Below are 115,343 nucleotides of genomic sequence, written 5' to 3'. Positions count from 1 at the left end.
GCCACCATGTTCAAGCACGCCAGACCTCCCATAACAGCAGCAACACCAGCCACAGCAGCACCCCGGCGTAGACCAGATTGAGCGCCCGTTCGATGTCCTGCGCCTTGGCTTGCGGGCCCTGGCCCAGTTGCGGGCGCAGGTGCAGCTCGCCGTGATACTCGGCCGCACCGCCCAAGCTGACGCCCAGGGCGCCGGCGCCGGCGGCCATCACCGGGCCGGCGTTGGGGCTGTCCCACTGCGGCGCCTGCTGCCGCCAGCAGCGCAGCGCCAGGGCGGTCTTGCCGAGCAGCGCGTAGCTCAGAGCTACCAGGCGGGCGGGGACATAGTTGAGCACGTCGTCGATCTTCGCCGCGGCCCAGCCGAAGCGCTCGAAACGCGCATTGCGGTAGCCCCACATGGCGTCCAGGGTATTGCTCAGGCGATACAACACCACGCCCGGCGCACCGGCGACGAGGAACCAGAACAGCGCGGCGAACACCGCATCCGAGCCGTTTTCCAGCACCGACTCGGTGCCGGCGCGAGCCACGCCGGCGGCATCCAGCTCACGGGTGTTGCGGCTGACCAAATAGCCGACCCGCACGCGCGCCAACGGCAAATCGCCCAGACGCAGGGCCTGGGCCACCGGCAGGGCATGCTGGCCGAGGCTTTTGAGGCCGATGGCGGCATACAGGGCGAGAACCTCCACCGCCCAGCCGAATGCCGAGACCTGGGCCAGCACGCCGGCCAGCAGGGTCAAGGGCAACACCGCCAGGCACCAGGCGCTGACGCCATGGCTGCGCCAGCCACTGCCGCCGGCGTTGAAACGCCGTTCGATACGCTCGGCCAAGCGACCGAAGGCCACCAACGGATGCCAGCGCTTGGGCTCGCCGAGTACGGCGTCCAGGGCCACGCCGGCCAGCGCACTGAATACCAGGCTCATGCCCTAACCTCGCCGAATTCACTGCGCATGTTTGCCCCATTGATCCTCGAACAACAACTCACTCAACGGCCGCGGCTCGACCCAGCCCTGTTGCACCAGCATCGGCGCCTGATAAAACTCTGTCACCGGCCCCAGGCAGAGCACCGCCAGCGGCTTGCTACCCGACGGCATGGCCAGCAGTTCGGCCATGGCTTGGGGTTCGAACAGCGACACCCAGCCCATACCCAGGCCTTCGGCGCGAGCGGCCAGCCAGAGGTTCTGGATGGCGCAGGCCATCGAGGCCAGATCCATCTCCGGCAAGGTGCGCCGACCAAACACATGGGCCTCGCGGCCGTCCATCAGGGCCACCACCAGCAATTCGGCGCAGTCGCGGATGCCCTCGACCTTGAGCTGCATGAATGCCTCGCCGCGTTCGCCCAGGGCCGCGGCGGTGCGCAGGCGCTCGGCCTCGACCAAGGCCTGGATCGCCGCACGTAGCGGCGGGCGGGTGATGCGGATAAAGCGCCAGGGCTGCATCAGGCCGACGCTGGGCGCCTGATGCGCCGCCTCGAGCAGGCGCGCCAACAGCTCGGGGGCTACCTCGCCGCCACTGAAGTGGCGCATGTCGCGCCGCTCGGCGATGGCCCGATAGACCGCCGCGCGTTCCTCGGCGCTGAAGGCATGCGGGTTCATAGGCGCTCACCAGGGGCAAACAGCTGCGCCGCTGCTAGCGGATCGGACGGCAGATAGAAGTGGATATAGGAGGCAGTCAGGCGGCCCTGGCGATAGACCGCCTCGGCAGTGCGCTTGTAGTTCGGGCACTCGCCACGGGCGATCGGCTGCAGCGCGCTGGTCAACGCCGAATGGTGGAAGCTATGGCCGCGCAAACGTCCCTCCGGTAATTCGACTTCCTGCAGAGCCAGGGCGGTCAGGCGCGGCTGCAGGGTCGCCTCGCCTTGCAACACGCCGAGCATCTGGCCACTGACGCCGGCCTGGTCGGTCAGCCGCTCGAACAGGTAGAGCATGCCGCCGCATTCGGCGTGGATGGGTTTTCCGGCGCCATGGTGGGCGCGGATCGCATCCGCCATGGCCTGGTTGGCTTCCAGCTGGGCCAGGTGCAACTCGGGGTAACCACCAGGCAGGTACAGGCTGTCGACCTCGGGCAGCTGGCTGTCGGCCAGCGGCGAGAAGAAGCACAACTCGGCGCCCAGCTCGCACAGCAGATCGAGGTTGGCCTGGTAGACGAAGGCGAAGGCGGCATCCACGGCCACGCCGATGCGCACGCCGGCGAGCAGGGCGGGAATCTCGCGCGACAGCGGCGCGGCGAAGGTCACCGACGGCGGCAGGCTGACGTCGGCGCTGGCAGCCAGGGCATCGGCCGCCGCGTCCAGGCGTGCGTCCAGGTCACTCAGCTCCTCGGCCTGAATCAGGCCCAGGTGGCGGCTGGGCAACTCGACCGCGGCGCTGCGCGGCAGCGCGCCGTACCAACGGATGGCCGCGGGCAGCGCATCGCGCAGGATCTCGCCATGCCGGCTGCTGCCGACCCGATTGCCAAGCACCCCGGAGAACGGCAGGTCGGGCTGAAAACTGGCCAAACCATGCGCCAGGGCGGCGAAGGTCTGGGCCATGGCCGAAGCGTCGATCACCGCCAGCACCGGCACGCCAAACTGGCGCGCCAGATCGGCCGCCGACGGGTTGCCGTCGAACAGGCCCATCACCCCTTCGATCAGAATCAGATCGGCCTCACCGGCCGCCTGCCAGAGCAGGCGGCGACTTTCCGCCTCGCCGACCATCCACAGATCCAACTGATACACCGGCGCGCCGCTGGCACGGGCGAGAATCATCGGGTCGAGAAAATCCGGCCCGCACTTGAACACCCGCACCCGCTTGCCCTCGCGCGTATGCAACCGCGCCAGGGCGGCGGTGACCGTGGTCTTACCCTGCCCCGAGGCCGGCGCGGCGATCAATAATGCGGGGCAGTGGCGTGGCGCGCTCATGCCGGCACCCGCATACCCGTGGGCGCGGACTTGTCCGCGCATGGATCTGCGCACCTGCAGCCGCTTCCAGGGAACATCGGCGGTGCGGCCTCCATCAGAATTCCACCCCCTGCTGCGCCTTCACCCCTTCCTTGAACGCATGCTTGACCAGGTTCATCTCGGTGACGGTATCCGCCGCCTCGATCAGCCCCGGCAAGGCGCCGCGGCCGGTCACCACCACATGCTGCAGCAGCGGCCGCGCCTCGATGTCGGCGAGCACCGCGTCCAGCTCCAGATAGCCCAGTTTCAGGGCGATATTCAGCTCATCCAGCACCAGCAGGCCGATGGCCGGGTCATTCAGCAGCTGGCGCGCCACCACCCAGGCCTGCTGGGCTTTTTCGATGTCGCGCGGGCGATCCTGGGTCTCCCAGGTGAAGCCCTCGCCCATCACGTGGTAGCTGACCTCCTCGGGGAAACGGCGAAAAAAGTTCTCCTCGCCGGTGCTGGCCGCGCCTTTGATAAATTGCACCACCCCCACCTTCATCCCGTGGCCCAAGGCGCGGGCGACCATGCCGAAGGCACTGCTGCTCTTGCCCTTGCCATTGCCGCTGTGCACCAGCAGCAGGCCGTACTCATCCTGAGCCTGAGAAATCTTCTCGTCGATCAGCGCCTTCTTGCGCTCCATGCGCGCCTTGTGCCGCGCGTCGCGTTCGCTCGATTCGCTCATCTCTTCACCTCCAGTTGCGGTTGCGCGCCCAGCCGGGAGCGGGCGCCGATATAGACAATGGCCGCCAGGCCGACATACAGCGCCAGGCGGCCCAGGTAACGCGGGGAATGGACGGCGCTGCCGATCAGCCGTTGGCATCGCGGTGGCAGCTTCATCCATTGATCTCCAGAAGTAGGTGGCGCTGCCGGCAGGCTCAAAGCGCCTGGTAGCGCACGCTCAGGTAGACCGCCTGGCCGGGCTGGTTATAGCCCTGGGCGGTCTCGTAATCGGCATCCAGCAGGTTGGCCACGCGGGTCTGCAGGCGCCATTCTGGGCTGAGGCGGTATTCGCCGCGCAGGTCGAGGGTGGCGAAACCGGAGAGCTCCTTGGTGTTGGCCAGATCGTCAAAGCGCTGGCCCTCGGCATGCAGGCTGGCGCCGATGCTGAAGGCGCCGAGGCGGCGATCCAGATCCAGGTTGAACAGCCGCTTGGCCCGGCGCGCCAGCTCGTTGCCGTCGTTGGCCCCGGAGGAACGGTTCTCCGGCTCCAGCAGCGTGTAGTTGGCATTCCAGTCCCAGCCGAGCAGTTGGCTGCCGAGCACCAGTTCGACGCCGCGAATGCGTGCGGCATCGACGTTGGCCGGCGCCATGATGCTGGCGTCGTAGGCGATCAGGTCGTCGATGCGGGTGCGGAAGGCGTTGACCGACCAGTGGCCCCAGGCATGCTGGCCGAGCAAACCGGCCTCCAGGCTCTGGGAAGTTTCCGCCTGCAGATCCGGATTGCCATAGCCGGGGTAGTACAACTCGTTGAAGGTCGGCGCCTTGAACGCCGTGCCGTAGCTGAGAGTCGCGCGCAGCCAGTCGCTCAGGGCATAGCCGTAGCCGAGGTTGCCGGTGTCGTGCCGGCCGAACTGCTGATTGTCGTCGCGGCGCAGGGACAGCTGCCAGTCATGCCGACCGACTTCGCCGAGGTACTGCACGAAGGCGCCGGTGTTATCCCGCGAGTCTTCGGCGTAATCGGTGCTGCCGTTGACCTCGTCGTGCTGGTAATCGGCGCCCAGGGTCAGGGTATGGCCGGGCGCCAGGCTCAGGTCGTTCTGCCAGCTGAGGCTGTCGCGACGGCTGTCGAAGCGCGAATAGAAGTCGCCATCCTGGAACGCATCGGACTTGTCCTCGCTGCGTCCGGCCTGCAGGGTCACCTGCCAGGGCTCGAGCGGGGCGAAACGCGCGCGGGTGCCCAGCACATTTGATTCGCCATCGGCATGGGCGCGGAAACCGGCAGTGCGCTTGCGGTTGACCTGGTCGTAATCGTTGTGCGATTTGGCCCGCAGCAGGTTGGCGTCCAGCTCCAGGCCGTTGGCGAAGCGATAACCGGCGCTCAGCGCGGCGGACAGGTTGCGATAGCCGTCGGCATCGTCTTCGTAGCCGCTGGTGGCCGCCGACTTGACGTTGATGCCGTCGGTGTCGGCGCCACTGAGGGCCAGGCTGTACCAAGCGTTATCGGTGCCGCCGCTGACCCCGGCACTGCCGTTGTAGCTGTCATGGGTACCGTAACCGGCGGAGAAAAATGGCTTGGCGCCTGCGCCGGCGCCCTTGCGGGTGAAGATCTGAATCACCCCGCCGATGGCTTCCGAGCCGTACAGGCTGGAACGCGGCCCGCGCACCACCTCGATCCGCTCGATCAGCTCCAGCGGCAAATCCTGCAGGGCCGCGCCACCGGACGTCACCGAACCGACCTTGATGCCGTCGATCAGCACCAGCACATGGTCGGATTCGCTGCCGCGCATGAACAACGCGGTGGTCTTACCCGGGCCGCCGTTGTTGGCGAAGGACACGCCCGGCACCTTCTTCAGCAGCTCGGGCACGGAAGTCGCCTGGCTCTGCTCGATCTGCGCACGGTCGAACACCGTCACCGCGGCCAGGCTCTGCTCGGCAGTCTGTGCAGTACGGGTAGCGGTCACCAGAAGGTCGTCGAGACGAGTGTGTTCGCCCGCCTGGGCCAGGGGCACGCAGGAAACGGCGCACAGCAGCAGGGTTGAGGGCTTGATTGGAAGGGAATTGCTCATCGCGTTCTAGGCTCCGCCGCCCCACCCGGGCGATCTTGGCTGAGTAAGACACGCGGAGAACCAGCGGCGAATGCACTGCACAACGGCGCAGCCCACACGCCAGACAACGCCCTCCGCGATGCCATGGACTGCGACAGGCCGGTCTCCGGGCTTACGAGCGGCGCGCGAAAATGCGCAATCCCACCAGACGCACCTTCCCATGCCGAAGCACAGTGGTTGAAAAAGCGCTGGTTTGACTCGTCTACCGTTGCGGGGGCAGCGTCGGAATGGTTGGCGTAAACACGCGCAACGCACCGACTTCCCTGTTTACTCGCGGCCATGGCCGCGGGTCACCTGAAGCAAGAGGCGCGAGTGTAGATATTTCGGGCGGGCCGTCAATGCGCCGAGCGACCCCGGGCGTTCAGGCCACGACCACTGCGGCAATCGGTCGCTCACTGGCCGATCAGGATCAGCTTGCCGGTCTGCGGATCACGGTAGACCTGGCCGACACTCTCCAGTCCGGCGCCGTCCTGGCCCTTGAGGCTGTCCGGCAGGCTCGGCAGTTCTCGCCCGCGCTCCACCGGCAGCGGCTGGCGCTGTGCCTCGAGCCGCTGCAGCAGGTCGGTCTGCGCCACCAGGGCGGCGATCAGACCGCAGGCGAACACCAGCACCACGTCGACCAGGTTGGCCAGCGGTCCGAGCGGATCGTCGTCGCCCTCGGCGAAACGGTTAGAGCGCCAGCGCCGGCTCATCGGCCTGCTCCTCGGCCGCCATGGCCTCACGTCGATCCAGCAGCTCGTCGTACCAGCGTCGGCGCAGGCGGCCTAGGCCGAAGCCGATCACCCCGGCAAGCAGGCCGAACACCGTGGTGTCGAAGGCCACCCGCATGGCCACGCTGAGAATCTGCACATTGCCCTCGCCGAGGGCTGCCAACCCAGGGCCGAGCGGGATCAGCGTGCCCATCAGGCCGAGCATCGGACCGATGCGGGCGATCAGGTCGGCGCGCTCCAGGCGCTTGCGCGCGCGCCGCTCAATTTCCGCCAGTGGCAAGCGTTGCCAGCGCGCCAGGCCGCCGCAGCGTTCGCCGACCGCCACCCCGCAATCCCATACCGCCAGCGTCAGCAGGCCGAACAGACCGAGGGTCACCGGTTGCAGCAACCAGCCGACCAATAGATGCAGCCAGGTGAATAGTTGACTGTCGAACATGCCTAGAGCCCTCCACGGGAATGATGGCCGCGGCCACGCCAGATGCCCAGGCCCAACAGGCCGGCCAACAGCAGGACGCCAAGCCAGAGTTGCCGATCCGGCGCCTGCCCGGCACCTTCTGCCGCCTCTGCGGCGGCTGGCTGTTGCGCTTGCGGCGGCTGCGCCGCCTGGATTTCGCTGACCGTGCTGGGTGCCTGCTGCGGCCGGGCCTCGATCTGCGCCGCCTGCAGGCGTTGCTGCAGGGCCGCGCGCAATTCGGCCGGCAGTTGCGGCAGCAGCCATTGCAACATCGGATGATCCGGCCGGGTATGGCCGCTGCCGGGCAGGCCGTGCTCGACCACCAGACGGGCGAACTGCTCGCCGAGCTGCTGCACGGTGGCCTGATCGGCCTGCCAGAACTCCTTGTGAATCGCCACCAGCATGATCGCCAACATGTTGCTCTTCACGTGGACGTTATGGCCCTGTTCGAGGAAGCGGTCGAGACCGATCTCGTATCGGTCATCGATATACACCGCCTTCACCTCCTCCCAGGCGCTGTCCTTGATGATCTCGGGGTTGGTCACCTGCCAGCCCCAGAGGTATTCGAGGAACTCGCTGCCCATGGTGCGTGCACCGGCGTAGTCGTGCTGCATCAGCGCCTCGATCCAGGCCGGGTTGAGGAAGCGCCCGCGCAGTTCGCCGAGCAGCGCCTGCTGCAAGGGTTCCAGGCGCACGCGGGTAGGGTCGTTGTGCCAGCTCACGTAGTTTTCCGGGGCGACGCCGGCGATCTGTTCCACCGCCAGGCTCAGGCCGCCCAGGTAATCGAAGGCGTCGTTGTTGTCCAACAGGCCGTAGAGGTTGCTGGAACGCCCGAGGTAGGTGCGGCGAACCTGCTTGAGGTTGTCACGGAACACCTCCTGCACCGGCTCGCCCTGGTGACGCAGGCCGTAGGCATGACCCATGCGACCGACATAGGCCTGGGCCAGATCGCCGCGCTGCTGCCAACTGCCGGAGCGTTCCACCAGACTGTTAATGCCGGCGCCATAGGCTCCCGGCGCCACGCCGAACAGGCGCAGCGCCGCCAGCTCGCCAGCCTGCTCGGCGCCGAGCCCGGCATCCAGGCGGCGCGCCGCGTCTTCCACCCAGTGCGCGGCGACGCGGTTGTCCGCCAGACTCTCCGCGCCGCCGCTGGCCTGGTCGCCGAGCGGTGCCAGGGCCGCGGCCAGCGCCGGGCGCAGCGCCGGGTAGTCGCGGCGGATGCTCGCACCGGCGCCATCCAGGGCCAGCAGCACGGCGCGTTCCAGCAGTGCCAGCTGGTCGGCGTAGAGGTCGCGGAACAGCCCGGAGGTGGTGAACAGCAGGTCGCGGCGCTGCTCGTCCGCCGCCAGCGCCCGGCGCTGCAAGCCCTGGACGATGCCCCGGCCGTTCCATTGTGGCTCGACGCCGAGCAGCTCGAGGCCGAAGGCGATCATCGCGCCCTCGTCGCGCACCGTGTCCGAGGCCCAGAGGATCACCGCCTCGCGGCCGTCCGCGGCGATCGGCCGCTGACGCGCCTGCACGGCCATCTGGCGGCCGATGCCCCAGCCGATGCGACTGGGCAGCAGGCTGCTGTCGAGGGCATGGAAATTGCGCCCGGTGGGCAGCGCCTCCGGGGTGCGGATCGGATCGTTGCCCTTGCCGGGGACGACGAAGCCGCCGTCCAGCGCATGCAGCAGCGCATTCATCTCGGCGGCCGGCGAGTCGATCAGCGCCTGCCGGTGGCTGGCCTGCCCGCTGCCCATGGAAGCCAGCAGGGTGTCCACCGCCGCCGGCTGCCAGGGCTTGCCGAACACGTGCAGGCCCATGGGCATGAAGCGCTCCTGGATGTTGGTCAGGTAGTGACCGACCTCGTGCACCAGCAGGTCGTCGTCGACCTGTTCGAAGCCGATGCCACGCACTGCCAGAACCTCGGCCATCGACTCGCGCAGCTCCACCTCCAGCCCGGCGCTGCCGACCAGGCGCTTGATCTCGGCGATGGTCGCCCGCCGCGCTGGCCCTTCGCCCTGGCCGGCGCCAGCCTCGAAGCTCTCGATCAGCTGGCGCAGCTGGAGCAGGTCGTCGTACAGCGGCGTGGCCACCAGCGGCGGGGTCAAGTGATCGATCATCACCGCCAGGCCGCGACGCTTGGCCTGGATACCCTCGCCGACGCCGTCGACGATGTACGGGTAGATGCTCGGCAGGTCGCCGAGAATTTGCGTCGGGTAGTCCTCGTCGCTCAGGCCGATCCGCCGCCGCGGCAGGAACTCGTAGGTGGAATGACGGCCCAGGTGGATCAGCGCGTCGGCCTTGAAGCCGTCGCGCAGCCAGTGATAGAAGGCCAGGTACTGATGCGGCGGCGGGAACACCAGGTTGGCGTGCAGCAGTTCCTCATCCACTTCCCAGCCGCGCGGCGGCTGCGGACCGACGAACACCTTGCCGAACTGCAGCCCCGGCAGCAGCAGGCGGCCGTCGTGCACCATCACATAGCCGGGGCCTTCGCCCCAGCCGCGCAGGCCTTCGATGCCGCTGGCTGCCAGGGCGTCGACCAGCGCCTGCGCCTGCGTCCAGTCGGCCTGGGCCGGCTGTGCCAGTGCCGCCCGGTAGAGGCTCTCCAACTGCGCCAGCAGATCCAAGGCGCGCGCCCGCGCCGGGTGCTCGACGCCGTCCAGCACGTGATGCAGCTCGCTGGAACCGTTGTCCAGAATGTCCGCGGCGATCTCCAGTTGCGAGGCCTGCAGGGCCCGGTGCAACTGGGCGTTCCAGTAGCCCAGCGGGCCCTGGCGCATCTCCGCCTGCAGGGCCGCCGGCAGGGTCGCGAACCAGTCGCGATACTCCTGGCCGCCCAGGCTCTGCACCTTGTCGGCCATCTCGGCCAGGGCATCGCCCTGCTCCGGCAGGTTGATCCCGCGCTCCTGCAACAGGTCGAGCAGCGCCGCCGGGCTTTCCGGCAGCGAGCCGGTGTCGTAGCCCTCAGCCTGCAGGCGACGGAGGATATGCAGCAGCGACTGCGGCACGTCGAGGTTGTCCGCACCGATATTGTGGCGGCCCGGCGGGTGGTTGTAATAGACGATCGCCAGGCGCTTGTCGGCATTCGCCGTGCGCTGCAGATGCCACCAGCGCTGGATGCGCGCGCTGAGGGCGGCGACCTGTTGCGGCAGCGGTTCGCCGATGCCGAAGCGGATGCCGGACAGCGGGTCGAGCTGTTGCTCGTGCCAGGCGGCCAGCACCATGGCCTGGCTGGTGCCTTGCAGCTCCGGCATGGCGATCTGGTAATGCAGCTTGTCGCGCGCCAGGCCGTCGCTGGACAGCTGCCAGACCGCCTCGCTGCGCCCTTCCATGCGCAGGCCTTTGAGTACCGGCACATCCAGTTGGGCGAACAGCTCGCTGACCTGCTCACGGTGCTCACCGCCGCCGATGACGAAATCCTGCAGGGCGATAATCGCCACCAGCGGCGGGTGCTCGGCCTCCTGCAGCCAACGCACCGCCTGCAGCGAACCCGCGCCCCAGTTGGCGAACAGGCTGACGCAGGCCAGCCCGGCCTCGCCCAACGCCTGACACAGGGCGTCGTTGAGCGCCCGGTCGCCGGCGCGGTCGGCCCGGCCGTGGTCGATGATCGCCACCAGTGCCTGACCCTGCCAATGCAGCTGCTCGGCCGCGCGGATCTGCCCGTCCTGATAGAAGCGCAGCGGCGGCCGCGCCTTGGCCGGCTCGGCCGTTACCGTCGCATCCACCCGCGCCGCCAGCCAGGCGAGCAGCGCGGCAATGTTATCGTTGCCACCGGCCAGCCAGTAGCTGCGCGCGCTGAGCCAGTCGGCCTGCTGCGGATGGGAGCGCTGTTGCTGCGCCAGCCACTGCGCCAGATCGTCCGCCGGCTTGGCCGCGCCCAGGCGCTCGGCCTGCTCGCGGGAGGCGAACAGTGCCTGACCGCGGCTGCGGCTGAGCTGCACCAGATCCTGCTCGCTGTGCAGGATGAACAGATCGGCCGGGGCCGCCGCGGCCAACATGGGCCGCAGGCGCTCCACCTCGGCACCAAACAGGCCCGCGCCGAACAGCACCTGGCCGGCGTCCAGCCATTCGGCCAGCGCGGCATCGTCCAGTTCGCCCAGTTGTTCGGGGGTGCGCGCGCTGACCCGCTGGCCGGGGTGCTGGCCCTGGAACTGGGCGACTGCCGCGGCGAATTCGGCGGCGCTGTAGGGCGAGACGATGGCGTTGATCTGCGCTGCGCCGGCCAGCGGCGCCGTCAGCGCCAGCAGGGCGGCCAGCGCCAGGCGGCGGATCAGGGACACACCGCGCAGCGCGAGCGCTACCGGCGGCGGAAGGGATTTGCTCATGTTGTCGTGACTCCGTCGCGCTCACCCGTGCGACCCAGGCAGGGAAAGGCAGGCGCAGAGAGGCAACGCACGAACCGCAGGAAATACGCAGCCCACACGCCAGACAGCGCCCTCCGCGATGCCATGGACTGCGACAGGCCGGTCTCCGGGCTTACGAGCGGCGCGCGAAAATGCGCAATGCCACCAGACGCACCTTCCCATGCGAGGAGACTGTCGGGCTTAACCGTTCCTAGCAGAACAGGGTTAAGTCCGACAGACGCCTAAAGCACAGTGGTTGAAAAAGCGCTGGCTTGACTCGTCTACCGTTGCGGGGGCAGCGTCGGAATAGTTGGCGTAAACACGCACAACGCACCGACTTCCCTGTTTACTCGCGGCCATGGCCGCGGGTCACCTGAAGCAAGAGGCGCGAGTCTAGAGGCTCATGCCGGCAACGTCTATGCGCCGTGCGACACCGGGCAGTCGCACAACGACGCGGCGACCCGGCGCCAGGCAATCGGCCCGCAATGGCGCCGCTACGGGCATGCCCTGGCAGGGTTACCCGGGCCGCAGCGTCGCACTCGGTTGGCTGAGGGTCGCTTTCGACAGCGCGACTTCGAATAGTGCCGCCGTGCCGCAGATCGACATTGACCCTGTCCCGGCCGGTTGTTAGCTTGCGCTCACTCGCGGGCCACCGACGCCATCGCGGCGAGAGTCTGCGCGTCACCAGGGGGGAGAACATGTACCTATCATTCGCCCGCCAACGCGGCCTCTCGACCTGCCGCGTCGGCCTGGCAGCCGCGCTGCTGGGGCTGGCGCCGACGCTGTTGGCGGCCCCCATCTGCGTGGTTGACGATGCGCAGCGCGAGGTCTGCCTGCCAACGCCCGCGCAACGCATCGCGAGCCTGTCGCCGGGGGCCACCGAACTGGTCTTCGCGGCGGGCGGCGGCGACCGCGTGGTGGCCGTGGTGGCCTTCAGCGACTATCCACCCGAGGCCCGGACGCTGCCGTCGGTGGGCAGCCACAGCCGCCTGGATCTGGAACGGCTGCTGACCCTGCAGCCGGACCTGGCGATCGTCTGGGGCAGCGGCAATCCCGCCGAGCAGCTAGACGCCCTGGAAGATTTCGGCGTGCCGGTGTTCTATCTCGAACCGGAAAACATCGAAGGCATAGCGCGGGCCATCGAGCGCCTGGCGCGGCTGACCGACAGCCAAGCGGTGGGCCAGCAGGCCGCCGAACACCTGCGTCGCGGCATCGCCGCACTGGCCGAACAATACCGCGAGGCCGAGCCCGTGACGGTGTTCTATCAGGTCTGGAACAAGCCGTTGATGACGGTCAACGACGGCCACCTGATCGGCCAGGTGATCAGCCTGTGTGGCGGGCGCAATGTCTTCGCCGAGCTGCCGCGGCAGATTCCGCGCATCGATATCGAAGCGGTGCTGATCGCCAATCCGCAGGTCATCCTGGCCGGCGGCATGGGCGAGGAGAACCGCTACTGGCTGACCGAGTGGCGGGCTTATCCCAGCCTGCAGGCGGTGCAGCAGGACAATCTGTTCTTCATCCCGCCGTCGCTGGTGCAGCGCCCTACGCCGCGCCTGCTGGAGGGCGCCCGGTTACTCTGCGAAAGCCTGGAGACCAGCCGTGCACGGCGCTGAATCCGCTGCCGGCCAGCATCGCGCCGGCCCCTTGCGCTCGCTCGGCGGGTTGCTGAGTCTGCTCGCACTGGTCGCGCTGGCCGCCATGCTGCTGTCGGTCAGCGTCGGCAGCAGCGCCCTGAGTCTGAGCGACGCGCTGCTAACGCTGAGCGGACAGGGCAGCGAGCTGCAGCGCACCCTGATCTTCGAGCTGCGCCTACCGCGCACCCTCTCGGCCTTCGCCACCGGCGGCTTGCTGGCGGTGGCCGGGGCGCTGATGCAGGTGTTGCTGCGCAACCCGCTGGCCGACCCCTACGTGCTTGGCCTGTCCGGCGGCGCCGCGGTGGGCGCACTGTTCGCCATGCTGGCGGGCCTGGGGGGGACGCTGATCTCCGGTTCGGCCTTTGCCGGGGCGTTCCTCGCCACCCTGCTGGTGTTCGGCCTGGCTCACGGCAGCGGCAGCTGGACCTCATCGCGCCTGCTGCTGACCGGGGTGGTAGTGGCCTCCGGCTGGGGCGCGATCATCACCCTGATGCTGGCGATCAGCCCGGCCGAGCGTCTGCCCGGCATGCTCTACTGGCTGATGGGCGACCTGTCCTATGCGCGCACGCCTTGGCCGGCACTCGCTCTGCTGCTCGGCGTGAGCCTGTTGCTGCTGCCGCTGGGGCGCAGCCTCAACGTGCTGGCACGCGGCCCGCTGCAGGCAGCGGCGCTGGGGGTGGCGGTACGCCCGCTGGAGTGGAGCATCTACGTGATCGCCAGTCTGCTGACCGCACTGGCGGTCACCAGCGCCGGCAGTATCGGCTTCGTCGGCCTGGTGGTGCCGCACATGCTGCGCTTGCTGCTGGGCAACGACCAACGCCTGGTGCTGCCGGCCTGCGCCCTGAGCGGCGGCATCCTGCTGGTGCTGGCCGATACCCTGGCGCGCACGCTGATCGCGCCTGAGCAGCTACCGGTGGGGGTGATTACCGCGCTGCTTGGCGTGCCGACCTTCCTCTACCTGCTGCACCGGAGCCGCTGATGAGCCGCCTGCACGTGCGTGATTTGCTGGTCGACGTGCCTGGGCGCAGCGCCGGCCGGGCACTGAATTTCAGCCTGCTACCTGGTCAGGTGTGGGGCGTGCTGGGGCCCAATGGCGTCGGCAAGACCACCCTGCTGCATACCCTGGCCGGGCTACGGGCGCCGCGCGGCGGCGAGGTACTGCTCGATGAGCAGCCGATCGAGCGCCTCAGCCGGCGGCAGATCGCCCAGCACCTGGGCCTGGTGTTCCAGGAGCGCCAGGACGGTTTTCCGGCCACGGTGCTGGAGACCGCGCTGATCGGCCGCCATCCGTTTCTGCCGGCCTGGCAGATGGAGGGCGCCGCGGATCTGCTCGCCGCCCAGCAGGCGCTGGCGCGCCTGGATGTGGCGCACCTGAGCGAGCGGTTGGTCAGCACCCTGTCCGGCGGCGAACGCCAGCGCGTGGCGATTGCCACCGTACTGACCCAGGCGCCGGCGCTGTGGCTGGCCGACGAGCCGACCAACCATTTGGATCTGCATCATCAGGTGACCGTGCTCGAGCTGCTTGCCGCGCAGGCGAGTGCGGGGCGGGCGGTATTCATGTGCCTGCACGACCTCAACCTGGCCGCACGCTGGTGCGACCAGATCCTCCTGCTCTACCCCGATGGCGAGGCCTGCTGGGGGCCGGTCGCCAGCATGCTGCAGCCGGCGGCGCTGGAGCGGCTCTACGGCCAGCGCCTGCTGACCAGCGAGATCGACGGCAGCCCGGTGTTTATTCCGGCGCGCTGAGTCGCGGCGCCGCTTCCTGGCACTGGCGGCCCCCGGCCGCGAGCACGCCGGTGCGCCTGGCTCAGGCGAACTCGGCAAACCGTAGCGCCGGCATCCCGGACGCCAGCGCGGTGACCCGAGCCTCGAAGAATATCTCGCCGTCGATGTCGTTGCGCACACGATTTTCCTCCAGTTGATACTCGATGCGCGGGCTGTCGGCGCCGGCCTGCCGGGCCATCTGCTCGGCTTCCTCGGCGGCTTGCGCACGCGCCAGGGCGAGCGCCGCCTCGAGGCTGTCATGATCCACCGGCCCGTGGCGGGTAAAGACGCGAAACACCCCGAGCATCGGCTGCAGCACGGTGATATGCACGCGCTGCACCACCTCGCCAAACAGCGTGCCCACGGCGTTGGCGACCTCGCCGTGCGGCGGCAGGCACAGGCGCACGCCCAGGGCCTCGGCCGCCATCGGGTAGAAACTCGAGGCCGGGCCGCCGACGGCCACCACCGGCAGGTCATCGGCGAAATGCATGCTGAACACCGAGCGGGTATCGCGCCCGCCCTCGGGGGTCATGATCAACTCGCCGAGCAGCCGTGCCAGCCGGCTGACGTCGCCGTCCTGGCCGGCATCGTGCAGCCCGGCCTCGACCAGCTTGGCGCAGATGATCCGGATCACCTGCTGGAACACGTCCCGGGCGGGCGCCTCGGCGTCGCCTTCCGGCCAGCTGCCGAAGCCGTACTGACGACGCATCCGGCGTGCCCAGATACGCGCCGCCAGGCTCGCCGCCTGGGTGCTCCAGTGCTGGGAAAGACCCAGCACGTGGGCGGCGTCGGTGGGGGTGAAGCCGCTGTAGATCACCAGCCCCTTGCGCTCCAGTCGGGCCAGGGCGCGCGCCAGCCAGCGTTCGTCCATGGACGCCTGCTCGATAGCCACGGGCCCGGCTTCCAGGCGCTCCCAGGCGGCCTGCTCGTCGGCGCTCAGGTGCCGCAACAGGGCGTCATCGCGCTGCAGACGCAGGGCGAAACGGTTGTGGCTGCTGTTGGGGTGCGACTGCACCTGGCGCTCCAGCACCCTGATCACCGCCGGATACTGGCTGGCCAACAGGCTCAGCGGCACCACCCGGCGCGGGCCGATGACAATGCCCAGGCCGTTGTCGAAGCTCACCTCGCTGTCTCCGCCCAGACCGATGGAATACAGGCGGATGGCTTCGACCATGGGTCGCCAGTCGCCGACCCGGGCGCCATCGAAGGACAACTCCGGGCGACCGTTGCGGACCACCGCGATGTCGGTGGTGGTGCCGCCCATGTCGGCCACGATCAGGTCGCGATAACCGCTCAGGGCGCAGGCCCCGTTGACGCTGGCGGCGGGACCCGACAGCACGGTACTGATCGGGCGCAACATGGCGCTGCCGGCATTGACCAGCGAACCGTCGCCCTTGACGATCATCAGCGGCGCCTGGATGTTCAGCCTCGCCAGCAGGCCCTGGACCGAGTCGATCAACTGGCTGACCTGGGCGATCATGCGCGCATTCAGCGCCGCGGTCAGCGCTCGCCGCGGCGCGCCCAGCGACGACGCCAGCTCATGGCCGCAGCTGACCGGCTGGCCGGCCAGGCTGTTGACCAGTTCCTGCACGCGCAGCTCGTGGCACGGGTTGCGCACGCTGAAGCTGGCCGAGATGGCGAAGGCCGAAACCCGTTCGCGATGGGCCAGGATCGCCTGGCGTACCGCCTCCTCGTCCAGCGCCGCCTGTTCCCGCCCGCCGGCATCGTGACCGCCGGCCAGCATGACGATGCCTTCCGGCCCCAGCAACTCGGGCAGGCCGCTGGCCTTGAGCTGCTGGGCGTCGTAGCCGATCAGCAGCACGCACACCGGCGAGCCCTTGCCTTCCACGGCCGAGTTGGTGGTCAGGGTCGAGGACAGCGACACCATGGCGACCTCTGCCAGCAACTGCTGGGGCAGCGCCGCCAGCGACTGGCCGATGCCGACGCTCAAATCCAGGCGCGTGGTCAGCCGCTTGGCCGAGGCCACGACCTGGCGCTGCTCGTTCAGCAACACGGCATCGGTGAAGGTGCCGCCGGTATCGATTCCGAGGAAGTACGCCATGCTAGATCTCATTCTTGTGGGTGTAGATGGACCGCAGTAACAGCACCCGGCGAGGCTCGCCACTGCTCCACCAACGGCATCGTTGCAAACGGGCGCTTTCAGGGCCCGGCCAGGGCGTTGTGCTGGAGATCGAACTCCAGCCCATCGCCGAGTCCGGCGGGGCTCTTGCGGGCGAAGGTCTTCAGGTGCCGGGGCACGCTCGAGCGCCTCAGCCGGTGGCAGATCGCCCAGCGCCAGGACGGCTTTGCGGCCACGGAGCTGGATACCGCACCGATCGGCCGCCACCCGCTCCTGCCGGCCTGGCGGATGAAAGGCGCCGCTGACCAGCGAGATCGACGGCAGCCCGGTGTTCATTCCGGCGCGCTGAGTCAGCGCGAACGCTGGCGCCGTCCCGTGCCGCGGTTGAGGCTGTTCTGGCTCGGTATCGGTGGCGGCAGCGTCACCTCGCGCTGCAAGAGGGGAAAGTCATCACTCTTGTGCGGAATCGCCATGGCCTCGATGAAGTGCTCCTGAAAGCGCGGCTCGACAGCGGTTTCCACCTTCTCGACGCGCCGCACCAACTCCTCGATTTCCCGCCGCGATTTGCGACTGAGCAAGGCGATGCGCGCACCGCTGCCGGCGGCATTGCCGGCTAAAGTGACGTGGGCGAGGTCGCAGTCCGGGATCAGGCCGAGAATCATCGCGTACTTGACGTCGATATGCGCGCCGAACGCCCCGGCCAGGCGGATGCGCTCGACCTGTGTGCTACCGAATTGCTCCATCAACAATTTGATCCCGGCATAGAGCGCGGCCTTGGCCAGCTGGATGGCGCGAATGTCGTTCTGGGTGATGCACAGGGTGCGGCTGGCGTCCTGGTACAGCAGGTAGGCGAAGGTTCGGCCTTCGGCCAGTACCCATGGGCAGCGCTCGGCCAAAGCGCCGTTGACCACGCCCTCGTGGTTGATGACGCCGACCAGGAACAACTCGGCGATCACCTCGATGATGCCCGAGCCACAGACGCCGGTGACGCCATGCGCGGCGGTCGCCGCGACGAAACCGGGCTCGTTCGACCAGAGGTCGCAGCCGATCACCTTGAAGCGCGGCTCCAGGGTCTCGGGGTCGATGCGCACGCGCTCGATGGCGCCCGGCGCGGCGCGTTGACCGCAGCTGATCTGCGCGCCCTCGAAGGCCGGGCCGGTCGGGCTGGAAGCGGCCAGCAGGCGCTCACGGTTGCCGAGCACGATCTCGGCGTTGGTGCCGACGTCGACCAGCAGCATCAGCTCTTCGCTCAGCTGCGGCGCCTCGGAGAGGATCATCGCTGCGGTATCGGCGCCGACAAATCCGGCGATGCACGGCAACCCATAGACGCGGGCGTTGGGGTGGATGCGCAGGTCAATTTCGGTCGCCCAGAGGCCATCGACGGCTTCGTCGGTGGCCAGGGCGAAGGGCGCGCCGCCCAGCTCGATCGGGTTGATGCCGAACACCAGGTTGTGCATGACCGGATTGCCGACCAGGGTCGCCTCGAGGATGGCTTCCACACCAATCCCCGCCTGCTCAGCCAGCTCCTCGGCCAGCTGATTGAGTGCCTCGCGCACCGCGCGGGTCATGTCCGCCTCGCCGCCCGGGTTCATCATGATGTAGGAGACCCGGCTCATCAGATCCTCGCCGAAGCGAATCTGCGGGTTCATCCGCCCGGCGGAGGCCACCACCTCGCCGCTCTGCAGGTCGCACAGATGGGCGGCGATGGTGGTCGAGCCGACGTCCACCGCCATGCCGTAGGCCTTCTCCTGCAGGCCGGGCCAGACGGCGATGATCCGCTCGTCGTTGTACACCGCCACCGTGACCTGCCACTGGCCCTGGCGCAGGGCCTGTTGCAGGTGTTGCACCACGCGGATGTCGCTTTCCAGGTGGGGCAGATGCCATTGCCAGCTCAGGGCATCCTTGAGACGCCGCAGATCGGAGGCCGGCACGTGCATGTCCGGCTGCTGCACCTCGACGAAGTACAGGCGGATGATCGGATCCAGCTCGATATTCAGCACTTCCGCGCGCTTGCGCACGACCTGGCGGTGCACCTGGCTGGAGGGCGGCACATCGATCACCGCATCGCCCAGCAGCTGGGTCGCGCAGCTCAGCCGGCGACCCGGGTTGAGCACGCCGCGGCGCTGTTCCCAGGCCAGCTCGGTGGCGTTTTTGCCGCTCAGATGATTGGCGGCGGACTCCACCCCGTGTTTGGCGAAGCTGCCCTCGCACAGGTCGACCTGGCAGCGCCCGCAGAGGCCGCGGCCGCCGCACACCGAGTCGATATCGACCCCCAGCGCCCTGGCGGCTTCCAGCACCGGGGTGCCCAGGGGAAAGCGGCCGCGGCGACCGGACGGGGTGAATACGACGAGTGCATCTTCGGGTACGGACACGGCGGTTCCTCGATTATTCTGGCGCAAACGAAAAAGAGCCCCTGATCGAGGCTCTTTGCTGATTCGACGTAGTGGCGCTGGCGCTCCTCAGGAGGCGCTGCGCCGGCGGGTCTCGCGCCGGCCGCGGGCTTCAGTGCCATCGGCGGACGTCGCCGGCGCCTCGCGGAACTTCTTGATCCAGCGCAGGCAGTCCGGGTCATGCCCCATCATCACGTCGGCGCCCATGATCGCCGCCATGATCTCGCTGTGCAGCGGGTTGGTGATGGAGGAGGTCATGCCGGAGGCGATCGCCATGCTCATGAAGGCCGCATTGACGCCGTTGCGGTTGGGCAGGCCGAAGCTGACGTTGGACGCACCGCAGGTGGTGTTGACCTTCAGTTCGCGCTGCAGCCGATGGCACAGCTCGAACACCTGACGGCCGGCGCTGCCCACCGCGCCGATTGGCATGACCAGCGGATCGACCACCACGTCGCAGGCCGGAATGCCATGATCCGCGGCGCGCTCGACGATCTTCTTGGCGATGGCGAAACGCACGTTGGGGTCGTGGGAGATGCCGGTTTCGTCGTTGCTGATGGCGACCACGGCGGCGCCGTACTTCTTCACCAGCGGCAGTACCCGTTCCAGGCTCTCATCCTCGCCGGTCACCGAGTTGACCAATGCCTTGCCCTGGTACACCGCCAGGCCTGCTTCCAGGGCGGCGATGATCGAGGAGTCAATGCACAGCGGCACGTCGGTCAGCGACTGCACCAACAGAATGGTCTTGGCCAGGATCGCCGGTTCGTCCGCCAGCGGAATGCCGGCGTTGATGTCGAGCATGTGCGCGCCCGCCGCCAGTTGCGCTTCGACGTCGAGGATCACCCGGGAAAAGTCGCCAGCAGCCATTTCGGCGGCGAGCAGTTTGCGCCCGGTGGGGTTGATGCGCTCGCCGATGACCACAAAGGGTCGCTCGAAGCCGATCACCACTTCCCGCCGGTGTGAGCTGATGATGGTATCTGTCATGACACTTCCTCGAATTATGGATTGGGGGTCGGTGACCCGGAATTATGTGCAACGAACTACGGGTATACGGCTTCCGCCTGCGGGATCGCCCGTGGCGATTGCGGATTGAGTTGTGTGGGGTCGTCGCGCCCCGGGTACCAGGGCACACGGCCCTCGAGCACACCGGTGGTCTGGATGATTTCCGCGACGGATTCCTCCTGCCGGTAGGCCATGATGTGCGCGCCGCTGACGCCCTGAACCTCGCGAATCTGCTGCAGCAGATCCATGCACAGGCGCTTGCCCTCCTCCTTCTGTTTGGTGGCGCCCTGCAGGCGCTTGATCACCGCATCCGGAATGTGCACGCCCGGCACGTTCTCGCGGATCCACAGGGCGCTCTTGGCCGAGGCCAGCGGGCCGACGCCGACCAGGATATACACCCGGTTGGGCCCTTCCAGCAGGCCCAGATCGCCCACCTTGGCCATGAACTGCTTGAGCATGTCGATATCGAAGCAGTACTGGGTCTGGATAAACTGCGCACCAGCCGCGACCTTCTTCGCCAGGCGATGCGGGCGCCAATCATAGGGCGGTACAAACGGATTCTCGGCGGCGCCGAGGAACACCCGCGGCGGCGTGACGATCTTGCGCCCGCTCTGGAAGCGGCAGTCGTCACGCATGCCGCGGGCGATTTCCAGCAGCGACATCGAGTCCAGATCGAATACTGGTTTGGCCTGCGGGTGATCGCCGGCCTGAACGCCATCGCCGGTCAGGCAGAGGATGTTGCTGGCGCCCATCGCCGCCGCACCGAGGATCTCGCCCTGGATGGCGATACGGTTACGGTCGCGGCAGGAGATCTGCATGATGGTGGCGTAGCCGACGCGGGTCAGCAGCGAGCAAACCCCGACGCTGGACATATGGCAGTTGGCGCCGGAACCGTCGGTGGCATTGATGGCGTCGACGTAGCCATCGTAGATCGCCGCGCGCTTGAGTACCTCGCCCGGATCGGCGGAGTCCGGCGGATCGATTTCCGAGGTGATGGCGAATTTGCCGGCGCGCAGTACCCGTTCCAACCGCCCGGGCGACACGTGGCCGGGCAGGATCGGCAGGGAATAGCCGGGAACCGGTTCGTCGTCGAATTTCATTGCGCTCGCTCCTCATTTCGTTGTGCCTGTTGACGCACCACGCTCAGCCAGGAAGACGTCCCCTTGAGGCGGAAGTCGATGGGCTTCTGCAGCACCTGGATGCGCTCACCCGCCTGCATGTTGCGGCTGCCGGCCCAGGCCTCGACCCAGACGCACTTCATCTCTGGCTTCACTTCACAGTGGCCGTTGCTGCGCACCCCGCCGCAGGGACCGTTGCGCAGATTCTTCGGGCAGTTCATCGGGCACGCCATACCGGTCGAGCTCAATACGCACTGGCCACACATCTGGCAGTCGAACAGCAAGCCCTTGACCCGCTTCTCCACGGCCCGCATGGGCGCCTCGACCCGGGCATAACCCAGCCGCTGCCATAGGGGGTGCAGCTTCACCAGGATCGGCTCGAAGTTGCGGTAGAGGGTTTCAAACACTCTTGAGTGGCGAACCACCCAACGACGAACCTTGTACATGGGATCTATCCTGGCCCGTGGCTGGGCAATGTGGTTTGCGTGGTGTTGAGATGACGGGGGCTGGCAAACGACGCCCTTTAGTCATCCGCATGGGCACTCAGGCCCTTGTTCCTGATCAGCTGATCCAGCTTCTCATCGCTGAAGCGTTGCTCCATCCGGGTCACCTCGGCCTCGGCTTCGGCCTGCAGATCGTCGCCGCAGGCGATCGGTTCGGAGCGCTTCCAGTCGGCCAGATAGGCATCCGAATGGCCCTTGCCGGCGCGCATGGCCGCGCGGTCGACGGCCTCCTGAAAACGCTGGGACAGCTGTAACCGGGCACTGTCGCGGCCCCGTTTGACGATGACCTGCGCCGGAATATCGCGCCAGGAGACGATGATCAGTTTGGCCATGCCCGTTCCCCGTCAATAAAGCGCACCAGTGCGGTTTTCAGGCCGCCATAGCCGCAAAAACGTTGTTCGAAGGCCAGGCCGAGCCGCGCCGCGGCGTGCCTGGCACGCTCCACCAGCTGCGGATCTTCGTGCTGCGCCAGGTAAACCAGGCGCCGGTAATTGCCGAAGTACAGCGCCTCCAGTTGCGGGTGCCGGTCGAGGCCCAGTTCGGCCACGACCAGTCGCTCGAAATGCCGCGCCAAAAAATCGGTCAGGTAAAACGTCCCGGGTTCGGCCTCGGCCAGTTCGGCGAAAACCTGCGATCCGGCATAGAACTCGTAGCAATGCGCGCCGGCCAATCGCTGCACGCCATGGGCCTCGAGCACCTGGTCGAGCCGGCCGCCAGTGCCGCAGTCGGCATAGGCGACGAACACCCGCTCGCGCGTCCGGTCGACTTGCTCCAGCTTGCGTCGCACGGCCTCGGGGATGCGCTCGGGATGGTTGTGCAGCTCCGCGGGCAGACACTCCACCCGCACCTGCGCCCAGGCATTGGCCCTGGCCAGGGCCGTGATCTCCCGGGCCAGCGCGCCGCAGGCGATGATCAGCATGGGCTGCATGGCTGCCGCCTCAGGCCGCGCGACGGCGGGCGATCAGTTCTTTGGCCATCTCCACGGCGACTCCGGCATCACGGCAATAGACATCGGCACCGACCGCCTTACCGAACTCCTCGTTCAGCGGCGCGCCGCCGACCATCACGATGTAGTCGTTGCGTATGCCTTTTTCCACCAGGGTGTCGATCACCACCTTCATATAGGACATGGTGGTGGTCAGCAGCGCCGACAGACCGAGGATGTCCGGCTTGTGTGTTTCCAGCGCCTCGATGTAGGCCTCGACCGAAATGTTGATGCCGATGTCGATGACCTCGAAGCCGGCACCCTCCATCATCATGCACACCAGATTCTTGCCGATGTCGTGGATGTCGCCCTTGACCGTGCCGATCACGATCTTGCCGACCGATTCGGCACCGGACTGGCTGAGCAGCGGGCGCAGTACTTGCATGCCCCCCTTCATGGCGTTGGCCGCCATCAGCACTTCCGGAACGAACAAGATGCCGTCGCGGAAGTCGACGCCGACGATGCCCATGCCGCCGACCAGCGCCTCGTCCAGCACCCGACTGGAACTCCAGCCGCGCGCCAGGAGAATCTCGGTGCTTTCCACCACCTCCTCGCGCAGGCCGTTATAGAGGTCGTCATGCACCTGCTCGATGAGTTCGTCATCGGGCAGGTCGTTGAGGTCGAAATCATCTTCGTTGAACTGTTCGGTCATGGCGGTTGACTCCCCGAAAAAACGACATCTGAGTGACGCCTGACGGCGCTGTTGAGTTCGCAGATTAGGGACAGGCCGGCCCGCCAGTAACCACACAGGCGACGCGGACATATCGATGCACGACCAAACTTTAAGCGCGCTCAAAGTTTTTTTTATTGTTTGGTAAAACCTTGATCTAGATCAATTTTTTCGAAATCAAGGGAATTTCAGCGGTGTCGTCCGAACGATGCCGGATGTCGTCCAAAGATAAGTGACTGCGGGTTACGCGAGTACATTTCGAGCAGTCCGAATCTTGCGCCGCTCCGATCATCCAGCGCGTCGCCACGTCCGAACTCCTAACAAGAACGTCTAGCTGCCCGGAGGATCGAAATGCCCACAATGTCTGCAACGACCGAAGGAAAGAACATCTATGTACTGAAGGCCAGCTGTCCTGGCGCCATCGGGACAATCTCCAGAATCTCCACCTTTCTCGCGCAAAACCGCTGTTACATCATGGAGATGGCCCAGTTCGACCAGATCTCCAGCGGCAACTTCTATGTCCGCGCGGTGTTCTCTACGACCCCCGGTGAAACCCCGCCCTTCCAGGTTATGCAGGAGACCTTTGCCGCGGTGGCCGAGGTCGATGGCTTGGAGTGGCAGATGCATGACACCCTGACCCCACCCAAGGTGCTGATCGCGGTCTCCAAGTTCGATCACTGCCTGGACGATCTGTTGTATCGCCAGCGCACCGGCGAGATCAAGATGACGGTTGCGGCCATCGTCTCCAACCATCTGGATCTCAAGCCCCTGGCCGACTGGCACGGCATTCCCTTCTACCACCTGCCGGTGACCCCGGACAACAAGGCCGAGCAAGAAGCACGGTTGCTGGAGATCGTCGACGAGACCGGCGCCGAGTTGGTGGTGCTGGCGCGCTACATGCAGATCCTTTCCGAGGATCTGTGCGACAAGCTTGCCGGTCGAGCGATCAATATCCATCACTCCTTCCTGCCCGGCTTCAAGGGCGCCAAGCCTTATCACCAGGCCTATGCCCGCGGGGTCAAGCTGATCGGGGCGACCGCCCACTACGTGACCTCCGACCTCGACGAGGGCCCGATCATCGAGCAGATCGTCGAGCGCGTGGATCACACCTACAACGCCGAGCAGCTCGCCGCCGTCGGGCGCGATGCGGAAAACATGGCGTTGTCCCGCGCAGTGCGCTTCCACCTGGAACACCGGGTCTTCACCAACGGCAATACCACCGTGGTGTTCCGCTGAGCCGACACCAGCAGCCCCATGCTCGGCCGCAGGCCGGGTGCATGCCAACCAACACAGGGCCTCTCCCATGGCGCACATCATCGACGGCAAGACTTATGCGACCCGCCTGCGCGAAGAAATCGGCCGCCAGGTACGCAAGCTGCGCGAGCATGATCTGGTGACCCCCGGCCTTGCTGTGATCCTCGTCGGCGAAGACCCGGCCAGCCAGATCTACGTGCGCAACAAGGCCAACCAGGCACGCGAGGCCGAGATGGCGTCCTTCGAGTACCGCCTGGCGTACAGCGTGCCGCAGGCCCAGTTGCTCGACCTGATCGAGCGCCTGAATCAGGATCCGGCGGTACATGGCATTCTGGTGCAGCTGCCCCTGCCGCCCCAGGTGGACACCGAACGGGTGATCAATGCGATTCGCCCGGACAAGGACATCGATGGTTTCCATCCGATCAACGTCGGCAAGCTGGGCACCGGCGGCAAGGGTATCGTGCCCTGCACGCCGCTGGGCTGCCTGATGTTACTCAAACACCACCTGGGCGACATGAGCGGCCTGCATGCCCTGGTGCTGGGGCGCTCGAACATCGTCGGCAAGCCCATGGCCAGCCTGCTGCTCAATGAGAACTGTACGGTGACCATCGCCCACTCGCGCACCCTTGATCTGCAAGCCGAATGCCGACGCGCGGACATCTTAGTGGCCGCAGTAGGGCGAGCGCGACTGGTTCCCGGGCAATGGCTAAAACCCGGGGCGACCGTCATCGACGTCGGCATTAACCGCATCGAGGAGGACGGCAAGACGCGCCTGGTCGGCGACGTGGATTTCGCTTCCGCCTGCGCCGTCGCCGGCGCCATCACCCCGGTTCCCGGCGGCGTCGGTCCGATGACCATCGCCTGCCTGCTGCTCAACACCCTGGAAGCGACCTGCCGCCAACACGCAATCGCCTTCCCCGCCGGCATCATGCAGTCCGCCTGGGGCAACGAAGCATGTCTCGACTAGCGAAACCGCTGCACCGCACCACCACAGCGCGGCGTCCTGGTGACGCCACAATGACCGACAAGAACCGAGGGAGTACCCCAGCATGAGCTCAAACCCCACACGCCGACGCTCGGGTGGCAGTGACGCGCGTCGCGCTAGCCGTGCCGAAGGCCAAGCTGCGCAGCCTGCCTATATCACACGCAACATTCCGTATTACGAGGTGCTTGGCGAGGAAGGCCTGGCCATCATCGAGGCCAACGCCGACACCATCCTCGAGGAGATCGGCATCGATTTTCGCGATGACCCCGAGGCGTTGCAGATCTGGCGCGACGCCGGCGCCGACGTCCAGGGCGAGCGGGTACGCATGCCACGCGGCATGTGCCGCAAGCTGATTCAGGACAATGCCCCGCGCGAGTTCACCCAGCATGCGCGCAACCCGGCACGCAGCGTACGTATCGGCGGTGCCAACACCGTGTTCGTGCCCGCCTACGGCTGCCCCTTCGTCCACGACCTCGACCGGGGACGGCGCTACGGGACCATCGAAGACTTCCAAAACTTCGTCAAACTGGCCTACCTGTCGCCGAGCATTCACCACTCCGGCGGGACCATCTGCGAACCCGTCGATCTGCCGGTGAACAAGCGTCACCTCGACATGATCTACAGCCACATGAAGTACTCCGACAAGTGCTTCATGGGCTCGGTCACCCACCCGGAACGGGCTCAGGACACGGTCGAGATGGCCAAGATCCTGTTCGGCGATGACTGGCTCGACCCGGACACCGGCAAACCGAAAACCTGCGTGATCAACCTGATCAACGCCAACTCGCCGATGACCTTCGATGACACTATGCTCGGTGCCGCCAAGGTCTATGCCCGCGCCAACCAGGCCTGCATCGTCACCCCGTTCATCCTCGCTGGCGCCATGTCGCCGGTGACCATCGCCGGCACCGCCGCCCAGACCCTGGCCGAGGGTCTGGCCGGCCTGGCGTTCGTGCAGCTGGTCAACCCGGGCGCGCCGGTGGTGCTCGGCAGCTTCGCCAGCTCCATGTCCATGCAGTCCGGCGCCCCCACCTTCGGCACGCCCGAACCGGCGCTGGTGCTGTACGTGATGGCCAACCTGGCCCGGCGCCTGGGCGTGCCGTTCCGTTCCGGCGGCTCCTTTACCGCGTCTAAGGTGCCCGATGCCCAGGCGGCCAGTGAGAGCGCCAACACCCTGCTGCCGACCACCTTGGGCGGGGTCAACTTCGCCCTGCATTCCGCCGGCTGGCTGGAAGGTGGCCTGGCCATGGGCTATGAGAAGTTCATCATGGATGCCGATCAGGCCGGCATGATGCAGACCATGCTCAAGGGCATCGACCTGTCCGAGAACGGCCAGGCCATGGATGCTATTCGCGAAGTGGGGCCGGGCAAGCACTTCCTGGGCTGCAGCCACACCCAGCTGAACTTCAAGACCGCCTTCTACCTGTCGCCGATCACCGACAACAACAGCTTCGAGCAATGGGATGCCGACGGTCGCCTGGACATGGCTCAACGCGCCAATGCGCGTTGGAAGAAACTCCTCGCCGAGTACCAGGCGCCGGAGCTGGATCCGGCCACCGACGCGGCCTTGCTGGCCTACATCGAGCAACGTAAAGCGAGCATGCCCGACTCGAGCGTATAAGCCACACCTGTAACCGTGCCAAGCGCGGCTGCGAGACCGCCAGGAGGCGGCCCCGCGACCGCGCTTGGCACCTTTCACAGCCTGGGGATATTCCATGAACGCCAAGGTTACCGGTGGTTGTCTCTGTGGCGGGGTAACCTATGCAGTGGTCGGTGCGTTGCGCGATATCGTTGTCTGCCATTGCGAACAATGCCGCCGCACCAGCGGCCATTTCGTCGCGGCGACGGCGTGCCGGAAAGCCCATTTCACCCTGATCAACCAGGCATCGCTCAAATGGTTCTCGTGCATCGCCGGCTTCCGCCGCAGCTTCTGCTGCGAATGCGGCTCCAGCTTGTTCTTCGAAGAGCAAGGCGATGAACGCATATCGATTGCCGCGGGTAGCCTGGATCAGGCGCAGGGTCTGAAGATTGCCGCACACATATACACGGCGGAGGCCGGCGACTACTACAGCCTCGATGACCGCGCATCTGTCTTTCCAGGCGGTGGGCACACAGTGCCATTGCCCTGACGCGAGTCGCCGCAGCGCCAAGCAGATTCATGGCTGCGCTCGCCCCCTCACCCATGTCACCTTGGCCGGGCCTTAACAGCTCACAGTCAGAAGGAGTACCTATGCACGCCGCCTACGATGATATTTCTCTCGCCTATAAAATTGTTCACGGGGAACTGACGGTGAAGAAACACGCCGAGGAGTTCACCTACCTCAATCTTCTCGGCGATGTGCATGGCCAAAAGGTGCTGGATCTGGCCTGCGGTGAAGGACGCTTCAGCCGAACGATAAAACGCCAAGGCGCAAGCCAGGTCGTCGGCGTGGATATATCGGCGAGCATGATCGAACTGGCTCGACAGGCAGAAAGCGAACAGCCGCTGGGTACCACCTATATCCACAGCGATGTGGCCGCCCTCGGCACCATTGGCATATTCGACACGGTGAGTGCGGCGTTCCTGTTCAACTACGCCGCCTCCAAAGAGGTTCTGCTGACGCTTTGCCGCACGGCTTACAGCAACCTCAAACCGGGAGGCAAACTGGTCGCCAGCGTTAATGCGACGCCCTTGTACCCGCCCCTGCATAACCAGGCCACGCGCAAGTATGGGTACCTGGTGCACAGCCCCTCGCCGTTGCGCGAAGGCGACGCCGTGGAATACGCGTTCTTCACCGGCAGCCACGCGATCCGCCTGCTCAATGTCCACTGGAGCCGCGCGACCTACGAGTGGGCCTTGTGCGAAGCCGGCTTCAGCGCCTGCAGCTGGCAATCGCCAACCGTCTCGCAACAAGGCCTGGAACAACATGGCCATGAATTCTGGCGCGACTTCCTGCTCGAACCGAATTTCATCTGCCTAGCAGCCTGTCGGACTTGACCGTTGCTGGCGCGGTTGCCGCGCAGTAGAACCGCGTTAAGCCTGACAGGCGGCTAGGAGCCTGCGTGAGCGCCGCACCTACGAACTGAGCCCCGGAATGAAGCCCAGCGGCGTAGCCCTGATTGCGCGGCACTAACCGGCCAGCTAGAGCCGCACGCTGGCGAAGGTCGATTCGCCTTGAGCGCGGGTCAGCGCGGCCAGGGCCGAGGTCGAGGACGGTCGCAGCAGGCTTTCTGGCAACGGCACCAACGCCCTCATGCTCACCATGTTCTGCCCGCTACGCTCGTCGCGCGGCGGAATGCTGAAGTATTCGCGGTAGCACTTGGAGAAATGCGGGGTGGAGACGAAGCCGCACACCGAGGCCACCTCGATGATCGACATCGAGGTCTGCTTGAGCAGCTGACGGGCGCGGATCAGGCGTAGCTTGAGGTAGTAGCGCGACGGCGAGCAATGCAGGTATTTCTGGAACAGACGCTCGAGTTGGCGGCGCGAGACATCGACGTAGCTGGCCAGGCCATCGAGGTCGATCGGTTCCTCCAGGTTGGCCTCCATCAACACGACTATTTCCTGCAGTTTCGGCTGATTGGTGCCGAGCATATGCTTGAGCGGCACGCGCTGATGATCCTGCTCGTTGCGAATGCGCTCGTAGATGAACATGTCGGAGATCGCCGCCGCCAATTCGCGGCCATGCTCACGGCCGATCAGGTGCAGCATCATGTCCATCGGCGCAGTGCCGCCGGAGCAGGTGTAACGGTTGCGATCGATGGAAAACAGGCGGGTGGTGATGACCGTGCGAGGGAAAGCTTCCTGCATCGCCGCAAGGACTTCCCAGTGCACGCTGCATTCGTAACCGTCGAGCAGGCCGGCCTTGGCCAAGGCCCAACTACCCGTGCACACCGCACCCATCTGGCGGCCATGGCGCGCCTGGCTCTGCAGCCAGTGCAAGTGCTCGCGGGTGACGCTGTGCTGGATATCCACGCCGCCGCAGACAATCACCGCATTCAGCACCGGAGCATTGCCCAGTCCGGCGTCCGGGGTGATCTGCAGACCATCGCTGGCACTTACCGGACAGCCGTTCTGGGTCAAGGTGTACCAGCGATACAGCTCCTTGCCGGAGAGCTGATTGGCCATGCGCAGGGGTTCCACCGCCGAGGCCAGGGAAATCAGGGTGAAGTTGTCCAACAGCAGAAAGCCGATGGCCAGGGGAACACGGTTCTGGGGCTGCGCCCCTTGGCTGAACTGTGACATTGGTGAAACCCTCGCATGAAGCTAAACACGGCGTTGAGCCCGCATCACGACGGAACTCAATTTTCTTGTGAGCCTGGCAGGACACAACCCCCAGATCTGCGTGGATAACAACGCAAAGGCCATGCCTAAATTGATTACTTGTTCAATAAACTTGGCGAGGTGCAGCCAACCCCCCAGCGACAAGGCTTTGCCAGGAGCGACAAAATATTCCGTTTACGACCCTAGGCCCCGACAGACGGGGGCCTGAGTATTTCGGTAGCACCGCCCGATCCGGTCAATGCCACCACCGCTACCAAAGGCCATGGTGGCAGTAACGGACGGGGTAATCGTGCCTAACCGGACAGTCACCAAGGCCGTCCGCGCGATCTGCGCGGCGCGGCACCAATAGTTGCGTAGCCGGCAGCAAAATGAGTCGCTGACGACCACCCGCAACCGTGCTGACGCCTCGCACCCCGGGTCAGAGAAGGTGCAGCACGCGAACTGCCCTCAGCATTCGATCGCACTGACGGCTAGGCCACCGCGTGAGGTTTCCTTGTACTTGTCGTGCATATCGGCGCCAGTGTCGCGCATGGTGCGGATCACCCGGTCCAGCGAAATATGGTGCTCGCCGTCGCCGCGCAAGGCCATTTGCGCGGCATTGATCGCCTTCACCGCGGCGATGGCATTGCGCTCAATGCAAGGGATTTGCACCAGGCCACCGACCGGATCGCAGGTCAGCCCGAGGTTGTGTTCCAGGCCAATTTCGGCGGCGTTTTCCAGCTGCTCTGGAGTGGCACCGAGAATTTCCGCCAAGCCGGCTGCAGCCATCGCGCAGGCCGAACCGACCTCGCCCTGGCAACCGACTTCGGCGCCGGAGATCGAGGCGTTCTTCTTGCACAGGATGCCCACCGCCGCCGCGGCCAACAGGTAATCGACCACATCGGCTTCGCTGACCGCCGGGCTGAAGCGCACGTAATAATGCAGCACCGCCGGGATGATGCCGGCCGCGCCGTTGGTCGGTGCGGTGACCATGCGCCCGCCGGCGGCGTTCTCCTCGTTGACGGCCAGGGCGAACAGGTTGACCCACTCCATGCCGCTGAGGGTCGAGCCGATCACGTTGGGCTTGCTCATTTCCTGCAGGCTGCGGTGCAGCTTGGCGGCGCGGCGCTTGACGTTGAGCCCGCCGGGCAGGATGCCTTCATGCTTGAGGCCCTGCTCGACACAGTCGCGCATGGCTTGCCACAGGCGCATCAGGCCACTGCGGATCTCCGCCTCACTGCGCCAGGCCTTCTCGTTGGCCATCATCAACTCGGACACGCGCAGCCCATGCTCCTTGCACAGGCGCATCAACTCGTCGCCACTGGAGAAGTCGTAAGGCAACTGGGTGTGATCCTGGTCCAGCTGGCCGCTGGCCGCCTGTTCGGCGTCGACCACAAAACCGCCACCGACCGAGTAATAGGTGCCGCTACTCAGCTCGCTGCCGTCGGCCGCGTAGGCCGTCAGGGTCATGGCATTCGGGTGATACGGCAGGTTTTCGTCGAGCAGCAACATGTCGCGCGGCCAGTCGAAGGCAATCGGCAACCGTCCATCCAGCTGCAAGGTGCCACTGCTGCGCAGCGTTTCAATCCGTGGCGCAATGTCCGCCGGGTCGATCTGATCCGGCCAGTCGCCCATCAGGCCCATGATCACCGCGGTGTCGCTGCCGTGACCGATGCCGGTAGCCGACAACGAGCCATACAGGCGCACTTCCACGCGTTGCACCCGCTCAAGCTGATGACGCTCACGCAGCGCGCCAGTGAACAGCGCGGCGGCGCGCATGGGGCCGACGGTATGCGAGCTGGAAGGCCCGATACCGATCTTGAATAAGTCGAACACACTGATAGCCACTATTAATCTCCCGCTCGCATTCCCGCTTTGCGGCCATCATCGGGATTTGCACGAACTACCGACGTCCCACACCGACTCGTTCATGTCCAAAGCCGTCAGGGTGACTAGCCGGGTGCCGAATGGAGGCGCGCTCGGTATACCTGACGCAGATGGATTAACCCAGTAACAGCTGGACGCCTGCTGGGCTGCTGCACAACGCCGCGAAACCGCCACCCCGTGACTCGGCGCACAATTTCCGGGCGGCGCATTGCCGAATGCGACAGCAGCGTCCCAACCGCGACCTGCCACATAGGCAACCATCCGACTCTGGCGTAATGATCCGATGCCCATGTGCCGGTCAGAAGCCGTTTGTTTCACCAGGTGCATGCTCAGAGATCCCGAAGGGACCCCGTCACCGGCTATTGGATATGCCCATGAAATTGCACAAGCACTGCCTGCTGACGCTCGCATTGAGCACCCCACTGCTGGCCCATGCCGTTGAACCCGTGACCTGCGACCTGGTGCGCTTCGCCGACGTCGGCTGGACCGACATCACCGCCACCACCGCCGTCACCCGCGTGGTACTCAACGACCTGGGCTACCGCACCCAGGTCAAGCGCCTGTCGGTACCCGACACCTACAAAGCCTTGCAGGACAAACAGATCGACGTGTTCCTCGGCACCTGGATGCCCACCTCAGAGGCCCACATCAGGCCTTACCTGGACAGCGGCGCGGTGGAAACCGTGATCGCCAATCTGGAGGGGGCCAAGTACACCTTGGCGGTCAATCAACCAGCCTACGACGGCGGGCTGAAAAGCTTCAGCGATCTGGCCAAATTCAAGAAGGAACTCGACGGCACGCTGTACGGCATCGAGCCGGGTAACGACGGCAACAAGCTTATCCAGTCAATGATCGACAAGAATGCCTTCGGCCTGGGCGATTTCACCCTGGTGGAGTCCAGCGAGTCGGGCATGCTCGCCCAGGTCAAACGCGCCGAGCACCTCAATCAATGGGTGGTGTTTCTCGGCTGGGAACCGCACCCGATGAACAATCAGGTGCAGATGCACTACCTGAGTGGTGGCGACGATTACTTCGGCCCCGATTATGGTGGCGCCACGGTCTACACCAGCGTGCGCAAGGGCTATACCGAGCAGTGTGCAAACGTCGGCCGGCTGTTGCACAACCTGCGCTTCAGTCTGGCGATGGAGAACCACCTGATGGAGGCCATTCTCAACCAGAGCACCAACCGTAGGCGCGAAGCCAAGGCCTGGCTGGCGGCCAATCCACAGGTGCTCAGTCAATGGTTGCAGGGCGTTACTCGGCGCGACGGTAGCGCGGCGAAAATGCCTTCGAGTAGCGGCAAAGAGCCATAATTTTCAAATATTTACGATTCTGCCACAGCCCCCAGCGCATGGTGGCTGCCCCCCTTTTATGGCTGTAATGCAGACCCGGCACGGGTTGCGGCTTCGGTCTATAGTTATTTAGTTGTGGTATGGTTTTTAAAGCGATCGCCATGTCGCCGCGCAACACGTCAGGGTCGCAAACCGACAATCGCGGTGATTCGAAGACTATATCGTTGAGCCAGCCAATTTCGTCACTGTCGACTCTTAGCAGGGTCGACAGACCAGAGTTCCCACGCCCTGGACCGAAGAATACATAGCGCTGGCCACCTCAATCGGGTGCCAGCCCAACAAGAAAATTTCGGATGCACGCGCATTTCAGGAAGAAATGTGAAATCCCAACGGATTGGCCTTCGTTACGCTGCCAGAGGGTTTGGAAAGCAGTTTGCGACACGGCACAGCAATGCTCATTCATCAGCATGACCAAGCAACGCCCATGACCTTTCGAGTTCATGGTGCGCCACTTAGCGTGCCTCTGAATGCGCAACCGCTAGCCGCGAAACAGAACGCTGTCCAAACCTTGGAACCGCCCACACTCACACAGGCAAGAACAGTCGACATCACCTGAGAGCGTCGTTCGGCGTGCGTCAGGTTCCGTGTAACTGATCTGGATGTCTACTGAAGGGGAACCCTCCCATGAAAGCTGGAAAAATAGTGGTCGAAAACCTGTACAAGGTTTTCGGCAATAAACCGCAAGAAGCCATCGAGCAGAGCAAGCAAGGCTGGAGCAAGGATAAAGTCCTTGCCGAAACCGGCGCGGTGATTGGTGTTAGCGATGTGTCGTTCAGTGTCGAAGAAGGCGAGATTTTCGTCCTCATGGGTCTTTCCGGCTCCGGCAAATCCACCCTGATTCGTTTGATCAACCGGCTGATTGAGCCTTCCGGCGGCGATGTGTTCATCGACGGCCAGAACGTCGCCAAGATGTCCAACGCGGAACTCATCAGCCTGCGTCGCCGCGACATGAGCATGGTGTTCCAGTCCTTCGCCCTGATGCCTTCGCGCACCGTGCTGGACAATGCGGCCTTCGGCCTGGAAGTGGCAGGAGTAGGCCGCAAGGAGCGGGAAGCACGGGCCATGGAGGTACTCAAGGACGTGGGCCTGGATACTTTTGCCCAGATGCACCCGCATGAACTCTCCGGCGGCATGCAGCAGCGCGTCGGCTTGGCCCGCGCCTTGGCCGTCGACCCCTCGATGATGATCATGGACGAGGCGTTTTCCGCCCTCGATCCACTCAAGCGTCGCGAAATGCAGGACTTGCTGCTCGAGCTGCAAAAGATCCACCGCCGCACCATCATCTTCGTCTCTCACGATATCGAGGAGGCCATGCGTATCGGCAACCGTATCGCCATCATGGAAGGCGGCAAGCTGGTGCAGGTCGGCACCCCGCAAGAGCTGGTCGACAACCCAGCCAATGATTATGTGCGTAACTTCTTCGACACCGTCGACACCAACCGTTACCTCACCGCCGGCCAGCTCATGGCTAACAGCGTGCCGGTCTTCGTGCACAACGGCGTTGCCCCGGACGCCCAGGTCGTCTCGCAAAAGCTGCAGGAACTGGACAAGCATTACGCCTTCATTGTCGATGAGAACAACCGCTTCTACGGTTCGATCAGCCTGGAGAAAATCGCCCTGCTGGTCGAAGGTGGCCAGTCATGCAAGCTTGACCAAAGCGTGGTGAAGCAGATCACGCCGGTGCCGGAAGACATGCCCCTGGATAAGGTCATCGCGCGCCTGGTGGACAACGAAGGGCCGATCCCGGTTGTCGGTGGCAACGGCCAATACTCTGGCGCTATTAGCAAGGGTCGCCTGCTGACCCGCATGCAGGGAGAATGACATGAGTGAGAAGCAACTCGACCTAGGCACCTGGGTCAACGACGGCGTTGAGTACCTGCTGAACAACTACAGCAACGGCTTCGACAGCATCGGTGGCGTGGTCAGTTCGTTTTCCGAAGGCATCGAGGCCATCCTCATGCTGCCACCGGCGTGGCTGCTGATCGCCATCTTCGTCGGCCTCGGCCTCTGGCGTATCGGCGCCCGGTTTGCCGCCTTTACCGCCGTATCCTTCATTCTGATTGTCCTCACCGGTTTCTGGGAGCAGACCGTGGTGACCCTCGGCCTGACCTTCTCAGCGACGCTGATCAGCCTCTTGTGGGGTATCCCCCTGGGCATCTGGGCGGCCAAGAGCGAGCGTGTGGCGACCATCATCCGTCCCATTCTCGACTTCATGCAGACCATGCCGGCGTTCGTCTACCTGATTCCGGCGGCCATGCTGTTCGGCCTCGGTCGGGTGCCGGGGATCATCGCCACGGTGATTTTCGCCATGCCTCCAGCCGTGCGTCTGACCAGCCTGGGTATTCGCCAGGTCAACAAGGAAATCGTCGAGGCCGGCCAATCCTTCGGCTGCAGCAAGACCCAACTGTTGCTCAAGGTCCAACTGCCTAGCGCCATGCCGTCGATCATGGCGGGGGTCAACCAGACCATCATGATGGCCCTGTCGATGGTGATTATTGCCTCGATGGTCGGTGCCGGCGGCTTGGGTAACGACGTACTCGCGAGCATCCAGCGTCTGGATATCGGTCTAGGCTTCGAAAGCGGTATGGCCGTGGTACTGCTGGCAATCATCCTCGACCGCATTACCGAAAGCTTCGGCACCAAGCAAAGCGAGAAACGCAGCACCCTGATTAGCTGGGTGAGTGCGAAGTTGCAGCGCCAGTAAGACCTTCACCTTATCCATTCACAGAGGGAGCGATAAATGAACAAGTTGAAAACTATTGCTGGAGTTAGCCTGCTGTCCTGCACGCTGCTGCAAAGCGCCTGGGCCCAGGAGCCGGAAAGCTGCAAACAGGTACGCTTCGCCGAAATCGGCTGGGCCGACATCGCCGCCACCACCGGCGTGGCCATGACCCTCAGCGAAGGCCTGGGCTACCAGCCTCGCAAGATCATGGCCTCGGTGCCGATCGCCTTCACCGGCGTGAAAAAGGGCCAGATTGATGTATTCCTCGGCTACTGGGCACCCTCGATGGATGCGGTGATCGAGCCGTTCACCAAGGATGGCGGCGTCAAGGTGCTGCCGACCGCGAACCTGGAGGGCGCCAAATACACCCTGGCGGTACCGACCTACCTGGCTGAGGCTGGCCTGAAAAGCTTCCAGGACATCGCCAAGTTCAAGAAAGAACTCGACGGCAAGATCTACGGCATCGAGCCAGGTAACGACGGCAATCTGCTGATCGAAAAAATGATCAAAGAAGACCAGTTCGGTATGGGTAGCTTCCGCATGGTCGAGTCCAGCGAAGCCGGCATGCTGGTGCAGGTACAACGCGCGGTACGGAAGAACAAGCCGGTCGTGTTCCTCGGCTGGGCACCGCACCCGATGAATACCCAGTTCGACCTCACCTACCTGTCCGGCGGCGATGACGTGTTCGGCCCGGATTACGGCGCGGCCAAGGTCTACACCGTGGTACCGCCAGAGTACGAAGCGCGCTGCCCCAACGTCGGCAAGCTGCTGAACAACCTGCAATTCAGCGTCAAAATCGAAAGCCAGCTGATGGAAAAAGTGCTGGAGAAAGAAGACCCGGCTGTAGTAGCCAAGAATTGGATCAAGGCTAATCCGGAAGCCCTCGACAAGTGGCTGGCGGGCGTTACCACCTATGACGGCCAGGATGGCGTCGCCGCCGTGAAGAAATACGTCGGACTCTGAGGGTCCGTCCCATACTCGGTACGCTCAGCCTTCAAGCCGGGCGTACCTGGTAAAGCCGCAGCAAGCGCAACCACAACTACCGCGCTTATCGCGCCGGGAGGTTGCGGCACTTGCCCGCGACTGCCCCGCGGCCTGCTGATTACCAGAGCATTTTCCGCTCTGCGCAAGCCGAGTACCGCTAGGCCCGCAATCAGAACGAGCCAGTAACACAGTTGAACTGCCACTCTCACTGATGGAGCACCAATTTTATGCGCAAACTATCCACCTTCTGCCTGAAAAGCCTTGGCGTCGCTGCCCTCGCGCTGGGCATGTCCACCGCCATGGCGGCGGAAAAGCCCACCCTGACCATCGGCTACGTCAACGGCTGGGACGACAGCGTCGCCGCCACCCATGTCGCCGGTGAAATCCTCACCAGCAAGCTTGGCTATCCCGTCAAGCTGATGCCGGTCGAGCCGGCCATCATGTGGCAGGGCGTGGCCCGCGGCGACCTCGACGCAACCCTCTCCGCCTGGCTGCCGGTCACTCACGGCGAGTACTTCACCAAAATGAAAGACAAGGTGGTGGTCCTCGGCACCAACTACGCAGGCGCCAAGATCGGCCTGGTGGTTCCCGACTACGTCGAAGCCAAGAGCATCGAAGACCTGAACAAAAACAAAGAAGCCTACGACGGCAAGATCACCGGTATCGACGCCGGTGCCGGCGTGATGCGCCGCACCGAAGAAGCCATCGAGAAATACAAACTGGACTTCAAGCTGATGCCGAGCTCCGGCCCCGCCATGGCCATCGCCCTGGCTCGCGCCGAGAAGAAGAAGGAAGCCATCGTAGTCCCCGGCTGGATTCCACACTGGATGTTCGCCAAGTGGAAACTGCGCTTCCTCGAAGACCCGCAGAATGTCTTCGGTGAAGCCGAGCACATCGACACCGTGGCCAGCATGGGCATGGAAGCCAAGGCCCCAGAAGCCGCTGCCTTCCTCAAGAAGTTCTCCTGGAGCGCCGAAGAAGTGGGCGCAGTGATGTTGGCCGTCAGCGAAGGCGCCAAGCCGGAGCAGGCTGCCAAGGACTGGGTCGCCGCCAACCCCGAGCGCGTAGCCGGCTGGTTGAAGTAAGCACTGTTACAGCAACAACAGAAAGCGGGCTTCGGCCCGCTTTTTTGTTGCCTGACCTTGTGCTCGAACACGACCCGGCGGCGATGTGCGCCCGGTATAGCGACAGCCGGTGGCTCATCGGAAAGAGGGCACCTCTAACGACTAACCCGGGAGGGTTGCACCGGCCTTTTCTCCGGTTCATCGTGCTTTCCCGAGGACACACGGCAAGCCCCTTTTTTGCAGCACCTGCGCGCTTGCCTCGCACGCCCAGTATTCGTGCGCACCAGCACTCAAAAGAACGCAGATCCACTCACTCTTGACTCAGGTTCCACGCAGCCAAAACCATAAGGGCACAGGCGCTATGGCACACGCCACCAGGAAGAGATAACTATGGAAGGGTACGAGCTTGCTCATGCCAGCCACCAGTCCGATGCCTCCGCCACCACCGATCAGGGCGTTCCCCGGTAGATTGAGCAGTACGGCAATCGCCAGGTGCGTATTTCGCTCATCGTGACCGGTCATTTCGCTAACAACGTGACCGGTTTCTCCACCCGATTGCGCGGGGTCTAAATTCTAACCGCATCGGTCACGATGCCGCTTCTTCTTCCGTCTTTTTACGTCGCAACGACTCGCCCTTCATCACAATTCGATACGCGCTGTGCACCAGCCGATCAAGTAAGGCGTCGGCCACTGTCGGATCGTTGATCCAGCCGTGCCAGTGATCGACCGGCAGTTGGCTGGTCAGTACCGTCGACCGCGAGCCGGCGCGGTCGTCGATCACTTCCAGCAGGTCGTGCCGGGCGTTTTCTTCCAGCGGTGCCAGGGCCCAGTCGTCCAGGATCAGCACGTCGACTTTGGCCAGTTGTTGTAGCGTGCGGCCGAAGCTGCCGTCGCCGTGGGCGATCCGCAATTGTTCCAGCAGGCGCGGCGTGCGCAGGTATAGCGTGCTGTAGCCTTGGCGGCAGGCCTGGTTGCCCAGGGCGCAGGCGAGCCAGGTTTTGCCGACGCCGGTTGGGCCGGTCAGCAACAGGTTGTGCTGTTGGCGGATCCAGTCACCGCTGGCCAGGGTCGCGAGCTGGCGTTCGTCCAGGCCTCTGCCCTGGCGGCGGTCGAGGTCTTCCAGGCAGGCACCGCTGTATTTGAGCTTGGCTTGTTTGCGCAGTCGCTCCAGGCGTTTGTTGTCGCGCCAGGCCAGTTCGCGGTCGAGCAGCAGGCCGAGCCGCTCATCGAAGCTCAAGCTGTGGCAGGCAGGCAGTGTCCATTGCTCTTCCAGCGCCTTGGCCATGCCGCTGAGGCGCAGGTGGTGCAACTGATTAAGCGTGTGTTGCGTCATCATTGAACAGCTCCTTTTGGGTGTAATAGTCGGCACCGCGCACGTTCTCGTGGCAGGCGGGTTGAGCGACGGCGGAGGCCTTGGGCAGCGGTTGCTGGTCGAGCCCTTGTTTGAGCAGGTTGCGTACGGTGCGGCTGTTGAGGGCGCGCAGTTGTACGGCGCGGCTGGCTGCCGCCTCCAGGCGCTCGTTGCCATAGTGGCGAGCCAGCGAGAGCAGGCCCAGGCAGGAGCGGTAACCCATCTCCGGATGGGGTTTGTGGGTCAGTTGATGTTCGACGATCTGCCGCACGTGCGGGCCGATCCGCTCGCCCCAGTCGAGCAGGCGCTGAGGTGTCCAGTCGCGATGGGCCTTGTGCGAGGCCGGCATGTGTTCGCTCTGGGTGCTGTAGGCGCCGCGCCGCGAGAGCAACAGGTGGCTGGCGACCCGGCGGTGGCCATGCAGGATTTCGACGGTATGGGCGCTCACTCGGGCGTCGACGCTTTGCCGGGCCAAGGCCGAGGGCACGCTGTAAAAGCCGCCATTCACCTCGATGTGGTAATCGATGTTGACCTTGCAGCGCTTGAAGGTCACGACCTCATACGGGTGCGCCGGCAACGGCCTGAGCGCTGGCTGGTCGAGTTGCTCGAACCAGTCCCGTCGGCATCCGTCGAGTTTTTTGAACGGACGTCGGTTCAAGTCCTCCAGCAAGACGGCGATGGCCTGATTGAGCGCATGCAGACTGAAGAACTGCTGATGCCGCAACCGCGCCATGATCCAGCGCTCGACCACTTGCACGGCCACCTCTGCCTTGGCTTTGTCCTGAGGCTTGCGCGGTCGCGCTGGGAGCATGATGGCGCCGTAATGCTGGGCACATTCCAGTGCGGCGCGATTCAGGCCCGGCTCATAACGGTCAGGCCGGGAGATCAGGGCGCGCGGGTTGTCCGGCACGATCATTTCGGGGACGCCACCAAAGTAGCTGAGGGCCTGGCTCAACGCCGTCAGCCAGTCCACTTGGGTCTCGCCCGGCGTGGCGCACGCGTAGGTGTAGTTCGAGGCACCGAGGGCCGCGACGAAGATATGCGCCTGGCTGATCTCGCCGGTGCCGGCGTCGATCACCGGCAACGTCGGCCCGGCGTAGTCGATGAACAGCTTCTCGCCGGCGCGGTGCTGCTGGCGCATCGAGCGCTTGAGCGTACGGGCGTAGATGCGGTAATGCTCGACGAACTGAGTGTAGCGGTAGGTCGGTTGGTCGGGATGAGCGGCGGTGTATTCCTCCCACAGCAGTTGTAGCGTCACGCCTTTACGACGTAGTTCGCGGTGCAGAGTGATCACGTCGGGCAACACGCGGTCGCCGCGTGTGTGCACGACTTTGGCGGCCGGAATCAGGGCGGCGCCAAGCGCCGCCTCATCCAGTAACGCCAGCGCGGGCCACTCGATGCCGGTGTCGCGCGCCGCCTTGATGTACTTGCTGACGACGCCCTTGGACAGTTGCAAGGCGCGGGCGATTTTCTCGTGAGATAGGTCGGCCTCGAACTTGAGGCGCAGGCATTCTTTGATATTACGCATGGCTACTCGCTGCGCCGCCATCCTTCGATTCCCCGAAATGGGACGCAGGGTGGCGGCGGGTCAGGTCATGCGCAACGGAGTGGAGGGTATTTCGCTAACAACGTGACCGGCCATTTCGGTAAGGGCGTGACCGGCTGTTTCGGAACAGGCGGAAAATCGGTCACGTTGTTAGCGAAATGAGCGGTCACACGTTAGCGAAATGGTCGGTCATGATGTACCGAAACGGGCGGTCACGATGGGCCGAAATACGCAGCCAGGCAGCGATGCTCAAGCAAAAATGGCGCAATTGCCGCGGGCGTCTTGTCGTTGAGTAGTTTCAGTCGTGCCGCCGGAGCGAGCGGCTCCAACTGCCGAACCAGGGCACCAGCACGGTTGAGGTGCAACCACTCGAGCAGATGCCACAACAAGCTTGGCGACAGGACTCGTCCTATGGCAAAACTGATCGACAGCGCCGCCAGCGTGCACAGGTAGATAAGCAGCGCACCCTTGCTTCCGAGTAAAAACATCAGTGCCAGGCCGATCTCTATGCCCGGCATGAAAGGTGTGGCCATAAGCAGCACGTAGAGCAACACGAATCCCAGAACCATGGCATGCATGATGGGTTCGTGGCGAGGAAATAGCTGGAAGTCGATCTGTTGCATCAGCCAGGAACCGCCGACATTCAGCACCACCACAAGCGCCACAAACAGTGTGATCTTCAGGTAGCGAGCCCACCGCAAGGGCAGCTCAACCGTATGCCTGGGTTCGGCCATTGGCAGGTCTCCATGGAGAACTTACAGGGGCGCACGAAGCCCGCCTACTGCTTCAGCGTACCCTTGAACCAGTATTCGCGACGGGTATCCCAGTACCAGCGTTCCTTGGTCCAGACGAAGGTCGCTTGTGCCACATCGCCATCAACCACGCCCTGCCAGGCGATCTGACCGTGGCTGGGGCTGATGGTGACTACCTCGAAGTAGATACGCGAACCCTCGACCTTGGTTGAGTATTCGCTGCTGCCAAAGTTGTAGGGCTCGCAAGAACCAGAAGTGAACAGGCCGTCGGCGAAGATGAGCGCCTCCCCCTCAACAGTCGCCAGCGGGTGGCCTTTTTCTCCGTTCTTGCCCACGAATGTCTTGCCATCCAGCAGATGAGAAGACTCGGCGGCGTAACTCGCCGCGACCCCGAGCGCCCCCACTACGGCGGCAACCAGCAGGCTGGCAAAAAAACGATTGATCATCGTCAACCTCCAATCAAGCAGCCAGAAAAGGTCTTCTCCCGCCGTGCACAACAGGCTCGCACAGAGAACTCATCAATTATCAGTCTAGCAAGGCACTGCAACAGCACCGCGACGCCGGCCGAGCGGTAAGCCATGAGGCTTGCACAGGCCACACGCTGCCCAGCGGCTTCCCAAACCGGGCGGATGGCGAAGCCCCCCCGGCCGAACTCATAGAGCGGCAGGATCAGCGGCAGGCCGATCCACATCAGAGGAGTTAGATCACGGTTTTGCTGACCACGCCCTCTGCTTAATAGTAGTCCGCCCCCCTATGGTTTTTGGGAGACGCTCCGCTCCCCTCAGGAAGGTGCCCGCTTCGACGCTTAGAAGTGGATCTCGGCGTTCTTGATCCCCAGCTCGCGCAACTCGTCGATCAAGTCATCCAGATGGATAAATGATTCGACCTCCTCGCGTTCGTCGACCAGGAAATAGCTTCTCCCCGCATCTTTCTTGAAGAACACGATCCACTCTTTGAGGCTGGTCGGGTTGGCAATCACATGGGTGTCAAAGGTGACGCCCTCGGCATGTTTGGTTTTAACGTCGTTACGGTTCATCTGGTCATCCGCTGGTTGGTGCTCGCGCACTCCTGTGCGCTCAATGTCAGTCGCCGGTACCGCTTGCCTCAGCCAGAAAAGGCCTGGCACGAGTCTAGGGGCGGTCGAGCAAAGAGCCGTTTTATTATCACCACATGATAATATCACGCACATGCACTCGCTGAGGAGCTCGCCATGATTGCAGTACGTGAAGCGTGGAAGGCCGGTTTGCTGGGGCGCAAGCACTGGCTGAGCAATCTGGTCTCCGGTGTAATCGTCGGGATAGTTGCGCTGCCGCTGGCAATGGCCTTTGCCATTGCCTCGGGGGTCAAGCCGGAGCAAGGCATCTATACGGCGATCATTGCCGGCGTGCTGGTATCCCTGTTTGGCGGCAGTCGCGTGCAAATCGCCGGACCAACCGGCGCGTTCATTGTGATCCTGGCGAGCATCACGGCCGCGCACGGCATCGACGGCCTGCAGATCGCCACCATGATGGCCGGCGTCATGCTGCTGTTGCTGGGGATTACCCGGCTTGGCTCAGTGATCAAATTCATTCCCGCCCCGGTGATCGTCGGCTTCACGGCCGGGATCGGGGTGATCATCTGGGTCGGCCAATGGCAATACTTCTTCGGCTTGCCCACAGTCGGCGGTGAGCACTTTCATGAGAAGTTCTGGCATTTGCTCCAGGTGCTACCGCAATTGCACCCGGCAACCACGCTGTTGGCCCTCCTCAGCCTGAACCTGGTGCTGCTGTCGCCCAAGTTACCGGGGCTCAAGCGCGTGCCCGGCCCGCTGGTGGCGATGCTGGTGGTCACGCTTATCCAGTCGTTTTTTCACTTCAATGGCGTGGCCACGATCGGCAGTGCCTTTGGCGGCATCCCCCAGGGCCTGCCGGATTTCGGTCTACCTGAAGTCACCTTGCCACGGATTATCGAGCTGATCGGCCCGGCCTTTGCGATTGCCATGCTGGGGGCGATCGAGTCGCTGCTGTCGGCCGTGGTAGCCGACGGCATGACGGCCACCAAGCATGACTCCAACCAGGAACTGGTCGGCCAGGGCATTGCCAACCTGCTCACCCCTTTATTCGGCGGCTTCGCCGCCACTGGCGCGATTGCGCGCACGGCAACCAATATCCGTAACGGCGGCACCAGCCCACTCGCCGGCATCATGCACGCGATCACCCTGCTGCTGATCATCCTGTTCCTGGCCCCGCTGGCCGCGGACATTCCGTTGTGTGCACTGGCGGCAATCCTCTTCGTGGTCGCCTACAACATGAGCGAACTGCGGCATTTCAAGCGCATGGTGCAGCGCGCTCCACGGGCAGACGTGGCGATTCTGCTGATCACCTTCGGCCTGACGGTATTCAGTGACCTGGTGGTTGCCGTGAACATCGGCGTGATCCTGGCGATGCTGCATTTCATGCACCGCATGGCCACCTCCGTGGAAGTGCAGCAGGTCGTCGAACAAGAACTAGAGGCGGAGTTACGCGTCGGCGGTCATAGTCGCCTGCCAGCCGGCGTGCTGGTGTACACGATTGAAGGGCCGCTGTTCTTTGCGGCAGCAGAGACCTTCGAGCGGGCGCTGGCACAAACCCACACCGACCCACGCTTGCTGGTGATTCGCCTGAACCGCGTGCCGTTCATGGATATCACCGGCCTGCAAACGCTGGAGGAAGTCATCCAGCAACTGCACAAACGCAAGATCGTAGTGAAACTCTGCGAGGCGAACCCCAAGGTGCTGGCCAAGCTGGATAAGGCGGGCATCCTGCAAGAGATCGGCGCGGCGCATTATCACACCGACTTCAACGCCGCGCTGGGCGCCTACGAGGAGCGCGAGCAGGTACCGGGCCAGAGCTGAGCCAGCCAAGGCGTGGCCGGGCAGCAGGGTGAGCCGCTCAGAGGCTGTGAAAATATCAAGCGCCGTCGCGAGACCGTCTCCAGGCGTTCGCGGCAAGGCGCGCTGCGTGAAAAGCAGGGGAGTTTAGTGAGCTAAATGACCCTGCTTTTCACGTAGCGCAACGCCGTAGCGGTCGTTTGGAGGCGGCCGCAGTAGGCGGGAGTTTTTTCACAGCCGCTCAGCGGATCATGCCTTGGCGCTTGGCCCATGCTTGCTCTGGGTGGCGTAGGTGACGCCGTGGCTCTCGAGGTAATCGCGGATCAGTTGGCGCACGACCTGGGACGGGGTCAGGTCCTGCCCGGCGCACAGTTCCTCGAACGCCTTCTTCTTGACCGGATCAATCAGCACGGTGAGACGCGCAGTCTTGCTTTCCATAAAATCGCCAATCGCTTAAATTTGATGTTAATCAAATTGTAATGCTAGAGCCCGCTGCTGTCACTGTACGGGGCTCTGCCAACCCGGCCGGAGGGGTTGCTATCTGCCCAGCCACACCGGCGAGTCATGGGCAAAACGGCATATTTGTTTGATCGTTCAATAAAAATCGTCCTAGACTGCGCTCCACTCAGAAAAAAACTCAACCCACGGAGACACCGATGCCCAAGGTCGGAATGCAACCGATCCGCCGCTCGCAACTGATTGCGGCCACCCTCGAAGCCGTCGATCAGGTCGGCATGGGCGATGCCAGCATTGCCTATATTGCCCGGCTGGCTGGGGTTTCCAATGGCATCATCAGCCACTATTTCAAGGACAAGAACGGCCTACTCGACGCCACCATGCGCCACCTGATGCAGGCCCTGAGCAATGCGGTGCGCGCACGCCGGGCCGCGCTCAAGGACAACAGCCCGCGCGCGCACCTACGGGCAATAATCGACAGCAACTTCGACGCCAGCCAGATCAGCGGCCCAGCCATGAAAACCTGGCTGGCCTTCTGGGCCAGCAGCATGCATCAGCCTGCACTACGGCGCTTACAGCGGGTCAACGACCACCGCCTGTATTCCAACCTGTGCGGTCAGTTCCGCCGCGTGCTCCCCGTGCAGCAGGCCCGCACCGCCTCGCGCGGCCTGGCCGCCTTGATCGACGGTCTTTGGCTGCGCGGGGCGTTGTCCGGCGGCAGCTTCGACACCGAACAGGCGATCCAGATCGCCTACGACTATCTCGACCAGCAATTGGCCAAGAAGCAGCCCGAGCACCGCGCCGCCTGAGCCTGCACGTTCGCAGGCAAGCCGGGCACGCTCGAAAAGCTCGGTAATTTCCCTGAACCGCAGGCGCAGAACACTCGGCCGGCGCCAGCGCGCGCTGCGCAATGACCACCCCGCCTCAACAGCGCGCTTGTCGCATCCAGACCGCCACAGGTCGCTCTGGATTATTTTCATTGATTGATCGTTCAATAAAAATACCGTAGGCTGATTTCCACTCTTTCCAGCCGGGAGATTGTCGCCGCACGCGACATTTGAACCTGCCGATCCATCTGGCCAAGGCGCACTGAAGTCGCCAGCCAGCCTTGCGAAGACCACAGACACGAGAGGATTCAACCATGGCCCGATTCGACGAACAGAAGCTTTACATCGGTGGTCGCTATGTCGATTCGACCAGCGGCGCCACCTTCGAAAGCATCAATCCGGCCAATGGTGAAGTGCTCGCCAACGTCCAGCGCGCCAGCCAGGCCGACGTCGAACACGCAGTAGCCAGCGCCACCGCAGGGCAGAAGGTGTGGGCGGCGATGACCGCCATGCAGCGTTCGCGCATCCTGCGCAAGGCAGTGGAGATCCTGCGTGAACGTAACGACGAGCTGGCCGAGCTGGAAACCCTCGACACCGGCAAGCCGCTGTCGGAAACCCGCTCCGTCGATATCGTCACCGGCGCCGACGTGCTCGAGTATTACGCCGGCCTGGTGCCCGCCATCGAAGGCCAGCAGATTCCCCTGCGCGACAGTGCGTTCGTCTACACCCGCCGCGAGCCGCTGGGCGTGGTCGCCGGTATTGGCGCGTGGAACTACCCGATCCAGATCGCCCTGTGGAAATCCGCCCCGGCCCTGGCCGCTGGCAACGCGATGATCTTCAAGCCCAGCGAAGTCACCTCGCTGACCACCCTCAAGCTGGCCGAGATCTACACCGAGGCCGGCCTGCCGGATGGTGTGTTCAACGTGCTCACCGGCAGCGGCCGTGAAGTCGGCCAGTGGCTGACCGAACACCCAGGCATCGAGAAGATTTCCTTCACCGGTGGCACCGTTACCGGCAAGAAGGTCATGGCCAGCGCCTCCAGCTCCTCGCTGAAGGCAGTGACCATGGAGCTGGGCGGTAAATCGCCGCTGATCATCTTCGAGGACGCCGACCTCGACCGCGCCGCCGACATCGCGATGATGGCCAACTTCTATAGTTCCGGTCAGGTCTGCACCAACGGCACCCGGGTGTTCGTGCCGCGCATGCTGCAGGCACGCTTCGAGAGCAAGGTGCTGGAGCGGGTCAAGCGCATTCGCCTGGGCAATCCGCAGGACGACAACACCAACTTCGGCCCGCTGGTCAGCGTGGCCCATATGGAGAGCGTACTCGATTACATCGCCAAGGGCCGCAGCGAAGGCGCACGCCTGCTGATCGGCGGCGAGCGGGTCAGCCACGGTGAATTCGCCCAGGGCGCCTATGTCGCGCCGACCGTGTTCACCGATTGCACCGACGCCATGACCATCGTGCGCGAAGAAATCTTCGGCCCGGTGATGAGCATCCTGGTCTATGACAGCGAAGACGAAGTGATCCGCCGCGCCAACGACACCGACTACGGCCTGGCGGCTGGCGTGGTGACCCGTGATTTGGCGCGCGCACACCGGGTGATCCACCAGCTGGAAGCCGGTATTTGCTGGATCAATACCTGGGGCGAATCGCCGGCGGAAATGCCAGTGGGCGGCTACAAGCAGTCCGGGATCGGCCGCGAGAATGGCCTGAGCACCCTGGAGCATTACACCCAGACCAAGTCGGTCGAGGTCGAACTGGGCGACTACGCCTCGGTGTTTTGAGCCCTTTCAGCGACCCGTAGAGTGGGTTAGCGGCGCCGGGCAGCACGCTCACGCGCGACGCGGGCAAGACGCCGCATAACCCACCAGCCCGCGACAGGGTTCAACCCGGCGGGTTACGGCGCACAACGATCGGATACAGGCCCCGACTATGCCCGGCGCCTAACCCTCCCTACGAAAAGCTGCAGAAAGCCTCGGGACTTGCCTACAGGCTTATAGCAGGAGGTTTCAATGTCCCAAGAATTCGACTACATCATCATCGGCGCCGGCTCGGCCGGTAACGTGCTGGCCACTCGCCTGACCGAGGATGCCGACGTCAGCGTGTTGCTGCTGGAAGCCGGCGGCCCGGACTACCGCCTGGATTTCCGCACCCAGATGCCCGCGGCACTGGCCTTCCCGCTGCAGGGCCGCCGCTACAACTGGGCCTACGAGACCGAGCCGGAACCCTTCATGAACAACCGGCGCATGGAATGCGGGCGCGGCAAAGGCCTGGGTGGCTCATCGCTGATCAACGGCATGTGCTACATCCGCGGTAACGCCCTCGACTACGACGGCTGGGCCAAGGACAAGGGCCTGGAAGACTGGAGCTATCTGGACTGCCTGCCGTATTTCCGCAAGGCCGAGAGCCGCGACAGCGGCGCCAACGCTTACCACGGCGGCGATGGCCCGGTTAGCGTGTGCACGCCGAAGACCGGCAACAATCCACTGTTCCACGCCATGGTCGAGGCAGGCGTGCAGGCGGGTTACCCGCGTACCGACGACTTGAACGGCTTCCAGCAGGAAGGCTTCGGCCCGATGGACCGTACCGTGACCCCCAAGGGCCGGCGCGCCAGTACCGCGCGCGGTTATCTCGACCAGGCCAAGGGCCGGCCGAACCTGACCATCGTCACCCACGCCCTGACCGATCGCATCCTGTTCAGCGGTAAGCGCGCCATCGGTGTCGACTACCTGCAGGGCGACAGCACTACTCCGACCACCGTCAAAGCGCGCCGCGAAGTGCTGCTGTGCAGCGGGGCCATTGCCTCGCCGCAGATCCTCCAGCGCTCGGGCGTCGGCCCGGCCGCGCTGCTGCGCGACCTGGACATTGCGCTGGTACACGAGCTGCCCGGAGTCGGCGAGAACCTCCAGGACCACCTGGAGATGTACCTGCAGTACGCCTGCAAGCAGCCGGTCTCGCTGTACCCGGCGCTGCAATGGTGGAACCAGCCGAAGATCGGCGCCGAGTGGATGTTCCTCGGTAAGGGCACCGGCGCCAGCAACCAGTTCGAGGCCGGTGGTTTCATCCGCACCAGCGCCGACTTCGAGTGGCCGAACATCCAGTACCACTTCCTGCCGGTGGCGATCAATTACAACGGCAGCAACGCGGTCAAGGAACACGGCTTCCAGGCCCATGTCGGCTCCATGCGCTCACCGAGCCGCGGTCGCGTCCAGGCCACGTCGAAAGACCCGCGCCAACACCCGAGTATCCTGTTCAACTACATGGCCAACCCACAGGACTGGCAGGAGTTTCGCGACGGCATCCGCATCACCCGCGAGATCATGAACCAATCGGCACTCGATCCCTTCCGCGGTCGCGAACTCAGCCCCGGCGCCGCGGTGCAGAGCGACGCCGAACTGGATGCCTTCGTCCGCGATCATGCAGAAACCGCCTTCCACCCGTCCTGCTCCTGCAAGATGGGCGAAGACGCCATGGCGGTGGTCGATGGCCAGGGCCGCGTGCACGGGATGCAGGGCCTGCGAGTGGTCGACGCATCGATTATGCCGCTGATCACCACCGGCAACCTCAATGCACCGACCATCATGATGGCCGAGAAGATCGCCGACAAAATCCGCGGGCGTACTCCGCTGCCACGCAGCACTGCGCCCTACTATGTGGCGGGCAGCGCAGCGGTGCGCCAAACCCCGCAGCGCAGCTGAAGACGACCGCGCACCTCAATAGCCGGTCATTTCCAGGTAGCCAACACCCTGGTGGCTGCCGCTGAAACGGATCGGCCCCTCCCAGTAGGGAAACCGGGTGGCCATCCAGGCCTGCTCCTGCAGCGCCGTGGTGTCGATGGCGAAAGCCTTGGCCGCGATGCGCAGGGTCCAGGCGGTCGGCAGGCGCCGACCGGCAACGCGGCTGAAGCGCACGGGCACCATTTCGATGTCCTCCTGGCTCAGCGGCTGGGCCTGGCCGTCCGCACCGATCCAGGTGCCGGCGCGGTAATGCGCGCCGCCGGCCTGGCGCAACTGGAACAGCATCAGCTTCTCGCCCGCCTGCAGATGCAGGGAGAACCAGTCCCAACCCAGTTGATCGGGCGCCAGCGGCTGGCTGCTCCATTCGCGGTCGAGCCAGGCCTGGCCCTTGACCGCATGGCGCTGGCCATCCAGCAGCAGGCTGCCCTCGGCCTGGAAGAACGGCTGACTGTAGTAATAGGAGGCCTGGCCCTGGCCGGACTTCTGGCTGAACCCCTGCATCCCCTGCAGCACCGGCCGACGCGCGCTGGTGAGGCGCAGACGATAGCTGAAGCCCTTGCCGCGGGCGTGCAACTGCAGCTCGCCCAGGCCGCCATTGGCCGGGCTGCGACTGCGTAGCTGCCAGTCGTCGATCCAGGCCTGCAAGGGTGCGGCCACAACCCCGGCCTGGCCGATACCGCCACGGGCGAAGGTCTCGGCATAGCGATGGCCGTCCGCACCAGTCACCGCGGCATGGCCCATCCACAGGTTCTGGTTGCGCCAGTCCGTCTCCTGCGAGCCAGGCTGCAGGGCGTTGCGAAACAGCGTCCACTGCACGCCCCAGGCGCGGCCCTGCGCGTCCTCCAGGTTGGCGGTGAGGTACCACCACTCGATGCGATGATCCAGATGCGCGCCGTGGTCGGCCGGGAACGCAAACACCCGCCCCGGCTCGACCCGGGCGAACGCTGTCGCCGAGCGGCCCAACCCGGCAAAGCCTTCGACCGGCGGCGTTTCGGCTTCGCAGGCGGCGAGCAGCAGGCCGGTGAGCAGCGCCAGGCAGGCGTTGGCACAGCCTCTCTCGCCCCCACGGGCCATGTGCTTTTGTAGGAGCGGGCCACGCCCGCGAAAACCGTCGACGCGAAAGTCTCGCGGGCATGGGACTGGGCGTCCCTCCTCGCTCCTACAGTTCCGTGAGCGCACGCAATCCATCACCGAATCCTCCTAGCGTTCCCCGGCGAAGCTGCGCAACAGGGCCGCCGGGGTACTGCGACCGAGTTGCCAGAGCGGCCAGGCGCTGGCCAGCAGGGTGGCGAGCAGCGCCAGGCCGAACAGTTGCAGAAGCTGGCCGGGGAAGACATGCAGCGGCAGGCGCCAACCGAAGGCCTGCACGTTGATCACCGCGACCAGGCACCAGGCCAGCAACAGACCCAGCGGCAGCGCCAGGAGCAGAGTCAGCACGGCCAGCAACAGGGTCTGGCCGAGGCTCAGCCAGGCCAGTTGCGTGCGGCCGACACCCAGTGCCCAGAGCGGCGCCAGCTGGCTCAGGCGGGTCTGGCCGAGGGTCAGCAAACTGATCAACAGCGCCACCCCGGCCACGCCCAGGGTCAGGCTGTTGAGTGCGGCGGTGGCGGCGAAGGTGCGCTCGAATACCCGGCTCGACCAAGCCTTGAGCGCGGCCTGGTCGATCAACCGGCTGTCGTCCAGGGCAAAGCGCGCCTGCAGCGCCTGGATCAATCCGGGCACCTCTGCGGCCGGCAGACGCAGGCTGAAACTGCGCGGGGCCAGCCCCGGCCAGTAGCGTTGCAGGCCCGCCGCATCGACCAGCAGATGACCCTTGGGATTGCCGTAGTCGGCATAGATGCCGAGCACCTCCAGCTCCCAGGCGCCACTCGGGGTGGGCAGACGCAGACGCTCGCCCAGCTGCAGATCGAGGCGCCGCGCCAGTTGTTCGCTGAGCATCAGGCCCTGCTGCCGCTCCAGGCGCTCCCAGGCCCCGGCACTGGCGCTCAGCAACGGCCAGTGCTCGCGGTAATGCGCCTGCGCGCGGATGCCGCTCAGCTGTGCCGGCCAGCCCTGCAGTTGCAGCTCGACCCGCCAGCTCGGCAGCAGCGCGCGCACCTGCGGCTGCTCGCTCAACCAGGCCTCGATAGCCGTGGCCTGGCTGGCGTCGGCCGGGTTCAGGTAGAGCTCGGCGGCCAGGCGTTGGTCGAGCCAGCCACTGAAGGTCTGGCGAAAGCCCGCGGTCATGCTGCCGACGCCGATGTTCGCCGCCAGCGCCAGCAACAGGGCCATCAACGCCAGCGCCAGACTCGGCAGTTGCTGGCGGCTGTCGGCGACGAACCACTGGGTCAGCGGCGTACGGCAATGTGCTAGCCAGGCCTCGAGCAAGCGGCTCAGGCCCACCGGCAACGCCAGGGCCGCGCCCAGCAGCAAGGCGGCGAGCAGGACGAAGCCGGCCGCCAGGCTGTCGCCGAACCACAGCGCGAGCAGCGCCACACAGCCAAGCAGCGCCGCTAGCCAGCCCTGACGGCGCAGCCAGCGCGCCTGGGCCTGCTGCCAGGCCTCGGGCTGAGCCAAGGCCAACAGCGGCAGACGCGCGGCGCGCAGCAGACTGCCGGCGCCCGCGCACAACGCCCCGAGTAGGCAGACCAGCAGGCCGCCCAGCCACCACTGCGGCGCCAGGCTGAGCCGCCCGGCCACCTCGGCGCCATACAGGCTACGCAGGCTGGCGGCGACATCCGGCAACAGCCAGGCCGCCACGGCATAACCGCTGAGCAACCCGGCGACCGCGCCGAGCAGCGCCAGCACGCCGAGTTCCACGACCAGGGCGACCAGCAGGCCACGCAGACTCACCCCACAGGTGCGCAGGTTGCGCAGCAACACCCGGCGCTGCTCCAGGGCCAGACCGATGGCGGCGTGGACGATGAACAGGCCGACGACGAAGGCCAGCAGGCCGAGGGCGCTGAGGTTGAGGTGGAAGCTGTCGGTGAGCTGGGCCAGATCGGCACCCTCGTCACCGCGTTGCACCACCAGCTGCGCGGCCAATGCCGGCGGCAGCGGCGGCGCGGTACGGGCGAACTCGGCCGGCAGCAACAACCGCGAAATCTGTCCGCGGCCGTCGAGCAGGCGCTGGGCCACGCCGATGTCCACCAGCAGCACGCCGGGCGCCAACTGCGGCCACACCGACAGCGGCGGCAGGCGCTGGCCGGATTCGCTGAGCGGCTGCGCGCCGGCTGGCAGGCCAAGCTCGGCCAGGGTGTCGGCGGCAATCCAGCTGCGCCCGGGCCGACCGAGAAATGCCGCCAGATCCAGGCGCTCGCGCGTTTGCCCGGCCAGCGCGCTGCCGGCCGGCAGGGTCAATGGCTCGATGCCGATCAGTTGCAGGCGTTGTTCGGGCTGCCCGCGCAGGCGCAGGCGCCCTTGCAGCAGCGGCGAGACCGGCCAGCCGGCGCGACGCAAGTCGATGAAGTGCTGCTGGGCAAACCAGCTGCCATCGCGGGCGACCAGGCTGTAGCGGTCGCCGCCGAGCAGCTGACTGGCGCGGGCATAGCTGTCGCGGGCCTGGCTGTTCAGTGCCTGCACCCCGGCCCACAGGCTGGTGGCCAGCCACAGGCCGGCCAGTACGCTGAACAACTGCAGCGGATGGCGCCGCCAGTGGCTGGTCAGGGCACTCAGGGTCCAATACAGGCGGCGCATTTCAGGCCGCCTCCAGCAGACGCCCGCCCTGCAGGCACAGGCAACGTTGCAGACGGGCCGCCAGGCTGGCGCTATGGGTGACCATCAGCAGGCTGGTCGGGCTGCCAGCGAGCAGCTCCAGCAGCAGCGTCAGTACCTCGTCGGCGCTGCGCTCATCCAGGCTGCCGGTGGGCTCGTCGGCCAGCAGCAGCGGCGGCCTGCCCGCCAGCGCCCGGCCCAGCGCCACTCGCTGCTGCTGGCCGACCGAGAGCTGTTCGGGGTAGCGCCCAAGCAGGGCCGCCAGACCGAGACGCTCGACCAGTTCGGCCTGCCAGTGCGGGTCATGACGGCCGGCCAGGCGCGCCTGGAAGGCCAGGTTGTCGGCGACGCGCAGGCTGGCGATCAGGTTGAATTGCTGGAATACCAGGCCGATACCGCTGCGCCGCCAGGTCGCCAGTTGCCCCTCATGGAGGTCGCCCAGCACGCGGCCGTCGACCTCGATACGCCCGGCGTCGGCCCGATCCAGCCCGGCCAACAGGTGCAGCAGGGTGCTCTTGCCGCTGCCGGACTCGCCCATCAGGGCCAGGCTCTCCCCCGTCGCCAACTCCAGGTCGATGCCGCGCAACACCGCCAGCGCCCCCTGCGGCGTCGCATAGCTCTTGCACAAGCCCTGGACTTTCAGCATCGGTCTGCCACCTGAGTGCGGGGAGTGGTGCCGCAAAGAAGCCCCAGGCATCCGGCCGGACGAGGGCCACTCCTCTCTCAGTAAAGCAAAGCAACCGTTACCTGCAGCGACAGTTGCCGCCATTCGGTACTGGCGCCGGGGCTGGCGGCCTGCAGCGATCCCCGTCGCGCGCGGATTGCCTAGGCTGCTGAGCGCACTCGCCATGACGTGACGACATCAAGCGCCCCCGGCGGCTGGGTCTTGATCCAACATAGGCGCCCTGCGGCGACATGCCGCTGACCTAGATAAAGGCATGTCGCGGATTAGTCGATCGTCTACGCAACCACCGACCAGCGCCGGGATAGCGCGCGGACTATTTCAAACCCAGGCGCCGGGCCAGACGGATCAGGTTGGCGCGATCCACCCCCAGCTCGCGGGCGCTGTCGGCCCATTTGTGCTGGTGACGGGCCAGGGTCTGGCTGATCAGCTGCTTCTGGTAAGCATCCAGGGCCTCGCGCAGCGGCACGCCGCCGGCAACTTCGGGCAGCGCCAGCGGCGTCGGTTCGGCATGGCTTTGCTGCTGTGGCAGGTCCAATGCCTGGCTGTCGATGCTCAGGATGCGCGGTCGCTCGGCGCAGGCCGACAAGGCCTTGAGCGCGGCACGGCCGATCAGGTGCTCGAGTTCACGCACGTTGCCCGGCCAGTCGTGGGCCAGCAGGGCTTTCTGCGCATCGGCAGTCAGGCGCAGGCTGCGCAGCCCCAGGCGCGGGCGATTGTCCTCGAGGAAATAGCCGGCCAGCAGCAGGACGTCGCGGCCACGCTCGCGCAGCGCCGGGACTCTCAGCGGGTATACGCTCAGGCGATGGTAGAGGTCGGCGCGAAAACGCCCGGCACGCACCTCTTCGGCGAGGTCGCGGTTGCTCGCCGCCAGCACCCGCACATTGACCCGGTGCTCGCGGTCCGAGCCGACCCGCTGCAACTGCCCGCTCTGCAGCACCCGCAACAGCTTGGCCTGCACCACCACCGGCAGCTCGCCGACCTCATCGAGAAACAGGGTGCCGCCGTCGGCCAGCTCGAACTTGCCGCTGCGCTCGCTGACCGCACCGGAGAAGGCGCCCCGCACATGACCGAACAACTCGCTCTCGACCAGGGTCTCGGGCAAGGCCGCGCAGTTGAGGCTGATCAACGGCCGCATGGCGCGCGCCGACGCGGCATGGATAGCCTCGGCGACCAACTCCTTGCCGACCCCGGTTTCACCGCTGATCAGCACCGTCAGCTCGCTGTCGCCGACCAGCGCGATTTCCTCCTGCAGGCGTTTATGCAGCGGGCTCTGGCCGATCAGCTCGCGGGGCCGGTGCTGGTCGGCAGCCTGTTTGTAGACTTCGGCCAGCTGGTGCTCGTCCTCGACCCGGCGCAGCAACTGAGCGATGCGTTCATTGGCCATCACGGTGGCGGCGGCCAGGCTGGCGAACGCCGCCAGGCTGTCCAGGTCGACCCTGCCGAAGCTGGCCGGGTCCAGCGAATCGAGGGTCAGCAGGCCCCACAACTGATCCTGCAGATACAGCGGACAACCCAGGCAGTCATGCACCTCGAGGTGGCCGCGATGGCCTTCGACCAGACCATCGTAAGGATCCGGTAGGTCGCAGTCGGTGGCGAAACGGGTCGGCCCGCGCTGCGCCAGCAACGCCTGCAGGCGCGGATGCTCGCCAAGCTTGAAACGCCGGCCCAGGGTATCGGTGCTCAGGCCGTCTACCGCCAGCGGCACCAGCACCTCGCCCTCGAGTCTGAGCAAGGCCACCGCATCGCACGGCAACAACTGGCGCAGCGCCAGCAACAGCCGGCGATAGCGCTCGGCCTCGGGCAACTCGCGGGACAGGTCGGCAACCAGGGGGATCAATGCCGTCAGCAGCGGATTTGCTGTCATAAAGACTACTCGATGTCATTAGGACTCGACTCTGCACGCAGTCATAAAGACAGCGCTGCATGCAAGTCATTGAAATAATTAGACTATAAAAGTGGCACGAGTTGTGTAACACCCTAGACACCATGAACTTAGCACGCCTGAGCGCGGCGACCGAATGCTTCTCGATGATTGCCCGGCGCACCTCATGCTGCATAGCCACCCAGGAACCACTCAATGCTGACTGCCCAACAACGCACCCTGATCAAGGCCACAGTGCCGCTGCTGGAAACCGGCGGCGAAGCCCTGACCCGCCACTTCTACCAATTGATGCTCGGCGAATACCCGCAGGTACGCCCACTGTTCAACCAGGCGCACCAGGCCAGCGGCGAACAGCAACGCGCGCTGGCCAACGGCGTGCTGATGTACGCCCGCAATATCGACCGCCTGGAGGCCCTCGGCCCGCTGGTAGGGCAGATCGTCAGCAAGCATGTGTCGTTGCAGATCCTCCCCGAGCATTATCCGATCGTCGGTAGCTGCCTGTTGCGGGCGATTCGCGAGGTGCTCGGTGAGCAGATCGCCACCGACGAGGTAATCGACGCCTGGGGCGCCGCTTATGGCCAACTGGCGCAGATCCTGATTGATGCCGAAGAGGGCACCTATGCCGCCAACGCCGAAGCCACTGGCGGCTGGCGCGGCGCACGCGGCTTCCGGGTGGCGCAAAAAATCGTCGAAAGCGAGGAGATCGTCTCCCTGCACCTGGTCCCGGAAGACGGCGGCGCGCTGCTCGACTTCCAACCGGGCCAGTACATCGGCCTGCGCCTGCAGCTGGATGGCGAGGAGGTCCGCCGTAACTACTCGCTGTCGGCCTGCGGCAATGGTCGCGATTACCGCATCAGCGTCAAGCGCGAGCCCGGTGGCAAGGCCTCCAACTACCTGCACGATCAGGTGCAGGTCGGCGACCGCCTGGAACTGTTTCCGCCAGCCGGCGACTTCGTCCTGCGTGAGTCGACCAAGCCGCTGGTGCTGATCAGCGCAGGCGTCGGCATCACCCCAGCGCTGAGCATGCTCGAAGCGGCACGCGAGCATGGCCGGCCGATCCATTTCATCCACTGCGCCCGCCATGCCGGCGTGCATGCCTTCCGCAGCTGGGTCGACGCCCAGACCGAGGCCCACCCGCAGGTGCAGCATTTTGTCTGCTACAGCGAACCGCGCAGCGAAGACCAGGGCCATGCCGAGGGCTTCCTGACTCGCGAGCAACTGGCCGAGTGGCTGCCGCAGGAACGCGACTTGGACGCCTACTTCCTCGGCCCCAAGCCATTCATGGCCCAGGTGAAAAAGCACCTGCGCGAACTCGGCGTACCGGAACAGCAGAGCCACTACGAGTTCTTCGGCCCAGCCAGTTCGCTGGAGGCCTGAGCGGTTGTGCAAGCACTAGTGCCGACTGCGAGCGCCTGGAGTTGCACTCGCGATGGCGCTCGAGATGTTCACACCCGCTGAGTTCGACCCGTCCGGCGCGGTTGCGCCGGACGGTTTCCGCAACAGGAGCACCGTGATGAATCTATTCGATTGCCCGCAACGCCTGCTGCGCCTGTCCAACCAGCTGCTGTCGGGCGGTGGCGCCGCCCTGCTGTTGGGCGTGCTCGGCGCCTACGGTTGGGCCGAGCACCTCAGCCTGGGCACGCTGATAGGCGCACATAGCCTGACGATCCTCGGCCCGACGCTGTTGAAAGTCGGCTACGTGATACGCCTGCTCGCAGAAAAACCAGCGCGAGCTGGCGCCGCCACGGCCTGCTACTGCGCGGTCTGAAACCGGGCGAACGGCTGAATCGCCCACCCGGCGAGGATGCGCCGCGCGCACGCTAAGGGTCGCCGCAGCGTGGCCATGATCGGCAGAGAACAGCCAGAAGCAGGCACTCGACAGGATCTACGAAAGCGCGGTCTATTCACACTGGTGGACAGCCTGAAGTGACACCAGCAGAACTCATCCTTGAGCACCGCCAGTGCCAGACTCTGGCGGGCCGAGTTACCTGGCCCATCATATGCTCACTTCCCCAGTGGCAAGTGCGCGCTCAATCCCGCGTCCTAGGTGGATTTTCGCAACAGCTCCTGGCGAATTTTCCCGATGGCCCCCATGGGATTGAGCCCCTTGGGACAGACCCATGAGCAGTTGCCGATGCTGCGGCAACGAAACAAGCTGAACGGGTCTTCCAACCGCTCGAGCCGTTCCGCCGTGGCCTGGTCGCGGCTGTCGGCGATGAAGCGCCAGGCCTGCAACAGCCCGGCTGGGCCGACGTACTTCTCCGGATTCCACCACCAGGACGGACATTGCGAGGAACAGCAACCGCAGAGAATGCACTCATACAGCCCGTCGAGCTTGGCGCGCTCCTCGGGGGACTGGAGGCGCTCGATGGCCGGCGCCGGCTCGTGGTTGATCAGCCATGGCTTGATACTCTGGTATTGCTTAAAGAAGAGGCTCTGGTCGACCACCAGGTCGCGGATGACCGGCATGCCGGGTAAAGGTCTGATGATCAGGCTGTTGGCCGTGCCCAGCGCCTCCGAAACCGGCGTGATGCAGGCCAGCCTGTTCTTGCCGTTGATATTCATACCATCCGAGCCGCAAACACCCTCCCGGCAGGAGCGCCGGTAGACCAGCGTCGGATCGGCCTCGTGCAGGAACTCCAGCGCATCCAGCACCATTCGTGCGCGGAATTCTTCGGGCAACGACAACGATTGCATCCAGGGTTGCCGCTCCTGTTCCGGGTGATAGCGATAGACCTGTACATCAATCATGGCTTGTTGCTCCTGCGATCATTACGGCGAGAGTGGACAGCGCCTCGACCCGGCAAGCCCTCCCCGACTGCATCCAGTCGCTCGGGATCACTCACTCGCGTAAAGCATAGACGTTGATGACAGGGGGACTGCTTCTGGCGCGGGCTTACGGAGGGGACGGTGAACCCTCGTTAACTGGCCACTTGCTGCTTGTCACGAATGCCTGGATTGAGTCGGTTGATACCGGCCCTGGCCGACAGCAAGACCAATAGCGGACGCTCTGCAAATGGCCGCTTCCGCTCCATAGCGAACGTTCAGCATCATCAATATCGTGGTCTGAGAATCATCTAGCTGCCCCCCCACCTCACGGCGGTGGCGCAAAATTCAAGGTGCGAACTTTGTCTTCTGCTCAAGGCGGCCGTGATGCCGTGATGAAGTCACGTGGCCCTGGAGTCGGCTCCATTTATCCCGTGACAGACTGGATAAGCGGCAGGAACATCACCCACAGGATAAGGCCGGCGCCAAAAACCACCTGGGTAACGGCTGCAGCCTTGAGGCGGTTCTCGACGTGGCACAGCGAGTACGCACCCTGGTAGATCAAAACGCAACATGACGCCAGCGCGCTCAGAGGCAGCGCGGTGTTCAAAAACGGGTTGTTCACCAGCAAGCCAAGTGAGGACAGCCAAAGCGGGATTGGTGCGATAGCTGCAACCAGGTAAGCATCCGCATAGGCCACTTCATAGCCCAGGGTGCTGGCAACTTGCTTTATCAGCCATCCCATCAGGAAGACCGAAAGCACCTCGCAACCGAAAAACAGACTGGCCATCAATACCGACGGTCTGATCTGAAGTGCGGGCAGGAACGTGCTGAGAGGCCCGTCCAGCAGCACTATCATGGTCGGCGGCAACAGTGAGAGCGGTACGCTCACAGCCCAGAATACGTTTCGAATCGCCGAGCCGTGATATGCCAACTCAGCCGAGACAGACGTACTGCAAAAAAGCATTCGCAGCAGGACAAGAATGTTCATGAGATTCCTTCAGAGAAGCGAGCGGATCAATGACATGACGAGCTCGATAGGCAGTGAAATATATATCGTGACACGATACATATTTCGCCCATACTACTCAACACAGGTCAATGAGGGAATTCGATACCTTGGACAAATCCGATTACCAGCGTCTGGCACATTTTCGTCATCGATTGCGGCGCTTCCTACGCAACAGCGAGCTGCTGTGCCAGGCCAATGGTGCGACGGCACTGCAGTACCAGCTTCTGCTACAGATTCGTGGTGCTTCGGCGCGCGATTGGGCCACGGTTGGAGAACTCGCAGAACACCTGCAATCGAAGCATCACAGCGTGGTGGCGTTGATTGACCGTTGCGAAAACATGGGCCTGGTTGAGCGAAGGCCTGGTCGGGAAGACAGGCGCCAGGTCGAGGTGCACCTGTTACCTGCAGGAGAGGAGTTGCTGGCTCGTATCGCCGTTTTGCACCAGGAGGAAGCGCAGTTACTGCGCGAGGAGTTCAACTTGCCGGGTTGGGATATGGCTGATTAAGGCCATCCATAACGCTTGAGGTTTTCTTCGTGCCCACTGCAGTCGGTTGAGGGCCTGCGTGCTTCGTTTGCAACACGTACCAGAGAGTGAGCTTGAACGATTTTTGGACCCCTCAATAATCGACGTAATCACAACAGGAGTAATTATGGATAAGAATTCACCCCCTGATTGGGATCCGAGGTCTGAGGCCGTACTCAATGATCAAATGGCGACCTACGACGACATGCGCCACCGTTGTCCGGTCGCACACAGTCGGTATGGCTATACCTCTTTGTTCAGGCATGAGGACGTGTTGCACGTCCTGAAGGATCATGAAACCTTCAGCAGTGCCGTCTCGCGTTTTCCCTCGGTGCCCAATGGCATGGATCCGCCCGAGCATACGGTGTACCGGCGCCTCATTGAGCCTTATTTCAGCCAGGAGCAAACGGATGCTTTTGCACCGGTGTGCCGTGATGTAGCAGTTCGTCTGGTACAGGCCTTACCGGGTGAAGGCACAACGGAGCTGATGACGAAGTTCGCCCAGATCTTTGCCCTGCAGATTCAGTGTGCCTGGCTGGGTTGGCCTACCGAACTGCATGAGCCGCTGCGCTTGTGGACGCTGAAGAATCACGCGGCCACCCTGGCCAGAGACGACGTCGCCTTGAGCGCCGTGGCCCTAGAGTTTGACGGTTACATCAAGGATCTGCTGGCCGTGCGCCGTACAGCCGGCAGTGCTGCACCGGACGATATCACCACCAGCCTGCTACGCAATCAATCCCTGGGCAGGCCTCTGACAGACGACGAAATCGTCAGCATTTTACGTAACTGGACGGTCGGCGAACTCGGAACCATTTCCGCCTCGATCGGCATTCTCGTGCATTACCTGGCCGCCAACCCCGAACTTCAGCAGCAATTGCGCGAGCAACCCTCGCTGTTACCGGTCGCCATCGATGAAATACTGCGCATTCATGCGCCACTGATCATGAATCGCCGGGTTACCACGAAACAGGTCACGCTGGGCGAACGCACACTAGCCACGGGTTCGCGTCTCGCCCTTGTCTGGGCGTCGGCCAATCGGGATGAGGCGGTCTTTGGGGATCCCGATGAATTCCGTCTCGATCGCGATCCCGAACTGAACCTGCTATACGGTGCAGGTATTCATGTCTGCCCCGGTGCGCTGCTTGCCAGACTGGAATTACGGATCGTGATGGAAGAGCTGCTGGGGCGCACCAGCCGGATTGTCCTGGCGCCGGACAAGGAGCCGGTGAAGGCGTTTTTCCCTGCCAGTGGGTTTTCTGCTCTACCCCTGCATATTCAGAAACCTGCCACCCAGGCGTGGTAAACCTGATCAGCCCCAGGATCCGGTGATATCGGGGCTGGCCTTTCATGCCAAGTGGCTTAGGCGGCGGAGACTGACGTGCGGATCAAACGCCGGTTGGATGATCTCGCCATGCGCGCATGCTGGCTCACCGCCGGATCAGATAGGCACGGAGACCACGCCTACGTGTCCGAGGAACAGGAAGCCGGATACCAGTACGGAATTGAGAGCCCAGACGACGGTGAGATAGCGCGAAAGGTGGCCATAAGTCTCGTTGCCGAGATTGAACGCGTTCACCCACACCAAGCGCATGATCCAGGCGGTGTATAGAACGAAGCCCGCCAGCAACGCACCCAATGCCGGCGTTCCCAGCGTGCGGTAAAAATAGAGAATTGCACCGAAATAGGCGTGGCTGGCAAGTACGCCATAGATCCAGAAAGCGATCCACAGCGGTGTATCACCGAGCTTTTCCGGGGAAAGAGATGTTGTATTCATTGACCTACTCCCTTGAACTAAGCCTGCCTGACTGGCTGTTGACCGACCATGCCGAAGCGCGGATTCGGTAGCAGCCTCGTTGTTTGGAGCGGTGCGGTAGGACGCCGCGCGCTCCGTATTGGCCGGCTGCGCCGGCGATGCTTCCATCTGGGGAACTCATAACCATGCCCCACCGAGCCATACTGGAGACCTACAGGCCGACGTATTAGCCTCTCACGCGGCTCGCACCTTTAGGTTGCATACTGCATTCCATAAACTGGCTTGTGTTTGGCTCACCTCGTCGATGACTCGCTTCATAAGTCGCCCCGCTGACGTTACTTCAGCAACTCGAGGCGAGACCGGTGTTTTCACACAGCCTGGGTCGGCTCCGGCCGTTCGTGACAGGCAGCTACCGACAGCTCGCCGACTTTCAACCTACAGCTGACGCGATAGCAACCAACACGCAAATGGTCACCAGAAAACACATCAGCATGAGTCCGATATGCCGCAACGATTGACGATCTTCTGTGTTTAACAAATGCATCTTCGCCTCCTCGGCAAAGCCTCATCGACACCTCATCTGAAACGCTACTCGGGTGTCATGCAGTTGAAAAACGATAAATTTCTACCTTTCCTATTGATGATGTCGATTCATAAAACGGTAAACCAAACCTTTGCCCATATCAGCCTTGAACGGCCATGGTTAGGGCAAGTGCGATGCCCTCCAGTTGCGTGGTGCGTAGAACATGGATACTGAACTCGCTCGAACTTTCCTTACCGTCATCACCTCAGGCAACTTCAGTAACGCGGCATCCCGGCTGTTTGTGACCCAGTCGACCGTTAGCGCGAGGATCGCGGCCCTGGAAGATCAGCTGGGTTGCAGCCTTTTCGTGCGCAATAAAGCAGGCACAATGCTGACCCCTGCGGGCCATCGTTTTCAGTCTTACGCCGCCACACTGGTGCGCACCGTCGAGCGGGCTCGCCATGAAATTGGCATAGCCAAGAGCTTTCGGGCGTCGGTGACCATTGGCGGGAGGTTCGGACTCTGGGAAGAGCTGCTTTTTGTCTGTTTACCGCGTATCCGCATGGCGCTGCCGGATATCGCCATCCATGCCGAGTTAGCCTTCGAAGATGAACTGACCCAAGGGCTAGTCGAGGGGCGAACTCACATCGGCGTGATGTACACACCGCAGCATCGCCCTGGTCTGGTGATTGAGGCGCTACTTGAGGAGCAATTGGTCTATGTTTCGTCGAGCAACACGCCTAGCCAGTTTCCGGACGAAGACTACGTGCATATCGACTGGGGTCCGGAATTCGACATCCAGCACAAGGCGGCTTTCCCTGACTTCCTGGGACCTGGGCTGACAGCCAATATTGGCTGGCTGGGACTCAACCACATTCTGGCTTACGGGGGCTCCGGATACTTCCCACTGCGTTTGGTCAAAAGCCAGCTGGCAGCAGGGGTACTGCACCGACATGCTGGTGCACCGGATTTTCTCCTGCCCGCATACTTAGTATATTCGGCCGATCCATCACCTGAAACTGTTGGACCGATCCTGCAGATCCTGCGAGACACGACTGCTGATATTTTGCGGCAATAGCCATATAAATCGGCAAACCCACTGAGTCTTACCTGACTTAGTACTTATATTCAAATGTCAACTTAGGGTCGTTCTCTGCCGGTCATGGCCACGAACCGTGCTAGTCAGATCCGCTGCAAATGACGGGTCAGGTCGAATGCAAATGGGTGGGCAAGTCTGGGCAATTACCCATTAAGTCCGACAGGTTCCTAGAGCACTCCCGCCTGGCGCAGTTGGTCTATCTGCTCCAGGCTCAATCCCAGCCATTGCTGCAACACCTGCTCGGTGTGTTCGCCGAGCAGGGGCGGTGCATTGCGGTATTGCACCGGGGTCGCCGACAGGCGAATCGGGCTGGCTACCTGCGGCACGCTGCCGGCCAGCGGGTGGGGCAGTTCGACGCGCAGGCCACGGGCCTGCACCTGCGGGTCGGCGAATACCTGCTGCAGATCATTGATCGGCCCGCAGGGCACGCCGGCCTGTTCCAGGGCCGCCAGCCATTGGCCGGTGGTCTTGAACACGGTGGCCTGGCGGATCAGCGGAATCAGTTCGGCGCGATGGGCGACACGTGCCTGATTGGTGGAAAAACGCGAGTCGGCGGCCAAAGCCGGAAGGCCGGCGACCTCGCAAAACTTGCGGAACTGGCCATCGTTACCGACCGTGAGGATGATGTCGCCGTCGGCCGTGGGAAAGTCCTGATAGGGCACGATGTTCGGGTGGGCATTGCCCAACCGGCGCGGCGCCACGCCGGTGGTCAGGTAGTTCATCGCCTGGTTGGCCAGGCAGGCGACCTGCACGTCGAGCAGGGCCATGTCGATGTGCTGGCCATTGCCGGTCTGGTCGCGACTGGCCAGGGCGGCAAGAATCGCCGCGGTCGAGTACAAGCCGGTGAGGATGTCGGTCAGGGCCACGCCGACCTTGACCGGCCCGGCGCCCGCTTCGTCGTCGGCGCGCCCGGTCAGGCTCATCAAGCCGCCCAGGCCCTGGATCATGAAGTCGTAACCGGCGCGCTTGGCGTAGGGGCCGTCCTGGCCGAAGCCGGTGATCGAGCAGTAGATCAGTTTCGGGTTCAGCTCCTTCAGCGTGGCGTAATCGAGGCCGTAGGCGGCCAGGCCGCCGACCTTGAAGTTCTCGATCAGGATGTCGGCCTTGGCCACCATCTCGCGCACCAGGCGCTGGCCTTCGGGCTGGGTGAAGTCCACGGTGACCGACTGTTTGTTGCGATTGGCCGACAGGTAATAGGCGGCCTCGCTGGTGTTCTCGCCCGCGGCGTCCCGCAGGAACGGCGGGCCCCAGTGGCGGGTGTCGTCGCCGACGCCGGGCCGCTCTATCTTGATCACCTCGGCACCGAGGTCGGCGAGGATCTGCCCGGCCCAGGGCCCGGCAAGTACGCGGGAGAGGTCGAGCACACGGATATGCGATAGGGCGCCGGACATGGGAACCTCATTAGGAAGTTGGAACGGAGGATGGGTTAGCCGTGCAGCGGCGTAACCCACCGGGCGATCTGATGGGTATCGCTGCGCTCAGGCTGCGCGCCTCGACCCATCCTACGGTTCAGGTTTAGAAAAACGCCTGAATGCCGGTCTGCGCCCGGCCGAGGATCAGCGCATGCACGTCATGGGTACCCTCGTAGGTGTTGACCACTTCCAGGTTGACCAGGTGGCGTGCCACGCCGAACTCGTCGCTGATGCCGTTGCCGCCGAGCATGTCGCGGGCCAGGCGGGCGATATCCAGCGACTTGCCGCAGCTGTTGCGCTTCATGATCGAGGTGATTTCCACCGCGGCGGTGCCTTCATCCTTCATCCGGCCGAGGCGCAGGCAGCCTTGCAGGGCCAGGGTGATTTCGGTCTGCATGTCGGCCAGCTTCTTCTGGATCAGCTGGTTGGCCGCCAACGGCCGGCCGAATTGCTTGCGATCCAGGCAGTACTGACGGGCGGTGTGCCAGCAGTCTTCGGCGGCGCCCAGCGCGCCCCAGCTGATGCCGTAACGGGCGGAGTTGAGGCAGGTGAACGGACCTTTCAGGCCACGCACATCGGGGAAGGCGTTTTCTTCCGGGCAGAACACGTTGTCCATGACGATTTCGCCGGTGATCGAGGCGCGCAGGCCGACCTTGCCGTGGATCGTCGGAGTACTCAGGCCCTGCCAGCCCTTTTCCAGGACGAAGCCGCGAATCTCGCCGGCATCGTCTTTCGCCCAGACCACGAACACATCGGCGATCGGCGAGTTGGTGATCCACATCTTGGCGCCGCTCAGGCGGTAGCCGCCGTCGACCTTCTTCGCCCGGGTGATCATCGAGCCCGGATCGGAGCCATGGTCCGGCTCGGTGAGGCCGAAGCAGCCGATGGATTCGCCGCTGGCCAGCTTGGGCAGGTATTTCTGCTTGGTGGCTTCGTTGCCGAACTCGAAGATCGGCACCATCACCAGGGAGGACTGCACGCTCATCATCGAGCGGTAGCCGGAGTCGACGCGCTCCACTTCGCGGGCGATCAGGCCGTAGCACACATAGTTGAGGCCGCTGCCACCGTAGGCTTCGGGAATGGTCGCGCCGAGCAGGCCGGTTTCGCCCATCTCGCGGAAGATCGCCGGGTCGGTCTGCTCGTGGCGGAAGGCTTCGATCACCCGTGGCGCCAGTTTGTCGGCGGCGAACTGTTGCGCGCTGTCGCGCACCATGCGCTCTTCTTCGGTCAGTTGCTGATCAAGCAGCAGCGGGTCGATCCAGTTGAAGCTTGCCTTGGCCATCGCGAAAACCTCGAGTTGAGACGGGGGGGGGTAATCATCGCGGCCTGGGCCGCGCCCACGGGGTGCATGGGATTGATCCTAGGCCGCATGAGCATTCGGAGCAAACGAGGATTTCGCATGCTGTTGTGCTTTTTACGCACTCCGAGGTAGCTTTGAACGCTATTTAATCCAGAACAGAGTGAGAGTGCCGCACAGATGCGCCGAAAAATCCCCAGCACCACGGCCCTGATCGCCTTCGAGTCGGCGGCCCGCCACCAGAGCTTTACCCGTGCAGCCGAGGAACTGGCCCTGACCCAGAGCGCGATCTGCCGGCAGATCGCCGGGCTGGAGGAGTTTCTCAACGTCGAACTGTTTCGCCGTTCGCGGCGCGGGGTCAAGCTGACTGAGGCCGGCTTGTCGTACGCCCGACGGGTGGCCGCGCAACTCGACGCGGTGGAGCGCGACACCCTGGCGGTAATGGGCCAGCAAGGCGCCATGAGCATCGAACTGGCGGTGGTGCCGACCTTCGGCACCCAGTGGCTGCTGCCGCGGCTGAAGGATTTCCAGCGCCTGCACCCGCAGGTCACGGTCAACCTGACCAACCGCACCCGACCGTTCCTGTTCGCCGATACCCAGTTCGATGCCGCGGTGTACTTCGGCGACGCCGACTGGTCAGGCACTGCCTCGCACCTGTTGATGCGCGAAAACCCCATGCCGGTGTGCAGCCCGGCGCTCCTCGCCGGGCAAAGCAGCCTCAGCGCCGAGCAGATCGCCGGCCTGCCGCTGCTGCAGCAAACCACCCGGCCCTATGCCTGGCGCCAGTGGTTCAGCTCGCTGGGGCTGAATGTTGCCCGGGACATGAGCGGGGCGCGTTACGAGCTGTTCTCGATGCTCGCCCAGGCCGCCATGCATGAGATGGGCGTGGCCTTGATTCCGCCCTTTCTGATTCAACGGGAACTGCGTGAGGGCCGCCTGGTGCTGGCGCTGGAACATGCCTACAGCAGCGACAAGGCCTATTACCTGATGATTCCCGAGCGCAAAGTCGAATCCGCCGCGCTGCAAAGCTTTCGCGACTGGCTGGTTCAGCAAGCGCGGGACTATGCCCAGGCGAGTGATCTGGAATAAACGACAGCAAGCGAAGTAATTCGCTCTTACTTCAAGCGCCCCGGCAGGGCGCTCCTTTTTCCCGTCAGCGGCGCAAAGCCCTTTTAGGATGAACGAATCAAAGCAAGCTGACCCCGTAGTCAGCATCTCAGACAACTACACGCCGCTGATTACTAGCGAGCGAAGCCGTCCAATTTATTGCACAGCTAAGCAGGTATAACCCCCTGAATGCCGGCGCTGGAGGCCCTATTCGTCAGGACCGCGGCCATTTGATGGACGGCTATTCATAGCGCGCATGCGGGCGGCGCGAAAAATACCCCTCAACGACCTTGGCAGCCACGCCCAGCAAGCCTTTGCCGGAAATAATGGTTCACAAGTCGCAGAGTGACTTGTAGTTGTCGCAAGGTTTTACTCCATAACGCCTTGAAGGACTTATGCTGCGCCTGCAAAATGCCGCCCCCCGCCCACTACATAGCTTCTGCTAGGGTGATTTGTGCTGATCCTCCCTTCGCCGGTGCGCCATCCGCAGTGTGCCGGTTCACTAAAAAAGATCACGCAGGAGATTTGACGTGCACATCGGTGTTCCTCTCGAAACCCATGTCGGCGAAACGCGAGTAGCCGCCACGCCAGAAACCATCAAGAAACTGATCGGCCAAGGCCATCAGGTCACCGTGCAGAGCGGAGCCGGCGTCAGCGCCAGTATCCCCGACAGCGCCTATGAGGCAGCCGGCGCAAGCATCGGCAGCGACGCCGCCGCCTTCGGTGCCGAGCTGGTACTCAAGGTAGTGGCGCCCACGGATGCTGAACTGGCCCACATGCAGACCGGCGCTGTGTTGGTCGGCATGCTCAATCCGTTCAGCAACGAGACCATCGCGCGGATGAACGCTCGCGGTATCACCGCCTTCGCCCTCGAAGCCGCGCCGCGTACCTCGCGCGCGCAGAGCCTCGATGTGCTCTCGTCGCAGGCCAACATCGCCGGCTACAAGGCCGTGCTGCTAGCTGCACACCACTACCCGCGCTTTATGCCGATGCTGATGACCGCCGCCGGTACGGTTAAGGCCGCGCGCATCCTGATCCTCGGCGCCGGTGTCGCCGGCCTGCAGGCCATCGCCACGGCCAAACGTCTGGGCGCGGTGATCGAAGCCTCGGACGTACGCCCGGCGGTAAAAGAACAGATCGAATCGCTCGGCGCCAAGTTCGTCGATGTGCCGTTCGAGACCGATGAAGAGCGCGAGTGCGCCGAAGGTGTCGGTGGCTACGCGCGGCCGATGCCGGCGTCGTGGATGGAGCGTCAGGCCAAGGCGGTACACGAGAAGGCCAAGCTGGCTGACATCGTCATCACCACCGCTCTGATTCCGGGGCGCAAGGCACCGACTCTGCTGCATGCCGCCACAGTGGCGGAAATGAAGCCAGGCTCGGTGATCATCGACCTGGCCGCTGCGCAAGGCGGCAACTGCCCGCTGACCGTCGCCGAACAGGTGGTGGTGCAGCATGGCGTGACCCTGGTCGGCCACAGCAACCTGGCGGCCATGGTGCCTGCAGACGCTTCGGCGCTGTACGCGCGCAACCTGCTGGACTTCCTCAAGCTGGTCATCGACAAGGATGCTCAGTTCCACCTCAACCTCGAAGACGACATCGTCGCCGCGTGCCTGATGTGCACGGGCGGTCAAGTCGTACGAACCAACGGCTAAGGGGAGAACAACCATGGATATGATTTCCGACGGTATCTACAACCTGATCATCTTCGTACTGGCCATCTATATCGGCTACCACGTGGTCTGGAACGTCACCCCGGCCCTGCACACCCCGTTGATGGCGGTGACCAATGCGATTTCCGCGATCGTCATCGTCGGCGCCATGCTGGCAGCGGCGCTGACCGTCACCCCGCTGGGCAAGACCATGGGCACCCTGGCCGTGGCCCTGGCCGCAGTCAACGTGTTCGGTGGTTTCCTGGTCACCCGGCGCATGCTGGAAATGTTCAAGAAGAAGGCGCCTAAAGCAGCATCGGCTGCCGCACCAGTGGAGAAGCACTGACCATGAGTATGAACCTGATCACTGTTCTCTATCTCGTCGCCTCGATCTGCTTTATCCAGGCGCTCAAGGGCCTGTCGCACCCGACGTCGTCGCGGCGCGGCAACCTGTTCGGCATGCTCGGCATGGGCCTGGCCATCCTCACCACCGTCGGCCTGGTCTACAAACTCGGCAGCGAACTGGCCACCCAGGGCCTCGGCTTCGTCATCTTCGGCCTGCTGGTCGGCGGCAGCGTTGGCACCCTGATGGCCAAGCGCGTGGAAATGACCAAGATGCCCGAGCTGGTCGCCTTCATGCACAGCATGATCGGCCTGGCCGCGGTGTTCATCGCGATTGCCGCGGTGGTCGAACCGCAGTCGCTGGGCATAGTCGCCAGCCTCGGCGATCCGATCCCGGCCGGTAACCGCCTGGAGCTGTTTCTCGGTGCGGCCATCGGCGCCATCACCTTCTCCGGTTCGGTGATCGCCTTCGGCAAACTGTCGGGCAAATACAAGTTCCGCCTGTTCCAGGGCGCACCGGTGCAGTTCGTCGGTCAGCACAAGCTCAACCTGGCGATCGGCCTGGCGATTCTCGGCCTCGGCCTGGTGTTCACCCTGACCGGCAACCTCGGCGCCTTCGCCCTGCTGCTGGCGTTGGCGTTCGTCATCGGCGTGCTGATCATCATCCCGATCGGTGGCGCCGACATGCCGGTGGTGGTGTCGATGCTCAACAGCTACTCGGGCTGGGCGGCGGCCGGTATCGGCTTCTCGCTGAACAACTCGATGCTGATCATCGCCGGTTCCTTGGTCGGTTCCAGCGGTGCGATCCTCTCGTACATCATGTGCAAGGCGATGAACCGCTCGTTCTTCAACGTCATCCTCGGCGGCTTCGGCGGCGCGACCAACGTCACCGGCCCGGCCACTGACAAGGAAGCCCGCCCGGTGAAATCCGGTTCGGCCGACGATGCCGCTTTCCTCCTGACCAATGCCGACACCGTGATCATCGTGCCCGGCTACGGCCTAGCGGTGGCCCGCGCCCAGCACGCGCTGATGGAGCTGGCGGAGAAGCTGAGCCACCGTGGCGTCACCGTCAAGTACGCGATCCACCCGGTGGCCGGGCGCATGCCTGGGCACATGAACGTGCTGCTGGCCGAGGCCGAAGTGCCTTACGAGCAAGTGTTCGAGATGGACGACATCAACTCCGAGTTCGGCCAGGCCGACGTGGTGCTGGTGCTCGGCGCCAACGACGTGGTCAACCCGGCGGCGAAGAACGATCCGCAGTCGCCGATCGCCGGCATGCCGATTCTCGAGGCCTACAAGGCCAAGACCGTGATCGTCAACAAGCGCTCGATGGCCAGCGGCTATGCCGGCCTGGACAACGAACTGTTCTACCTGGACAAGACCATGATGGTCTTCGGCGACGCCAAGAAGGTCATCGAAGACATGGTCAAAGCCGTCGACTGACCGCCGCAGCGCATGACAAGACCCGGCCACTGCGTGCCGGGTTTTTTCTGCGCCCAGCAACGCCGCCTTCTCGCCCGATGACGTCTCTGCAGGGCCTCATCACCGATACAGATCGGCCCAGACCAGTCACAACATGGGATAAAAAGCTGAACTAGAGATCAGCGGTGCTGGGCAATCAATTTACAACTGTACCCATAGACAACCACTGCCTTTCTATTCAGTAGCGAGATAAAGAGCTGCCTAATGCACTAAAGCACGGCAATTCACTTACCACCGATACAGTTGTTGCAAAAAACAGCAAAACAGTTACTAAGCACACTATCTAATAGCCCAACAATTTAACCCAGCTGTGACTATTGCACTGCTTGCAAGAAGCGGAATATGGGTACCAGGCAAAACACTCTCTAGTCCCGCCACAAGCGGAAGGATGTCACCATGGAACGTACACTCAGTTCCGATATGCTGTTTCAAGACCACTCATCCAGCGCCCGCAACGCATCACCGCTGGGCCTGATCGCCGCACTGTTGTTATGGCAGCGCCGCATCACCAGCCGTCGCCAACTGGCGCGCCTGGATGCCCGCCTGCTGGCCGACGCCGGCATCAGCGAGGCCCAGCGTTACGCTGAGTTGAGCAAGCCGTTCTGGCGTTAAGCCTGGCGGCGCAAGCCGCTCAGCACGCACTGACGAACCCGCCCACGCCCAGCGTTGGCGGGTTTTGTCGTTATGCTCCCGGGCGAACAGCACAGCTTGCCGCGCCGCAAGCAGAACAGTTTGCTGAAAACAGCAACTGACCCCGTACACTTTTACCTGACTGTGACTGCCACGCTAGCCTGTGTCGCGCGACCATGGATGCTCATATACCGCCACGCCCGCCCCGTACGGGAAGGATCATTACCATGGAGCGCATTCTCAGCGAGATTCCAGCAGCACTCGACCAGCCACGCATCGACCCGCTCGCCCACCTGCGCGCGACCCTCAAACGCTGGCAGCTGAATACCCGCACCCGCCGCCAGCTGGCCAGGCTGGATCCACACCTGCTGGCCGATGCCGGCATCAGCCCCGGCGAACGCCTGGCAGAACTGGACAAACCGTTCTGGCGTTAAGCCAGCATGGTGTGTCGACTGGTCCCTGAGCTAGGCTTCAATAAGATGGCGTGGCCGATTGCCACGCCTGTGCAAACTGGCTCAGGAGTTTCACGATGATCACCTTGCGTGCACTTGGTTTTTCCGCTTTATGGGTGCTGGCCACCAGCGCCTCGGCTTCCAGTTTCGTCGCCACCACCGATACCCTGGCCGGCGCCCTCATGGGCACCTCGGACGCGACGTCCGATGCCACCTCTTCGCTGCGTGACGACAAGCTCGTGCTAGCCGCCCGTAGCGACGCTGCCAGCTTCATCGCCAGCCAGGGTGCCATCCGTGGCGTGCGGCTGGAGGCGGCGCTGCAGCATATTCGTCAGCAAGCCCCTGAACTGGCCGCCGACGATGAGCAACTGGCGCAGGCGATTCTTAGCCGCTGAAGCAGCGGGCACACCGCTAATTAGCCGCACTGGCTCAGGCCTGATGCAGTAGGCGGCCATGTGCAGGAACTGTCCGCGCTGATAGCCATCCAACCCTCATCATCTGGTTTCCCGGAGATTGCCATGCATCGTTCCTTGCTTGTCGCTGTCGCCCTGCTTGCCGTGTCCGTCGGCACTGCCCAGGCGCAAACCCTGGTTGCCACCAGCAATATCATCGTGCAGGCGCTTGACCGTACGTTCGACTTCACCTCGGACACCACCACCTCGGTGCGTGACTCGAAAATCGTCCTGGCCGCGCGTGACGATGCTGCCAGTTTCGTCGCCAGCCAGGGCGCCATCCGCGGCGTGCAACTGGAAGCGGCACTCGGCACCATTCGCAGCCGCGTGCCGGAAGCGCAGCACGCCTCCGATCAGATACTGGCCGAAGCCATTCTCGCCAGGTGAATCTGACCCGCACCTGGCTGCTGGCCCTTACTCTTCTGACCAGTGTCGGCAGCCATGCCGAGCTGCGCCTGGCGCTGGATAGCGATGCGCTCAACAGTAGTGAACGGCAGGCCAGTCAGGCGCTGTTGAACGAAGCGCTCGCGGCCCTGCCAGCAGGCTTCAAGCAACGCCTGGACCGGCGCGTCAAGGTGCGCTGGCGACCGATGCAGGCCGAGGTGTACGGTCGCGCCGGACGCTTCAGCGGCATCGAATTGAACAGCCAGCTGCTGCCGTCACTTAGCGATGGCAGCGCCGCCACTACGCCAACCCAGCGCCCGCATGGCAACGTGCGCCGCGAGCTGCTGGCCACCGTGCTGCACGAACTGACCCACCTCTATGACCGTGCACAGCTCTGGCCGCAGGACGAAAAACGCCTGCTGCAACGCTGCCGACAGCGCCTCGCCAGCCTCGGCCCAATAGGTTTGCCCGACGCCTGCCGTGGCCAGACCGCAAGACGCTTCACCCTCAGCGACGACCCGCGCCTGCTTGACCTGGCTGGCTGGCCGCAACAGGTCGGCCGGCGCGGCGCGCGCGAGCAGGCCAACGGCCAGGTGGCGCGCAGCCCGGATGTCTACGAGTTGAACAACCCGCGCGAGTTCGTCGCGGTGAACCTCGAGTACTTCCTCCTCGACCCCAGCTACGCCTGTCGCCGACCCTCGCTGGCACGCCATTTCAGCGCGCATTTCGCCGGCTGGACAGCGGCCAACCAGCAGCCCTGCACCGACGGCTACGCCTACCTCAACGCCGGCCGCGATTTCGCCCGCCAACCGCTGGGTACCCTCGACCCGGCACGGGTCTATCAGGTCGACTACCTGCTCGCCGAGGCCAACCAGGAATGGGCCAGCCGCTGGGGCCACAGCATGCTGCGCCTGGTGATCTGCGCCCCCGGCCGGCCACGCGGGCCGGATTGCCGCCTGGACCTGGACGAACACCTGGTGCTGTCCTACCGCGCCTTCGTCGGCGATCTGCAGCTGTCCAGCTGGGACGGCCTGACCGGCGCCTACCCGTCGCGCCTGTTCGTCCTGCCGCTGGCCCAGGTGATCGAGGAATACACCAAGGTCGAACTTCGCAGCCTGGCCTCGGTACCACTGAAGCTCGACCGCGTGCAGCTGGAGCAACTGGTCACCCGTGCCGCCGAACAGCACTGGAGCTACGACGGCGACTACTACTTCATCTCCAATAACTGCGCGGTGGAAACCCTCAAGCTGCTGCGTAGCGGCAGCCAGCACCCGCGCCTGCAGGCGCTCGACAGTATCCTGCCCAACGGCTTGCTCGAGACTCTGGTAGCGCGTGACCTGGCCGATCGCAGCGTGCTCGACGACCCGCGCGAGGCGCTGCGCCTGGGCTATCGCTTCGACTCCTTCCGCGACCGCTACCAGGCCATGTTCGCGGTGCTGCAACAGCGCCTGCCGATCGCCCAGGCCAACGTCGAGGACTGGCTGGAGCAGAGCGCCGAGGTCCGCCGGCCCTGGTTCGCCAAAGCCGACCTGCGGGCCAGCGCCGCGCTGTTGCTGCTCGAGCAAGCCGCGCTACGCCGCCAATTGCTGTTGGCCCAGGACGAACTCAAGCGCCGCTACCTCACCGGTCGTGCGGCCAAGGATCCGAGCCTGAACAAAGCCGGCGGCGCCTTGGAACAGATCCTCGTCAACAGCGGTTTTCTCAGCCGGCCGGCGGAGCTGCTCGAGGGCGGATACGGTCTGCCGCAACGCGCCGAGTGGCAACGCCTGGAAGCCGAGAGCCGCAACCGCCAGCAGCAACTGCGCCAGCTCAGCGACGACCTCGACCAGGAAGTGCGCAACTTGCTGGAACCGGCGCGCATGGCGGAACTGGAGGCCAACGAAGTCAACCTGGTGCAGCTCGGCGAACACCTGCGCAGGCTGCACGAGGCCAGCGGCGGCTTAATGCTGCCGTAGGCCGTGCAGGGCAACGGCGCTCAAGGCTTCGCCATGGCCGCCCTAAGGGATGTGCTCCTGCTGCTCCTGCGGTAACTGCTCGTCCACATGCAGCCAGGGCAAACGGCTCTGCACCCAGATATGCCGGTCCGCCGGCGCCCGTTCCGGCTGATCCAGGGTGGCAACGGTGATATCCAGGGTCTCAGGACTGAGCGTGGTGAACAGGGTCAGGTGGGCGCCACAACTCGGACAGAAACTGCGCGTGCAACTGGCTGACGAGACGAACTCGGTCGGCGTACCGGCCAGCCACGCAAAGCTTGCCAGTGGCACCGTGATCCAGGTGGTGAGGATGCCGCCGGTACTGCGGCGACAGATCGAGCAGTGGCAATGGGCGATGTCGCGCAATGCTGCGCGGAATTGATAGCGCAAGGCGCCGCACTGACAACCACCGCTGTGCACGTCGCTCATAAGCCCCTCCTCGATCGGCACTAGCCTCAGCCTAATACCGTTAACGGCCTTGCGCCGCTGTGCCGCGCTCTCCAAGATAGCCGCTGGTCCGAAGGCGGAGGTTGCCGTGCTGGAGTTGTTGCAGGCCTTGTGGCCATTGTTCGCCTTGATCGTCGCCGGCTTTTACCTGCGCCGCTGGGACTTCCCCAACGAAGCCTTCTGGCCCGGTGCCGAGCGGCTGAATTACTTCATCCTGTTTCCCGCCCTGCTGTTCAGCAGCCTGGCCAGGGCGCCGCTGGACAACCCGGCGCTGCCACGCCTGGCCCTGGCGGTGATGCTCGGCCTGGGTATCGCCTGGCTGGCGCTGCTCCTTTTGCGGCGCCTGCGCGGCTGGCCGGCCGGACGTTTCGGGGCCTTCAGCCAGGGCGCGCTGCGCTTCAACACCTACCTGGGCCTGGCCGCAGTGGGCAGCCTGTACGGCCAGGACGGCTTGAGCCTGGCCGCCCTGATGCTGGCCCTGATGGTGCCCACGGTCAACGTGCTGTCAGTCTGGTCACTGACCGCCGAGCGCGGCGTCAGTGCGCGCAGTCTGCTCCTGCCTATTCTCAAGAACCCGCTGATTCTCGCCTGCCTCGGCGGCGTCCTGATCAACCTCAGCGGGCTCGGCCTGCCCGGCGGCAGCGAGCGCCTGCTCGGCCTGCTCGCCGCCGCCAGCCTGCCGCTTGGCCTGCTCTGCGTCGGCGCCGCGCTCAAGCCCGAACAACTCGGCGGCGAAATTCCCGCCCTGGCCTGGAACAGCGTCCTGCGCTTGCTGGCCATGCCCCTGCTGGCCTGGGCCGTGGCCTATGGCCTGCAATTGCCCGCGCTGGAAAGCAGCGTACTGGTGCTGTTCTTCGCCCTGCCGACGGCACCGACCGCCTATGTACTGACCCGCCAACTGGGCGGCGACAGCCACCTGATGGCCGGCATCATCACCCTGCAGACGCTGTTGGCGGCTGCTAGCCTGCCCTTGCTACTGATACTGGTGGTGGGCTGAAGACCTGACTCGTCAGGCGTTAAAAATATTGGACTACCACAGATACTGAAAACAAAATATATTCGTTTAAAAACAGCTATATAAGCCAATATTTCTCAATAATCAGCATACCGGCCGCTTGGTTTTCTCCACAAATATCGTGCTATTCGTTTGACATATTTTACGGCTTTGGCAGACTGAGCCGGTGTTTCGACTACCCGAGAGCGCCGAAAACTGGTTCAACCGCCGCCCTCCCGGCAAGCCTCTTGCAGCCTGTTGCATCTACCCAGGCGCCCGTCGACACCGGTAACAAAAACAGGAAGCAGTGCCGCAGCGACGGCCCTTCCTGCACAGCAACGGCAGACTTTCTCTGCCCCAAGGTGATCTATGTCCAACAACAGCGGCACTATTTCCAACGCCAAACGCAAGCCCGTGGTCCTTATGTCCATGGGCGCCCAGGAACGGAAAGGTCATGCCTATCAGGTGATGACTCACAAATACATCGCCCCCCTCGTCGAGTTTTCCGGCTGCGTACCGCTGCTGGCACCGACCTGCTTCGGCACCGATGACCTCGCGCAATACCTCGACATGGTCGACGGCGTGTACCTCACCGGCGCCGGCAGCAACATCGACCCGGCCCTCTACAACCAGGAAAACCTCACTCCAGACAAGGCCCAGGATCGCGATCGCGACCTGTTCGACCTGCCGCTGATCCGCGCCGCAGTTGCGCGTGGCCTGCCGATCTTCGGCATCTGCCGCGGCATGCAGGAAATCAACGTGGCCCTGGGTGGCGATATCCACCAGAAACTCTATGCCGTCGGCGGCTTCGACGACCACCGCGAGGACTCCAGCGACCCGGTGGAGGTGCAATATGGCGAAAGCCACAATGTGCGACTGGTCCCCGACAGCTGGCTGGCCGACTTGCTGGCGAAGGATGAGATCACCATCAACTCGCTGCACGGCCAGGGTATCGCCACCCTGGGCGAAGGCCTTGAAGCACTGGCCTACGCCGAAGACGGTCTGATCGAAGCCATCCATGCGCCCGGACTGGCGCAATTCACCCTCGCGGTGCAGTGGCACCCGGAATGGCAAGCCAGCGCAAACCCCGACTCGGTGAAAATCTTCCAGGCCTTCGGCGCGGCCTGCCGCCAGCGCGTGGCGCAGACGGCGGCGGCTAACCTGCGCTAGTGCACAGTGCTTTGCGGCCGAGTTTCTGCGCGCAGGCGCTCGGCCGCAGGTGCGGAAGCGGGCGGGCTATTCGAGGGTGAACCACTGCACCTCGACCCGGCGGTTCTGCTCGCGGTCCTGGCCGAGCGGCTCAACGCGCGGCTTGCTGGTCGCGTTGCTGCAGATAGCCGTCGAGTATCAAGCGGTAATGATTGCCCGCCTGCAACTGCGCCAGGCCCTGGTTGAACGTCAACAACACCGGCTCGGCGCGCGGGTGACGACGCGACACGATCAGGTGCAGGCTCCTCTCGGGAAAAGCGCTCTGCGAGCGACGAAAGTGACTGGAAGGCTCTCCCGTGGTGTCCAGCGCGGCCTCGCCAATTGGCCCATTGGCGATGAAAAAATCATCGCGCTGGAGCAACAGCAAGCGGGCGCACTCGTTTAGCCCCTGGGGCGCATGCCGCGTCAGCAGGCCTTGCTCGACCATACCCTGGATGGCCACCGGTAGCTGCCAGCCGAGCGGGTAGCACAGGCGCTTGCCAGCCAGCGCCGACAGGTCGTCGACCTCGTAGACCTCCCCAGCCCGACTGAACAGATGCTGCCTGACCACCAACAGCGGATCGGAGAACAGGTAGTCCTGCTCCATCTCCTGCGAGCGCACGTAGGGGAAGGTAGCGTCGTACTGCGCTAACAGGGTCATGTGCAGGCCGCGGTTCCAGGGTCGCCAGTCCAGCTCACTTTGCACCTGCCCCTGACTGAGGGCCGTCTGCACCACCTGGGTGAGGAGGCCGCCACCGGGCAATGCCTTGCCGGTAAAGGGCGCATAGCCATCCCCGGTGACCAGCTGCATGGACTCAGCAGAGGCGAGGGGAACGAACCACAGACTCGACAACAACATCAGCAACCGACCAACTCTCATGAATACTCATTCCTTTCGTTAACTGGCGCAGGGTGGCACCTGAATAGATCCGCGCGACAGAGTGGCGCGAAGCGGCTACCCAGCGAAAGCGCATCAGGCCACCCTAACAGCCAGGTGTTCAGTCGAACAACGCCAATTGGCCAGCATCCTTACCCGCCGGCGGCACCGGCAAAACCACCACCGCCAGCCGTTCGGCCAATCCCGCCGCGCGCTCGGCGCGGGTGGCCACCGCCTCGGCCAGACGCGCCGGCAGGCCCCAGATTTCCACCTTGTGCTTGGCCCGGGTGATGCCGGTGTAGAACAGGCTGCGACTGAGTAGCGGGCTGGGTTGCTCGGGCAGCGCCAGCAGCACTTCGCTGAACTCCGAGCCCTGGCTCTTGTGCACGGTCATGGCGAAGGCGCTGTCGTGGCTGGGCAGGCGTGCCGGGGCGAAGGGGCGGTAACCGTCCTCACTTTCGAAGAACACCCGCAGGCCGTGTTCGCTGTGCAGGCAGATGCCGATATCGCCGTTAAACAGGCCGAGGGCGTAGTCGTTCTGCCGCACCATCACCGGCCGGCCGACATACCAGCGTTCGCGGCTGGCGACCTGGCTGCGCCTCTTCACCCGTGCTTCCAGCGCTTCATTGATCCCGGCCACGCCCCAGGCACCTTCGCGCTGGGCGCAGAGGGCACGGAAGTCGTTGAAGGCGGCGAAGGCCGCCTGTGGATCGGCGCTTTTCGCCGCGGCGAGAAAGGGCGCGTAGCCCCGGTCCAGCCGCTCGAGCAGATCCTGCGGAGTCGGTTGGGCATTCCAGGCCAGATCGCTGCGCTGTTCCTTGAGCAAATTCAGGGTGCCGCCGACGTCGCCGCCGTTGATCCGCCGCGCCAGCTCACCGATGCCGCTGTCGCCGGCAAAACGGTGGCTGTGAGTCAGCAGCACCACGGCATCGCCCAGGCGTGAAGCCGGCTGTGCGACCAGTACCTGTTGGCCGGTGATGCGTTGCAGGTCGGCGGCCGCCTGGGCGTCGAAGCCGCGGCCCGCGCAGAGCTCGGCGAATACCGCGCCGGCTTCCACCGCACAGAGTTGGTCCTTGTCGCCGAGCAGGATCAACCGCGCGCTGGGCGGGAGGGCATCGATCAGCTTGGCCATCAGCGCCAGGTCGACCATCGAGGCTTCGTCGACCACCAGCACATCCAGCGCCAGCGGGTTGGCCGCGTTATGCCGCACCTGCGGGCTGTCGCCACGGCTGCCGAGCAGACGGTGCAGGGTGCGCGCCTGTTCCGGCAGCGCCGCCTTGACCGCCTCGCTGACCGGCAGGCTGGCCTTGGCATTACGGATCGCCTCGGCCATGCGTGCCGCCGCCTTGCCGGTGGGCGCGGCCAGGCCAATGGCCATTCGCTCACCGCCAGGTTGTTCGAGTAGCGCGGCGAGCAGACGCACCACGGTGGTGGTCTTGCCGGTGCCGGGGCCGCCGGAGATCACCGCCAGCTTGCGCCGTACCGCCTGGGCAGCGGCCAAGCGCTGCCAGTCGGGTTGTTGGACGTTGAAGGCGAACAGGCGAGTCAGGCTTGCGCTCAGTTGAGCCTCGTCGACCGTCGGCAGATCAGCCGCACGGCTTAGTAGCTGCTCGGCGAGCTGGCGCTCGTAGGCCTGAAAGCGCGCTAGATAGAGCCGCCCGTGGTCGAGGATCAGCGGGCTGAAGTCGCCGTCGCCACCGACCAGCGACGAGGCCTGCAGTTGCGCCTGCCACTCGGCCAGGGCCGGCAGACAGAACGCGTGGTCCGCCCAGGGCCGCTGCCCGGCCCGCCGCGCCAGCGGTAGGCAGACATCGCCGTTATCCAGCGCCGCACAGAGCAGCGCCGCCGAGATCAGCACCAGCGGTTCGGCCGCCGGGTCGAGGCGCCGCAGGCTGTCGACCAGGGCACGTTCCAGGGGGCCAAGTGGCAGATCGGCCAGGTTCATAGACCACCCCGGTAAGGCGCGTCGTGCGCGCCGCAATAGCCCGAATGGCTGCGCACGGCGCACCCGACGAATAACACGCGTTCAGGCCTCATGACTTGCCCTCGAACAACCGATCCAGCGCATCCAGCAAGCCATCCGCTGGACGAGAAAAGTACACCCCGGCGCTAGGCATGCCGCGCAGGAACAGGTAATAGGCGCCGCCTAGTTGGCTGCCGTCGAAGTCGGCCAGGCGTTGACGCAGGAAACGCCGGAGCGCCACCAGGTAGATCAGGTATTGCAGGTAGTAATGCTCGCCGGCCAGAGCCTGGAGCAGGCGTTCGCCGCCATAGTAGCTGGCGTCCGGGCCGAGCCAGTTGGACTTGTAGTCGGCGATATACCAGCGGCCGTCGTGCTCGAAAGTCAGGTCGATAAAGCCTTTGAGGAAACCCTTGAGGCTGTCGAACTCCAAACGGGCGGCGGCTTCGCGCATCGGCGCGGCCAGGCCATGAGCCGGATCGGTGAGGATCGCGCGCAGGCGCTGCAGATCGAGATTGACCACTGGAAAGGTGAAGCCCAGCTCCGGCAGGCGGCGCGCCGACTGCAGGCTGGCCAGGGTCAGGCCGGCGCCGTTGAGATCGCTGTCGATCACCTGCTGCAACTGACTCAACGCCACCTCGCTCCAGTCGCAGCTGATGCCATGACCGCGCAGCGCCGGCTCGATCAGCTCAGGCAATGGCGCCTTGCCGCGTGCCCAGTCTTCCAGGATCGCATGCAGGCAGGTGCCGGCGCGGGCGCCGCGGGGGAAGGCGAAGAAGCCGCTACCCGGCTCGCTGGCGGCGGGCAGCACCAGGCTGTCGCGGTCCGGCGCTTCCATGTGCATGCCGGAAGCCAGGCCGGAGAAGCTGCCGATGCGCCAGGCGCTGTGCAGGCTGCGGTTCATGTGGTCCAGCTGCTGGGGCGGCGGTGCGCGGCGCTCACCGGCGGCGCTGGCTTCACTCTCGCGCAGTGCTTGCACGGCCATATGGCCGTGGCTTGAGCCCACCAACTGATCGATTTCGCCGCGCAGGCCGCTGGGGCTGAGCGCTTGCAGATGGCCGGCGAGTTCGCCCAGGGCATCCTCTCCCGGCAACTGGCGACCGTGCAGCAGCCAGGCCAGGGCACTGCTGTGCAAGCCAGCCTCGCTGAGCGTGCCGTCCTTTTTCGGCTTGCAGTCCACCGGCCCCCAGTGCAACCAGAGGCGGTCGCGGGCGCGGGTCAGGGCCACGTAGGTCAGGCGCAGGCGCTCGGCGAAACGCTCATGGCGGGCGCGTTCGCGGTGCGTATCAAAGTCTTCGCCACCCAAATCGAGCAACGGCGCACCGTCGTCGGCATGGCAGGTGATGTCTTCGCTCTGACGCAGCAAGGCGCCGTCCCACAGGTAGGGGCAGAACACCAGGGGGTATTCCAGGCCCTTGGACGTGTGGATGGTGACGATCTGCACCCGCTCGGCATCGCTTTCCAGGCGCAACAGGGCTTCTTCACCGTGGCTTTCGGCGCTGCGCTGGGCGTTGAACCAGCTCAGCAATTGCTCCAGCCCCGGCCGTTGCAGGCTCTCGCTCTGCAGCAGTTCGGCCAGGTGTAGCAGGTTGGTCAGCCGGCGCTCGCCATCGACCAGGGCGAGCAGACGCGGCGCCACCTGCTGCTCGTCCAGCCAGGCGCGGAAGGCGCGCATAAAACCCTGTTGCTGCCAGAGTTGGTGGTAGCGCTCAGCGGCTTCGCGTTCGCTATCCCAGGCCTGGGCGTCGTCCTGGCAGGCCGCCAGATCCGCGGCACTACGGCCAAGCAGGCGGCTGGCCAGGGCGTAGCGCAGCGCACCTTCGCGGCCGGGCTCGGCGTAGGCGGCCAGCACCGCGGCCAGCTCGCCGGCCTCTTCGCTGTGCCAGACGTTTTCCTTGCCGCGGCGCACGCTGGGCACCCCGCGCGCGGCCAGCTCGGCGGCGACGTCTCCAGCCTGACGGTGGCTGGCGACCAGGACGGCGATATCGCCGCCCTTGAGCGGAGTCCGCTCGCCCTGCGCCTCGAAATAGGCCTCGCCGCGACTGCTCGCCGCCAGCAAGGCGGCGATGCGCCGGGCTGTATCGCGGGCGACCAGAGCGCCGGCTTCGCCCTTGCCGAGGTAGTCGTCGTCCAGCCAGACCAGGGCCAAGGGCGCGTCCTGCTCTGCATCGACAACCGGTAGCACCAACTGCGCCCGTGCCCGCTGGCTGGCACCGACTTGCGGATAGCTCAGGCCCGGCTCGGCGAACGGCATGGGCCGGTCGAACAGCTGGTTGAGCGCGGCAATCAACTCGGGGGTGGAGCGGTGGTTGGTGGCCAGGCTGTACTGGCGCGCCGCCTCGTCGCGAGCCTTGAGGTAGGTGGCCAGGTCCGCGCCCCTGAAGGCGTAGATCGCTTGTTTCGGATCACCGACGAAACACAGGTCGCCCTGGTGTTCATAGATCCGCCGGAACACCTGGTACTGCACCGGGTCGGTGTCCTGGAACTCGTCGATCAGCGCTACCGGGTATTGTTCGCGCAGGGTGCCGGCCAGGTGTTCGCCGCCCTCGCCGTAGAGGCCCTGCTGCAGCTTGTTGAGCAGGTCGTCGAAGGCCAGCAGACGCTGGGCGGCCTTGCGCTGCGGCAATTGTTGGTTGAGCTGGCCGATCAGGCGTACCTGCAGGTCGATCAGGCGTTGCTCGGCTTCAGGCTGCGCGGTCTGCAGGGCGTCGCACAGGCCTTGCAGGGCATCGGCCAGCGGACTGTCCGGCGCACTGCTGCCCTTCTTGCTGGCCTTGGCCAGGCCTTCACGCGCCAGCCGCTGGTGCGCCTCGGTCTTGCTGAACAGCGCGGCGGCATCGCTGAAGTAGCCGTCCAGCTCGCCTTGCCAGGCGCCGAGCTTGAGCGGGTTGCACATATTGCTCTTGAAGCCGTCGAAGGCCTTGAGCTGCTGCAGCCATTCACCGCTCAGTTGCTGCCAGCAGTCCCGCGCGTGCTGCCAGGCATTGCGCAGGGCGCTCATCTCGCTGCTGGCACCGGGCTGCGGCTCGATGCGCAGGTAGGGTTTGCCCAGGTGGTTGCGCAGACGCTGGCGCAGGCTCTGCGGCGTCAATTTGTGCTGTACCAGAAAGGCCGCCCACTCCGGCTCGGCGGCGGCCAGCTCGTGGCGCCAGAGGTCGGCGAGCAAGGCGTCGAGAATCTCGCGGTCGTCGTGGGTCAGCTCGTTGTCGAAGTCGCCGCCGGCCTCGAATGCGGCGTCCTGCAGCGCACGCTGGCAGAAGCCGTGGATGGTGAAGATCGCCGCCTCGTCGAAGCCGTGCACCGCCAGCAGCAGACGCCGATGACTGGCCGCGTCCGGGTACTCGGCGTGCAAGCGATTGAGCAACTCGTCCGCGCCGGGGCCGGCGTCGTAGACCGCCAGCAACTCGGCCAGCCGCAAGCGAATGCGCTCGCGCAATTCGGCAGTGGCCGCGGTGGTGAAGGTCACCACCAGGATCTGGCTGACGCTGAGGCGCTTCTCCAGCAGCAGGCGGGCGTACAGGGCGGTCAGGGTCCAGGTCTTGCCGGTGCCGGCGCTGGCTTCGATCAGCGAGCGGCCGGCGAAACTGTCGTGCAGCAGGTCCAACGGTGCGCTCGTCATGCCTCATCCTCGTCACTGCCGCGCAGGGCATCCAGGGCCGGGCCGTAGAGCTGTTCGGCCAGCGCCTCGAAACGTGCGTCCAGCGGGTCGCGGTCGCGGAAGGCCAGGGCGTTCCAGGGGTCCTGACCTTCGCCAGTCATATAATCGTTGCCTTGCCACATGACCCGCGCTTCGCTGCGCGCGGCGTCGAGCGGTTCCTTACGGCCGGGCTTGCGCCATTTACGGGCGAAGCCATAACTGCACTTGGCCAGCACCGGCAGCGGTTCGCACAGCGCGCTTTTATAGGCTTCGAGCCAGGGTTCGAGCAGTTGCAACGGGTTGGCCAACGGCCCCAGGCGCCATTCGCTTTTCGGCGACAGCAGACGGCTGTCGCGGGCGATGTCCGCGGTGGCGGCGCAATTGAGCAGCAGGTGGCGCAGCCAGAACGGCGCCAGCTCCCAGGCGCCGAGATCGCGCAGGCGGTAGTCGAACAGGCCGCTGGCGCTGACGCCGTCGAGCCAGCCGTGGATGCGCACGCCGGCCAGCTGGATATCCACCAGCAGCGGTTGCGGCGCATCACTCGGCCGCTCGTCGAACAGGGTCGGGGCGAAGGCGCGGATCGGCCCACGAATCTGCCCCCAGTGCGCCTGGCCCAGTTCGCCCACCGGCAACCAGCCTGAGGCGGCGGCCACGCTGCGTTCCGCACGCTCGCTCCAGCCTTGCTCGACGGCCCGCAGCGCCAGTTGGCGCAGGCCGTGTTGGCTAGTCCATTCGACGCTGAAGGGTTCGTCGCCGGCCAGGGCTTCCTCGCTTTGCGCCAGGCGCAGGCCGAGGCGCTGTTCCAGCAGGTAGCGCGCCGGGTGCTTGAAGCAGTGGATCAGCTGGCTGGGTTCCAGGGTCAGCTGATCGCCGCCCGGCGCGGCCAGGGTGCTGGCGAAGGGCTGCGGTGCTGCGACCGCCTCACTCAGGCGCTGGGCGGCGCGGAACCAGGGCGCGGCGAAACCGGCCTGTGCGCCACCGGCGAAGTTGCCAGAGGCGAAGGGCTGCAGCGGGTGCTGGTGGGTAATGCGCGCGCTGGCCGTTTGCGTCTGTGGATCGGCGCAGACCGCGGTGAGGTCGATGACATCCAGCAGTTCGCTGACCAGCACCGAGGGTGGCAATACGGCGTTACTGCGCGGGTCGCGGCCGACGTAGCTGAGGTACAGGCCGCCACGCGCCGAGAGCAGGGTTTCCAGCAGCAGGTAACGGTCGTCGAGGCGCCGGGCGCGGTCGCCACGCCGGGGTTTCTGGCCGATCAGGTCGAAGCCGGCGGCCGGGGTGCGCCGTGGCAGGGCGCCGTCATCCAGGCCGAGCAGGCAGACCAGGCGGAACGGCAGGCTGCGCATCGGCACCATGGTGCAGAAGGTCACCGCGCCGGTGAGGAAACCCGAGGCGCCGCCGCCCTGCTCCAGCGCCGACGTCAGTTGCTGGCGGATCAGCGCCAGCTCCAGCGGTCGCTCGATGCCGGAAGCCAGCGCTTGATCCTGCAGCGCCGCGCAGGCTCTGGACAACAATAACAAGGTGTCACCGGCCTCGCGCTCGTCGAACAGGCCGTCGACCAACTGCAACAGGGTCTCGGCCCATTCGCTCAGGCTGCGTGGGTGCTGCAGGCTCTGCGCCAGGGCGGCCAGGCGCTCGACGAAGGCGATCAGGCGCCCAAGCAACTGCGCGCGGCCACCTTCCAGGGCATCCAGCGGCCAGCTGTCGCCGAGCAAGGGAGCCTGTACGCCGGCCAGTTGTGGCGGCGCGGCGAAGCCCAGCAGCAGGCGATCCAGGCCCTGGCGCCAGGTAAAGGCGCTGTCGGCCGGCAGACCCAGTTGCTGGCGATGCGCGCCGTCGCGGCCCCAGCGCACGCCGGCCTCGCGCAGCCAGTCGCGCAGCAACGTCAGGTCCTCGGCTTCGATACCGGCGCGGCGGGCGATCGCCGGCTGCTCCAGCCAGGCGAGGATTTCCTCGGCGGCAAAGCGGCTGTCGGGCAGCGCCAGCAGGTTGAGGAAGGCTTCGATCAGGGGGATTTCCGCGCGCAGGCTGCGGTCGGCCAGGCTGAAGGGAATGCGGGGGCCGGCCATCCGTGGGCCGCCGGTTTTAGCCGCGAAAATCGCCTCGATATAAGGCGCGTAGCGCTCGATATCCGGGGTCAGTACCACCACCTGGTCCGGGGTCAATTCAGGCTCGGTGGCAAAGCGGGCGAGCAACTGGTCATGCAGGATTTCCACCTCGCGCAGCGGCGAATGGGCGATATGCAGCTCCAGCGAGCGGTCGTCCTCGCGCAACAGCAGGCGTTCACCGGCCGGGCGGGTGCGCAGGCGCAGGATGTCGTTCTGCAGCGCCTGCAGCAGGCTGGCGTCGTGCAGATCGTCATCCTCGGAGTACAGGCCGGTTTCCTGACTGCCTTCGGCCGAAGCCAGGGAGAACAGGCTGTCGAAGAAGTCGCGGCCCTGCTTGCCCAGGCTGGCCAGTAACGGATGGCCGACATCCAGGTACCAGTCATCCGGGCTCAGCTCGGGTTGCCGGGCCAGCTCGCGGATATCGCGAATCTCGCCCCAGGCCTCGCGGCAGGGGTTGAGGGCAAAGATCACCACCTCGGTATGCCGCGCCAGGCCTTCGAGCACGCGCAGATGGTGGGTCGGCAGGCTGCTGATGCCGAACACCAGCAGGCGCTCGGGCAGATTGGCGATGGCCGTATCGTCGTACAGGCGGCGCAACAGGTCTTCGAGCAACCGCGCGCGATGCGGATGGCCATCGCGGGTCAGCTCGCGCCAGAGCAGCGCCTGCCAGGCTTCGTCCGGCCCCAGGTCGAGCAGCTCATTGCGCTCCCAGGCGGCCAGCCAGTCGTCGCGATACAGCAGGTATTGGTCGAATACGTCGGCGATCTTGCTGGCCAGCGACAGGCGCCGGCGCTCGTCGCCGCCCTCCAGGTAATGCGCCAGACGCGGCGCCTCGCCCAGCTTGCTCGGCTCGCACAGCCAGTCGTACAGGCGCCAGGCCAGGGTGGTCGGGGCGAACGCCGATTGCTCCGGCAGCTGCCCCAGAACCAGGCGCGACAGGTCCCAGACGAACTTGGCCGGCAACTGCACCTCGAGCTGCATGGCAATGCCCTGCTTGCGCGCCAGCTCCAGGGTCAGCCAACGGCCCATGCCCTGACTCGGCACCACCACCAACGCCGGGGCGAAGGGCTCATGCAGCGGCTGGGCGAGCAGCGTAGTCGCCAGTTCGCCGAGGGTTTCCAGGTCGGGGGCATGATAAAGATTGAGCATGGTTGGCACTGCATCCGTTGCGAAGCGCTAGCAGCCTGTCGGATTCGACCGGCTGTGGCGAGGGGAAGCCCGGGGTCCGACTTTTCGGGTTGAGGCAGTTTTGCTGCTTTTTCGAGGCCAATAGCTGGCTATTTAACGAAAACGCATAGCAAAACTAACCACGCCCGGCTTTCCCACAGTAGGCCAGCGTTAAGTCCGCCAGGCTGCTAGATTAACCAGTCTGGCAGCGCGGGGCGACAGCCAGTGTCGCCCGAGCGCGAGGATACGAGTACACAAGACCAGGAGGCACGAGGAACGCCACGATCTGAGCTTCAAGCTCAAGCTGGAGCGCGGCTTCGGCCAAGCCGACGGCGCCATCAAGCGGTTGCCGAGCCATGCCACTTAGGTGCAAGTGCCGGCAGGGAGCGCGTCTGCCACCCTGGCGTCCAGCAGTCCAATGAGGAAATCGCCATGCCCACCCTTGCCTTCGATGTTTACGGCACCCTGATCGACCCCAGCGACGTCACCCGGCAACTGCGCACGACCCTCGGCGAGCGCGCCGAGGTCTTCTACCAGAGCTGGCGCGACAAGCAGCTGGAGTACAGTTTCCGGCGCGGCCTGATGGGCGCCTACGTGGATTTTGCCCAGTGCACCCGTGAGGCTCTGGCGTTTGTTTGTGCGCAGACCCAGGCCCCGTTTGACGCCGCGGCGCAACAAGGCTTGCTGGATGCCTGGAGCCACCTGCCGGCCTTCGCCGACAGCGCCTCAGGGCTGCTCGCCCTGCAACAACGCGGGATTCGCCTCTATGCCTTCTCCAATGGCAGCCAGGCAGCAGTCGGTGCCCTGCTCAAACAGGCCGGCCTGGTGGACTTCTTCGACGAAATCGTCAGCGTCGAGGCGGTACGTAGCTTCAAGCCGGCGCCGCTGGTTTACCAGCACCTGCTGAGCCGCACCGGCAGCGCCGCCGCAACCACCTGGCTGGTCTCCAGCAACCCCTTCGACGTGCTCGGTGCAAGCCACGCCGGCCTGCGCAGCGCCTGGGTCAAACGCAGTGAACAGGCCCAATTCGACCCCTGGGGCATCGAGCCGGATTTACAGGTCGCCAGCCTGCTGCAACTGGCCGAACGTCTGCCCGACTGAGCACCTACCTGGCCCTTGGCGGTTGGCGCGAACGCCAATCGCCGACTACAGCTTAAGATAAGCCCGATAAAAACTATTCGATCCCGGGCCAGCACTATCGACCTGGGCCCGGCGCCGCGGGTAACCTGCTCCACATCCGTTTGTTGCCCGCACGTGGGCGCCCCTGTCAGGGAGATGCACGATGCTGACCCTGCTCAATCTGCTTTCTGCTGTTGCCCTGCTGATCTGGGGAACCCATATCGTCCGTACCGGCATCCTGCGCGTGTACGGCTCGCAGCTGCGCAAGGTCCTCAGCCACAACGTCAGTAAGCGGCCCCTGGCGTTTGCCGCCGGTATCGGCGTCACCGCCCTGGTACAGAGCAGCAACGCCACCGCGCTGCTGGTCACCTCCTTCGTCGGCCAGGGTTTGATGGCGCTGACGCCAGCCCTGGCGATCATGCTCGGCGCCGACGTCGGCACGGCGCTGATGGCGCGGGTATTGACCTTCGACCTGAGCTGGCTATCGCCACTGCTGATTTTTCTCGGGGTGATCTTCTTCCTCTCACGCCGGCAAACCCGCGCCGGCCAGCTTGGCCGCGTGGGCATCGGGCTGGGCCTGATGCTCCTGGCGCTGGAGTTGATCGTCGCTGCCGCCACGCCGATCACCCAGGCCCACGGGATCAAGGTGCTGTTCGCCTCACTGACCGGCGACCTGCTGCTGGATGCCCTGATCGGCGCCTTGTTCGCCCTGATTTCCTACTCCAGCCTGGCCGCCGTGCTGCTCACCGCGACCCTGGCCGGCGCCGGGTTGATCAGCCTGCCAGTGGCCATTGGCCTGGTGATCGGCGCCAATATCGGCAGCGGCCTGCTGGCCTTCCTGACGGCTAGCCTGCAGACCCCGGCGGGGCGCCGGGTGGCGCTCGGCAGCCTGCTGTACAAGCTGATCGGCCTGATCCTGGTAATCCCCCTGTTGAACCCGCTGGTGAGCTGGCTTGACAGCCTGAACTGGCGCCCGGCCGAGTTGGTAATCGGCTTCCACCTGCTCTACAACAGCCTGCGCTGTGTGCTGATGCTGCCCAGCGTCGGGCCGATGGCGCGCTTCTGCAACTGGCTGCTGCCAGATCGCGCCGACACCGGCGGCGTCGCCCGACCGCGTCATCTCGACCCCACGGCCCTGGCCACACCGAGCCTGGCGCTGGCCAATGCGGTGCGCGAAACCCTGCGCATCGGCGATCTGATCGAGACCATGCTCAACCATCTGCTGGAAGTACTGCGCAGCAACCAGCCGGCGCTGAGCAAGGAGCTGCGCCGCCTGGATGACGATGTCGATGCCCTCTACAGCGCGGTCAAGCTGTACCTGGCTCAGGTGCCGCGTGAGGCGCTCAGCGATCAGGACAGCAGGCGTTGGGCGGAAATTCTCGAGTGGGCGGTCAACCTGGAGCAGGCCGGCAACATCATCGAGCGCATGCTCGGCAAGGTGCAGGACGAAAAAACCGCGCAACGCCATGCCTTCTCCGAGAGCGGCCTGGAAGAACTGACCGGCCTGCACGCCCAGCTGATGGCCAACCTGCGCCTGGGACTCAACGTGTTTCTCTCCGGCGACGCCGAGAGCGCCCGCCAACTGCTCCACGAGAAACGCCGCTTCCGCATCCAGGAACGCCGTCTGGCCCACGCCCACGTCGGCCGCCTGCATCGCCAGGTGGTGCAAAGCATCGAAACCAGCTCGCTGCACATGGAGCTGATCGGCGACATGAAACGTCTCAACTCGCTGTTCTGCAGCAGTGCCTATGCGGTGCTGGGAAGCAAAGAGACAGGCGCGCTGCATGCGGAGGAAGTGGGTGGCGAGTAGCGCCGAGCTATAGGCCCGTCACAGCAAGCCAGCGCCCAGCGCAAGCCCTCAGGCAAACGCCATTACCTCATGCACCGGCTTGCGCGGCTTCTGGGGCCAGTTGCCGGGCGCGGGGTAGCCCGCGGTGACCAGCATGACCGGCACCTCATTTGCGGCCAAGCCAAACTCGCGCGCCACGCCAGCTGCATCGAAACCGCTCATCGGCCCAGTCGACAGGCCCATGCCCTGGGCGGCGAGCATTAGCGTCATCGCGGCCAGGGAAGCAGAGCGCAGCGCCTCGTCGCGTTGTAACTGTGGATTGCCCTGATGCGAGCCCGTGGCCGCGGCGACCCAGCCCTCGACGATTGACTGATCGAGAATGCCCGCGTCGAGCGCCGGCTGCAGCGCATCGGCGAGGCCCTCATGCGCCGCCAGCGTGCCGCAGATGATGAAGGTGACCGGCGCTTCCAGCACCTGCCGTTGCCCGTAGGCCACTGTGTGTAGCCGCGCCTTGGCCTCGGCGGAGCGCACCGCGATGAACGTCCAGTTCTGCAGGTTGTAGGCCGACGGCGCGCGGGTGGCCAGGCCTACCAGTTCGCTGATGACTTGCTCAGACAGATCCCGATCGACTGCATAACGGCCGGTTGAAACCCGCGATTCGATCAGCTGCTTGATGGCGCTGGACATGCAATTCTCCTGGCGAAGGCTATGGGAGAAGCGGCGCAAACTCGATGCCGGTTCAGATAGGTATCAACGGACAACTTGCGGTTGTGGTGTTGACGCCGGGACGCTTGAGGCCCACTGCACCGCCAGGATGCTGCCGAGCACGGTCAACAGACCAACCAGCGACAACCCGGTGATGCTCTGGCCGAGTAATGCCCAGCCCATGACCACCGCCACCAGGGGGCTGAGCAGGCCCAGCGACGACACCGCGACCGGCGCCAGACGGGCAATGCCGCGAAACCACAGGGCATAGGCCAGCAGCGCACCGAACAACGAGAGATAGGCATACCCCAGCATGTGCGTGGTGCTCAGCGTCGGCAGGGGCGGGTCGACAAGCCAGGCCACCGGCGCCAGCATCAATCCGCCTAGCAACAGCTGCCAACCGGTGAGGGCCAGTAGGGGCATGGCCGGACGCCAACGCCGAGTCAAGTAAGTGCCGAGGGCCATGCACGCGGTGCCGACAAACGCCGCCGCGATGCCGATAGGGTCCCACACGGCGCCCGGCGCCAGCAGCAGAGCAGCCATGCCGGCGACCCCAAACAGGCTGGCACACACGGCCAGGTAGGCTGGTTGGCGCCGGTCCAGAGTCCACACTAGCCCAATCACCAGCAATGGCTGAATGGCTCCGACTACGGCCGCCAAGCCGCCTGGCAGGCGATACGCCGCGACAAACAACAAGGCCTGAAAGAAGCCGATATTCAGCGCCGCGAGCACCGCTAAGCGGCCCCACCCGGCACGCTTGGGTAGGTGCCGGCTGTATAGCACCAGCAATATCCCTGCTGGCAGAGTGCGCAGCAGGGCGGCTGTGAACGGGCGGTCCGGCGGCAGCAGCTCGGTGGTGACGATATAGGTCGAGCCCCAGATGGCCGGCGCCAATGCGGTGAGCAACGCATCGACCCAGGTTGGGTAGGTTTTTTCAGCGCTCATGTAATTACCTTCAACTCAAGATATAATTCGAGCCTGACATGAATTAATCTTGATATCAAGACAAGTGAGACTTCCTGATGAGTGCAGATCGACAGCCGGATGCGGTAGACGCCATCCTCGGGCAATGGCGCCGGGAGCGGCCGGATCTGGACCTAGGCCCGATGGCTGCCATCGGCCGGGTCAAACGCTGCTCCGTCCTCCTCGGCCGACTGCTGGACGAGACGTTCGCAACCTTCGGCATGAGCACCTGGGAGTTCGATGTGCTGGCCACGCTCAGGCGCTCCGGGAAGCCTTATTGCCTGGCCCCGACAGCCTTGTTCTCCACCCTGATGATCACCTCGGGCACCATGACCCATCGGCTGAAACGCCTGGAGGCCAGCGGCTGGATCGAGCGCGAAGCCAACCGCGAGGATGCGCGCAGCCTGCTGGTGCGCTTGACCCCGAGTGGACTGGAATTGGTTGACCGTGCCGTGGAGGCGCATCTGGAGAATGAGCGGCGCATCCTCGCACCGCTGAGCGCCGCCGAGCTGGCGGCGCTGGACGCGAGCTTGGCCACTCTGCTGGCGGTGTTGGAGCCGGCCCGCGACTGAGCCTTGCGGGTAATCCTCCCATTTTTAGCACTCGCCAGAAGTAGAGGTCAGGCCATACTCTCCAAAAGCGAAGCCGTTGTTGTCCCACTGCGTGAAATATGGCGCATTGCGCGTCATCTGGTAAGTACCAGGGCTCTTGGGCATCCAAAAAAACCAAGGTATAAAGAAAATAGATGACCACTTAAGATACGAAAATAAAATCATCCATTTGCTGGTGTTATCGAAGTTCCAGCGCTTTTGATTGATATAAAGATCATCTTCTTTTTTCTCATCCAAACTATTGCGCGCTGCCGGCTGTAGTTGCGCATCTACATCCTGCCAAGTATCCAGATTGGCGTAATGCCCCCAGCGCAATTGGGTGCGGGTTGGGCCAGCTCGATTGGCATCCTGCGACCACTTATGTGGAGGTTGAGCTGGAATGGCGTTGCTGCGGTAGGCCGAGTCGGCATAGGACTTCGGCGGGGCTACGGGGGCATTCATACTTTGGCAAAGTCCCTTTGGGTGATCCAGAAAACTGCCGCCTAGGTCCATCGGAGCGCGCCCGGTGGCAGCGGTAAAGGGGCAAAAAACAGGGCTTCGCCGGTGGCGAAACGCCGGACGTCACCGGCGCTGGGGCGCTGGTTTTTCAGGTCGAAGTCGGGTTCTGCGAGGGGCTTTGGCCATTGGGACTGCTGGGTCCTTTAACTGCGCTCGCCCTGCATGCTCGCCGGTTCGCCTAGCGTGCTATTGAAGTAATCCATAAAACTCTGACCTTTGGCGAAGGCCTTTTCGATCTGGACCGTTTGCACCAGCAGCGCGCTACTGGGCTTGGCCCATTGTGCGGGCGGCACGGGCTGCGACCATTGCTCGATGCTGGCGGGCATGACCTTCATGCTGTAGCGGTGGTCCCACTCGGCGACCCAGTAGGGGAAGCGCCACCAGGTGACGATATTGCGCAGGTACCACCAGGCCACGCCGATCGCCGAGCAGTCGCCTTCACGGTAGGCTTCGCGCATGGATTCACGTTCTTCATCAAAGGTGTGGCGACCCTCGTGGGGGGCTTTGCCGGGGCAAAAGGCCGGGCCTTTTTCCATATACACCCGGATGGCTTCCCACTTGGACAGGCCGTGGGCCGGGGTCAGTACACCTTGGTTGAGGAAGTGGGTCTTGTCGGTTTTCGGGTTGTCGAGGGCCATACCCAGGGTATAGGTACTTATGATGCCCTCGCCGGTGGTGCCGGTGCTGATCGAGACCCAGGCCACCAGCTCCTCCCACGGCTGAATGATCGGCTCGTCCGAACCGCTCGGAAAATAGCAGACCTCGCGGCGCTGGCGGTTAAAACGCATGGGCCGGGCGCGGGCTTTTTGCAGGGTGGTGCGGATAACTGCGGTGGCACCTAAAACAGAGAAAAATCCACCACCTAATAGTGCTATGAGCGAGTAAAAACGGAGGCCCTCAAGCATGCTCATGAAATGAGTCATAAATGAACGCTCGTGAGGGTCACCAAAAAACATGGACATTTCAACTAATGGAAGAACTATCAAGCACACAATCAGGATAAACATTACCCCCCAAATCATCAGCTGCGCCTGAAAGGCTTTATTGAAGTTGCTTTGCCCCACATCGAGGTAGGTGTCGTTAACTTCGAGAAAGCTGCCGCCTAGGTCCATCGGTGCGTGTCCGGTGGGCAGCGGCAAGGGGGCAAGAAACAGGGCTTCGCCGGTGGCGAAGCGCCGGACTTCACCGGCGCTGGGGCGCTGGCTTTTCAGGTCGAAGTCGGGGTCTGCGGGGGCTTTGGCCATGGGGGTTGCTGGGTCCTTTAGCTTGTGGCAGGTAGGTCGAGAGTATCCAGCGTAAGCGACAGGCTGGGGGCATTAGCGGTGCGTACGCGCAGCAGTGTGACTTCGGCCATGGGTTTGCCTTGCTGGGCATTCAGGGTCAGGCTTTCAAAGCGCTTGGTCTGCACGCTGTCGCTGCCTGCCAACGGTGGGTAGCGCAACTCGATGGCCAGGCCGTGCTGGGCGTTGGCCTCCTGAGGGTAAATCTCCAGCCCCAGTAGCAGCGGCTCGTGCAGTTTACTGAGTAATTTGAACTGGTAGAGCAGTGGCTCGCTCCAGGGCTCCCAATCGTTACGCTGGAGGTTGCTGAGCCAGTAGGCGGCCAGGCTTATGCCGCTATCATCCAGCTCGGCAGTAATTACGCCGGGCACCTGTAGGATAAACAGGCTGGCTGCCTTGCCAGGCTGCAACCCCGCGCTTGGCGCAGCGGTGATCGTGGCCAGGCGCAGGTGTTCGGCCGCCAATGGCCGCTGGGCATCGCGCAGGCCCCAGGGGCCTTGTTGCAGCCAGTCGTCGAGTTTGCTCAGGTTATTGCGGTTGTAAATCCACTCCCCGCCCAGTTGCAGGCCGGTCAAGGCCAGGCCAGGCCAATCAGGTTGGCTCGTGCAGCGATGCTGACCAGACGGCCACCGGCGACAGCCCAGGCTGTCGCGCGGGCTTGCTGGGTATCCTTTAACACGCCAATTACAATGCCGGCCGATCTGTAGGAGGCCCAACTGTTCAGGCCGATTTGCCCGGCATCGCCTACGCTTGCCATCCCGGCACCGGCCAGCATGCCCGCATCACCCCGGCGCAGGCCCTCGTTAAACTTGCCGATATTGTCTTTCAAGCTAATGGATGTGGCGATCACGCTGGATAGATAGGCTGGTAGACCAAAGTTGGCGGTGAGCTTACCTAGGCGTGCGGCCATATTGATTTTTCCAGCGACACTGGTGTAGTTATTGATGGCGACTGAAAGACTGGTTACAGCAATGCCCTGAGCGGCAGCAAATACACCGCTAGCCATTGAGAAAATAGCATTAGCGAGCATGCCTCGGTCTACCCAGCTTTTATCCGCTTTCCGTTGGAACTCTGTAAAAACCACCACAAAATTGCGTATCTGCCAAACCGCCACGGCCGAGGCAAATATATCCGCTCCGGCCGAGCGGAATACCGCGCCACTCAAGCCCTTGAATGGCCGTTTAAGGCGAAAGTCCTCGGCCATGCGCTGAAACTCGGCGACCTGGGTGCTGTTGAGGCCTTTGATCTTGGCCCCGGCTTTGCTCGGGCCTTCGCCAACAGGGTTGATGGCGGAGGCAACTCGGCTCTCCAGCGGAATCAGGCTTGATTGCAGCTTCTTGCGTTCAGCCAGCAGGCTGCGGTGGCTGCCTCGGGGCAGCCGACCCCGGCGCTCGAAGGCGAGAGTCTGCCTGATTTGATGTTTCAGCGCGGTGAGCGTGCCACGCAGCTCTGCCAACTGGCGGGTATCTGCTTCAAATGCCTGAATCTGGCTGGCGGAAGCGAACTCCAGGGTGATGCCGCCTTTGCCAAAGGCCCGCAGCACGTCCAGCCACGCCGCCCCCGGCAGGGCGCGCAGCACCTTGCCGGGGTCCAGCGGAGTCGCGTTGCGTAGCCCGTGCATGGCACTGTCCATAGCGGTGGCCAGACGCAGTTGTTTGGCGGGCTCGTAGGCGGTGTTGCGCACCTGATCAAGGGTAATGGCCTCCTCGCTGAGATGGAAAACACTCGGCAACTGTTGCTGGACCAAGCCCTTGAACTGGAGGCTAAGCTCCTGCGCCCCACTGTAGTCATTGCTGGCCATGGCCACACCACGCATGCCCTTGATCAAGCTGGAGAGCTTGGCCTGCATATCGATCTGATCGCTGTGACTCAGGGTGAAAAACCCAGGCAAGCTCAGCTCCGGGCGCTTATCCAGCAGATCGGCCATCGCGTCGGTGGCTTTGTCGGTGCGGCATATATCTTTCAGGCAGGCGTACTCAGTGGCGAGTGCGGCCTCCACCTGCTCGCTCGAGTGGGGGTCGAAGTACCAGGCCGCGCGGTGGAAGCGTTCAGCCTTGAGCAGGGCAATGCGATCTTCGGTGATGAGATCAAGCCGCTGGTTCCAGCGTTTGAGCTGGGTGCGCTGCTGCTTGAGAAAAGCCTCCATGCCGGGGCGATCAATCAGATCGTCTATACCTTTCTGTCCCAGCTTTGCGCCTTCCAAAGCATCTTCGGCATTCTCATCGAGGCTTTCGATAAAGTCTTCATAGCGGGCATAGAGCGGCGCTCCAAGACTCTGGCGCATGCGCATACGCGAAGCCTTGATGGCTCCACTGTGCGTGCCGGGGCCGCTCCACTGGGTTTTGTACTTGACGTTGATGTAGTCGACGATGCTCTGGCGTTGGGTCGGATCGGTTTCGTCTTCAAGCTTGGCGAAGCGTGGGTCCTGCTTGGAGGCGCTGAGCACAAGCTGTTCGTTCAGGCTGTACAAGGACTCGATATAGCAGCCGATCACATACTTCTTCTGGTTGGTTTCGGCACTGCTCCAATCGGTGATCCAACCGGCAACGAGGTCTTGATGGGTAGCAAGATCACGCAAAACCCCAATGTCGTCGCGAACCATCAGGTGGAGATAATCTTGCTTGCACTCAGCATTCAGCCCCCTCTTTAGCCTGCCTGACAGGGCCTGCTGAAACAGCGGCGGCTGCTCCCAGGCATAGTCCAGAACTTCTTCAGGCTTCGTTCCTTGGCTCGCGTTCTGCGCGGCTGGCTTCTCGGCTACCTCGGCAAGCCATTTAGCGGCCTGATCACCGGTCAGTAGATCCGCAGCTCCCTTAATAGGGTCGACCCGGCCGAGGTCTACGGCTTGCATAAAGTGATCACGCTCTTTAGAGCTCTTTAGCACCTGAGCGCATTTCGCGGCGGTCCATTGCACCTCGGAGTAGGCCACATGCAGCGGATCGTTGCGGGAGAAAATCAGTTGGGCTTTGCCGACACTTGCCTCCCGCTTGTCGGCAGTGACCTCGGCCTTGTTCCACAGCAGCTGGGTAATGACCCCCTTATCAATGCGGTACTCATGCAAAATCGCCTTGGGTTGTTTTCCGACTACCACATACAGCCAGCCATCCCTGAGCCAACGAATACCCAATGGCCGCGACTTGAGTGTGTAAGGCAGGCTCAGCTCCGCTGAGGGATCGAGCCGCTCAACCAGGCCATAGCGCAAGGGCAACAGCTGCACCTTGTTTTTCATATGCGGGCAGGCGGCGAACGGGCTTTTTACGTCGTCTCTACTTTTGTCGGTGTGATTGGGGTTGCCGCCGGTCATGAGGAGATCCTTTCCACTGTCTGGGCACGGGCGTAAGCCAGGTCCGCAGCCTGTTCAATTCGCTGTGAGGGCGTTAGTGACGATTTTTGCGTCAGTAATTCAGCAATGTCTGCATGAGCCTGCAGGGCACCATCACCCAAAAAGCCGAAAATATTGGCGTAGAGGGTGATCTCATGTTCGCTATAGAAGCCCTGGGCATAGCCACGCTCGGCCAATGCCTTTAAATGCTGCCAGCGCTGTACATGATCCAGCGGCTGTTGGAACTCGGGAAAATACTCACGCATATGGGCATCAAGGCGGATCAACATGCTGCGAAAACTGACCTCACCTAAACGCTGCACCTGTTCGTCAGTGAGCGGGTAGGCGCGCCCATGATCATTGGTGGGTGCCACGCCTGGGCATGAGTGCTGGTACCAGCAGTTGTGCAGGCTATCTGCGACAACAATATGCTCGATGGGCCCAAATAACGTGGTATCTGCGGCCCGCATCGCGGGCTCAAACAAGGCGTGAATCACCGCCGGATCGGCCAGGCGTAGCAGCATCTCTTCACCCAACGGGTGGCGCACGCATACCAGCCAGCGCAAGTGGCTCAGCACCTCAGCCCGGCTGGCGCGACTGAATAACAGGTAGCCCCATTCGTCGTGGCTGTTGCGCAGAAAAGCGGCCAGTGCTGGGTCCTGTTGCCCGCTCAGGCGCACCAAGCAAGGGGACACATCACCCAATTCAGCCCAGGGGGTATCCAGGTACAAGACGTCGAAGTCAGGTGACTCATACCACTCATATAGCCGTTGCGGCAGTGTCTCGACGCTGATGCCGTCCAACAGCAGGTAAGCGGGAGCGTCCCAGGACAAGGCTGACGGCAGTTGACGCAGATCGTTAGTCGGCATCTGCGGCCTCCAGCTTGGCGGATTCGCAGATGACGCAAAGCGGTTGCTTACGTTGCAGCGCCTGTTTCTGGGCCTGAATCAACAATTCCCCGGCTTTATCCGCATCCGCCGGCTTGACCATCCCCGGCAACACCGGCGCCGCCCCCGAGCCGCTGCCCGGGCCGCCGCCGGAGTTGAATTTGATCAGCGGGCCGACCAGGGTGATGCCGCTGGCATCCAGCTTGATAAAGCTGCCGGCGGCTTTTAAGGTCAGTTCGCTGCCGGCTTCGAGTACGACCTTCTGGCCGCTGGACAGGTGGATTTCGTTGCCGGCGTGGATAAATTGGCCGGTGCCGATCTTGATGTGCTGGTTGTTGCCGACGGTCAGGTGGTCGGAGGCTTTGATTTCGCTCTTGCGGTCGAGGTGGGTGGTGCGGTGTTCTTCAGCCTTGAATTCGCTGTAGCTGTTGGCCTCGACCGTGTCGTGGCGCTGGTTGCCGATGCGGATCTTCTGGTCGTGTTCGATGTTCTCGTCCCAGTCGCGCTCGGCGTGGATATAGATCTGCTCCTCGCCCTTCTTGTCTTCGATGCGCAGCTCGTTGTAGCCGGCGCCACCGGGGCTGCTCAGGGTCTTGAAGACCGTGCGGGTCTTGTTCGCCGGCAGGTCGTAGGGGACGACGTGTTCCTTGTGGTACAGGCAGCCGGTGACCAGCGGCTGGTCGGGGTCGCCTTCGAGGAAGGTGATCAGTACTTCCATGCCCACCCGCGGGATGGCGATGGCACCGTAGCGGTCACCGGCCCAGCTGCTGGATACGCGCAGCCAGCAGCTGGTCTTGTCGTCGGCCTGGCCGTGGCGGTCCCAGAAAAACTGCACCTTGATCCGGCCGTATTGGTCGCAGTGGATTTCTTCGCCGGCGGGGCCGGTGACCACCGCGCTCTGGCTGCCGAGGATGCGTGGCTTGGGGTGTTCGAGGCTTGGCCGGTACGACACCGTCCAGGGCGTAGCGCTGAAGCGGTTGCGGTAGCCTTGGATGAAATCGGTGTCGCCTGCCCCCTCACCCCAGCCCTCTCCCCGGAGGGGAGAGGGAGCGCTAGTGATGGACTCTTCCAACACTTGCGGCTGTTTGCCTTGGTGGTGGATTTCACTGAGCAGCCAGAGGTCGTTCCAGCTGGGCCGCGGGTGGTCGGTGACGGCGAGGAAGTGGCCGCTGACCAGCAGGTGCTGGTCGCTTTCGCCCTGGGCCAGTTCGAAGTCGTGGCGGTGGCGTTCGAGGGCGCGCTGGCTGAGGTGTTTGCCGCGCTCGCGCTCGACGAAACGGCCAGGGTAGTCGTAGTCCTCGAGGTCCGGGACGAACTCGCTCTTGGCCTCGGCCTCCAGCAGTAGGCGCGGTTTTTCGAAGTCGTAGTCGCGACGGGTCACCCGGCTGCTGCGGGTTTCCACGCGCACGCCGAAGCGTTTGATTACCGGGTCGTCGGCGACCAGGCCGCTGTCTTGCTGATAAGCCGTGGGGGCGAGCGTGGGGAACGGCGTCTGGTCGTCGCCGAACACCAGCACATGCCCGTCGGTGCTGTGCTGGAAGTGGTAGTGAATACCCTCCTCCTCACACAAACGCTGGACGAAGTGCAGGTCGCTTTCGTCGTACTGCACGCAGTACTCGCGCTCGGGGTAGATCGAGCCGAGTTGGAATTGGTAGGCGTTGGCCTGGATGCCGTGTTCTTCGAGCACTTGGCCGATGATCTGCGCCACCGTCAGGTGCTGGAAGATGCGTTGATTGGTGCGGTGCGCCAGGTAGGCCAGCTGCGGACGCAGGGTCAGGTGGTAACGGCTCAGGCGCTTGCCGGACTCGCCCTGGGCGGCACGATAGATCTGCCCGTGGATGCCGTTGCCGGCGGGTGACAAGGCCAGAAAGGCCGCTTGATGCAGCAGGCTTTCCAGGTCGAGGTCGGGACGTTCGCTGACCAGTTCCAACTCGAATTCGAAGGGCTGGCTGATCGCCTCGCGGCCGCTGAATGCGAGCACCTGCAGATCGTGCGCGAGGCCTTCGATGCTCAGGCTGAAGTGGGTCTGGTTGGCAGGGGCGAACATTCGTTGTTCCTCTTCTTTCGTTCCATGAGTCGAAGCGGCTTGGCGCGCAGCTGTTTTAACTCAGACGCGGCCCGCTGAACGTGCACATTCGTCTTTTTACGAGTGACTCTGCTGCGAAACGCAGCGGCCAGGACTATGCCTGGCCGCTGCGGTGATGCACGAACTCAGCCGATGCTTAGGCGGAGATCGGGGTACGCCAGTCGTCGGAGCCGGAAGTGCCGGAGACTTCGTGGGTCCAGACGATTTTACGGTAGGTGAAGTAGACGTCTTCCAGGTGGGTGAAGTGCGACATGTTCGGATCCTGGCAGTTCGGCATGCGCGACTGCACGTCGACGATCACGGCATCTTCCAGCTCGATGGTGAAGTAGTGCTCCTGGGTACCGGTGGAGGACGTGCGGTACCACTCCAGGCGGCACTTGTTCAGGCGCTCGCCGGAGGTCAGCGAGTTGAAGATCAGCGGCGAGGACTTGTCGAACACCTTGGTGATCATCAGCGGCTTGTGCACGCGCTGGCCAGTCGGCTGACCGGACTGCGGATCGCGCGGGATGATTACCTGGTGGCTGAAGGCCTGAACCAGAATCTGGTCTTCATGCCCTTCCTGGAAGATGTTACCAACCGAATCTTCGGTGAAGGTGCCGGCGGTGATCAGGCCTTGCTTGGTGCCTTCGAGGGACAGATACGCGGGTGTTGGCATGAGTGCTTTCCTTGCCTTGGGTCAGGGATCAAAAGTGATCCGGGAGCCAAATAGAGAGCTATTTGCGTGCCAATTTTATAAAACCGATACAAACCAATCAGTTGGCATGACCACAAATACATTAATAGTCATAATGCGTGGTAAGTCACTGAAAGTTGAGCAACTTATTGCGCAGTGCTGCGCAACAAGTTGCTCACTGGCCTGCAGACCATTGGCAGCAAGGCCTGCAGGGAAGTACCCACAGGCTTATCCACAGTTTACTGCGCAACAAGTTGCGCAGTAGGGCGAGCCGCACACGCACCGAGGAACACTGAGTCGCCTTCCCTATCAGGCCCCAACCGACACCTCATTCGGCATCCGTCGCCGCCGCTGCAGCCAGACCACCAGGGCAAACAACAGCAAGCCCGGCAGCCACATCAGCTCCTTCAGCCAGCGCTCGGTCGGGGCGCGTACGACGAGGATCTGCTGGTCGAATTCCAGGCCCGCTTCGGCCGCCAGGCTGCCAAAGGTGACGCTGTCGATCAGCAGCTTGCCGTCTTCTTCAAAGGTCAGCAGGCCGAGTTTCGCCATGCGTTGCTCACCGGTCTCGCCATCTGGCACCGGCAGCAGCAGGGCGAACTCGCGGGGATCGCCCACCGCGTCCTCGCCCCTGATGCGCAGGCGCAACTGGCTGCCAGCCTCGACCTCGCCCAGCGCCTGCACCAACTGCGCCGGTGGAATATCGCGGTAAGGGTCGTGGAGCATGTCCATCCAGAAGCCGGGGCGGAACAGGGTGAAGGCGATCAGCAGCAACAGCAGGCTCTCGTGCCAGCGGCTCTTGACCAGAAAGTAGCCCTGGGTGCCGGCGGCGAAGATCAGCATGGCGACGGTGGCGACGATGAAGATCAGCACGCCGTGCCAGAAGTCCACGTCGATCAGCAGCAGGTCGGTGTTGAAGATGAACAGGAACGGAAGCGCCGCGGTGCGCAGGCTGTAGTAGAAGGCCATCAGCCCGGTCTTGATCGGATCGCCCTTGGACACCGCCGCCGCGGCGAACGAGGCCAGGCCCACCGGCGGGGTGACGTCGGCCATGATGCCGAAGTAGAAGACGAACAGGTGCACCGCGATCAGCGGCACGATCAGGCCATTCTGCTGCCCCAGGGTGACTACCACCGGCGCCAGCAGGCTGGACACCACGATGTAGTTGGCGGTGGTCGGCAAGCCCATACCGAGGATCAGGCTGAGCAGCGCGGTGAGCAGCAGCATCAGCAGCAGGTTACCCATCGACAACAACTCGACCACATCCGCCAGCACCAGGCCGACCCCGGTCTGCGATACCGCGCCGACGATGAGTCCGGCGGCGGCGGTGGCAATGCCGATACCGATCATGTTGCGCGCCCCGGCGGTCATGCCCTCGCGCAGGTCGACCAGACCGTCCATGAAGCTGCCGTGCTCGTGGCTGCCGTCGGTACGCAGCCAGCTCAGCAGCGGGCGCTGGGTGAGCAGGATGAACACCAGCATCACGCTGCCCCAGAAGGCCGACAGCCCGGGCGACAGCTGTTCGATCATCAGGCACCAGACCAGCACCACCACCGGCAGCAGGAAGTGCAGGCCGCTGAGCAGTACCGCGCGCGTCTCGGGCAGCTTGTCCAGCGGCGCGTCGGGGTCTTCCGCCGGCAGCGGCGGCACACTGGCGGCGATCTTCAGCAGGCCGAGATAGAGCGCCGCCAGCAGCACGCCGACGACCCAGCTAAAGCCCTCGCCGAGGGCCGGTTTGAGCCAGCCGAGGCCGTAGTAGACGCCCAGGGAAATCCCACTGATCAGCGCCGTACCGAAGGCCAGGCCGGTCAGGCGGCGCAGCCAGGGGTGCGCCGGACTGTTGCGCGGCAGGGCGGTAAGGCCGAGTTTGAGCGACTCCAGGTGGACGATGTAAACCAGCGCGATATAGGAAATCAGCGCCGGCAGGAAGGCGTGCTTGACCACATCGACGTAGGGGATGCCGACGTATTCGACCATCAGGAAGGCCGCGGCGCCCATCACCGGCGGCATGATCTGGCCATTGACCGAGGACGCCACTTCCACCGCGCCGGCCTTCTCCGCGGAGAAACCGGTGCGCTTCATCATCGGGATGGTGAAGGTGCCGGTGGTCACTACGTTGGCAATCGAGGAGCCGGAGATCAGTCCGGTCATGCCCGAGGCCACCACCGCCGCTTTGGCCGGGCCGCCGCGATAATGCCCGAGCAGGCTGAAGGCCAACTGGATAAAGTAGTGGCCTGCGCCGGCGCGCTCGAGCAACGCGCCAAACAGCACGAAGAGGAACACGAAGCTGGTGGACACGCCCAAGGCGATGCCGAACACCCCTTCGGTGGTGATCCACTGGTGATTGGCCAGGGCCGTGAAACTCACTCCGCGGTGCGACAACAGGCCCGGCATATAGGGCCCGGCCAGACTGTAGAGCAGAAAGATCAGGGCGATGATCGCCAACGGCGGACCGAGTGCTCGCCGCGTGGCTTCGAGCAGCAACGGAATACCGATACAGGCGGTCACCAGGTCGGCGGTGGTCAGGATGCCGGGGCGCTGCGCCAGGTCCTGGTAGAAGATGAACAGGTAGGCCGCGCTGGCCGCGGCGACCAGTCCCAGGGCGACATCCAGCAACGGCACGCGATCACGCGGCGAGCGCTTGAACGCCGGAAAGGCGAGAAACGCCAGTAGCAGGGCAAAGGCCAGATGGATGGCGCGGGTCTCGGTGCTGTTCAACACGCCGAAGTTGAAGAGGAACGGCAGCGGCGAGGCGATCCACAACTGGAACAACGACCAGAGCAGCGCCAGGCCGGCGATCGCCTGGGCCATGACGCCATCCGGGGTGCGTGCGCCGACGTCCTGGGCGATCAGCTCTTCGGTAGACAGCTCTTTGCTGGCCAGCTTTGCGGTTAAAAGTTGCTTGTCATGCATGGGCTGCAACCTGCATTCGAGAAAGCGGAGAACGGCAAAGCCCGCAGCCTTACAGCACGCGGGCTTGTTTCAACCTTAAGGTTAGTGGGCTACTTCGCGTAGCCCGTAGCCCAATAAGTCCAGACGACGAACGGGGGCTTACATCCAGCCACGTTCCTTGTAATAACGCACGGCGCCGTCATGCAGTGGCGCGGTCAGGCCGGCCTTGATCATGTCGGCTTCCTTGAGATCGGCGAAAGCCGGGTGCAGGCGCTTGAAGCGCTCAAGGTTGTCGAACACCGACTTGACCAGCTGGTAGACCACTTCCGGGTCGGCATTGGTGGTGGTGGAAAGTACTGCCTTGCCGCCAATCGACGGGGTCGGCGCATCGTTGCCCTTGTACACGCCACCCGGAATTTCGGCCTTGGTGTAGTAGCTCTTCTCGGCCAACAGCTTGTCGATCTCAGCGCCCGTCACCGGCACCAGCACTGCATCGGTGGTGGTGGTGGCTTCCTGGATCGCGCCATTGGGGTGGCCGACGAAGTAGGTCATGGCGTCGATGTTGTTGTCACCCAGGGCAGAGGCCTGCTCGGCTGGCTTCAACTCCGCGGACAGGGCGAACACCGACTTGTCCCAACCCTTGATCTGCATGATTTCATCGAGGGTGTCGCGCTGCCCGGAACCCGGGTTGCCGACGTTGACACGCTTGCCCTTGAGGTCGTCGAAACTGCTGATCTTGGCATCGCGGCGAGCGAGAACGGTGAAGACTTCGCTCTGCAAGGAGAACAACGCACGCATGTCGCCCATCGCGCCTTCAGCCTCGAACGGCGCCACGCCATTGAGTGCCTTGAACTGGTGATCCGACTGCATGATGCCGAAGTTGAACTCGCCGCTGCGCAGGCCATTGACGTTGGCCACGCCACCACCGCTGGCCGGGGCGTTGCACTTGATGCCGTGCTCGCCACGGTTGACGAAGCGGCAGATCGATTGGCCGGCGACGTAGTAAACCCCGGTCTGACCGCCAGTACCGATGGTGATGAATTTTTCTTCGGCCTGTGCCGCGCCGCTCAGGGTGATACCCGCAAGCGCAGCCGACAGGACCCATGCCAGGGATTTGCCTTTCATGGGAGTGCTCCTTTTCTGCTTGTTGTTAAGCCGCGCGACCTCGTGGGCTGCGGCCAGAAGCGAGAAAGTCTAACCGTTCAGACAAAATTTGCACGGAGCAATGCGCTTTTAGCGGGTAAGCGAGTCTGTAGCTGCGCCTGCCGTGTCGAGAAATCGAGCATGATCCACCGCCGCAATGCGCAGGGAGTGGCCGTCGGGAAGGCCCACCTGCTCGTGATCCTGGCCGACCCGAAGTGCGCCAGCCGTGTCCAGCAATGACGCCATGACCAGGTGCCAGGTTGCGCAGTACGAGGAAACCCGCGCGACTGTAGCCAGGCCGCGCGCTGTCCCGCGCCGAGCACGCGAAACCATTGAAAACCGGCAGGCGGCTCTGGACACAGGCGGCGGACACAAGGAGTATCCTCGACTACTCGCCGACCACTGCCATGAGCCTGCCCTTGACCCTACTCGCGCGCGGAAAAACCCAGTTGTTCCGCCTGATCGCCCTGATCCAGCGCAATCCGGGCCTGGTGGCGATCTTCGGTTTTGCCTCGGGGCTGGCGAGCTTTCTGCTGGTCGAGCGCCAGGCCGAACTGGCCCAGGTGCTGGCCACGGTGATGCTGGTCAGCTGGCTGTGGCTGATTCTGGAGAACATCCTGCGCGCGCAAATCGCCCGCTGGTTCGGCTTCGAGTTGCCGCCACCGCTGCTGCGCTACGCGACCCAGATGATCCACCAGGAAAGCCTGTTCTTCGTCCTGCCATTCTTCTTCATCACCACCACCTGGAACAGCGGCCAGGCGCTGTTCAGCGGCGTGCTGGCGCTGGCGGCGCTGGTCTCGATCATCGACCCGCTGTATTACAAGTGGCTGGCGCCGCGGCGCTGGCTGTTCCTCGCCTATCACACCCTGGCGCTGTTCGCGGTCATGCTCACCGCCTTGCCGATCATCTTCAAGCTGACCACCCCGCAGAGCTATCAGTTGGCATTGGCCACCGCGGTGATCCTGTCGGTTCCCAGCCTGACCGGGGTCATCACCGTAAAGCGCTGGTGGCGCGGCGTGCTGCTGGTCGGCTTGATCCTGGCGCTGGGTGCGACCGGCTGGCTGGCCCGGGTCTGGGTGCCACCAGCCACCCTGTGGCTGACCGAGGTGGCGGTGAGCCAGGAATTCAACGACAGCAACCGCTCACCAGGCGCTGGAATCAAGCAGCTCGGCGTCGCTCAATTGCGTGCCCAGGGGCTGTTCGCCTACACCGCAATCAGTGCGCCACGGGGCCTGAACGAGCGCATTTATCATGTCTGGCGGCGCAACGGCGAGGAAGTCGAACGCATTGCTCTGGATATTTCCGGAGGGCGCAAGGAAGGCTACCGCGCCTGGACCCATAAGCAGAATTTCCCGAAGGACGCGCTTGGCCACTGGCAGATCCAGGTGCTCACCGAGGCCGGGCAGATGATTGGCGTGCTGCGCTTCCGGGTGCTGGAGTCAGCTGGCGCCCCGGCTCCCGACCCGAGCGGCGAAGCCGAAACACCGCCTCAGCCGAAGAACCAGTAGCACACGCCGATGGCGGCGAGAATCCCGGCCAGGTCGGCGAACAGCGCACAGGCCACGGCATGTCGGGCGCGCTGAATGCCCACCGCACCGAAATACACCGCCAGCACATAGAAGGTGGTCTCGGTACTGCCCTGTACCGTAGCCGCCAACAAGGCGGGGAAGCTGTCCACGCCAAAGCTTTGCATGGTCTCGATCAGCATGGCCCGCGCCGCGCTGCCGGAGAACGGCTTCATCAGCGCGGTGGGCAGGGCATCGATGAAACGGGTGTCCCAGCCCAGCCACTGCACCGCCGCGCGCACGCCATCCAGGCCAAAATCCAGGGCGCCGGAGGCGCGCAATACACCAATCGCGCAGAGCATGGCGACCAGGTAGGGCAACAAGCTCTTGGCCACGTCGAAGCCTTCCTTGGCGCCTTCGATGAAACTCTCGTAGACCGGCACCCGGCGCAGCGCACCGACCAGCAGGAACAGCAGGATCAGGCCGAACAGGGTGAGGTTGCCGAGCAGCGAGGACAGTGCCGCCAGTGCCGTGGCCGAGAGCCCGGCGAGCAGCGCCATGAAGCCGCCGAGCAGCAACGCACCGGGAATCAGGTAGGCCAGCACCACCGGATCCCACAGACGCAGACGCTGCATCAGGGCCACCGCCAGCAGGCCGGCCAGGGTCGAGGCGCTGGTGGCCAGGAGGATCGGCAGGAACACCAGGGTCGGGTCGTCGGCGCCCTGTTGCACCCGGTACATGAAGATCGATACCGGCAGCAGGGTCAGGGAGGAGGTGTTGAGCACCAGGAAGAGGATCTGCGCGTTGCTCGCCACCACCTTGCTCGGGTTCAGCTCCTGCAGGGCCCGCATGGCTTTCAGGCCGATCGGCGTGGCGGCATTGTCCAGACCGAGGCCGTTGGCGGCGAAGTTGAGGGTGATGAAGCCCAGCGCCGGGTGGCCGCGCGGTACCTCGGGCATCAACCGCGCGAACAACGGTCCCAGCGCACGGCCCAGGAGGTCGACCAGGCCGGCCCTCTCGGCGATACGCAGAAAGCCCAGCCACAGGGTCAGGGTGCCGAACAGCACCACCATCACCTCGACCGCCAGCTTGGCCATGGCGAACAGACTCTCGACCATGGCGGCAAATACCGCCGGATCGTCACCCAGCAACCAGCGCGACAAACCCGCCACTGCCGCCACCACGAAAAATCCCAGCCACAAGCCGTTCAGCATCATCCACCCCCGATCGATGCGCGGATGATAACGCGGCTCAAGGTGGCAGCGCCCAGGTTGTGCGGCGCCTGCCGTCAATTATCCTGGCGCCCTCCTGCAGTTGCGCCTCAGTTGCGCCACAGCGCCCGACAGCAGCCGGGCGGTGACATAGGGTTTGAGTGGCGTCATCGGTGGTTTTTAGCCCCGTGGGCGGCGACCGATGATGAACGACACGATAAACATCACCAGGAACACCACGAACAGAATCTTCGCGATACCCGTGGCAGTGCCGGCGATACCACCGAAACCCAGTACGGCTGCGACGATGGCAATGATCAGAAAAGTTATGGCCCAGCTCAACATGGCGTTTCTCCTACGTGTGTGAAATCTTGCGGTGTATCACTCGAATTCAACGTCGCGTTCCCGTGCGCGGGCAGTGCAAGCGCTAGCAGCAAGACCAGCGCGCGGAGGGCCGCCTTGCTCGCCTGCAGCTGCATGTTCATGGCTTGAACACCCAACTGGCTTTACGCGAGGGGTCGCTCCAGGCTATCGCTGCCGACCCACACCAGCGCCACTCCATCCGACGCAATACCTACCGGTAGGGCTGGAGCAGTCATTGCAGTACGGGGTGCAGCCACCTCGGCATCCCGGCTCAGCATCAACCCAATCAGTGCCAGCAGGAACGCACTGCCAAGCAACAGATACAGGTCGCTTGCCGCGAGATTAAAGTGACGGCGGCTCATCCTGAAACTCCTCCCAGTCTTGCCTGGGTCATCCGGTGCCCGGCCGGCATGGATGCTCGCGCTGGGTACTGCTAACTTGAATATTGCAACGGCTATGCCAGCCATACGAAAAATAAAAATGCTGCAAAATCAATAAGATAAAAATATATCCTGCAAGGATTACGGGCAGCCTGCCCGATCCCTCTCTGGCCGCCGTGCGCTTTGCACGACGAGCAGAGCGGGGAGCAACGCGATTGCGTCGCCCGGCATTTAAAGCTTAATCAGCGATATTCAGGCCTGCGGCCTCCACCGCCCGAACGCCGCGGATGTTGCGTGCGGTCTCGATCGCCAGTTGCTTCTCGGCCTTGCTCAGCACGCTACCGCCGAGAGTGACCTGACCGGCCTTGGTCGCCACCGAGATGTTCAGGCCATCGAGGTTGCGGCTGTAGAGCAGGCTGGATTTGACCTTGCTGGTGATCCAGGTATCGCTAATCGCGGCCCCAGCATCAGTCGCGGCGTGCTGTGCTTTCGCCGCATTAGTATCGCTGGCGCTGACGGTCAGCAGGTTATGCACCTGGCGCACACCGTCGGTATTGGCCGTCAGACGCCCGGCCAGCTCCTTGGCCGCCGGTGTCTGTGCACTGCCTGACAGGGTCACCACACCGTTCTCGCTGATCACCTTGATGTCCAGGCCTTCGGTGTTGCTGTTCCACAGCAGCTTGGACTTCACCGTGGCGACCAGGGTGGCGTCATCGAAACGCTGCGCCAGGGTCGATCCGCTGCTGACTGTGGGTTCGATCTTCGGATCGACCTGCAGCTGGTTATCAACCTTGTTCACCCCTTCGATGCCCAACGCCACCTGCTCGGCAAGATCGCGCTCGACAGCGGTTTCCACGCTGCCGGTGAGCAGCGCGCTGCCGTTCTCGACATCCACATCGATCTTGAACGGGCTGAGGTGACGGTTGAGGGCGAACGCCGTCCAGATCGAGCCTTCCTGGCGGGCTTCGCTCAGCTGACTGCTCAGATCGCCCTGCTCGGCGTAGGCCGCCAAGGGCATGAAGGCGAACAAACCGGCGGTCGCGGTGGCCAGGGCCAGAGTTTTCAACTGATGCATGGCAGTACTCCTATCGAATCCACTTACGCGCTACCTGCGGCAGCTATGTGTAAGTGGACTATTGCAGAGCCTGTGCCAGTCCATAAATTAAAATTAAATTCATATATATCAACACGTTATTAATAATACTCAGAACCACCAGCATGCATTTTGCAAGATCTCCGCATGCTCGTCATGCAACTTGCACGAAATCCCTGGGACTAATCCTTATATTCAGCCATCTGGAGATGGACATGGACATGGACGCAGCACAATCAGGCGGGCGCATCCTGCTGGTCGATGACGAGGCGGCGATCTTACGCACCTTCCGTTACTGCCTGGAGGACGCTGGCCATCAGGTTGCCACGGCCAGCAGTGCCAATCAGGCTGAAGCGCTGCTGCAACGCCAGGTGTTCGACCTGTGCTTCCTCGATCTGCGTCTGGGCGAGGACAACGGCCTCGACGTCCTCGCCCAGATGCGCGTGCAGGCGCCCTGGATGCGCGTGGTGATAGTGACCGCGCATTCCGCGGTGGATACCGCAGTGGATGCCATGCAGGCCGGCGCGGCAGATTACCTGGTCAAGCCCTGCAGCCCCGAGCAACTGCGCATGGCCGCGACCAAACAACTGGAAATTCGCTCCATGTCCACCCGCCTGGATGCCCTGGAAGGCCAGGTGCGCAACAGCAAAAATGACCTCGACTCGAACAATCCGACCATGATGGCGATCCTGGAAACCGCGCGTCAGGTGGCCGTTACCGACGCCAACATCCTCATTCTCGGCGAGTCCGGCACCGGCAAGGGTGAACTGGCGCAGGCCATTCATGGCTGGAGCCGGCGGGCGAAAAAGTACTGCGTGACCATCAACTGCCCCTCGCTGAGCGCCGAACTGATGGAAAGCGAACTGTTCGGCCATAGCCGCGGCGCCTTCACCGGCGCCAGCGAAAGCACTCAGGGCCGAGTCAACCAGGCCGACGGCGGCAGCCTGTTCCTCGACGAGATCGGCGATTTCCCGCTGACCCTGCAACCCAAGTTGCTGCGGTTCATCCAGGACAGGCAATACGAGCGGATCGGTGACCCGGTGACGCGCCAGGCCGACGTGCGCATCCTCGCCGCCACCAATCGAATCCTCGGCGAGATGGTCAAGGATGGTCAGTTTCGTGAAGACCTGCTCTACCGCCTCAACGTCATCACCCTCAGTCTGCCGCCACTGCGCGAGCGCAGCGAAGACCTGCTGCCGCTGGCCGAGCGTTTTCTCGCCCACTTCGTCAAGGAATACGCCCGCCCGGCGCGGGATTTCAGTGATGCCGCGCGCGCGGCATTGCTGGCCTACCGCTGGCCCGGCAACATTCGCGAACTGCGCAATGTGATCGAACGCGCCAGCATCATCTGCGCCCAGCCGCTGGTCGAGGTCAGCCACCTCGGCCTCGGTGAACAGCCGTCTGGCAAGGGTCCGCAGGTCGGCGCCGCGATGAGCCTGGAGGAACTGGAGAAGGCCCACATCGGCGCGGTGTTGGCCAGCAGCGACACCCTCGAACAGGCGGCCAAGACACTCGGTATCGACGCCTCGACCCTGTACCGCAAACGCAAGCTGCTCGACCTATGAAACTGCGCAGTCAGCTGTTCCTCAGCAGCAGTGCGCTGATCACCGTCGCCCTGTTCGGCCTACTGCTCGGCATGTTCAGCGTGTGGCAGCTGAGCAAAGGGCAGAACCAAGCGATGACCCGCAACCTCGCCATCATCGACGCCTCCCTCGGCCTGCGTCAGGAGATGGGCACCCAGGTCATCCTGATGATTGCCGACAAGCTCGACCGCGATGCCTTGAAAACCTCCGACGCGCGCTTTCAGCAGTGGCTCGGCAAGGCCAGCGCAGGCGCCATCGATGACAGCGACCGCCAGGCCGTGGCCGAGATCGGCCGCGCCTATGCGCATTACCAGAACCTCCTGAAAACACCGCTGGCGGTACGTCGCCAACTACTCAACAACGACGACTTCGGTCACGCCCTGAGGGCCCTGCGCGACCGTATCAATGCCATCCAGATGCGCTATGTCGAGCAGATGCACAGCGCCCAGACAATGATGCGCGAACGTGCCTGGCTGATTACCGGGCTACTCGGTCTGATCGGCCTGGCCGTGCTGGTCATTGGCTTCATCACCGCGCACAGCATCGCGCGGCGCTTCAGTCAGCCGATCGAAGCCCTGGCGCGCGCCGCCGACCAGATCGGCCAGGGTGATTTCCAGGTGTCCTTGCCCATCTCCCAGGCCGCCGAGCTGACCACCCTGAGCCGGCGTTTCGGCCTGATGGCCGAGGCCGTGCAGAAGTTCAAGAACAGCAACATCGCCGCGCTGATGGCCGAGCAGCGCCGCCTGCAGGCGGTGCTCGACAGCATCGATGACGGCTTGTTGATTTTCGATCGCCACGGCCTATTGGAACACTTCAACCCCGTCGCCCAGCGCCAGCTCGACTGGCACGACCAGCCTCTCGGTCAGAGCCTCGGCCACGCCCTGCACAAGCCTGAACTGGATGAGCAGCTGCAACGTGTGCTGCAAGGCAAGAACCTGGAACAGGCGCTGGAGGACCTGCAGATCGAAGCCGACGGGGAAACCCGCCTGCTGGCTTACAGCCTGACCCCGGTCAGTCATGCCTCGGGGCATATCCAGGGCGCGGTGATGGTGCTCCACGACGTCACCAAGCAGCGCACCTTCGAACGCGTGCGCAACGAGTTCGTGCTGCGCGCCTCGCATGAACTGCGCACCCCGGTGACCGGCATGCACATGGCCTTCGGTCTGCTGCAGGAGCGTCTGCACTTCAGCGACGAAGCCCGTGAAACCGACCTGTTGCGCACCATCGACGAAGAGATGCACCGCCTGGTACGCCTGATCAACGACCTGCTGAATTTCTCGCGCTACCAGAACGGCCTGCAACAGCTCGATAGGCGCCCGTGCGACCTCGAACAACTGCTGCAGCAGGCGCAACAGCGCTTCGCCGCCCAGGCCGCCGAACACCGGGTCACACTGAGCGTCGAGGTCGGCGGCGCGCTGCCGGAGATCGATCTGGATCGTCTGCAGATCGAACGAGCCCTCGACAACCTGCTCGGCAACGCCCTGCGCCACAGTCACGCCGACGGGCAGGTCCGTCTGCAGGCACGGCGCCAGGGTCAGCGGCTGATCGTCAGCGTCGAGGATGATGGCGAGGGCATTCCCTACAGCCAGCAAGCGCGGATATTCGAGCCGTTCGTCCAGGTCGGGCGCAAGACCGGTGGCGCCGGCCTCGGCCTGGCGCTGTGCAAGGAAATCGCCCAACTGCACGGCGGGCGCATCGGCGTGCAGTCACGGCCGAGGCAGGGCGCGCGCTTCTATCTGGAACTGCCGTTCTGAGCGGCAGCCTTGGCGTCAGGATTGCACTTTACTACTGGCATCAGCCTGCCCAGGCGGATGCCAGAGCCTGGTACAGGAGCCAGATGGATGCCCGCCATCATCCCCAGTCACGACCAATCGGCCACCGTTGTCGAGACGATGCTGGGCGCTTGGCGACGGGCTTGAAGCTGGCGCTGACGCTTATTAGCGCCGGCCTAGCTGTCGGCGGCCGCTGCCACTGTCGACGCTTGCCCGCCGCCTGACCTGCTCGCCGGAGCACTTGCCACCACCAGCGGGACCTCCCGACCCTCAGCGTCGAATAACTTACCGCCCTTGAAGTAGTCACCATCGTTCAACGCGGCGACATCCTGGTAGCGCAAGGTGCGTTCGCTGGCCGCGGCGAAGACCGATTGCTGGTCCGAGTTACCGGCCTTGAAGTGGTTGAACGCCAGGTTCAGCAGGATCGCCATGATCGCCGCCGAGCTGATGCCGGAGTGGAAGATGGTTTCGAACCAGGCCGGGAATTGGTGGTAGAAGGTCGGCGCGGCGATGGGAATCATGCCGAAGCCGATTGAGGTCGCCACGACGATCAGATTCATATTGTTGCGGTAGTCGACCTTGGACAAGGTGCGGATGCCGCTGGCGGCCACCGTACCGAACAGCACGATGCCAGCCCCCCCCAATACCGAGGTAGGGACTGCGGCAACCAGACGGCCCATGACCGGCAGCAAACCCAAGGTCACCAGAATCAGGCCACTGGTGGCCACCACGTAGCGGCTCTTGACCCCGGTGACGGCTACCAGGCCGACATTCTGGGCGAACGCGCTCTGGGTGAATGAGCCGAAGATCGGCGCGAACATACTGGAGATCATGTCGGCGCGCAGGCCATTGCCCAGGCGCTTGGAATCCACTTTGGTCTCGATGATGTCACCGACCGCGAGGATGTCCGCCGAGGTTTCCACCAGGGTAACGATGATCACGATCAGCATCGAAATGATCGCCGCAACCTGGAAGGTCGGCATGCCGAAATGGAATGGAGCCGGGAAAGCCAGGATCGGCCCTTCGCCAACCCTGGAAAAATCCGCCATACCCAGCGCCACCGCAACCAGGGTACCGATCACCATGGCCAGCAGGATCGACAGGCGTGAGATGCTGGCGCTGCCGAGCTTGCTCAGGAGCAGCACGGTGGCAAGGGTCAGCGCCGCAAGGCCGATATTGGCCATGCTGCCGAAATCCTCGGCGCGGCTGTTGCCGCCCATCGCCCAACGCGCCGCCACCGGCATCAGGGTGAGGCCGATGATGGTGATGACGATGCCATTGACCAGCGGCGGAAAGAACTGAGTAATCCGCGAGAATATCGGGGTGATCAGCAGGCCAATGAAGGCCGCCGCAATCACCGCACCGAGCACTACGGGTATGCCACCCGCGCCGTCACTACCGATGATCGCGATCATGGTCGCCACACCCGCGAAGGAAACGCCCTGCACCAGCGGTAACTGGCAGCCAAAGAACGGCAGGCCGATGGTTTGCAACAGCGTCGCCAGGCCACCGGCGAATAGCGAGGCGGCGATCAGCAGGCCGATATCCGCTGGCGACAAGCCCGCGGCCTGACCAACGATCAGTGGCACGGCAACGATACCGCCATACATGGTCAGCACATGCTGCAAGCCATAGGCAAGGTTGGCACCGATGCCAAGATTTTCGTCTTCCGGGCGCGGCGCAGGAGACGGCGTAACAGGTGAAGTCGTCATGCTGGGGTACTCGCTGTTATTCTTGTATGCGGATTGTAGACAGCTATGTCGATAAACATCCTATTCTTTGTATACAATTTTTGTCCAGCAGTACCTGCCCGCAACTTTCGCAACACCCGGGAGAATCGATGCATGGCGGTCGCAGGCTGTGGCGCTGCGCGCGCGAGCTTATGCCGCCGGGCAAGCAGCCGCCGACCGGCCGCGGCCCAGGCACGCAAACGCAAGAGGGAGAGGGAGAGGGAGAGGGGAGGAGTACTAACGGACAGCGGATGGCTGAGCACTGACCACGAGCGGTGATCGAGCTAGCGTGTAGGGCGCCCCAAAACCAGCAGCAGCGCCGCCGTCTCGGCATCCGGCTCACCGTCGTAGCGCGCCGGGCGGTACTTCATCTGGAAGGCTGCCAGCACATTGCGCGTGGCCTCATCCAGCTCGCCATGCTCGGGCACCAGATAGCCCTGGCGCTGCAGCTGCTGCTGAAACCAGGCCACCGTGGGCAGGCTCTGGCTGAACTCTGCCTGTTGCTGCGCCACGGCGTGGGCATCCGGCCAGGGCAGCAGACCGGCATCGGCCAGGCGTTTCCAGGGGAACAGCGGCCCCGGATCGACCTTGCGCTGCGGCGCCACGTCACTGTGGGCGAGGATGCTGCCCGGCGCCAGCTGGTGGCGCTGCATGATGTCCTTGAGCAATTCGACCAGCGCCTCGATCTGCGCCGGGGCAAAGGGTTGCCATTGACGCCCGTTGGGCCCGTCGGAATAACCACGGTTAACCAGCTCGATGCCGATCGTGCTGGCATTGAGCCAGGTACGCCCCTGCCACTGGCTTTCCCCGGCGTGCCAGGCACGGCGGTTTTCATCGACCAGGCGGTAGATGATCGCCGGCGTATCACCGATCAGGTAATGGCTACTGACCTCCTCCTCGGTCAACAGACGCA

General features: G+C 64.1%; 95 protein-coding genes, 1 pseudogene and 2 riboswitches (2 of these 98 only partly in view). Of the genes and pseudogenes, 39 read left to right on the top strand and 57 right to left on the bottom strand.

Annotated features, from left to right (window positions below; all coding sequences use genetic code 11):
• The 10 genes from cobD to VCJ09_RS00970 all read right to left on the bottom strand — a co-directional run.
• Positions 1-18: the 5' portion of a threonine-phosphate decarboxylase CobD gene (gene cobD / locus VCJ09_RS01015; RefSeq protein ID WP_324732777.1), read on the bottom strand. Its footprint begins 975 nt before the window's first position; only the first 18 of its 993 coding nucleotides appear in the window; the start codon lies at positions 16-18; the stop codon falls past the left edge of the window.
• On the bottom strand, positions 11-919 hold the full coding sequence (cbiB, locus tag VCJ09_RS01010) for an adenosylcobinamide-phosphate synthase CbiB (protein ID WP_324732776.1): 909 nt from the start codon (positions 917-919) through the stop codon (positions 11-13). Before cbiB ends, cobD begins: the two co-directional genes overlap by 8 nt.
• A gap of 18 nt (positions 920-937) precedes the next feature.
• Entirely contained in the window at positions 938-1,591 is a 654-nt protein-coding gene (gene bluB, locus VCJ09_RS01005) for a 5,6-dimethylbenzimidazole synthase (RefSeq protein WP_324732775.1), read from the bottom strand.
• Positions 1,588-2,895 (bottom strand): cobyrinate a,c-diamide synthase, encoded by a 1,308-nt coding sequence (locus tag VCJ09_RS01000; RefSeq protein ID WP_324734567.1) that lies wholly within the window; start codon positions 2,893-2,895, stop codon positions 1,588-1,590. The genes bluB and VCJ09_RS01000 overlap by 4 nt, the downstream gene beginning before the upstream one ends.
• A gap of 94 nt (positions 2,896-2,989) precedes the next feature.
• Entirely contained in the window at positions 2,990-3,601 is a 612-nt protein-coding gene (gene cobO, locus VCJ09_RS00995) for a cob(I)yrinic acid a,c-diamide adenosyltransferase (RefSeq protein ID WP_324732774.1), read from the bottom strand.
• On the bottom strand, positions 3,598-3,756 hold the full coding sequence (locus tag VCJ09_RS00990; protein WP_324732773.1) for a hypothetical protein: 159 nt from the start codon (positions 3,754-3,756) through the stop codon (positions 3,598-3,600). The genes cobO and VCJ09_RS00990 overlap by 4 nt, the downstream gene beginning before the upstream one ends.
• A gap of 38 nt (positions 3,757-3,794) precedes the next feature.
• Positions 3,795-5,645: a TonB-dependent vitamin B12 receptor gene (btuB, locus tag VCJ09_RS00985; RefSeq protein ID WP_324732772.1), complete on the bottom strand. Its 1,851-nt coding sequence runs from the start codon at positions 5,643-5,645 to the stop codon at positions 3,795-3,797.
• Between the two features lie 119 nt (positions 5,646-5,764).
• Positions 5,765-5,997, bottom strand: a riboswitch (cobalamin riboswitch).
• Positions 5,998-6,076: 79 nt separating this feature from the next.
• Entirely contained in the window at positions 6,077-6,376 is a 300-nt protein-coding gene (locus VCJ09_RS00980) for a DUF2149 domain-containing protein (protein ID WP_324732771.1), read from the bottom strand.
• Positions 6,354-6,830 (bottom strand): MotA/TolQ/ExbB proton channel family protein, encoded by a 477-nt coding sequence (locus VCJ09_RS00975; protein ID WP_324732770.1) that lies wholly within the window; start codon positions 6,828-6,830, stop codon positions 6,354-6,356. Before VCJ09_RS00975 ends, VCJ09_RS00980 begins: the two co-directional genes overlap by 23 nt.
• Before the next feature lie 2 nt (positions 6,831-6,832).
• Positions 6,833-11,158: a cobaltochelatase subunit CobN gene (locus tag VCJ09_RS00970; RefSeq protein WP_324732769.1), complete on the bottom strand. Its 4,326-nt coding sequence runs from the start codon at positions 11,156-11,158 to the stop codon at positions 6,833-6,835.
• Positions 11,159-11,277: 119 nt separating this feature from the next.
• A riboswitch (cobalamin riboswitch) is annotated at positions 11,278-11,568 on the bottom strand.
• A gap of 306 nt (positions 11,569-11,874) precedes the next feature.
• Between VCJ09_RS00970 and VCJ09_RS00965 the strand changes: the two genes are divergently transcribed.
• From VCJ09_RS00965 to VCJ09_RS00955, 3 genes are all read left to right on the top strand, one after another.
• Positions 11,875-12,789: a cobalamin-binding protein gene (locus VCJ09_RS00965; protein ID WP_324732768.1), complete on the top strand. Its 915-nt coding sequence runs from the start codon at positions 11,875-11,877 to the stop codon at positions 12,787-12,789.
• Positions 12,790-12,874: 85 nt separating this feature from the next.
• A complete protein-coding gene (locus tag VCJ09_RS00960; RefSeq protein ID WP_324734740.1) occupies positions 12,875-13,789 on the top strand; it encodes a FecCD family ABC transporter permease in 915 nt (304 codons plus the stop codon).
• Positions 13,789-14,556 carry an ABC transporter ATP-binding protein gene (locus VCJ09_RS00955; protein ID WP_324732767.1) on the top strand — a complete coding sequence of 256 codons (768 nt, stop codon included), beginning with the start codon at positions 13,789-13,791 and terminating at the stop codon, positions 14,554-14,556. The genes VCJ09_RS00960 and VCJ09_RS00955 overlap by 1 nt, the downstream gene beginning before the upstream one ends.
• A 61-nt stretch (positions 14,557-14,617) precedes the next feature.
• On the opposite strand, the gene VCJ09_RS00950 is transcribed toward VCJ09_RS00955, so the two are convergent.
• The 8 genes from VCJ09_RS00950 to VCJ09_RS00915 all read right to left on the bottom strand — a co-directional run bounded on the left by VCJ09_RS00950 (position 14,618) and on the right by VCJ09_RS00915 (position 23,301).
• The gene (locus tag VCJ09_RS00950; RefSeq protein WP_324732766.1) at positions 14,618-16,636 is read right to left on the bottom strand and encodes a hydantoinase/oxoprolinase family protein; all 2,019 of its coding nucleotides are present in this window, start codon (positions 16,634-16,636) and stop codon (positions 14,618-14,620) included.
• A gap of 368 nt (positions 16,637-17,004) precedes the next feature.
• Positions 17,005-19,026, bottom strand: coding sequence for an ASKHA domain-containing protein (locus VCJ09_RS00945; protein ID WP_324732765.1), 2,022 nt, complete (start codon positions 19,024-19,026; stop codon positions 17,005-17,007).
• An 87-nt stretch (positions 19,027-19,113) separates the two neighbouring features.
• Positions 19,114-20,025, bottom strand: a complete 912-nt coding sequence (locus tag VCJ09_RS00940) for a dihydropteroate synthase (protein WP_324732764.1) — start codon at positions 20,023-20,025, stop codon at positions 19,114-19,116.
• A gap of 56 nt (positions 20,026-20,081) precedes the next feature.
• The gene (locus tag VCJ09_RS00935) at positions 20,082-21,143 is read right to left on the bottom strand and encodes a methylenetetrahydrofolate reductase (RefSeq protein WP_324732763.1); all 1,062 of its coding nucleotides are present in this window, start codon (positions 21,141-21,143) and stop codon (positions 20,082-20,084) included.
• Entirely contained in the window at positions 21,140-21,607 is a 468-nt protein-coding gene (locus tag VCJ09_RS00930; protein WP_324732762.1) for a methylenetetrahydrofolate reductase C-terminal domain-containing protein, read from the bottom strand. The genes VCJ09_RS00935 and VCJ09_RS00930 overlap by 4 nt, the downstream gene beginning before the upstream one ends.
• Before the next feature lie 77 nt (positions 21,608-21,684).
• The gene (locus VCJ09_RS00925; protein ID WP_324732761.1) at positions 21,685-21,996 is read right to left on the bottom strand and encodes a virulence factor; all 312 of its coding nucleotides are present in this window, start codon (positions 21,994-21,996) and stop codon (positions 21,685-21,687) included.
• Positions 21,984-22,583, bottom strand: coding sequence for a DUF1638 domain-containing protein (locus VCJ09_RS00920; protein WP_324732760.1), 600 nt, complete (start codon positions 22,581-22,583; stop codon positions 21,984-21,986). The genes VCJ09_RS00925 and VCJ09_RS00920 overlap by 13 nt, the downstream gene beginning before the upstream one ends.
• Positions 22,584-22,602: 19 nt before the next feature.
• On the bottom strand, positions 22,603-23,301 hold the full coding sequence (locus tag VCJ09_RS00915; RefSeq protein ID WP_324732759.1) for a corrinoid protein: 699 nt from the start codon (positions 23,299-23,301) through the stop codon (positions 22,603-22,605).
• A 378-nt stretch (positions 23,302-23,679) separates the two neighbouring features.
• Here VCJ09_RS00915 and purU point away from each other — a divergent pair, with 378 nt between their 5' ends.
• The 5 genes from purU (at position 23,680) to VCJ09_RS00890 (ending at position 28,535) form a co-directional block, all read left to right on the top strand.
• Positions 23,680-24,555: a formyltetrahydrofolate deformylase gene (gene purU, locus VCJ09_RS00910; RefSeq protein WP_324732758.1), complete on the top strand. Its 876-nt coding sequence runs from the start codon at positions 23,680-23,682 to the stop codon at positions 24,553-24,555.
• A 67-nt stretch (positions 24,556-24,622) separates the two neighbouring features.
• On the top strand, positions 24,623-25,540 hold the full coding sequence (folD, locus tag VCJ09_RS00905; protein ID WP_324732757.1) for a bifunctional methylenetetrahydrofolate dehydrogenase/methenyltetrahydrofolate cyclohydrolase FolD: 918 nt from the start codon (positions 24,623-24,625) through the stop codon (positions 25,538-25,540).
• Positions 25,541-25,622: 82 nt separating this feature from the next.
• Positions 25,623-27,179, top strand: a complete 1,557-nt coding sequence (locus tag VCJ09_RS00900) for a trimethylamine methyltransferase family protein (RefSeq protein ID WP_324732756.1) — start codon at positions 25,623-25,625, stop codon at positions 27,177-27,179.
• Positions 27,180-27,273: 94 nt separating this feature from the next.
• Positions 27,274-27,687 carry a GFA family protein gene (locus VCJ09_RS00895; RefSeq protein ID WP_324732755.1) on the top strand — a complete coding sequence of 138 codons (414 nt, stop codon included), beginning with the start codon at positions 27,274-27,276 and terminating at the stop codon, positions 27,685-27,687.
• A gap of 101 nt (positions 27,688-27,788) precedes the next feature.
• Positions 27,789-28,535, top strand: coding sequence for a class I SAM-dependent methyltransferase (locus tag VCJ09_RS00890; protein ID WP_324732754.1), 747 nt, complete (start codon positions 27,789-27,791; stop codon positions 28,533-28,535).
• Positions 28,536-28,679: 144 nt separating this feature from the next.
• Here the strand turns inward: VCJ09_RS00890 and gbdR are convergent, their stop codons facing one another.
• Together gbdR and VCJ09_RS00880 are read right to left on the bottom strand one after the other, a co-directional pair.
• Entirely contained in the window at positions 28,680-29,783 is a 1,104-nt protein-coding gene (gene gbdR / locus VCJ09_RS00885; protein WP_324732753.1) for a choline metabolism transcriptional regulator GbdR, read from the bottom strand.
• A gap of 486 nt (positions 29,784-30,269) precedes the next feature.
• Complete coding sequence (locus VCJ09_RS00880) at positions 30,270-31,649, bottom strand: L-serine ammonia-lyase (protein WP_324732752.1); 1,380 nt, start codon at positions 31,647-31,649, stop codon at positions 30,270-30,272.
• A 413-nt stretch (positions 31,650-32,062) separates the two neighbouring features.
• Here VCJ09_RS00880 and VCJ09_RS00875 point away from each other — a divergent pair, with 413 nt between their 5' ends.
• The 5 genes from VCJ09_RS00875 to VCJ09_RS00855 all read left to right on the top strand — a co-directional run bounded on the left by VCJ09_RS00875 (position 32,063) and on the right by VCJ09_RS00855 (position 37,831).
• Positions 32,063-33,001, top strand: a complete 939-nt coding sequence (locus VCJ09_RS00875; protein WP_324732751.1) for a choline ABC transporter substrate-binding protein — start codon at positions 32,063-32,065, stop codon at positions 32,999-33,001.
• A gap of 663 nt (positions 33,002-33,664) precedes the next feature.
• Positions 33,665-34,861, top strand: a complete 1,197-nt coding sequence (locus tag VCJ09_RS00870) for a quaternary amine ABC transporter ATP-binding protein (protein ID WP_324732750.1) — start codon at positions 33,665-33,667, stop codon at positions 34,859-34,861.
• Between the two features lies 1 nt (position 34,862).
• Entirely contained in the window at positions 34,863-35,744 is an 882-nt protein-coding gene (locus VCJ09_RS00865; RefSeq protein WP_324732748.1) for an ABC transporter permease, read from the top strand.
• Between the two features lie 36 nt (positions 35,745-35,780).
• Positions 35,781-36,725, top strand: coding sequence for a choline ABC transporter substrate-binding protein (locus tag VCJ09_RS00860; RefSeq protein ID WP_324732747.1), 945 nt, complete (start codon positions 35,781-35,783; stop codon positions 36,723-36,725).
• A 248-nt stretch (positions 36,726-36,973) separates the two neighbouring features.
• On the top strand, positions 36,974-37,831 hold the full coding sequence (locus VCJ09_RS00855; protein ID WP_324732746.1) for a glycine betaine ABC transporter substrate-binding protein: 858 nt from the start codon (positions 36,974-36,976) through the stop codon (positions 37,829-37,831).
• A gap of 565 nt (positions 37,832-38,396) precedes the next feature.
• Here the strand turns inward: VCJ09_RS00855 and istB are convergent.
• From istB to VCJ09_RS00830, 5 genes and pseudogenes are all read right to left on the bottom strand, one after another.
• Positions 38,397-39,146, bottom strand: a complete 750-nt coding sequence (gene istB, locus VCJ09_RS00850) for an IS21-like element helper ATPase IstB (protein ID WP_324730939.1) — start codon at positions 39,144-39,146, stop codon at positions 38,397-38,399.
• 19 nt (positions 39,147-39,165) lie between these two features.
• Positions 39,166-40,710, bottom strand: a pseudogene (gene istA, locus VCJ09_RS00845) (IS21 family transposase); the annotation flags it as partial.
• Positions 40,711-40,919: 209 nt separating this feature from the next.
• Positions 40,920-41,441, bottom strand: coding sequence for a hypothetical protein (locus VCJ09_RS00840; protein WP_324732745.1), 522 nt, complete (start codon positions 41,439-41,441; stop codon positions 40,920-40,922).
• 44 nt (positions 41,442-41,485) lie between these two features.
• Positions 41,486-41,905, bottom strand: a complete 420-nt coding sequence (locus tag VCJ09_RS00835; protein ID WP_324732744.1) for a hypothetical protein — start codon at positions 41,903-41,905, stop codon at positions 41,486-41,488.
• Between the two features lie 359 nt (positions 41,906-42,264).
• Positions 42,265-42,495 (bottom strand): hypothetical protein, encoded by a 231-nt coding sequence (locus VCJ09_RS00830; protein ID WP_324732743.1) that lies wholly within the window; start codon positions 42,493-42,495, stop codon positions 42,265-42,267.
• A 174-nt stretch (positions 42,496-42,669) separates the two neighbouring features.
• On the opposite strand from VCJ09_RS00830, the gene VCJ09_RS00825 reads away from it, so the two are divergent.
• The gene (locus tag VCJ09_RS00825) at positions 42,670-44,331 is read left to right on the top strand and encodes a SulP family inorganic anion transporter (RefSeq protein WP_324732742.1); all 1,662 of its coding nucleotides are present in this window, start codon (positions 42,670-42,672) and stop codon (positions 44,329-44,331) included.
• A 225-nt stretch (positions 44,332-44,556) separates the two neighbouring features.
• Here VCJ09_RS00825 and VCJ09_RS00820 read toward each other — a convergent pair whose 3' ends face one another.
• Positions 44,557-44,745: a ribbon-helix-helix domain-containing protein gene (locus VCJ09_RS00820; protein ID WP_079204240.1), complete on the bottom strand. Its 189-nt coding sequence runs from the start codon at positions 44,743-44,745 to the stop codon at positions 44,557-44,559.
• A 218-nt stretch (positions 44,746-44,963) separates the two neighbouring features.
• Between VCJ09_RS00820 and betI the strand changes: the two genes are divergently transcribed.
• From betI to betA, 3 genes are all read left to right on the top strand, one after another.
• The gene (betI, locus tag VCJ09_RS00815) at positions 44,964-45,572 is read left to right on the top strand and encodes a transcriptional regulator BetI (RefSeq protein WP_324732741.1); all 609 of its coding nucleotides are present in this window, start codon (positions 44,964-44,966) and stop codon (positions 45,570-45,572) included.
• Between the two features lie 332 nt (positions 45,573-45,904).
• The gene (betB, locus tag VCJ09_RS00810; RefSeq protein ID WP_324732740.1) at positions 45,905-47,377 is read left to right on the top strand and encodes a betaine-aldehyde dehydrogenase; all 1,473 of its coding nucleotides are present in this window, start codon (positions 45,905-45,907) and stop codon (positions 47,375-47,377) included.
• Between the two features lie 228 nt (positions 47,378-47,605).
• A complete protein-coding gene (gene betA, locus VCJ09_RS00805; protein ID WP_324732739.1) occupies positions 47,606-49,291 on the top strand; it encodes a choline dehydrogenase in 1,686 nt (561 codons plus the stop codon).
• Positions 49,292-49,306: 15 nt separating this feature from the next.
• On the opposite strand, the gene VCJ09_RS00800 is transcribed toward betA, so the two are convergent.
• The 4 genes from VCJ09_RS00800 to norR form a co-directional block, all read right to left on the bottom strand.
• Positions 49,307-50,404, bottom strand: a complete 1,098-nt coding sequence (locus VCJ09_RS00800; protein ID WP_324732738.1) for a lipocalin-like domain-containing protein — start codon at positions 50,402-50,404, stop codon at positions 49,307-49,309.
• A gap of 126 nt (positions 50,405-50,530) precedes the next feature.
• On the bottom strand, positions 50,531-53,005 hold the full coding sequence (locus VCJ09_RS00795) for an FtsX-like permease family protein (protein ID WP_324732737.1): 2,475 nt from the start codon (positions 53,003-53,005) through the stop codon (positions 50,531-50,533).
• 1 nt (position 53,006) lies between these two features.
• Positions 53,007-53,669 (bottom strand): ABC transporter ATP-binding protein, encoded by a 663-nt coding sequence (locus VCJ09_RS00790; protein WP_324732736.1) that lies wholly within the window; start codon positions 53,667-53,669, stop codon positions 53,007-53,009.
• Between the two features lie 352 nt (positions 53,670-54,021).
• Positions 54,022-55,572 (bottom strand): nitric oxide reductase transcriptional regulator NorR, encoded by a 1,551-nt coding sequence (gene norR / locus VCJ09_RS00785; protein ID WP_324732735.1) that lies wholly within the window; start codon positions 55,570-55,572, stop codon positions 54,022-54,024.
• Positions 55,573-55,785: 213 nt separating this feature from the next.
• Between norR and hmpA the strand changes: the two genes are divergently transcribed.
• A complete protein-coding gene (gene hmpA, locus VCJ09_RS00780) occupies positions 55,786-56,967 on the top strand; it encodes an NO-inducible flavohemoprotein (protein ID WP_324732734.1) in 1,182 nt (393 codons plus the stop codon).
• Positions 56,968-57,031: 64 nt separating this feature from the next.
• Positions 57,032-57,358, top strand: coding sequence for a transmembrane sensor/regulator PpyR (locus VCJ09_RS00775; protein ID WP_324732733.1), 327 nt, complete (start codon positions 57,032-57,034; stop codon positions 57,356-57,358).
• Positions 57,359-57,633: 275 nt separating this feature from the next.
• On the opposite strand, the gene VCJ09_RS00770 is transcribed toward VCJ09_RS00775, so the two are convergent.
• Both VCJ09_RS00770 and VCJ09_RS00765 read right to left on the bottom strand, forming a co-directional pair.
• Positions 57,634-58,341 carry a succinate dehydrogenase iron-sulfur subunit gene (locus VCJ09_RS00770; protein ID WP_324732732.1) on the bottom strand — a complete coding sequence of 236 codons (708 nt, stop codon included), beginning with the start codon at positions 58,339-58,341 and terminating at the stop codon, positions 57,634-57,636.
• A gap of 442 nt (positions 58,342-58,783) precedes the next feature.
• Positions 58,784-59,347, bottom strand: a complete 564-nt coding sequence (locus tag VCJ09_RS00765; RefSeq protein ID WP_324732731.1) for a YIP1 family protein — start codon at positions 59,345-59,347, stop codon at positions 58,784-58,786.
• A 128-nt stretch (positions 59,348-59,475) separates the two neighbouring features.
• On the opposite strand from VCJ09_RS00765, the gene VCJ09_RS00760 reads away from it, so the two are divergent.
• Together VCJ09_RS00760 and VCJ09_RS00755 are read left to right on the top strand one after the other, a co-directional pair.
• Positions 59,476-59,874 carry a MarR family transcriptional regulator gene (locus VCJ09_RS00760; RefSeq protein WP_324732730.1) on the top strand — a complete coding sequence of 133 codons (399 nt, stop codon included), beginning with the start codon at positions 59,476-59,478 and terminating at the stop codon, positions 59,872-59,874.
• Positions 59,875-60,019: 145 nt separating this feature from the next.
• Entirely contained in the window at positions 60,020-61,195 is a 1,176-nt protein-coding gene (locus VCJ09_RS00755) for a cytochrome P450 (protein WP_324732728.1), read from the top strand.
• Positions 61,196-61,330: 135 nt separating this feature from the next.
• Here VCJ09_RS00755 and VCJ09_RS00750 read toward each other — a convergent pair whose 3' ends face one another.
• The gene (locus tag VCJ09_RS00750) at positions 61,331-61,666 is read right to left on the bottom strand and encodes a hypothetical protein (protein WP_324732727.1); all 336 of its coding nucleotides are present in this window, start codon (positions 61,664-61,666) and stop codon (positions 61,331-61,333) included.
• A gap of 725 nt (positions 61,667-62,391) precedes the next feature.
• Here VCJ09_RS00750 and VCJ09_RS00745 point away from each other — a divergent pair.
• The gene (locus VCJ09_RS00745; protein ID WP_324732726.1) at positions 62,392-63,246 is read left to right on the top strand and encodes a LysR family transcriptional regulator; all 855 of its coding nucleotides are present in this window, start codon (positions 62,392-62,394) and stop codon (positions 63,244-63,246) included.
• A 188-nt stretch (positions 63,247-63,434) separates the two neighbouring features.
• On the opposite strand, the gene VCJ09_RS00740 is transcribed toward VCJ09_RS00745, so the two are convergent.
• Complete coding sequence (locus tag VCJ09_RS00740) at positions 63,435-64,658, bottom strand: CaiB/BaiF CoA transferase family protein (RefSeq protein ID WP_324732725.1); 1,224 nt, start codon at positions 64,656-64,658, stop codon at positions 63,435-63,437.
• Positions 64,659-64,782: 124 nt separating this feature from the next.
• Positions 64,783-65,961, bottom strand: coding sequence for an acyl-CoA dehydrogenase (locus VCJ09_RS00735; protein ID WP_079204223.1), 1,179 nt, complete (start codon positions 65,959-65,961; stop codon positions 64,783-64,785).
• Positions 65,962-66,156: 195 nt separating this feature from the next.
• Between VCJ09_RS00735 and VCJ09_RS00730 the strand changes: the two genes are divergently transcribed.
• The 9 genes from VCJ09_RS00730 (at position 66,157) to VCJ09_RS00690 (ending at position 74,429) form a co-directional block, all read left to right on the top strand.
• Positions 66,157-67,065 (top strand): LysR family transcriptional regulator, encoded by a 909-nt coding sequence (locus tag VCJ09_RS00730; RefSeq protein WP_324732724.1) that lies wholly within the window; start codon positions 66,157-66,159, stop codon positions 67,063-67,065.
• Between the two features lie 548 nt (positions 67,066-67,613).
• A complete protein-coding gene (locus tag VCJ09_RS00725; protein WP_324732723.1) occupies positions 67,614-68,735 on the top strand; it encodes a Re/Si-specific NAD(P)(+) transhydrogenase subunit alpha in 1,122 nt (373 codons plus the stop codon).
• Positions 68,736-68,748: 13 nt separating this feature from the next.
• Positions 68,749-69,078, top strand: a complete 330-nt coding sequence (locus VCJ09_RS00720) for an NAD(P) transhydrogenase subunit alpha (protein ID WP_324732722.1) — start codon at positions 68,749-68,751, stop codon at positions 69,076-69,078.
• Between the two features lie 2 nt (positions 69,079-69,080).
• The gene (locus VCJ09_RS00715; RefSeq protein WP_324732721.1) at positions 69,081-70,517 is read left to right on the top strand and encodes an NAD(P)(+) transhydrogenase (Re/Si-specific) subunit beta; all 1,437 of its coding nucleotides are present in this window, start codon (positions 69,081-69,083) and stop codon (positions 70,515-70,517) included.
• A 435-nt stretch (positions 70,518-70,952) separates the two neighbouring features.
• Positions 70,953-71,168, top strand: coding sequence for a DUF1127 domain-containing protein (locus VCJ09_RS00710; RefSeq protein WP_324732720.1), 216 nt, complete (start codon positions 70,953-70,955; stop codon positions 71,166-71,168).
• A 245-nt stretch (positions 71,169-71,413) separates the two neighbouring features.
• Complete coding sequence (locus VCJ09_RS00705) at positions 71,414-71,620, top strand: DUF1127 domain-containing protein (protein ID WP_324732719.1); 207 nt, start codon at positions 71,414-71,416, stop codon at positions 71,618-71,620.
• Positions 71,621-71,715: 95 nt separating this feature from the next.
• Complete coding sequence (locus VCJ09_RS00700; RefSeq protein ID WP_079204215.1) at positions 71,716-72,033, top strand: DUF2388 domain-containing protein; 318 nt, start codon at positions 71,716-71,718, stop codon at positions 72,031-72,033.
• Positions 72,034-72,156: 123 nt separating this feature from the next.
• Complete coding sequence (locus VCJ09_RS00695; RefSeq protein WP_324732718.1) at positions 72,157-72,477, top strand: DUF2388 domain-containing protein; 321 nt, start codon at positions 72,157-72,159, stop codon at positions 72,475-72,477.
• Entirely contained in the window at positions 72,474-74,429 is a 1,956-nt protein-coding gene (locus VCJ09_RS00690; protein ID WP_324732717.1) for a DUF7844 domain-containing protein, read from the top strand. Before VCJ09_RS00695 ends, VCJ09_RS00690 begins: the two co-directional genes overlap by 4 nt.
• A gap of 42 nt (positions 74,430-74,471) precedes the next feature.
• Here the strand turns inward: VCJ09_RS00690 and VCJ09_RS00685 are convergent, their stop codons facing one another.
• On the bottom strand, positions 74,472-74,876 hold the full coding sequence (locus tag VCJ09_RS00685; RefSeq protein WP_324732716.1) for a GFA family protein: 405 nt from the start codon (positions 74,874-74,876) through the stop codon (positions 74,472-74,474).
• A gap of 76 nt (positions 74,877-74,952) precedes the next feature.
• Here VCJ09_RS00685 and VCJ09_RS00680 point away from each other — a divergent pair, with 76 nt between their 5' ends.
• Together VCJ09_RS00680 and VCJ09_RS00675 are read left to right on the top strand one after the other, a co-directional pair.
• On the top strand, positions 74,953-75,891 hold the full coding sequence (locus VCJ09_RS00680) for an AEC family transporter (RefSeq protein ID WP_324734739.1): 939 nt from the start codon (positions 74,953-74,955) through the stop codon (positions 75,889-75,891).
• A 366-nt stretch (positions 75,892-76,257) separates the two neighbouring features.
• Complete coding sequence (locus VCJ09_RS00675; RefSeq protein WP_324732715.1) at positions 76,258-77,058, top strand: gamma-glutamyl-gamma-aminobutyrate hydrolase family protein; 801 nt, start codon at positions 76,258-76,260, stop codon at positions 77,056-77,058.
• A 130-nt stretch (positions 77,059-77,188) separates the two neighbouring features.
• Here the strand turns inward: VCJ09_RS00675 and VCJ09_RS00670 are convergent, their stop codons facing one another.
• From VCJ09_RS00670 to recC, 4 genes are all read right to left on the bottom strand, one after another.
• Positions 77,189-77,956, bottom strand: coding sequence for a substrate-binding periplasmic protein (locus VCJ09_RS00670; RefSeq protein ID WP_324732714.1), 768 nt, complete (start codon positions 77,954-77,956; stop codon positions 77,189-77,191).
• A gap of 118 nt (positions 77,957-78,074) precedes the next feature.
• Positions 78,075-79,898 (bottom strand): exodeoxyribonuclease V subunit alpha, encoded by a 1,824-nt coding sequence (gene recD / locus VCJ09_RS00665; protein ID WP_324732713.1) that lies wholly within the window; start codon positions 79,896-79,898, stop codon positions 78,075-78,077.
• Between the two features lie 88 nt (positions 79,899-79,986).
• Positions 79,987-83,532 (bottom strand): exodeoxyribonuclease V subunit beta, encoded by a 3,546-nt coding sequence (gene recB / locus VCJ09_RS00660; RefSeq protein WP_324732712.1) that lies wholly within the window; start codon positions 83,530-83,532, stop codon positions 79,987-79,989.
• Positions 83,529-86,807: an exodeoxyribonuclease V subunit gamma gene (gene recC / locus VCJ09_RS00655; protein WP_324732711.1), complete on the bottom strand. Its 3,279-nt coding sequence runs from the start codon at positions 86,805-86,807 to the stop codon at positions 83,529-83,531. The genes recB and recC overlap by 4 nt, the downstream gene beginning before the upstream one ends.
• A 450-nt stretch (positions 86,808-87,257) precedes the next feature.
• On the opposite strand from recC, the gene VCJ09_RS00650 reads away from it, so the two are divergent.
• Together VCJ09_RS00650 and VCJ09_RS00645 are read left to right on the top strand one after the other, a co-directional pair.
• Positions 87,258-87,926: a haloacid dehalogenase type II gene (locus VCJ09_RS00650; RefSeq protein ID WP_324732710.1), complete on the top strand. Its 669-nt coding sequence runs from the start codon at positions 87,258-87,260 to the stop codon at positions 87,924-87,926.
• Between the two features lie 181 nt (positions 87,927-88,107).
• Positions 88,108-89,754, top strand: a complete 1,647-nt coding sequence (locus tag VCJ09_RS00645; RefSeq protein ID WP_324732709.1) for a Na/Pi cotransporter family protein — start codon at positions 88,108-88,110, stop codon at positions 89,752-89,754.
• Positions 89,755-89,802: 48 nt separating this feature from the next.
• Here the strand turns inward: VCJ09_RS00645 and VCJ09_RS00640 are convergent, their stop codons facing one another.
• Positions 89,803-90,420: a nitroreductase family protein gene (locus VCJ09_RS00640; protein ID WP_324732708.1), complete on the bottom strand. Its 618-nt coding sequence runs from the start codon at positions 90,418-90,420 to the stop codon at positions 89,803-89,805.
• 63 nt (positions 90,421-90,483) lie between these two features.
• Positions 90,484-91,383, bottom strand: a complete 900-nt coding sequence (locus tag VCJ09_RS00635) for an EamA family transporter (protein ID WP_324732707.1) — start codon at positions 91,381-91,383, stop codon at positions 90,484-90,486.
• A gap of 77 nt (positions 91,384-91,460) precedes the next feature.
• On the opposite strand from VCJ09_RS00635, the gene VCJ09_RS00630 reads away from it, so the two are divergent.
• Positions 91,461-91,973: a MarR family winged helix-turn-helix transcriptional regulator gene (locus VCJ09_RS00630; RefSeq protein WP_324732706.1), complete on the top strand. Its 513-nt coding sequence runs from the start codon at positions 91,461-91,463 to the stop codon at positions 91,971-91,973.
• Positions 91,974-91,997: 24 nt separating this feature from the next.
• Here VCJ09_RS00630 and VCJ09_RS00625 read toward each other — a convergent pair whose 3' ends face one another.
• The 9 genes from VCJ09_RS00625 to VCJ09_RS00585 form a co-directional block, all read right to left on the bottom strand.
• Positions 91,998-92,453 carry a hypothetical protein gene (locus tag VCJ09_RS00625; protein WP_324732705.1) on the bottom strand — a complete coding sequence of 152 codons (456 nt, stop codon included), beginning with the start codon at positions 92,451-92,453 and terminating at the stop codon, positions 91,998-92,000.
• Positions 92,454-92,653: 200 nt separating this feature from the next.
• On the bottom strand, positions 92,654-93,754 hold the full coding sequence (locus VCJ09_RS00620; protein ID WP_324732704.1) for a DUF6708 domain-containing protein: 1,101 nt from the start codon (positions 93,752-93,754) through the stop codon (positions 92,654-92,656).
• A 17-nt stretch (positions 93,755-93,771) separates the two neighbouring features.
• Positions 93,772-94,365 carry a hypothetical protein gene (locus tag VCJ09_RS00615; protein WP_324732703.1) on the bottom strand — a complete coding sequence of 198 codons (594 nt, stop codon included), beginning with the start codon at positions 94,363-94,365 and terminating at the stop codon, positions 93,772-93,774.
• The gene (locus VCJ09_RS00610; protein ID WP_324732702.1) at positions 94,362-97,094 is read right to left on the bottom strand and encodes a toxin VasX; all 2,733 of its coding nucleotides are present in this window, start codon (positions 97,092-97,094) and stop codon (positions 94,362-94,364) included. Before VCJ09_RS00610 ends, VCJ09_RS00615 begins: the two co-directional genes overlap by 4 nt.
• Complete coding sequence (locus tag VCJ09_RS00605) at positions 97,091-97,915, bottom strand: DUF4123 domain-containing protein (RefSeq protein ID WP_324732701.1); 825 nt, start codon at positions 97,913-97,915, stop codon at positions 97,091-97,093. The genes VCJ09_RS00610 and VCJ09_RS00605 overlap by 4 nt, the downstream gene beginning before the upstream one ends.
• Positions 97,916-97,970: 55 nt before the next feature.
• Positions 97,971-100,046, bottom strand: coding sequence for a type VI secretion system Vgr family protein (tssI, locus tag VCJ09_RS00600; protein ID WP_324732700.1), 2,076 nt, complete (start codon positions 100,044-100,046; stop codon positions 97,971-97,973).
• A gap of 175 nt (positions 100,047-100,221) precedes the next feature.
• Entirely contained in the window at positions 100,222-100,740 is a 519-nt protein-coding gene (locus VCJ09_RS00595) for an Hcp family type VI secretion system effector (protein ID WP_079204194.1), read from the bottom strand.
• Positions 100,741-101,067: 327 nt separating this feature from the next.
• On the bottom strand, positions 101,068-103,641 hold the full coding sequence (locus VCJ09_RS00590) for a TRAP transporter permease (RefSeq protein ID WP_324734738.1): 2,574 nt from the start codon (positions 103,639-103,641) through the stop codon (positions 101,068-101,070).
• Positions 103,642-103,809: 168 nt separating this feature from the next.
• Entirely contained in the window at positions 103,810-104,775 is a 966-nt protein-coding gene (locus tag VCJ09_RS00585; protein WP_324732699.1) for a TAXI family TRAP transporter solute-binding subunit, read from the bottom strand.
• Positions 104,776-105,200: 425 nt separating this feature from the next.
• Between VCJ09_RS00585 and VCJ09_RS00580 the strand changes: the two genes are divergently transcribed.
• Entirely contained in the window at positions 105,201-106,301 is a 1,101-nt protein-coding gene (locus VCJ09_RS00580) for a DUF5924 family protein (RefSeq protein WP_324732698.1), read from the top strand.
• Here the strand turns inward: VCJ09_RS00580 and VCJ09_RS00575 are convergent.
• The 4 genes from VCJ09_RS00575 to VCJ09_RS00560 all read right to left on the bottom strand — a co-directional run bounded on the left by VCJ09_RS00575 (position 106,283) and on the right by VCJ09_RS00560 (position 109,327).
• Positions 106,283-107,512 carry a nucleoside recognition domain-containing protein gene (locus tag VCJ09_RS00575; protein WP_079205043.1) on the bottom strand — a complete coding sequence of 410 codons (1,230 nt, stop codon included), beginning with the start codon at positions 107,510-107,512 and terminating at the stop codon, positions 106,283-106,285. The genes VCJ09_RS00580 and VCJ09_RS00575 overlap by 19 nt on opposite strands.
• Positions 107,513-107,689: 177 nt before the next feature.
• Positions 107,690-107,854 (bottom strand): DUF1328 domain-containing protein, encoded by a 165-nt coding sequence (locus VCJ09_RS00570; protein WP_324732697.1) that lies wholly within the window; start codon positions 107,852-107,854, stop codon positions 107,690-107,692.
• Between the two features lie 161 nt (positions 107,855-108,015).
• Positions 108,016-108,234: a hypothetical protein gene (locus VCJ09_RS00565; protein ID WP_324732696.1), complete on the bottom strand. Its 219-nt coding sequence runs from the start codon at positions 108,232-108,234 to the stop codon at positions 108,016-108,018.
• Positions 108,235-108,490: 256 nt separating this feature from the next.
• A complete protein-coding gene (locus VCJ09_RS00560) occupies positions 108,491-109,327 on the bottom strand; it encodes a BON domain-containing protein (protein ID WP_324732695.1) in 837 nt (278 codons plus the stop codon).
• A gap of 239 nt (positions 109,328-109,566) precedes the next feature.
• Between VCJ09_RS00560 and algB the strand changes: the two genes are divergently transcribed.
• Both algB and VCJ09_RS00550 read left to right on the top strand, forming a co-directional pair.
• The gene (algB, locus tag VCJ09_RS00555; protein ID WP_324734737.1) at positions 109,567-110,910 is read left to right on the top strand and encodes a sigma-54-dependent response regulator transcription factor AlgB; all 1,344 of its coding nucleotides are present in this window, start codon (positions 109,567-109,569) and stop codon (positions 110,908-110,910) included.
• Positions 110,907-112,682, top strand: a complete 1,776-nt coding sequence (locus VCJ09_RS00550) for a KinB sensor domain-containing domain (RefSeq protein ID WP_324732694.1) — start codon at positions 110,907-110,909, stop codon at positions 112,680-112,682. Before algB ends, VCJ09_RS00550 begins: the two co-directional genes overlap by 4 nt.
• Before the next feature lie 194 nt (positions 112,683-112,876).
• Here VCJ09_RS00550 and VCJ09_RS00545 read toward each other — a convergent pair whose 3' ends face one another.
• Entirely contained in the window at positions 112,877-114,412 is a 1,536-nt protein-coding gene (locus tag VCJ09_RS00545) for a nucleobase:cation symporter-2 family protein (protein WP_324732693.1), read from the bottom strand.
• A 302-nt stretch (positions 114,413-114,714) separates the two neighbouring features.
• Positions 114,715-115,343 carry the 3' portion of an N-acetylmuramoyl-L-alanine amidase gene (locus VCJ09_RS00540; RefSeq protein ID WP_324732692.1) on the bottom strand. Its footprint extends 151 nt past the window's final position, so 629 of the gene's 780 nt are visible here — the last part of the coding sequence; its start codon lies off the right edge, out of view; the stop codon is at positions 114,715-114,717.

This window comes from Pseudomonas paeninsulae, from assembly GCF_035621475.1.
Lineage (GTDB): Bacteria > Pseudomonadota > Gammaproteobacteria > Pseudomonadales > Pseudomonadaceae > Aquipseudomonas > Aquipseudomonas paeninsulae.
The sequence above is the reverse complement of the archived record's forward strand: the minus strand, read 5'-3'. Positions and strand labels throughout refer to the sequence as shown.

Coding starts and splice junctions, on each gene's coding strand:
- VCJ09_RS00765 (WP_324732731.1), bottom strand. CDS start 59,347: ATGAACATTCTTGTCCTGCTGCGAATGCTTTTTTGCAGTACGTCTGTC.
- VCJ09_RS00640 (WP_324732708.1), bottom strand. CDS start 90,420: ATGTCCAGCGCCATCAAGCAGCTGATCGAATCGCGGGTTTCAACCGGC.
- VCJ09_RS00875 (WP_324732751.1), top strand. CDS start 32,063: ATGAAATTGCACAAGCACTGCCTGCTGACGCTCGCATTGAGCACCCCA.
- bluB (WP_324732775.1), bottom strand. CDS start 1,591: ATGAACCCGCATGCCTTCAGCGCCGAGGAACGCGCGGCGGTCTATCGG.
- VCJ09_RS00575 (WP_079205043.1), bottom strand. CDS start 107,512: ATGCTGAACGGCTTGTGGCTGGGATTTTTCGTGGTGGCGGCAGTGGCG.
- VCJ09_RS01000 (WP_324734567.1), bottom strand. CDS start 2,895: ATGAGCGCGCCACGCCACTGCCCCGCATTATTGATCGCCGCGCCGGCC.
- VCJ09_RS00545 (WP_324732693.1), bottom strand. CDS start 114,412: ATGACGACTTCACCTGTTACGCCGTCTCCTGCGCCGCGCCCGGAAGAC.
- recC (WP_324732711.1), bottom strand. CDS start 86,807: ATGCTCAATCTTTATCATGCCCCCGACCTGGAAACCCTCGGCGAACTG.
- VCJ09_RS00730 (WP_324732724.1), top strand. CDS start 66,157: ATGCGCCGAAAAATCCCCAGCACCACGGCCCTGATCGCCTTCGAGTCG.
- VCJ09_RS00745 (WP_324732726.1), top strand. CDS start 62,392: ATGGATACTGAACTCGCTCGAACTTTCCTTACCGTCATCACCTCAGGC.
- VCJ09_RS00975 (WP_324732770.1), bottom strand. CDS start 6,830: ATGTTCGACAGTCAACTATTCACCTGGCTGCATCTATTGGTCGGCTGG.
- VCJ09_RS00635 (WP_324732707.1), bottom strand. CDS start 91,383: ATGAGCGCTGAAAAAACCTACCCAACCTGGGTCGATGCGTTGCTCACC.
- VCJ09_RS00695 (WP_324732718.1), top strand. CDS start 72,157: ATGCATCGTTCCTTGCTTGTCGCTGTCGCCCTGCTTGCCGTGTCCGTC.
- cobO (WP_324732774.1), bottom strand. CDS start 3,601: ATGAGCGAATCGAGCGAACGCGACGCGCGGCACAAGGCGCGCATGGAG.
- VCJ09_RS00950 (WP_324732766.1), bottom strand. CDS start 16,636: ATGGCGTACTTCCTCGGAATCGATACCGGCGGCACCTTCACCGATGCC.
- VCJ09_RS00830 (WP_324732743.1), bottom strand. CDS start 42,495: ATGAACCGTAACGACGTTAAAACCAAACATGCCGAGGGCGTCACCTTT.
- VCJ09_RS00860 (WP_324732747.1), top strand. CDS start 35,781: ATGAACAAGTTGAAAACTATTGCTGGAGTTAGCCTGCTGTCCTGCACG.
- betA (WP_324732739.1), top strand. CDS start 47,606: ATGTCCCAAGAATTCGACTACATCATCATCGGCGCCGGCTCGGCCGGT.
- norR (WP_324732735.1), bottom strand. CDS start 55,572: ATGACAGCAAATCCGCTGCTGACGGCATTGATCCCCCTGGTTGCCGAC.
- VCJ09_RS00565 (WP_324732696.1), bottom strand. CDS start 108,234: ATGAGCCGCCGTCACTTTAATCTCGCGGCAAGCGACCTGTATCTGTTG.
- VCJ09_RS00800 (WP_324732738.1), bottom strand. CDS start 50,404: ATGGCCCGTGGGGGCGAGAGAGGCTGTGCCAACGCCTGCCTGGCGCTG.
- VCJ09_RS00955 (WP_324732767.1), top strand. CDS start 13,789: ATGAGCCGCCTGCACGTGCGTGATTTGCTGGTCGACGTGCCTGGGCGC.
- VCJ09_RS00935 (WP_324732763.1), bottom strand. CDS start 21,143: ATGAAATTCGACGACGAACCGGTTCCCGGCTATTCCCTGCCGATCCTG.
- VCJ09_RS00990 (WP_324732773.1), bottom strand. CDS start 3,756: ATGAAGCTGCCACCGCGATGCCAACGGCTGATCGGCAGCGCCGTCCAT.
- VCJ09_RS00595 (WP_079204194.1), bottom strand. CDS start 100,740: ATGCCAACACCCGCGTATCTGTCCCTCGAAGGCACCAAGCAAGGCCTG.
- VCJ09_RS00900 (WP_324732756.1), top strand. CDS start 25,623: ATGAGCTCAAACCCCACACGCCGACGCTCGGGTGGCAGTGACGCGCGT.
- algB (WP_324734737.1), top strand. CDS start 109,567: ATGGACGCAGCACAATCAGGCGGGCGCATCCTGCTGGTCGATGACGAG.
- VCJ09_RS00865 (WP_324732748.1), top strand. CDS start 34,863: ATGAGTGAGAAGCAACTCGACCTAGGCACCTGGGTCAACGACGGCGTT.
- VCJ09_RS00960 (WP_324734740.1), top strand. CDS start 12,875: ATGCTGCTGTCGGTCAGCGTCGGCAGCAGCGCCCTGAGTCTGAGCGAC.
- VCJ09_RS00580 (WP_324732698.1), top strand. CDS start 105,201: ATGAGCCTGCCCTTGACCCTACTCGCGCGCGGAAAAACCCAGTTGTTC.
- hmpA (WP_324732734.1), top strand. CDS start 55,786: ATGCTGACTGCCCAACAACGCACCCTGATCAAGGCCACAGTGCCGCTG.
- VCJ09_RS00710 (WP_324732720.1), top strand. CDS start 70,953: ATGGAACGTACACTCAGTTCCGATATGCTGTTTCAAGACCACTCATCC.
- VCJ09_RS00820 (WP_079204240.1), bottom strand. CDS start 44,745: ATGGAAAGCAAGACTGCGCGTCTCACCGTGCTGATTGATCCGGTCAAG.
- VCJ09_RS00685 (WP_324732716.1), bottom strand. CDS start 74,876: ATGAGCGACGTGCACAGCGGTGGTTGTCAGTGCGGCGCCTTGCGCTAT.
- VCJ09_RS00560 (WP_324732695.1), bottom strand. CDS start 109,327: ATGCATCAGTTGAAAACTCTGGCCCTGGCCACCGCGACCGCCGGTTTG.
- VCJ09_RS00795 (WP_324732737.1), bottom strand. CDS start 53,005: ATGCGCCGCCTGTATTGGACCCTGAGTGCCCTGACCAGCCACTGGCGG.
- betI (WP_324732741.1), top strand. CDS start 44,964: ATGCCCAAGGTCGGAATGCAACCGATCCGCCGCTCGCAACTGATTGCG.
- VCJ09_RS00790 (WP_324732736.1), bottom strand. CDS start 53,669: ATGCTGAAAGTCCAGGGCTTGTGCAAGAGCTATGCGACGCCGCAGGGG.
- VCJ09_RS00670 (WP_324732714.1), bottom strand. CDS start 77,956: ATGAGAGTTGGTCGGTTGCTGATGTTGTTGTCGAGTCTGTGGTTCGTT.
- VCJ09_RS00890 (WP_324732754.1), top strand. CDS start 27,789: ATGCACGCCGCCTACGATGATATTTCTCTCGCCTATAAAATTGTTCAC.
- recD (WP_324732713.1), bottom strand. CDS start 79,898: ATGAACCTGGCCGATCTGCCACTTGGCCCCCTGGAACGTGCCCTGGTC.
- istB (WP_324730939.1), bottom strand. CDS start 39,146: ATGATGACGCAACACACGCTTAATCAGTTGCACCACCTGCGCCTCAGC.
- gbdR (WP_324732753.1), bottom strand. CDS start 29,783: ATGTCACAGTTCAGCCAAGGGGCGCAGCCCCAGAACCGTGTTCCCCTG.
- VCJ09_RS00550 (WP_324732694.1), top strand. CDS start 110,907: ATGAAACTGCGCAGTCAGCTGTTCCTCAGCAGCAGTGCGCTGATCACC.
- VCJ09_RS00705 (WP_324732719.1), top strand. CDS start 71,414: ATGGAGCGCATTCTCAGCGAGATTCCAGCAGCACTCGACCAGCCACGC.
- VCJ09_RS00755 (WP_324732728.1), top strand. CDS start 60,020: ATGGATAAGAATTCACCCCCTGATTGGGATCCGAGGTCTGAGGCCGTA.
- folD (WP_324732757.1), top strand. CDS start 24,623: ATGGCGCACATCATCGACGGCAAGACTTATGCGACCCGCCTGCGCGAA.
- VCJ09_RS00715 (WP_324732721.1), top strand. CDS start 69,081: ATGAGTATGAACCTGATCACTGTTCTCTATCTCGTCGCCTCGATCTGC.
- VCJ09_RS00940 (WP_324732764.1), bottom strand. CDS start 20,025: ATGACAGATACCATCATCAGCTCACACCGGCGGGAAGTGGTGATCGGC.
- VCJ09_RS00570 (WP_324732697.1), bottom strand. CDS start 107,854: ATGTTGAGCTGGGCCATAACTTTTCTGATCATTGCCATCGTCGCAGCC.
- VCJ09_RS00585 (WP_324732699.1), bottom strand. CDS start 104,775: ATGAAAGGCAAATCCCTGGCATGGGTCCTGTCGGCTGCGCTTGCGGGT.
- recB (WP_324732712.1), bottom strand. CDS start 83,532: ATGACGAGCGCACCGTTGGACCTGCTGCACGACAGTTTCGCCGGCCGC.
- VCJ09_RS00965 (WP_324732768.1), top strand. CDS start 11,875: ATGTACCTATCATTCGCCCGCCAACGCGGCCTCTCGACCTGCCGCGTC.
- VCJ09_RS00740 (WP_324732725.1), bottom strand. CDS start 64,658: ATGTCCGGCGCCCTATCGCATATCCGTGTGCTCGACCTCTCCCGCGTA.
- VCJ09_RS00630 (WP_324732706.1), top strand. CDS start 91,461: ATGAGTGCAGATCGACAGCCGGATGCGGTAGACGCCATCCTCGGGCAA.
- VCJ09_RS00675 (WP_324732715.1), top strand. CDS start 76,258: ATGTCCAACAACAGCGGCACTATTTCCAACGCCAAACGCAAGCCCGTG.
- VCJ09_RS00620 (WP_324732704.1), bottom strand. CDS start 93,754: ATGGCCAAAGCCCCCGCAGACCCCGACTTCGACCTGAAAAGCCAGCGC.
- VCJ09_RS00855 (WP_324732746.1), top strand. CDS start 36,974: ATGCGCAAACTATCCACCTTCTGCCTGAAAAGCCTTGGCGTCGCTGCC.
- betB (WP_324732740.1), top strand. CDS start 45,905: ATGGCCCGATTCGACGAACAGAAGCTTTACATCGGTGGTCGCTATGTC.
- tssI (WP_324732700.1), bottom strand. CDS start 100,046: ATGTTCGCCCCTGCCAACCAGACCCACTTCAGCCTGAGCATCGAAGGC.
- VCJ09_RS00770 (WP_324732732.1), bottom strand. CDS start 58,341: ATGATTGATGTACAGGTCTATCGCTATCACCCGGAACAGGAGCGGCAA.
- VCJ09_RS00895 (WP_324732755.1), top strand. CDS start 27,274: ATGAACGCCAAGGTTACCGGTGGTTGTCTCTGTGGCGGGGTAACCTAT.
- VCJ09_RS00925 (WP_324732761.1), bottom strand. CDS start 21,996: ATGGCCAAACTGATCATCGTCTCCTGGCGCGATATTCCGGCGCAGGTC.
- VCJ09_RS00970 (WP_324732769.1), bottom strand. CDS start 11,158: ATGAGCAAATCCCTTCCGCCGCCGGTAGCGCTCGCGCTGCGCGGTGTG.
- VCJ09_RS00980 (WP_324732771.1), bottom strand. CDS start 6,376: ATGAGCCGGCGCTGGCGCTCTAACCGTTTCGCCGAGGGCGACGACGAT.
- VCJ09_RS00835 (WP_324732744.1), bottom strand. CDS start 41,905: ATGATCAATCGTTTTTTTGCCAGCCTGCTGGTTGCCGCCGTAGTGGGG.
- btuB (WP_324732772.1), bottom strand. CDS start 5,645: ATGAGCAATTCCCTTCCAATCAAGCCCTCAACCCTGCTGCTGTGCGCC.
- VCJ09_RS00650 (WP_324732710.1), top strand. CDS start 87,258: ATGCCCACCCTTGCCTTCGATGTTTACGGCACCCTGATCGACCCCAGC.
- VCJ09_RS00775 (WP_324732733.1), top strand. CDS start 57,032: ATGTTCACACCCGCTGAGTTCGACCCGTCCGGCGCGGTTGCGCCGGAC.
- VCJ09_RS00915 (WP_324732759.1), bottom strand. CDS start 23,301: ATGACCGAACAGTTCAACGAAGATGATTTCGACCTCAACGACCTGCCC.
- VCJ09_RS00870 (WP_324732750.1), top strand. CDS start 33,665: ATGAAAGCTGGAAAAATAGTGGTCGAAAACCTGTACAAGGTTTTCGGC.
- VCJ09_RS00645 (WP_324732709.1), top strand. CDS start 88,108: ATGCTGACCCTGCTCAATCTGCTTTCTGCTGTTGCCCTGCTGATCTGG.
- VCJ09_RS00920 (WP_324732760.1), bottom strand. CDS start 22,583: ATGCTGATCATCGCCTGCGGCGCGCTGGCCCGGGAGATCACGGCCCTG.
- VCJ09_RS00700 (WP_079204215.1), top strand. CDS start 71,716: ATGATCACCTTGCGTGCACTTGGTTTTTCCGCTTTATGGGTGCTGGCC.
- VCJ09_RS00750 (WP_324732727.1), bottom strand. CDS start 61,666: ATGAATACAACATCTCTTTCCCCGGAAAAGCTCGGTGATACACCGCTG.
- VCJ09_RS00930 (WP_324732762.1), bottom strand. CDS start 21,607: ATGTACAAGGTTCGTCGTTGGGTGGTTCGCCACTCAAGAGTGTTTGAA.
- VCJ09_RS00840 (WP_324732745.1), bottom strand. CDS start 41,441: ATGGCCGAACCCAGGCATACGGTTGAGCTGCCCTTGCGGTGGGCTCGC.
- VCJ09_RS00825 (WP_324732742.1), top strand. CDS start 42,670: ATGATTGCAGTACGTGAAGCGTGGAAGGCCGGTTTGCTGGGGCGCAAG.
- VCJ09_RS00720 (WP_324732722.1), top strand. CDS start 68,749: ATGGATATGATTTCCGACGGTATCTACAACCTGATCATCTTCGTACTG.
- VCJ09_RS00625 (WP_324732705.1), bottom strand. CDS start 92,453: ATGAATGCCCCCGTAGCCCCGCCGAAGTCCTATGCCGACTCGGCCTAC.
- cbiB (WP_324732776.1), bottom strand. CDS start 919: ATGAGCCTGGTATTCAGTGCGCTGGCCGGCGTGGCCCTGGACGCCGTA.
- purU (WP_324732758.1), top strand. CDS start 23,680: ATGTCTGCAACGACCGAAGGAAAGAACATCTATGTACTGAAGGCCAGC.
- VCJ09_RS00735 (WP_079204223.1), bottom strand. CDS start 65,961: ATGGCCAAGGCAAGCTTCAACTGGATCGACCCGCTGCTGCTTGATCAG.
- VCJ09_RS00610 (WP_324732702.1), bottom strand. CDS start 97,094: ATGACCGGCGGCAACCCCAATCACACCGACAAAAGTAGAGACGACGTA.